Origin of the sequence: Pseudomonas sp. NY15354, from assembly GCF_048068075.1 — a bacterium.
GTDB lineage: Bacteria > Pseudomonadota > Gammaproteobacteria > Pseudomonadales > Pseudomonadaceae > Aquipseudomonas > Aquipseudomonas guariconensis_C.
Map to the genome: position 1 here is coordinate 1 of NZ_JBLUPV010000017.1, position 107579 is coordinate 107579.

109 protein-coding genes and 2 pseudogenes are annotated in these 107579 nt (G+C 64.0%); 36 read left to right on the top strand and 75 right to left on the bottom strand.

The genetic code is table 11. The features are described 5' to 3' along the window. Window positions 1-108: 108 nt before the first annotated feature. The 3 genes from ACNFCH_RS16520 to ACNFCH_RS16530 all read right to left on the bottom strand — a co-directional run bounded on the left by ACNFCH_RS16520 (window position 109) and on the right by ACNFCH_RS16530 (window position 2975). Window positions 109-255, bottom strand: coding sequence for an Arm DNA-binding domain-containing protein (locus tag ACNFCH_RS16520; protein WP_416743128.1), 147 nt, complete (start codon window positions 253-255; stop codon window positions 109-111). 386 nt (window positions 256-641) lie between these two features. After that, the gene (locus ACNFCH_RS16525; protein ID WP_085705764.1) at window positions 642-1907 is read right to left on the bottom strand and encodes a tyrosine-type recombinase/integrase; all 1266 of its coding nucleotides are present in this window, start codon (window positions 1905-1907) and stop codon (window positions 642-644) included. 153 nt (window positions 1908-2060) lie between these two features. After that, entirely contained in the window at window positions 2061-2975 is a 915-nt protein-coding gene (locus tag ACNFCH_RS16530; RefSeq protein ID WP_230387622.1) for a LysR family transcriptional regulator, read from the bottom strand. A 206-nt stretch (window positions 2976-3181) separates the two neighbouring features. Here ACNFCH_RS16530 and ACNFCH_RS16535 point away from each other — a divergent pair, with 206 nt between their 5' ends. From ACNFCH_RS16535 to pgm, 7 genes are all read left to right on the top strand, one after another. Beyond that, the gene (locus ACNFCH_RS16535) at window positions 3182-4198 is read left to right on the top strand and encodes a zinc-dependent alcohol dehydrogenase family protein (protein ID WP_416743129.1); all 1017 of its coding nucleotides are present in this window, start codon (window positions 3182-3184) and stop codon (window positions 4196-4198) included. Window positions 4199-4654: 456 nt separating this feature from the next. Further along, a complete protein-coding gene (locus ACNFCH_RS16540; protein ID WP_416743130.1) occupies window positions 4655-6052 on the top strand; it encodes a hypothetical protein in 1398 nt (465 codons plus the stop codon). Beyond that, entirely contained in the window at window positions 6052-7398 is a 1347-nt protein-coding gene (locus tag ACNFCH_RS16545) for an aminotransferase class I/II-fold pyridoxal phosphate-dependent enzyme (RefSeq protein WP_416743131.1), read from the top strand. Before ACNFCH_RS16540 ends, ACNFCH_RS16545 begins: the two co-directional genes overlap by 1 nt. A 226-nt stretch (window positions 7399-7624) precedes the next feature. Next, window positions 7625-8191 (top strand): GNAT family N-acetyltransferase, encoded by a 567-nt coding sequence (locus ACNFCH_RS16550; protein WP_337159521.1) that lies wholly within the window; start codon window positions 7625-7627, stop codon window positions 8189-8191. A 116-nt stretch (window positions 8192-8307) separates the two neighbouring features. Next, window positions 8308-9960: a VRR-NUC domain-containing protein gene (locus tag ACNFCH_RS16555; RefSeq protein WP_416743132.1), complete on the top strand. Its 1653-nt coding sequence runs from the start codon at window positions 8308-8310 to the stop codon at window positions 9958-9960. Further along, window positions 9957-12218 carry a helicase C-terminal domain-containing protein gene (locus tag ACNFCH_RS16560; protein WP_416743133.1) on the top strand — a complete coding sequence of 754 codons (2262 nt, stop codon included), beginning with the start codon at window positions 9957-9959 and terminating at the stop codon, window positions 12216-12218. The genes ACNFCH_RS16555 and ACNFCH_RS16560 overlap by 4 nt, the downstream gene beginning before the upstream one ends. A gap of 87 nt (window positions 12219-12305) precedes the next feature. Then, window positions 12306-13943, top strand: coding sequence for a phosphoglucomutase (alpha-D-glucose-1,6-bisphosphate-dependent) (pgm, locus tag ACNFCH_RS16565; protein ID WP_416743134.1), 1638 nt, complete (start codon window positions 12306-12308; stop codon window positions 13941-13943). 80 nt (window positions 13944-14023) lie between these two features. On the opposite strand, the gene ACNFCH_RS16570 is transcribed toward pgm, so the two are convergent. The 10 genes from ACNFCH_RS16570 to ACNFCH_RS16615 all read right to left on the bottom strand — a co-directional run bounded on the left by ACNFCH_RS16570 (window position 14024) and on the right by ACNFCH_RS16615 (window position 24920). Continuing rightward, window positions 14024-16180, bottom strand: coding sequence for an LTA synthase family protein (locus ACNFCH_RS16570; protein ID WP_337159517.1), 2157 nt, complete (start codon window positions 16178-16180; stop codon window positions 14024-14026). Window positions 16181-16350: 170 nt separating this feature from the next. After that, window positions 16351-17631 carry a hypothetical protein gene (locus tag ACNFCH_RS16575; protein ID WP_337159516.1) on the bottom strand — a complete coding sequence of 427 codons (1281 nt, stop codon included), beginning with the start codon at window positions 17629-17631 and terminating at the stop codon, window positions 16351-16353. 46 nt (window positions 17632-17677) lie between these two features. Next, window positions 17678-18418: a hypothetical protein gene (locus tag ACNFCH_RS16580; protein ID WP_196161894.1), complete on the bottom strand. Its 741-nt coding sequence runs from the start codon at window positions 18416-18418 to the stop codon at window positions 17678-17680. A 32-nt stretch (window positions 18419-18450) separates the two neighbouring features. After that, complete coding sequence (locus tag ACNFCH_RS16585; protein ID WP_337159515.1) at window positions 18451-19131, bottom strand: C39 family peptidase; 681 nt, start codon at window positions 19129-19131, stop codon at window positions 18451-18453. A 64-nt stretch (window positions 19132-19195) separates the two neighbouring features. Then, entirely contained in the window at window positions 19196-20683 is a 1488-nt protein-coding gene (locus tag ACNFCH_RS16590) for a heme utilization protein (RefSeq protein ID WP_337159514.1), read from the bottom strand. A 49-nt stretch (window positions 20684-20732) separates the two neighbouring features. Beyond that, window positions 20733-21305, bottom strand: a complete 573-nt coding sequence (locus ACNFCH_RS16595) for an adhesin (RefSeq protein ID WP_337159513.1) — start codon at window positions 21303-21305, stop codon at window positions 20733-20735. 1 nt (window position 21306) lies between these two features. Further along, the gene (locus ACNFCH_RS16600; RefSeq protein ID WP_337159512.1) at window positions 21307-21744 is read right to left on the bottom strand and encodes a hypothetical protein; all 438 of its coding nucleotides are present in this window, start codon (window positions 21742-21744) and stop codon (window positions 21307-21309) included. A gap of 298 nt (window positions 21745-22042) precedes the next feature. After that, the gene (locus ACNFCH_RS16605; protein ID WP_416743136.1) at window positions 22043-22594 is read right to left on the bottom strand and encodes an AAA family ATPase; all 552 of its coding nucleotides are present in this window, start codon (window positions 22592-22594) and stop codon (window positions 22043-22045) included. Next, a complete protein-coding gene (pnuC, locus tag ACNFCH_RS16610) occupies window positions 22591-23157 on the bottom strand; it encodes a nicotinamide riboside transporter PnuC (RefSeq protein WP_337159510.1) in 567 nt (188 codons plus the stop codon). Before pnuC ends, ACNFCH_RS16605 begins: the two co-directional genes overlap by 4 nt. A 128-nt stretch (window positions 23158-23285) precedes the next feature. Beyond that, a complete protein-coding gene (locus ACNFCH_RS16615; protein ID WP_416743137.1) occupies window positions 23286-24920 on the bottom strand; it encodes a methyl-accepting chemotaxis protein in 1635 nt (544 codons plus the stop codon). 300 nt (window positions 24921-25220) lie between these two features. Here ACNFCH_RS16615 and ACNFCH_RS16620 point away from each other — a divergent pair, with 300 nt between their 5' ends. Together ACNFCH_RS16620 and ACNFCH_RS16625 are read left to right on the top strand one after the other, a co-directional pair. Further along, window positions 25221-26051, top strand: coding sequence for an undecaprenyl-diphosphate phosphatase (locus tag ACNFCH_RS16620; protein ID WP_416743138.1), 831 nt, complete (start codon window positions 25221-25223; stop codon window positions 26049-26051). Window position 26052: 1 nt separating this feature from the next. Beyond that, the gene (locus tag ACNFCH_RS16625) at window positions 26053-26505 is read left to right on the top strand and encodes a DUF1294 domain-containing protein (RefSeq protein WP_416743139.1); all 453 of its coding nucleotides are present in this window, start codon (window positions 26053-26055) and stop codon (window positions 26503-26505) included. 38 nt (window positions 26506-26543) lie between these two features. Here ACNFCH_RS16625 and ACNFCH_RS16630 read toward each other — a convergent pair whose 3' ends face one another. Both ACNFCH_RS16630 and ACNFCH_RS16635 read right to left on the bottom strand, forming a co-directional pair. Continuing rightward, window positions 26544-26906: an MmcQ/YjbR family DNA-binding protein gene (locus tag ACNFCH_RS16630; protein ID WP_416743140.1), complete on the bottom strand. Its 363-nt coding sequence runs from the start codon at window positions 26904-26906 to the stop codon at window positions 26544-26546. Then, complete coding sequence (locus ACNFCH_RS16635) at window positions 26899-27801, bottom strand: LysR substrate-binding domain-containing protein (RefSeq protein ID WP_416743141.1); 903 nt, start codon at window positions 27799-27801, stop codon at window positions 26899-26901. The genes ACNFCH_RS16630 and ACNFCH_RS16635 overlap by 8 nt, the downstream gene beginning before the upstream one ends. Before the next feature lie 134 nt (window positions 27802-27935). Between ACNFCH_RS16635 and ACNFCH_RS16640 the strand changes: the two genes are divergently transcribed. Together ACNFCH_RS16640 and ACNFCH_RS16645 are read left to right on the top strand one after the other, a co-directional pair. Further along, complete coding sequence (locus ACNFCH_RS16640; protein WP_337159505.1) at window positions 27936-28547, top strand: FMN-dependent NADH-azoreductase; 612 nt, start codon at window positions 27936-27938, stop codon at window positions 28545-28547. A gap of 132 nt (window positions 28548-28679) precedes the next feature. Further along, the gene (locus ACNFCH_RS16645; RefSeq protein ID WP_416743142.1) at window positions 28680-29738 is read left to right on the top strand and encodes an alpha/beta hydrolase family protein; all 1059 of its coding nucleotides are present in this window, start codon (window positions 28680-28682) and stop codon (window positions 29736-29738) included. On the opposite strand, the gene ACNFCH_RS16650 is transcribed toward ACNFCH_RS16645, so the two are convergent. From ACNFCH_RS16650 to ACNFCH_RS16665, 4 genes and pseudogenes are all read right to left on the bottom strand, one after another. Continuing rightward, complete coding sequence (locus ACNFCH_RS16650) at window positions 29688-30866, bottom strand: MFS transporter (protein ID WP_337159503.1); 1179 nt, start codon at window positions 30864-30866, stop codon at window positions 29688-29690. The two genes, ACNFCH_RS16645 and ACNFCH_RS16650, sit on opposite strands and share 51 nt — an antisense overlap. 257 nt (window positions 30867-31123) lie before the next feature. Continuing rightward, window positions 31124-32710: an ABC-F family ATPase gene (locus tag ACNFCH_RS16655; protein ID WP_070094479.1), complete on the bottom strand. Its 1587-nt coding sequence runs from the start codon at window positions 32708-32710 to the stop codon at window positions 31124-31126. Between the two features lie 32 nt (window positions 32711-32742). After that, window positions 32743-33092, bottom strand: a pseudogene (locus tag ACNFCH_RS16660) (integrase). Window positions 33093-33348: 256 nt separating this feature from the next. Continuing rightward, entirely contained in the window at window positions 33349-34191 is an 843-nt protein-coding gene (locus ACNFCH_RS16665; protein WP_416743143.1) for a lipopolysaccharide kinase InaA family protein, read from the bottom strand. 190 nt (window positions 34192-34381) lie between these two features. Between ACNFCH_RS16665 and ACNFCH_RS16670 the strand changes: the two genes are divergently transcribed. The 3 genes from ACNFCH_RS16670 to ACNFCH_RS16680 all read left to right on the top strand — a co-directional run bounded on the left by ACNFCH_RS16670 (window position 34382) and on the right by ACNFCH_RS16680 (window position 35500). Next, window positions 34382-34678, top strand: coding sequence for a hypothetical protein (locus tag ACNFCH_RS16670; RefSeq protein ID WP_337159526.1), 297 nt, complete (start codon window positions 34382-34384; stop codon window positions 34676-34678). 150 nt (window positions 34679-34828) lie between these two features. Beyond that, window positions 34829-35044, top strand: coding sequence for a hypothetical protein (locus tag ACNFCH_RS16675; protein ID WP_416743144.1), 216 nt, complete (start codon window positions 34829-34831; stop codon window positions 35042-35044). A 129-nt stretch (window positions 35045-35173) separates the two neighbouring features. After that, entirely contained in the window at window positions 35174-35500 is a 327-nt protein-coding gene (locus ACNFCH_RS16680; protein WP_337159500.1) for a hypothetical protein, read from the top strand. 197 nt (window positions 35501-35697) lie between these two features. On the opposite strand, the gene ACNFCH_RS16685 is transcribed toward ACNFCH_RS16680, so the two are convergent. Beyond that, window positions 35698-36024 (bottom strand): hypothetical protein, encoded by a 327-nt coding sequence (locus ACNFCH_RS16685; protein WP_416743146.1) that lies wholly within the window; start codon window positions 36022-36024, stop codon window positions 35698-35700. A gap of 279 nt (window positions 36025-36303) precedes the next feature. Here ACNFCH_RS16685 and ACNFCH_RS16690 point away from each other — a divergent pair, with 279 nt between their 5' ends. Continuing rightward, window positions 36304-36804, top strand: coding sequence for a methylated-DNA--[protein]-cysteine S-methyltransferase (locus tag ACNFCH_RS16690; RefSeq protein ID WP_337159498.1), 501 nt, complete (start codon window positions 36304-36306; stop codon window positions 36802-36804). 6 nt (window positions 36805-36810) lie between these two features. On the opposite strand, the gene ACNFCH_RS16695 is transcribed toward ACNFCH_RS16690, so the two are convergent. The 3 genes from ACNFCH_RS16695 to ACNFCH_RS16705 form a co-directional block, all read right to left on the bottom strand. Continuing rightward, window positions 36811-37053 (bottom strand): hypothetical protein, encoded by a 243-nt coding sequence (locus ACNFCH_RS16695; protein ID WP_337159497.1) that lies wholly within the window; start codon window positions 37051-37053, stop codon window positions 36811-36813. Further along, window positions 37050-37793, bottom strand: coding sequence for a carbon-nitrogen hydrolase family protein (locus tag ACNFCH_RS16700; RefSeq protein ID WP_337159496.1), 744 nt, complete (start codon window positions 37791-37793; stop codon window positions 37050-37052). The genes ACNFCH_RS16695 and ACNFCH_RS16700 overlap by 4 nt, the downstream gene beginning before the upstream one ends. Before the next feature lie 81 nt (window positions 37794-37874). Beyond that, a complete protein-coding gene (locus ACNFCH_RS16705; RefSeq protein ID WP_416743147.1) occupies window positions 37875-38390 on the bottom strand; it encodes a DUF3016 domain-containing protein in 516 nt (171 codons plus the stop codon). Window positions 38391-38468: 78 nt separating this feature from the next. Here ACNFCH_RS16705 and ACNFCH_RS16710 point away from each other — a divergent pair, with 78 nt between their 5' ends. After that, complete coding sequence (locus ACNFCH_RS16710; protein ID WP_337159494.1) at window positions 38469-39164, top strand: metallophosphoesterase; 696 nt, start codon at window positions 38469-38471, stop codon at window positions 39162-39164. Here ACNFCH_RS16710 and ACNFCH_RS16715 read toward each other — a convergent pair. Beyond that, a complete protein-coding gene (locus ACNFCH_RS16715) occupies window positions 39142-39753 on the bottom strand; it encodes a LysE family translocator (RefSeq protein ID WP_337159493.1) in 612 nt (203 codons plus the stop codon). The two genes, ACNFCH_RS16710 and ACNFCH_RS16715, sit on opposite strands and share 23 nt — an antisense overlap. Window positions 39754-39862: 109 nt before the next feature. Next, on the bottom strand, window positions 39863-40693 hold the full coding sequence (locus ACNFCH_RS16720; protein WP_337159492.1) for an AraC family transcriptional regulator: 831 nt from the start codon (window positions 40691-40693) through the stop codon (window positions 39863-39865). Between the two features lie 134 nt (window positions 40694-40827). Between ACNFCH_RS16720 and ACNFCH_RS16725 the strand changes: the two genes are divergently transcribed. Next, the gene (locus tag ACNFCH_RS16725) at window positions 40828-41451 is read left to right on the top strand and encodes a LysE family translocator (protein ID WP_337159491.1); all 624 of its coding nucleotides are present in this window, start codon (window positions 40828-40830) and stop codon (window positions 41449-41451) included. A 2-nt stretch (window positions 41452-41453) separates the two neighbouring features. Here ACNFCH_RS16725 and ACNFCH_RS16730 read toward each other — a convergent pair whose 3' ends face one another. From ACNFCH_RS16730 to ACNFCH_RS16795, 14 genes are all read right to left on the bottom strand, one after another. After that, complete coding sequence (locus ACNFCH_RS16730) at window positions 41454-41729, bottom strand: peptidylprolyl isomerase (protein WP_043211902.1); 276 nt, start codon at window positions 41727-41729, stop codon at window positions 41454-41456. Window positions 41730-41763: 34 nt separating this feature from the next. Next, window positions 41764-43722, bottom strand: coding sequence for an acetoacetate--CoA ligase (locus tag ACNFCH_RS16735; RefSeq protein ID WP_416743148.1), 1959 nt, complete (start codon window positions 43720-43722; stop codon window positions 41764-41766). 104 nt (window positions 43723-43826) lie between these two features. Then, window positions 43827-44306: a serine protease inhibitor ecotin gene (eco, locus tag ACNFCH_RS16740; protein ID WP_337159489.1), complete on the bottom strand. Its 480-nt coding sequence runs from the start codon at window positions 44304-44306 to the stop codon at window positions 43827-43829. Between the two features lie 56 nt (window positions 44307-44362). Next, a complete protein-coding gene (gene hbdH / locus ACNFCH_RS16745; protein WP_337159488.1) occupies window positions 44363-45133 on the bottom strand; it encodes a 3-hydroxybutyrate dehydrogenase in 771 nt (256 codons plus the stop codon). Window positions 45134-45143: 10 nt separating this feature from the next. Continuing rightward, complete coding sequence (locus tag ACNFCH_RS16750) at window positions 45144-46535, bottom strand: GntP family permease (protein WP_337159487.1); 1392 nt, start codon at window positions 46533-46535, stop codon at window positions 45144-45146. Between the two features lie 252 nt (window positions 46536-46787). Further along, window positions 46788-48182, bottom strand: coding sequence for a sigma-54 interaction domain-containing protein (locus ACNFCH_RS16755; protein WP_416743149.1), 1395 nt, complete (start codon window positions 48180-48182; stop codon window positions 46788-46790). A gap of 72 nt (window positions 48183-48254) precedes the next feature. After that, window positions 48255-49271 carry an ABC transporter permease gene (locus ACNFCH_RS16760; RefSeq protein ID WP_337159485.1) on the bottom strand — a complete coding sequence of 339 codons (1017 nt, stop codon included), beginning with the start codon at window positions 49269-49271 and terminating at the stop codon, window positions 48255-48257. Next, window positions 49271-50329 (bottom strand): microcin C ABC transporter permease YejB, encoded by a 1059-nt coding sequence (locus ACNFCH_RS16765; protein WP_416743150.1) that lies wholly within the window; start codon window positions 50327-50329, stop codon window positions 49271-49273. Before ACNFCH_RS16765 ends, ACNFCH_RS16760 begins: the two co-directional genes overlap by 1 nt. Next, on the bottom strand, window positions 50326-52248 hold the full coding sequence (locus tag ACNFCH_RS16770; protein ID WP_337159483.1) for an extracellular solute-binding protein: 1923 nt from the start codon (window positions 52246-52248) through the stop codon (window positions 50326-50328). The genes ACNFCH_RS16765 and ACNFCH_RS16770 overlap by 4 nt, the downstream gene beginning before the upstream one ends. A gap of 16 nt (window positions 52249-52264) precedes the next feature. Next, complete coding sequence (locus tag ACNFCH_RS16775; protein WP_043214523.1) at window positions 52265-52546, bottom strand: peptidylprolyl isomerase; 282 nt, start codon at window positions 52544-52546, stop codon at window positions 52265-52267. A 78-nt stretch (window positions 52547-52624) separates the two neighbouring features. Further along, on the bottom strand, window positions 52625-53686 hold the full coding sequence (locus tag ACNFCH_RS16780) for a 3-deoxy-7-phosphoheptulonate synthase (protein WP_337159482.1): 1062 nt from the start codon (window positions 53684-53686) through the stop codon (window positions 52625-52627). A gap of 661 nt (window positions 53687-54347) precedes the next feature. Continuing rightward, window positions 54348-55499 (bottom strand): acyl-CoA dehydrogenase family protein, encoded by a 1152-nt coding sequence (locus tag ACNFCH_RS16785; RefSeq protein ID WP_337159481.1) that lies wholly within the window; start codon window positions 55497-55499, stop codon window positions 54348-54350. A gap of 16 nt (window positions 55500-55515) precedes the next feature. Beyond that, a complete protein-coding gene (locus tag ACNFCH_RS16790; protein WP_416743151.1) occupies window positions 55516-56580 on the bottom strand; it encodes an enoyl-CoA hydratase/isomerase family protein in 1065 nt (354 codons plus the stop codon). Window positions 56581-56760: 180 nt separating this feature from the next. Then, a complete protein-coding gene (locus ACNFCH_RS16795) occupies window positions 56761-57669 on the bottom strand; it encodes a bile acid:sodium symporter family protein (protein WP_416743152.1) in 909 nt (302 codons plus the stop codon). Between the two features lie 152 nt (window positions 57670-57821). On the opposite strand from ACNFCH_RS16795, the gene ACNFCH_RS16800 reads away from it, so the two are divergent. Beyond that, window positions 57822-58700 (top strand): Dyp-type peroxidase, encoded by an 879-nt coding sequence (locus tag ACNFCH_RS16800; RefSeq protein WP_337159478.1) that lies wholly within the window; start codon window positions 57822-57824, stop codon window positions 58698-58700. 122 nt (window positions 58701-58822) lie between these two features. Here the strand turns inward: ACNFCH_RS16800 and ACNFCH_RS16805 are convergent, their stop codons facing one another. From ACNFCH_RS16805 to ACNFCH_RS16830, 6 genes are all read right to left on the bottom strand, one after another. Next, window positions 58823-60145 carry a hypothetical protein gene (locus ACNFCH_RS16805; RefSeq protein ID WP_416743153.1) on the bottom strand — a complete coding sequence of 441 codons (1323 nt, stop codon included), beginning with the start codon at window positions 60143-60145 and terminating at the stop codon, window positions 58823-58825. Between the two features lie 136 nt (window positions 60146-60281). Then, window positions 60282-61049 carry an SDR family oxidoreductase gene (locus ACNFCH_RS16810; RefSeq protein WP_337159477.1) on the bottom strand — a complete coding sequence of 256 codons (768 nt, stop codon included), beginning with the start codon at window positions 61047-61049 and terminating at the stop codon, window positions 60282-60284. Further along, window positions 61046-61837 carry an SDR family oxidoreductase gene (locus tag ACNFCH_RS16815; RefSeq protein WP_337159476.1) on the bottom strand — a complete coding sequence of 264 codons (792 nt, stop codon included), beginning with the start codon at window positions 61835-61837 and terminating at the stop codon, window positions 61046-61048. Before ACNFCH_RS16815 ends, ACNFCH_RS16810 begins: the two co-directional genes overlap by 4 nt. Then, window positions 61834-62652, bottom strand: a complete 819-nt coding sequence (locus tag ACNFCH_RS16820) for a molybdenum cofactor biosynthesis F family protein (protein WP_337159475.1) — start codon at window positions 62650-62652, stop codon at window positions 61834-61836. The genes ACNFCH_RS16815 and ACNFCH_RS16820 overlap by 4 nt, the downstream gene beginning before the upstream one ends. A 76-nt stretch (window positions 62653-62728) precedes the next feature. Then, complete coding sequence (locus ACNFCH_RS16825) at window positions 62729-63406, bottom strand: response regulator transcription factor (RefSeq protein ID WP_416743154.1); 678 nt, start codon at window positions 63404-63406, stop codon at window positions 62729-62731. An 11-nt stretch (window positions 63407-63417) separates the two neighbouring features. Continuing rightward, window positions 63418-64905, bottom strand: coding sequence for an aldehyde dehydrogenase family protein (locus ACNFCH_RS16830; RefSeq protein ID WP_416743155.1), 1488 nt, complete (start codon window positions 64903-64905; stop codon window positions 63418-63420). A 317-nt stretch (window positions 64906-65222) separates the two neighbouring features. Here ACNFCH_RS16830 and ACNFCH_RS16835 point away from each other — a divergent pair, with 317 nt between their 5' ends. From ACNFCH_RS16835 to feaR, 5 genes are all read left to right on the top strand, one after another. Next, the gene (locus ACNFCH_RS16835) at window positions 65223-66392 is read left to right on the top strand and encodes a p-hydroxyphenylacetate 3-hydroxylase oxygenase component (protein ID WP_337159472.1); all 1170 of its coding nucleotides are present in this window, start codon (window positions 65223-65225) and stop codon (window positions 66390-66392) included. 138 nt (window positions 66393-66530) lie between these two features. Next, window positions 66531-67457 (top strand): p-hydroxyphenylacetate 3-hydroxylase reductase component, encoded by a 927-nt coding sequence (locus ACNFCH_RS16840; RefSeq protein ID WP_337159471.1) that lies wholly within the window; start codon window positions 66531-66533, stop codon window positions 67455-67457. A gap of 181 nt (window positions 67458-67638) precedes the next feature. Continuing rightward, on the top strand, window positions 67639-69138 hold the full coding sequence (locus tag ACNFCH_RS16845) for an APC family permease (protein ID WP_416743156.1): 1500 nt from the start codon (window positions 67639-67641) through the stop codon (window positions 69136-69138). Further along, window positions 69119-69703, top strand: coding sequence for a DUF3156 family protein (locus tag ACNFCH_RS16850; protein WP_416743157.1), 585 nt, complete (start codon window positions 69119-69121; stop codon window positions 69701-69703). Before ACNFCH_RS16845 ends, ACNFCH_RS16850 begins: the two co-directional genes overlap by 20 nt. A 116-nt stretch (window positions 69704-69819) precedes the next feature. Continuing rightward, entirely contained in the window at window positions 69820-70785 is a 966-nt protein-coding gene (gene feaR, locus ACNFCH_RS16855; protein ID WP_416743158.1) for a transcriptional regulator FeaR, read from the top strand. A 78-nt stretch (window positions 70786-70863) separates the two neighbouring features. Here the strand turns inward: feaR and ACNFCH_RS16860 are convergent, their stop codons facing one another. The 13 genes from ACNFCH_RS16860 to ACNFCH_RS16920 form a co-directional block, all read right to left on the bottom strand. Continuing rightward, window positions 70864-71973: a class II histone deacetylase gene (locus ACNFCH_RS16860; protein ID WP_416743159.1), complete on the bottom strand. Its 1110-nt coding sequence runs from the start codon at window positions 71971-71973 to the stop codon at window positions 70864-70866. Then, window positions 71970-73139, bottom strand: a complete 1170-nt coding sequence (locus tag ACNFCH_RS16865) for an MFS transporter (protein ID WP_337159466.1) — start codon at window positions 73137-73139, stop codon at window positions 71970-71972. The genes ACNFCH_RS16860 and ACNFCH_RS16865 overlap by 4 nt, the downstream gene beginning before the upstream one ends. Before the next feature lie 10 nt (window positions 73140-73149). Continuing rightward, window positions 73150-74019 (bottom strand): transporter, encoded by an 870-nt coding sequence (locus ACNFCH_RS16870; protein ID WP_416743160.1) that lies wholly within the window; start codon window positions 74017-74019, stop codon window positions 73150-73152. 96 nt (window positions 74020-74115) lie between these two features. Next, complete coding sequence (locus tag ACNFCH_RS16875) at window positions 74116-75099, bottom strand: response regulator transcription factor (RefSeq protein WP_416743161.1); 984 nt, start codon at window positions 75097-75099, stop codon at window positions 74116-74118. A 337-nt stretch (window positions 75100-75436) separates the two neighbouring features. Then, window positions 75437-75802 (bottom strand): cupin domain-containing protein, encoded by a 366-nt coding sequence (locus ACNFCH_RS16880; protein ID WP_416743162.1) that lies wholly within the window; start codon window positions 75800-75802, stop codon window positions 75437-75439. 31 nt (window positions 75803-75833) lie between these two features. Then, on the bottom strand, window positions 75834-77132 hold the full coding sequence (locus ACNFCH_RS16885; protein WP_416743163.1) for an NAD(P)/FAD-dependent oxidoreductase: 1299 nt from the start codon (window positions 77130-77132) through the stop codon (window positions 75834-75836). Window positions 77133-77277: 145 nt separating this feature from the next. After that, entirely contained in the window at window positions 77278-78078 is an 801-nt protein-coding gene (gene hpaI / locus ACNFCH_RS16890; RefSeq protein ID WP_416743164.1) for a 4-hydroxy-2-oxoheptanedioate aldolase, read from the bottom strand. Window positions 78079-78087: 9 nt separating this feature from the next. After that, entirely contained in the window at window positions 78088-78891 is an 804-nt protein-coding gene (gene hpaH, locus ACNFCH_RS16895) for a 2-oxo-hept-4-ene-1,7-dioate hydratase (RefSeq protein WP_416743165.1), read from the bottom strand. Between the two features lie 7 nt (window positions 78892-78898). Further along, on the bottom strand, window positions 78899-79306 hold the full coding sequence (locus ACNFCH_RS16900; RefSeq protein ID WP_337159459.1) for a 5-carboxymethyl-2-hydroxymuconate isomerase: 408 nt from the start codon (window positions 79304-79306) through the stop codon (window positions 78899-78901). 11 nt (window positions 79307-79317) lie between these two features. After that, window positions 79318-80241, bottom strand: a complete 924-nt coding sequence (hpaD, locus tag ACNFCH_RS16905; protein ID WP_416743166.1) for a 3,4-dihydroxyphenylacetate 2,3-dioxygenase — start codon at window positions 80239-80241, stop codon at window positions 79318-79320. An 83-nt stretch (window positions 80242-80324) separates the two neighbouring features. Further along, entirely contained in the window at window positions 80325-81785 is a 1461-nt protein-coding gene (hpaE, locus tag ACNFCH_RS16910) for a 5-carboxymethyl-2-hydroxymuconate semialdehyde dehydrogenase (protein ID WP_337159457.1), read from the bottom strand. Window positions 81786-81787: 2 nt separating this feature from the next. Further along, complete coding sequence (locus tag ACNFCH_RS16915) at window positions 81788-82561, bottom strand: fumarylacetoacetate hydrolase family protein (RefSeq protein ID WP_196164788.1); 774 nt, start codon at window positions 82559-82561, stop codon at window positions 81788-81790. A 10-nt stretch (window positions 82562-82571) separates the two neighbouring features. Further along, entirely contained in the window at window positions 82572-83231 is a 660-nt protein-coding gene (locus ACNFCH_RS16920) for a fumarylacetoacetate hydrolase family protein (RefSeq protein ID WP_337159456.1), read from the bottom strand. 177 nt (window positions 83232-83408) lie between these two features. Here ACNFCH_RS16920 and hpaA point away from each other — a divergent pair, with 177 nt between their 5' ends. Both hpaA and hpaR read left to right on the top strand, forming a co-directional pair. Then, the gene (gene hpaA / locus ACNFCH_RS16925) at window positions 83409-84305 is read left to right on the top strand and encodes a 4-hydroxyphenylacetate catabolism regulatory protein HpaA (RefSeq protein WP_337159455.1); all 897 of its coding nucleotides are present in this window, start codon (window positions 83409-83411) and stop codon (window positions 84303-84305) included. A gap of 136 nt (window positions 84306-84441) precedes the next feature. Then, complete coding sequence (gene hpaR, locus ACNFCH_RS16930; RefSeq protein WP_337159454.1) at window positions 84442-84864, top strand: homoprotocatechuate degradation operon regulator HpaR; 423 nt, start codon at window positions 84442-84444, stop codon at window positions 84862-84864. Window positions 84865-84874: 10 nt separating this feature from the next. Here the strand turns inward: hpaR and ACNFCH_RS16935 are convergent, their stop codons facing one another. Beyond that, window positions 84875-85471 carry a TetR/AcrR family transcriptional regulator gene (locus tag ACNFCH_RS16935; RefSeq protein ID WP_416743167.1) on the bottom strand — a complete coding sequence of 199 codons (597 nt, stop codon included), beginning with the start codon at window positions 85469-85471 and terminating at the stop codon, window positions 84875-84877. A gap of 259 nt (window positions 85472-85730) precedes the next feature. Between ACNFCH_RS16935 and ACNFCH_RS16940 the strand changes: the two are divergent. The 5 genes and pseudogenes from ACNFCH_RS16940 to ACNFCH_RS16960 form a co-directional block, all read left to right on the top strand. Then, a pseudogene (locus ACNFCH_RS16940) lies at window positions 85731-85850 on the top strand (KGG domain-containing protein); the annotation flags it as partial. 63 nt (window positions 85851-85913) lie between these two features. Then, window positions 85914-86108, top strand: coding sequence for a hypothetical protein (locus tag ACNFCH_RS16945; RefSeq protein WP_416743168.1), 195 nt, complete (start codon window positions 85914-85916; stop codon window positions 86106-86108). A gap of 18 nt (window positions 86109-86126) precedes the next feature. Next, the gene (locus tag ACNFCH_RS16950) at window positions 86127-87458 is read left to right on the top strand and encodes an iron-containing redox enzyme family protein (protein ID WP_416743169.1); all 1332 of its coding nucleotides are present in this window, start codon (window positions 86127-86129) and stop codon (window positions 87456-87458) included. Next, complete coding sequence (locus tag ACNFCH_RS16955) at window positions 87458-88411, top strand: methyltransferase (RefSeq protein ID WP_416743170.1); 954 nt, start codon at window positions 87458-87460, stop codon at window positions 88409-88411. The genes ACNFCH_RS16950 and ACNFCH_RS16955 overlap by 1 nt, the downstream gene beginning before the upstream one ends. After that, complete coding sequence (locus ACNFCH_RS16960; RefSeq protein WP_416743171.1) at window positions 88404-89543, top strand: carboxylate-amine ligase; 1140 nt, start codon at window positions 88404-88406, stop codon at window positions 89541-89543. Before ACNFCH_RS16955 ends, ACNFCH_RS16960 begins: the two co-directional genes overlap by 8 nt. 24 nt (window positions 89544-89567) lie before the next feature. Here ACNFCH_RS16960 and ACNFCH_RS16965 read toward each other — a convergent pair whose 3' ends face one another. Genes ACNFCH_RS16965 through ACNFCH_RS16975 form a run of 3 tightly spaced genes read right to left on the bottom strand, consistent with a single transcriptional unit; the run spans window position 89568 to window position 91045 of the window. Then, the gene (locus ACNFCH_RS16965; RefSeq protein WP_337159449.1) at window positions 89568-90011 is read right to left on the bottom strand and encodes a DUF421 domain-containing protein; all 444 of its coding nucleotides are present in this window, start codon (window positions 90009-90011) and stop codon (window positions 89568-89570) included. A gap of 9 nt (window positions 90012-90020) precedes the next feature. After that, window positions 90021-90527: a hypothetical protein gene (locus ACNFCH_RS16970; RefSeq protein WP_337159448.1), complete on the bottom strand. Its 507-nt coding sequence runs from the start codon at window positions 90525-90527 to the stop codon at window positions 90021-90023. Between the two features lie 14 nt (window positions 90528-90541). Further along, entirely contained in the window at window positions 90542-91045 is a 504-nt protein-coding gene (locus ACNFCH_RS16975) for a CinA family protein (RefSeq protein WP_196164798.1), read from the bottom strand. A gap of 169 nt (window positions 91046-91214) precedes the next feature. Here ACNFCH_RS16975 and ACNFCH_RS16980 point away from each other — a divergent pair, with 169 nt between their 5' ends. The 3 genes from ACNFCH_RS16980 to ACNFCH_RS16990 all read left to right on the top strand — a co-directional run bounded on the left by ACNFCH_RS16980 (window position 91215) and on the right by ACNFCH_RS16990 (window position 93199). Continuing rightward, window positions 91215-92120 carry an SDR family oxidoreductase gene (locus ACNFCH_RS16980; RefSeq protein ID WP_337159447.1) on the top strand — a complete coding sequence of 302 codons (906 nt, stop codon included), beginning with the start codon at window positions 91215-91217 and terminating at the stop codon, window positions 92118-92120. 82 nt (window positions 92121-92202) lie between these two features. Continuing rightward, window positions 92203-92346, top strand: a complete 144-nt coding sequence (locus ACNFCH_RS16985; protein ID WP_196164800.1) for a PSPA7_2676 family Cys-rich small protein — start codon at window positions 92203-92205, stop codon at window positions 92344-92346. 10 nt (window positions 92347-92356) lie between these two features. Then, entirely contained in the window at window positions 92357-93199 is an 843-nt protein-coding gene (locus tag ACNFCH_RS16990) for a Ku protein (RefSeq protein WP_337159446.1), read from the top strand. 25 nt (window positions 93200-93224) lie between these two features. Here ACNFCH_RS16990 and ACNFCH_RS16995 read toward each other — a convergent pair whose 3' ends face one another. The 6 genes from ACNFCH_RS16995 to ligD are packed head-to-tail and all read right to left on the bottom strand — an operon-like array spanning window position 93225 to window position 99039. After that, the gene (locus ACNFCH_RS16995) at window positions 93225-93890 is read right to left on the bottom strand and encodes a glycosyltransferase (RefSeq protein WP_337159445.1); all 666 of its coding nucleotides are present in this window, start codon (window positions 93888-93890) and stop codon (window positions 93225-93227) included. Beyond that, window positions 93887-94486 carry a class I SAM-dependent methyltransferase gene (locus ACNFCH_RS17000; RefSeq protein WP_337159444.1) on the bottom strand — a complete coding sequence of 200 codons (600 nt, stop codon included), beginning with the start codon at window positions 94484-94486 and terminating at the stop codon, window positions 93887-93889. The genes ACNFCH_RS16995 and ACNFCH_RS17000 overlap by 4 nt, the downstream gene beginning before the upstream one ends. Before the next feature lie 17 nt (window positions 94487-94503). Beyond that, a complete protein-coding gene (locus ACNFCH_RS17005; RefSeq protein WP_337159443.1) occupies window positions 94504-95259 on the bottom strand; it encodes a PIG-L family deacetylase in 756 nt (251 codons plus the stop codon). Further along, window positions 95256-96299 (bottom strand): acyl-CoA dehydrogenase family protein, encoded by a 1044-nt coding sequence (locus ACNFCH_RS17010; RefSeq protein WP_337159442.1) that lies wholly within the window; start codon window positions 96297-96299, stop codon window positions 95256-95258. The genes ACNFCH_RS17005 and ACNFCH_RS17010 overlap by 4 nt, the downstream gene beginning before the upstream one ends. Next, a complete protein-coding gene (locus ACNFCH_RS17015) occupies window positions 96296-96544 on the bottom strand; it encodes a hypothetical protein (RefSeq protein WP_196164806.1) in 249 nt (82 codons plus the stop codon). Before ACNFCH_RS17015 ends, ACNFCH_RS17010 begins: the two co-directional genes overlap by 4 nt. After that, window positions 96544-99039 carry a DNA ligase D gene (gene ligD, locus ACNFCH_RS17020; protein ID WP_416743172.1) on the bottom strand — a complete coding sequence of 832 codons (2496 nt, stop codon included), beginning with the start codon at window positions 99037-99039 and terminating at the stop codon, window positions 96544-96546. The genes ACNFCH_RS17015 and ligD overlap by 1 nt, the downstream gene beginning before the upstream one ends. A gap of 159 nt (window positions 99040-99198) precedes the next feature. On the opposite strand from ligD, the gene ACNFCH_RS17025 reads away from it, so the two are divergent. Then, entirely contained in the window at window positions 99199-99669 is a 471-nt protein-coding gene (locus tag ACNFCH_RS17025; RefSeq protein ID WP_337159440.1) for a phosphotransferase system, HPr-related protein, read from the top strand. A gap of 2 nt (window positions 99670-99671) precedes the next feature. After that, window positions 99672-99902, top strand: a complete 231-nt coding sequence (locus tag ACNFCH_RS17030) for a metallothionein (RefSeq protein WP_337159439.1) — start codon at window positions 99672-99674, stop codon at window positions 99900-99902. 88 nt (window positions 99903-99990) lie between these two features. Here the strand turns inward: ACNFCH_RS17030 and ACNFCH_RS17035 are convergent, their stop codons facing one another. From ACNFCH_RS17035 to ACNFCH_RS17065, 7 genes are all read right to left on the bottom strand, one after another. Continuing rightward, window positions 99991-100368, bottom strand: a complete 378-nt coding sequence (locus ACNFCH_RS17035) for a Rho termination factor N-terminal domain-containing protein (RefSeq protein WP_337159438.1) — start codon at window positions 100366-100368, stop codon at window positions 99991-99993. Window positions 100369-100458: 90 nt separating this feature from the next. Then, window positions 100459-100887 (bottom strand): hypothetical protein, encoded by a 429-nt coding sequence (locus tag ACNFCH_RS17040; RefSeq protein WP_416743173.1) that lies wholly within the window; start codon window positions 100885-100887, stop codon window positions 100459-100461. A gap of 50 nt (window positions 100888-100937) precedes the next feature. Next, window positions 100938-101876: a lysylphosphatidylglycerol synthase domain-containing protein gene (locus ACNFCH_RS17045; protein WP_337159436.1), complete on the bottom strand. Its 939-nt coding sequence runs from the start codon at window positions 101874-101876 to the stop codon at window positions 100938-100940. Beyond that, a complete protein-coding gene (gene clsB, locus ACNFCH_RS17050) occupies window positions 101876-103078 on the bottom strand; it encodes a cardiolipin synthase ClsB (protein WP_416743174.1) in 1203 nt (400 codons plus the stop codon). Before clsB ends, ACNFCH_RS17045 begins: the two co-directional genes overlap by 1 nt. Then, the gene (locus tag ACNFCH_RS17055) at window positions 103075-103848 is read right to left on the bottom strand and encodes an endonuclease/exonuclease/phosphatase family protein (protein WP_337159434.1); all 774 of its coding nucleotides are present in this window, start codon (window positions 103846-103848) and stop codon (window positions 103075-103077) included. Before ACNFCH_RS17055 ends, clsB begins: the two co-directional genes overlap by 4 nt. Beyond that, the gene (locus ACNFCH_RS17060; RefSeq protein WP_416743175.1) at window positions 103845-104762 is read right to left on the bottom strand and encodes a DUF72 domain-containing protein; all 918 of its coding nucleotides are present in this window, start codon (window positions 104760-104762) and stop codon (window positions 103845-103847) included. Before ACNFCH_RS17060 ends, ACNFCH_RS17055 begins: the two co-directional genes overlap by 4 nt. A gap of 109 nt (window positions 104763-104871) precedes the next feature. Beyond that, on the bottom strand, window positions 104872-105810 hold the full coding sequence (locus tag ACNFCH_RS17065; RefSeq protein WP_416743176.1) for a LysR substrate-binding domain-containing protein: 939 nt from the start codon (window positions 105808-105810) through the stop codon (window positions 104872-104874). Window positions 105811-105956: 146 nt separating this feature from the next. On the opposite strand from ACNFCH_RS17065, the gene ACNFCH_RS17070 reads away from it, so the two are divergent. Then, window positions 105957-107333: an L-serine ammonia-lyase gene (locus ACNFCH_RS17070; RefSeq protein ID WP_337159431.1), complete on the top strand. Its 1377-nt coding sequence runs from the start codon at window positions 105957-105959 to the stop codon at window positions 107331-107333. Window positions 107334-107579 lie beyond the last annotated feature (246 nt).

The following is a 107579-nucleotide window of genomic DNA, read 5'->3' on the forward strand; positions in this document are numbered from 1 at the left end:
CTTGACCGCTTCGATCTTGAATTCTTCGGGGTAACGCTGACGACTCATGGCACCTCCTATTTGGGCCTCATTATGAGGCTTGGAGGTGTCTACGAAACCAGGGGCGATTCAGATTTCCTTGCGCTTGCCTGCAAGCTGGTAGCGCAGCACCCACGCTTTTCCAGACTTTCGAATGACAAGGCGCAGGCCATCGCCATCATCGTACTTGCCATAATCCTTGAGGTTTTCTATCAATTTCGCGGTGAGCTTGGGCATGGTGTTGACCTCCGATCTTTGAATCCGGTCCCCCATTTGGTCCCCCACTCGTAGCCTGGAAACAGGCGGAACTGGGCGGAAGCTAGAAGACTGCGGCAACATTTAAGCTACCCCAAATATGCCGTTCTAGAGCGCCCGGGCGTCGGGTTTTGGATGCCGGTGGTCGGGGGTGGAAACACACTTCGAATGACTACGCTACATTCGAACTGGAGTTTATATATTATTGATTTATATGGCTTTGTTGTCAGGACTTTGGCTGGGGTATCTAAGTTCGAATCCCGAATACTCCGCCATACTCACGAGATTCAGTTTGCTCATCCTGATAAGGCAGTTGTTGTGATCGTGAAGGTGGGGGAGTGCAACTATGATGTGTGCTTTCTTGGTAACTATTCAGACGCATGTTTGGCGTTGTTGCGAAGCCGGTCGAGGTAATCGGCCCACTGCTGTGCTGCCTCTCGGCGCTGCGGCAGCAATTGCGCGCGGGCATACACGGCACCCAGTGCGCCTGGCATGCGATGCGATAACGACAACTCCAATACAATCGGATCGATACCTAAATGCTCGTGGGCAATGGTGCGGTAGGTGGCGCGAAAGCCATGGGCAGTAATGGCGTATTCCGGCCAGATTCGCTGGTAGGACTTGGCCAGAGAGGTGGCGTCGATGGGGCGGCCAGGATAGATCGGCGAGACGAACACCCAACCGTTGCCGGCCTCATCCACCACCCGGCGTTTGTACAGTTCACGTAGAAGCACGAGTGCCTGCTCAGGCAGCGGTACGATGTGTTTGCTCTTGTCCAGGTGGCGAGTTTTACTGACCACGTAACGCCAGTCGGCGCTGATCAGATCAACATCCTCCCAGCGCATTTTCACCAGTTCGCCCGGGCGCACTGGCAGCATCACCAGCAGGCGCATTGCGGTGGTCACGCTGCTCGCGTCGAGCTCATCCAGGCGCAACAGGAACTGACCCAAGTCGGCCGGTCGTTCGATCGCTGGATTGCTGGTGACCACGTGGCGGATTTTGAGCTCCTCGGTGTTGCTCAGAGCCACGTTACGCTCCACCCAGCCCCTGCCTTCAGCGAAGCCGAGCACGGCGCGAATGATGGTGCGAACGCGCTTGGCCATGGCCATCGTCCGAGCACGGCGCAGCGTACTGATGATCGAAGTGATGTGTTCGAGTCTGATCTCGGTGACAGGCTTTTCGCCGATGGCCGGCAAGATGTGATTTCGCAGTGCACCGCGAAACCCTGCAATGGATTTGCTGACCAAATCCGGAGATTTGAAATTCATCCACTCTTCGGCGACGTAGGCGAATGTACGCGCCTCGTTGAGCCATTGCGCCTCGATCTTGGCTTTTTTTGCTTTGAGTGGGTCGATGTGATTGGCCACGCTATTGCGCGCTGCCCGGGCGAGCTCACGGGCTTCCTTCAAGCCCACATCCGGATACCTGCCGATCACGAACACGTTTTCCTTGCCACGAAGACGGTACTTCAGTCGCCAGTGCCGGGAGGGTGATTTGCCGGGCTTGAGCGAGGCACGCACCTGTAGATACAGACCCGGTACGTCGCCATCAGCGTACTTGCCTGACGTGGTCAGCGAACGGATGAAAGCATCGCTCAGCTTTGGGCGGAAAGGAGGCGGTTTTTCGGGGGACATGGTGTGGGGGTATCTTTTTTAATTTTGGCTTGATGTCCCCCCAAGATACCCCCAGTCAAGCTGGAATTGAGTGGATTCTGACGGATGGCCATGGACGAATAATCTTTCTAACTCCATGTATTTAAAGGATTTGTGGCGCTTAGTGGAACTCGGTCAGAGACTATCGGGATCCCCGAAGAACATCTGTATCCGCGACCTCAACCACCGCTCGGCCGGGTCGTTGTCCTGTGCGCCGCGCCAGGCCATGTGCAGCTCGAAGGTGCGCACGTCCAGGGGCAGGTCTTCGGCGCGCAGGCCGCCGGCGGCGGTCAGGGCGTCGGCGGTGTAGTCGGGTACCGTGGCGACGATATCGGTGCCGGCCAGCAGGCTGCCCAGGCCGTTGAACTGGGGTACGGCCAGGACCACATGACGTTTGCGGCCGATCTGGTCGAGGGCTTCGTCGATGAATCCGGACAGATCGCCTGCGAACGACACCAGGGCATGGGGTCGTGCGCAGAAATCGTCGAGGCTCAGGCTGCCCGGCATGCTGTCGGCGCGCAGCAACTTGGGTTGGCTGCGGCGCAGGATCTTGCGCTTGGCGTTGGCTGGCAGTTCATTGGTGTAGCTCACGCCCACCGAGATCTCACCGGAGGCGAGCAAGGTGGGCATCAGCAGGTAGTTGACCCGACGCACCACCAGCACGATGCCCGGCGCTTCGGCGCGTATCCGCTTGAGCAACAGCGGCAGCAGGGCGAATTCGGCGTCGTCGGAGAGGCCGATGCGAAACACCGAGGTGCTGGTGGCCGGGTCGAAGTCGGCGGCGCGGCTGACGGCCGTGGAGATCGAATCCAGCGCCGGTGAGAGCAGGGCGAAGATCTCATGAGCCCGAGCCGAGGGCTCCATGCTGCGCCCGGTGCGCACGAACAGCGGGTCATCGAAGAGGGTGCGCAGGCGCGACAGGGCGGCGCTGATCGCCGGCTGGCCGAGGAACAGCTTCTCGGCGGCACGGGTCACGCTGCGTTCGTGCATGAGCGTCTCGAACACGATCAGCAGGTTGAGGTCTACGCGGCGCAGGTCGTTACGGTTCATCGAAGTGCTCGGCCTAAAGTAGGTCAGGGATGAATCTTAAGGCCAAAGGCTGGTACCCTGCACCGATTTCCGGGGGCCAATGCACGGATTTGCCAGGAGCCCAATCGATGACAGGCATGTCAACTATTAATAGCCACTGATGGTCTAACGGCAAAAGCCCGGATAAAGTCCGTGGTAATACGAGATTCACGAAGGCGAGGTATGTGATGTCCCGCATGATTCGTTTCCACAAGTTCGGCGCCGCCGACGTTCTGCGCTGCGAAGAGCAGACCGAGCCGTCCCCTGCGATGGGCGAGGTGCAGATCCGCGTCGAGGCTATTGGCGTCAGTTGGTACGACGTGCTCTGGCGGCAGAACCTGGCACCATCCCAGGCCCGCCTGCCAGCGGGCATCGGCCATGAAATGGCCGGGGTAGTGACAGCGGTCGGCGAGGGCGTCGAGGACATCGCCGTGGGCGATCGAGTAGCCAGCTTCCCGGCCACCAGCGCCAACGAACACCCGGTCTATGGCGATGTCATCGTCCTGCCACGCACCGCCATCACCCGCTACCCAGACATCCTGACGCCGATCGAAGCCAGTGTGCATTACACGCCGCTTCTGATCGCCTACTTTGCCTATGTCGACCTGGCCCGTGCGAAGGCCGGCCAGACTGCATTGGTCACTGACGCGAGCCATTGCGCAGGGCCTGCCTTCGTGCAACTGGGTAAAGCACTGGGTTTGAAGGTGTTTGCCGCCACCAAGGACCCTGAGCAGCGCGAGTACCTGCTGAGCCTTGGCGCCGAAAAAGTGATTGTCACCGAAGAGCAGGACCTGGTCATGCAGGTGGCCAAGTACACCGATGGCCGCGGCGTCGACATGGTCCTGGATGGCATGGGCGGGCCGCAGATGTCGCTGCTGGGCGATGTCCTGGCACCGCGCGGCAGCCTGGTGCTGTACGGTCTGCAGGGCGGAAACCAGACGCCATTCCCGGCTTGTGCGGCGTTTCAAAAGAACATTCAGTTCTACGTGCACTGCATCGGCAATTTCACCGGCAAGCCGGAGTTGGGCATCGCCCAGGACCAGGTTGCCTTGCATCGCGCGCTGCGTGACATCAACCAGTTCACGGCCGATCAGTTGCTGACACCCCAGATCAGCAAGATCTATCCCTTCACCCATGTGGTCGAAGCACACCGCGAGATGGATGAATGCCCCTGTGGAGGGCGGATCGTCTTGACGATGGGTTAATGCCAACCTGTCATGTGCGAATAAAAAGCCCGGGCCTTTGGTCCGGGCTTTTTATTTGGCTCTACCTAGAGATAAATCCTACATTGGATAAAAGTTAATCTTACAAATAAAAGTTGACAGTTAATAAATGAAGCACTTGTCCGCGCGCATTCGAGCGCGTCCTGATATTTAATGGTTAAAGCGGACGGGGCTGAATGGTTTTTTTACCCGGATCTGTATCTTTTATTCGTAATGCAACCTTCGATAATGGCCTTGTACGGATGTTTTCTAGGAGCAATGGATGGGCTTGGGGAGGCTATGGCGTGTGTACGCCAGTGCGCGGAATGAATTTGACTGGGTGGTGCACTTTTGTACTTCCCAAAACTTTGTAGGAAAGTTCTGCAAAGTTGAAGTGAGTCATTTTTTTGTTCCGCCCTTTACGTTGAAACACCGCAACGAAGAACAGGGAGTGTTCCGATGAGCAGTCTTCATGACCAAGCCATGCAGTCCATCTACCAACAGGTACTGGACCGTGTGTGCAATCAGATGTCCCGCGGGCAACAGGCCTCGCTGCAATTGTTGATCCAGCGTTTGACGATCGCCGCTGGCGGGGAGCAGTACATCGGTGAGTTGCAGTTACTGCTGGTGCAAGGCGGCGACCGTCGCAGCGCGCACCTGCTGGCCAGTCTGCGCGCAGCCCAATTGCGCCTAGCCCTGCGTGGCGGCCAGACCTTCCGGTTGCGGGTGATCGTGAGCTGCTTGCCCACGCCCGATCCACAGATGCTGCTGAGTCATGAGCGCCTCTTCGGCGCGTTGTTCATGCAGGACGACCCTCGGGTAGAGCTGCTCATGCTGGAGGACGACAAGGTGGTGCCGTTCAGGGCTTGCCAGGCACAAGCCATGCAGCCCTGGGCGGGAGCGCGGCAGGCATTGCTGATGTTCGGGCACCTGACCGAGGCGACACCCAAGGCCCTGCTGGGCTGCCGTCTGCATCTGCAACTGGCCGCAGCGTTGCACGGGGCGCTGGACCAGAGCGGCGGTGCCAGCGCGTTGGTCACGGCCCTGCCAGATCGTGAGCGCAGACGTGTCATGGCCTGGGGGCGGCGTCTGCTGCGTTTGGCCGGGGAGTTCCAGGGGCTTGGCGATGTGCATCAATGTGCTGCGGTGTTGACCGACGGGTTGAGTCGCTTGCATATGCGGGTCGGAGCACCCTTGGGCCGGTGTCTGGATATGCCGACGGCAATGGCCCGTGAATTGCCGCTCCAGATGTTGGCGGTGGACGACTTGCTTTGTCCCTTGAACGAGGCGCATCACCTGGATGCGATGTTGGGCCCGCAAAAAGCGCTCGGCGAACCCGATACGCCGTTGAGCGCCTGGACGGCGTCCAGCGTGGTGGAGAATCTGGAGGGCTTGCATGCACATCTGCTGGCGCGACAGACCCGATGGCAAGAGTGGCACCTGTCCCAGAAGGATGCACGGGCGAGCTGGTGGCTGCGGGTACAGCAACAAGACAGGGCGTCATTCCTGCAGGCGCTGGGGCTCGACGAAACCCAACTGGTATGCCTGCTGTCCGCCCCCTTCAACGGCCAAGGCAAAAAGCTTGCGGACTTCGTGCACGCCTACCATCCGCGCATGCGTGTGGCCTTGCCGTATCTGCACACGGCATTGCAGGGCAAACCTTGCCCCGAGACCATCAAGCACTGGCTGGTGGAAGTCAGCGGCCTGAGCCTGGCACAGTTGCAGGCGGTCTACGCCGGTCGCCTCGAGCCATCGGCATGGCGTGTGCTGGTGAATCTGACGCGGCGGGATGCGGCGCTACGATGGTTGTCGCCTCTGGACACTGCGCCTGCGATCGTACGCCAGGCGGCACTCTGATGGGGCGTTCGGCGCGTGGGGAGTTCGCCTATCAGGGCGTATATCGGTATCTGGACGCCCTGATTGCTCAGGCCGATTACGCAGAGCAGGGGCGTTTGCCGTCCTTGCGAGACCTGGCCCGACGCCTTCGGGTTTCGCTGGCGACCGTGCAGTGCGCCTATAGCCTGTTGGAGCGTCAAGGCCGGGTTCGCTCGGTACCCAAGTCCGGGTACTTCGTGAATCTCGCCGAGCGAGAGGTGGACTCGCCAAGTGCGGAGACTGCCCTGGCGCTTCCGGTATTCCCCCTGCCAATGCCATCGCCTCGGACACTGGAACGTACCTTGCTCGCTCATGAACGGCGCCTCGCGCGTCAGGGCGGGCAGGCGACGTGGCGCCTGGGCAGCGGCGCGTTGTTGCGTAGCGTGTTGGCCGCCCGCTACACCCGCACCTCTGGCCATTGCTGGAATGCCCGCCACGTCCACTTGGCCACGGATGTGCAAGCCTTGCTTGAAACCCTGTTGCTTGCCCTGCATCTGCAAGGGGCGACGGCGGTGGTGGCAACACCCTGCTGCTGGCGATTGCTGCATGGTTTGCAGAAGGCCGGCATGCGTGTGCTCGAAGCGCCGCTGGCTGCTCATGGAGGGCTGGATATCGGCGTGTTCACACGTGTGCTGGAACAGGAGCCGGTACAGCTGGTCGTGATGCCTTCCTGCCTGTCCACACCTCTGGGGCGTCTGACGCCTGTGCAGGATCAGCGGCAGCTAGTTCGCCTGCTCGCCGAGCATCCTACGCTGTTACTGGAGAACGATCTGGACAGCGACCACTGCTTCGCAGGCCCCCCTGCGTCGCGGCTACGTGATGACGTCGACGCCAGTCGTCTGCTGGTACTGGGCTCGCTGGAGGCCACGCTGGGCGCCGAAGCGCCTTACGCCTACTTGCTGTGTCGCCAACCCGGCGTCGACGAAGCCATTGCCCGGCGCGGCTTTTTGCTGCCACCACTGCGTCAGCAAGCGGTGGCGCAAACCCTCACCAAGGGGGAGGTCGACGACAGTCTGTCCAGCTTGCGCTTCGATCTTCAGGCCCGCATGGAATACCTCTGCGGTCGGGTCGAACTGCGCCTGGGCACGCACCTGGCGTTCACCAGACCTGACGGAGGGCGGGGGATCTGGGCACGGCTGAACCAGCCGATCGATACCGAAGCCCTCTTGGCAGCAGTGGCAGGGAGCCCCTTGTCCGTCGTTCCCGGAGAGTCGTTCGGGCTCAAGGGCAGTTTCCCGCAGCATGTGCTATTGGCCTGGTGCGCTGAGTCGTGGGATGGCCTGGAACAGGCGTTGCGTCGGTTGGGAAGGGTGTTTATCGGTCGTTGAACGAATACGCCCTTTGTACCTTTTTGCCAAGGATTATGGAGCTTCCAACTTTGAAGGTGAACGGCGTAAGTTAAGCATGTTTTATTGTCCGGGTACGACATATAAATACCCTTGTACGACGCGCTTTCATGTCGATTAATAATGCCGGTATGTGTTTTTGCTGGCCCTGTTGAAACATGCTTTTCTACACGCTATAAGGAGCGACACTTTCCCTGGAGTCGTCCATATGGCCGTCGAATTTCGTCCGGGTCGCAGCTCGGATGCGCGTGACATTGCCCGGTTGTTCCAAATAACTTCCGAAGGGGTGGCCGATTATATCTGGAGCCAGTTGGCAGAACCGGGTCAGGACTTACTCGATGTCGGCACTGTCCGCTATGCCCGCGATAACGTAGATTTCTCCTACCAGAACTGCCTTATTGCTGAAGCCGAAGGGCAGGTCATCGGCATGATGCACAGCTATCCGATGTATCACGATCCAGACCCAGCGCCGGCGACCGACCCTGTCTTGGCGCCTTATGCCGATATGGAAGTCCCCGACACCCTCTATATTTCGAGCCTGGCGCTTCATGAAGGCTGGCGTAACCGGGGGCTGGGCGTACGGTTCCTTGAGCAGGCACAACAACGCGCTGATCGACTGGGGCTCAAAGGCCTGAGCTTGATCGACTATGCCGCGAACACGGGTGCCCGGCGCTTTTACGAGCGGCACGGGTTCAAGATTGTCAAAACCTGCACTATCGTGCCTCACCCGATGATCCGCGTGAGCGGTGAAGCCTATCTGATGCACCGGCCCTGAGCGGCGCTTTGCCAGCGGGTGCTACCGCGTTCGCCAGCGAGGCGACCTGTAGCACTTGCCAGTGCGCGTAATCTGTATGTATAACCAGTGCCTGTTCCCTCACCTGAACGCGCACCGTGATTGCCCATTCCGTCGACGACCCTCTTTATTACCTGCATAACTTCAGGCAGGTCCTGGCCTGGGTCGAGCAGCGCTATGCCGACCTGCTCGATGAGGCCGAGCAAGGCTTCCTGCAAGCGTTCGAGCAGTTGCCCGAGCCTGCCCAGGCCTTGCTGGTGCGGATGGTCATGCGCAAGGGCGAGTTGTTTCGCAGTGACAGGCTCGACTACGCCGAAATTGGTGATAGCACCTTGGCGCTCCAGCCGCTGCTGGCGTTGGGGTGGGTCAGCGACGATGCCGTCCTGACCCTGGAGCAATTATTCGATGTACTGCGCAAACAGGAGTTGGCCCAGTGCTTTGCGGCAGAGCTGAGCAGGCCCCGGGCAGCCAAGGGCGAACTGCTCGCGCAATTGCAGCCCCTCGCGCTTACGCCCCGAACGCTGGCTGAGTGGTTTGCGCACTCTCCGATACGTATCCTCCATTGGCGCCTGCAGCCGTTGTGTGACCGCTTGCGCTTGTTGTTTTTCGGCAACCTGTATCAGGACTGGTCGGAGTTCGTGCTGGCCGACCTGGGTTTGCTGCGTTATGAACAGGTGCCGCTGTGCGCTGATTCGCGGGCCTTGCGCCAGCGCACGGAGGTCGACCTGGCCATGGCGTTGCACCAATGTGCCGACCGGCTGGAGCAAGGGGAGGACGCCGATTCGTTGCTGGCGACACTGGAGGGCCTGCACAGCGATAACCCGTGGTTGCTACGGCGACGGGGGCGGTTGATGTACGGCATCGGCCAACAGTGCGAGCGCCGGGGGGAGTGGGACCAGGCCCTGGCGGTCTATGCTCGCAGCGATCACCCCGAGGCGCGTGTGCGCCAGGTGCGGGTACTGGAGCGCAGCGAGCAATGGGAGCGGGCGCAGGCAATGGCACAGGAATTGGCCGCCTCGCCTGCCAATGCCCAGGAACAACAAGCCCTGGCGCGTATGCTCCCACGTCTGGCACGCAAGCTCGGCGGGCCGCCGCAAGCTCGCCGCCGCCCTACGGATCTGGTACTGATCGAGCTGCAGCTACCGGTGGCACTTTCCGCCCATGGTGTCGAAGAGGCGGTCCGGCTGCACCTGGCCGAGGGTTCAAGCACCTGCCATTACGTCGAAAACACCCTGTTCAACAGCCTCTTCGGCCTGCTGTGCTGGGACGCGATCTTCGCGCCGGTGCCTGGCGCTTTCTTCCACCCATTCCAGGCAGGGCCCCAAGACCTGCACGACGGCGACTTCCAGCAACGGCGCGCGGCTTTGTTCCAAGCGTGCCTGAGTCGGCTCGACGATGGCAGCTACCGCCAGGCTATGCAGGACTGTTTCGCGGCCAAACAAGGGCTGCAATCGCCGTTCGTGTTCTGGCCGATGCTCACCCCCGAACTGCTCGAACAGGCCCTGGCGTGTATACCTGCGGCTGACCTCAAGCACTGTTTCGTACGCCTCTTGCAGGACATTCGCAGTAATCGCGCGGGCATGCCTGACCTGATTCAGTTCTGGCCGGCCGAGGGCCGTTACCGCATGGTCGAGGTCAAGGGGCCTGGGGATCGGTTGCAGGACAATCAATTGCGCTGGCTCGACTTTTGCCGCGAGCACGGCCTGCCCGTTGCGGTGTGCCATGTACGCTGGGCCGAGACGCCGGCATGACCTACACCGTGGCAGTCCGGGCACTGTGCGAGTTCAGCGCCAAGGTGGGCGATCTGGACCTGCGTTTCACGCCATCGCCCACGGCCCAGGAAGGTATCGCGGGGCATCGTCGGGTCGTGGCGCGGCGGGACGCAGGCTACGAGGCGGAGGTAGCGCTGGAGGGGCAATACCAAGGCTTGCGCGTGCGTGGCCGCGCCGACGGATACGACCCGGTGCGCAATCGCCTGGAAGAGATCAAGACCCATCGAGGCGACCTGGCCCGCCAGCCGACCAACCATCGTCAGTTGCACTGGGCGCAGGCCAAGGTCTATGCCTGGCTGCTGTGCCACGCCCGGGCGCTGGAAACGATCGAAGTCGCGTTGGTCTACCTGGACGTGGACAGCGACCGCCAGACCCTGATCAGCGAACGGCACAGCGCCGCTGACCTGCAACGCTTTTTCGAGGCCCAGTGCCAGCGCTTTCTCGCCTGGGCCCAGTTCCAGCAGCAGCGCTTGGCCGAACGTGACCGGGCTCTTCAGGCCTTGGGGTTTCCCTACCCGCAATTTCGCCAGGGCCAGCGCCAGTTGGCCGAGACGCTGTACAAGGCGGTGAGCACCGGCCGTTGCCTGATGGCCCAGGCCAGCACCGGCATCGGCAAGACTCTGGGAACCTTGTTCCCGTTGCTCAAGGCCATGGCACCCCAGCAACTGGACAAAGTGTTCTTCCTGACCGCCAAGACCCCAGGCCGGGCCCTGGCGCTGGACGCCTTGCGTCAGATCACCGATGTCACGCCGCAACCGGCCTTGCGCACCCTTGAGTTGATCGCTCGGGACAAGGCCTGCGAACACCCCGACAGCGCCTGTCATGGCGAGTCCTGCCCGTTGGCCCGGGGCTTCTATGATCGCCTGCACGCCGCGCGCGAGGAGGCGGCGCGCCGACCACTGCTCGACAAGGTTGGCCTTCGCGAGGTGGCCCTGGCCCACCAAATCTGTCCTTACTACCTGGGGCAGGAGATGGCGCGTTGGGCCGATGTGCTGGTGGCCGACTACAACTATTACTTCGATGCCCATGCCCTGCTGTATGCCCTGGCCCAGGCCAACCAGTGGCGTGTGGCGGTACTGGTGGATGAGGCGCACAACCTGGTCGAGCGGGGGCGGGGGATGTACAGCGCAAGCCTGGACCAAGGCCAGTTGGCCAGCCTGCGCCAGAGCAAACCCCCGGGCGTGGGCAGTGCCCTTGAGCGTTTGAACCGGCAGTGGAATGCTTTGTACAAGACGCAGCAAGCCCCTTACCAGACGCTCGATCGCCTGCCTCAAGAGTTCCTGCGGGCCCTTGCGCAGTGCGTCGGCCTGATCCAGGAGCGCTTGGAACAGGCACCTGGTGAGGTGAACCCTGCGCTGTTGCAGTTCTTTTTCCAGGCCCTGCAGTTCACTCGGGTCGCTGAACTGTTCGATGAGCACTTCATCTTCGATGTGACCCAGCGCACGGGGCCGCGTAAGCGTCGTCTGGCCACCTTGTGCCTGCGCAACGTAGTGCCGGCGCGGTTGCTGGGCCCGCGCATGCAGGCAGCGCGCAGCGTCACGCTGTTCTCTGCCACCCTGAGCCCACGGCATTACTATGCCGACCTCCTGGGCATGCCGAGCGACACGGCCTGGCTGGAAGTGGCGGCACCGTTTCGCGCTGAGCAACTGGCGGTACGCATCGTCAGCGAGGTTTCCACCCGTTATCGGGAACGTCATGCCTCGCTGGCGCCGATCGTCGAGTTGATCGCCGAGCAGTATCGACGCCAGCCAGGCAACTACCTGGCGTTCTTCAGCAGCTTCGAATACCTCGGCCAGGTGGCGATGCTGCTGGCCGAGCGTTATCCGGCTATCCCTCGGTGGGAGCAGGCGCCGGGGATGGATGAAGGTGCGCGCGAGGCGTTTCTGGGCCGTTTCGTGCCCGACGGCAAAGGGGTCGGCTTCGCGGTGTTGGGCGGTGCGTTCGGCGAAGGTGTGGATCTGCCGGGCAGCCGCTTGATTGGCGCGTTCGTCGCCACCCTGGGGTTGCCCCAGGTCAACCCGGTCAACGAGCAGTTCAAGCAGCGTCTGGGGCGTCAGTTTGGCGCGGGCTTCGACTACGCCTATCTCTACCCTGGCGTGCGCAAGGTGATCCAGGCCGCAGGCCGGGTCATCCGCGGCGATCAGGACCGTGGCGTGTTGCTGTTGATCGACGAGCGTTTCGCCGAGCCACGGGTGCAGCAGATGTTCCCTTCCTGGTGGCAGACAGGTAGCGAATAATCCGCGCAGGCCCCATCGCACGGCGTTGCAACTCCCAGTACACTGCGTGTTCCAACACCAACATCCTGTTGATCTCGAGGTTCTTGCATGACGCTCAGTCCTTTGGCAGGCAAGCCGGCTCCGGCCAGCGTGCTGGTCGATATTCCCCGCCTGCTCACCGCCTACTACACCGGCCGTCCTGATGCGGCAGTGGCGGCCCAGCGTGTGGCCTTCGGCACTTCGGGGCACCGGGGCACGTCGCTGGAGCTGAGCTTCAACGAAGATCACGTGTTGGCGATCACCCAGGCCATCTGCCTCTATCGCCAGGAAAAAGGCATCGATGGCCCGCTGTTCGTCGGCGCCGATACCCATGCGCTGTCGGCACCGGCCGCAGCCAGCGCCTTGGAGGTGCTCGCCGCCAATGGCGTGCAGGTGATGCTGTCCAAGGACGATGAGTACACACCGACCCCGGCTGTGTCCCACGCCATTCTCTGCCATAACCGTGGCCGCCAGCAGGGGCTCGCCGATGGTGTGGTCATCACGCCGTCGCACAACCCGCCGCAAAGTGGCGGTTTCAAGTACAACCCACCCAATGGGGGCCCGGCCGACAGCGACGTGACCAAGTGGATCGAGGCCAAGGCCAACGAGCTACTGGCCGCAGGTCTTGCTGGCGTCAAGCGCTTGGGCCATGCCCAGGCCCTGCAAGCCGCCACCACCCAGCGCTACGACTATGTAGGCCGCTATGTGGCCGATCTTGAGAACGTCATCGACTTCGACGTCATCCGCAACGCCAAGCTGCGCCTGGGTGTCGACCCATTGGGCGGGGCGGGGGTGCGCTACTGGCAGGCGATCGCCGAGCACTACCGCCTGGACCTGGAAGTGGTCAACACCGAGGTCGATCCGACGTTCCGCTTCATGACCGTCGACTGGGATGGCCAGATCCGCATGGACCCATCCTCGCCCCATGCCATGCAGGGCCTGATTGGTCTGCGCGAGCGCTTCGACGTGGCCTTCGCCTGCGACCCCGACCACGACCGCCACGGCATCGTCACGCCCGATGGCTTGCTGCAACCGAACAACTACCTGGCCGTGGCCATCGATTATCTGTTCCGTCATCGCCCACAGTGGCGCAGTGACGCGGCGGTGGGCAAGACCGTGGTCAGCAGCGGCTTGATCGACCGCGTGACTGCCCGCCTGGGCCGCGGTCTGTACGAAGTGCCAGTAGGCTTCAAGTTCTTTGCCCAGGGGCTGTTCGATGGCTCGTTGGGCTTTGGTGGCGAGGAAAGTGCCGGTGCTTCGTTCCTTCGTAAGGACGGCACGGTCTGGGCCACTGACAAGGACGGTCTGATTCCGGCGCTACTGGCCGCAGAAATGACCGCCCGCACTGGCCGTAACCCAAGCCAGGCCTATACCGACCTGACCGAGGCCCTGGGCAAACCGTACGCGACCCGTGTGGAGGCCAAGGCCGATGCCCGGCAGAAGGCGCTGCTGAGCAAACTGGCGCCGGAGCAGGTGACGTCCACCGAGCTTGCCGGCGAGCCGATCGAGCAGATCCTCAGCCACGCCCCAGGCAATGGCCAGGCCATTGGCGGTCTGAAGGTGATGACTGCCAACGGTTGGTTCGCAGCGCGACCGTCTGGTACCGAGGACATCTACAAGATCTACGCCGAGAGCTTCATCGATGAAGCGCACCTTCAGCGCCTGGTGCAGGAGGCGCAGGTGTTGGTGGATTCGGCAATCGCCTGATGAAAAAAGGGGCTGCCCAGCAGCCCCAACACGATATGCAAGTGCTCCCCCTGAAGTGGTGGGAGCGTCCCTGAGGTGATTCAGCCGCCTCCAGCGAAGCCGGTGATCACGCTGAAATCACTGACTTCTACCTTGCCCCCGCCATAACCCAGCAGGTGGAATGAAAACGCCTTGCGCACCGACGGGTTGTCGAAGCCGAATTCCAGCTCCAGGGGTTGATCGGCGGTGACGATGATTTCCTCTGGCAAACCTAACGGCACATCCTGCTCGAACTCTTTGGCCTTGAGCTGGATATAGGCATCGTGCTTCGGATCGAGGGAGCGCACCTTCACCCGCACCCGGGTATGGGAGCCCTGAGGCATTTCCAGGTATTGGGCACCGATGAGGTTGTCGGCCCAGTCATCGCGGATGCGCTTGTGCAAAGTAATGGCTGCCGGGCCACCAAATTGGTAACGCAGATTGAGCGGGGTTTGCAGTAGCGACTGATCCAGTGTGCTGGCCAGGGCGGTGAGCTGCTGGCCGGTGATCTCATTGCCTCGGCCCAGGTACTGGGCATGGTCGGCAATGAAACCCTGGCTTGCGTAGCGACGGCAGCGCTCCTGGAAGTCGCATTCGGTCAGGGTGCCATGACCGTCGTGATAGCGCAGGATGCCGTTGGTGTAGGAAATCATCTCGCGCCCGGTGTCATAGTCGCGGAACAGCGAGCGCCCGCTCAGGGCAGCGGGGATGGGCAAGGCGAAGTAGTCGAGCAGGGAGGTGGCCAGGTCAACATGGCCGTAGGTGCCTTGTTTGAGACGCGGCAACTGGGCCTGTTCCGGCGCGAGGGTGAGGTTGAAGCCCCATGAGGAAGCCAGGCGTACGCCGTCGATACCGTGGGACTCATCCGACGTGATGACCACCAGGGTGTCCTTGAGCACACCTTGGCGCTCTAGGTTGTCGAGGAAGGCGCCCAGGGCATCATCCAGGTAGGCCACTGCCGCTTGCTTGGCGGTGTCGTAGCGCTGCAGGTAGCGCTCTGGCGCCGAATAGGGCTGATGGGTGCCGACGGTCAGCAGGGTGAGCATCCAGGGCTGCTTTTGCTTGCGCAGCTTGGTCACGTACTTCTGGGCACCTTCGAAGAAGGCGCGGTCGTCCTTGCCCCAAGGGAAATGCAGGTAGTTCTTGTTGGTGAACCACTCCTGGCCATGTACCGACGTGAAGCCGATGTGCGGCATGATCCGGTCCTTGGCCATGAAGCGCAGGCCGGCACCTTGCAGGTAATGGGTGCTGAAACCGGCCTGGCGCAGCTGCGCCGGCAGACAGGCCTGGTTGCGCAGGTCCTGGGTCAGCAGTTCCATGCCCTTGGGCGTGCCGTTGGCGAGCTTGTCGTAGTCACCGCAGAGCAAGGCGTACAGGCCGCGGATGGTCTGGTGGGTATGCAGCACATAGTCGGGGGTGTTCATGCCGCGCTCGGCCCAGCGGCTGAGATTGGGCATGAGCTCTTCGTCGAAATGGCTGTGCAGTGCTTGGCGGTTGGCGCGCACGTAGGCGCCAGGGATGCCTTCCAGGGCAATCACCAGCACGTTTCGGGCCTTGCCCGGCGCATCGAGAAGCTTGCGCCCGTTGAGGTCCGACTGGGTCAGGCCGGCGATGGGCAGGACGGGCACGGGTTGCTCGTTGCCCAGAACGCTGGACGTTGCGCGCTGTACATTGCCCACCGCGGCGGCGAGCAACTGGTGGGGAAGGTTGTACTGACGCCATTGGTCGGCGTCGGAGGGGATCAGGTGCTGGCAGGCCCAATGCACGCCCAGCAACACCAGAGGGATTGCCCAGGTCTTGCGCGGCAGGGGAGCAGCGCGTTGCCCGCGGTTGCGCCAGGCAGTGATCAACCAGGCCAGCAGCCCGGCGACCAGCAGCCAGGGTAGCCAAGCGTGGGCCAGGGCACCACCGGTGGAGTTTTCCATGAATTGCGGATCGAACAAGTAGGTGAGGTCGGCGCTGTTGGGCAGTCGACCGACTGCGCTCACCAGCTCTGCCGAAGCCACCAGCAAAGCGCCCCAGGCCAATAGTACAGGCAGCGCCAGCCACCAGGCACGACGGTGCAGAAGCAGCACCAACAGGCTACCGACCGCGATATCGGACAGGTAGCCGAAGGGATTGGACCAGCCGAGCAAGGCCCTTGTACCCAGTGGGATCGCCAGCACCAGGACTGCCAAGGCGAGCAGTCGGGCACGGGGATGACCGAGTATGTTCTTCACAAAGACTTCCTTCTTGTCATGAAACAGTCACTCAAGTGTGCTCCATGATAACAGGCGTTCGGCGCTGGGCGGGGCTTGCGGACAGGGTGCAAGGGGCAGCGCGGCCTGCAGACTCATTACCAAAGTTTGCATAAACGACAACGTTGGGGTGCAGGGCACCCCGTTTTTCATCAGAAGTAATAGGGAAACTTAAGACTAAACGAGAAGTCCGGTGCGTCGTCGGTCAGACCAATGGCAAGGTTCGGGACAATGGTCAGGTTGTTGGTGGCCGCGAAAGTCATGCCGATGTTGAAGTTCGCTGCGTTGTAGTCGCTGTTGGAGATCGACTGCCAATCGCCACCATCGGGCTTGATCTTGCTTTTGCTGGAAAACTGGTCGGTGAACGAGAACGACATACTCATCTTTTCGTTCAAGGCAAAGGCGATACCGCCGCCGATCTGCCACGAATCCCCGAGCTTCACATCACCCTTGACCTTGCTGCCGACCTGCGGGCTGATGTCGCTGAACGAGTCCTGCATGTTGTAGGTGTACTGCAAGCTGGCGAACAGCACCGCCGGGTCGAAGGTCTTGACCAGCGAGAGGCCGGGCGAGATCGACCAGACACCGTTGCCGGTGGGCAGGTCTTCGGGCACCGCCAGGTTGTCGTTGCCGGGGCTCTGGATCAGCTTGATGCCGTAGGGGTCTTTGCCGGTCGGAGCCTTCACCCGCAGTGTGGCGACGGCATCTGGCCAGGTTTCCGACTCGTCGAGGAACTTGTAGGCGATCCCGAAGTTGACGTCGCCGATGGTCGGGTCGCGGGTGACCGAGTCGTCCGAGGTGACGCCGGCCGCGCCGCCTGCGCCACCGGAGGAGTAGGTGGACTCGCGATAGACGATCGGGACGTTTATATCGAACTGCCAGCGTTGGTCCAGGTTGTAGCGGCCGGTCAGGTCCAGAGTCCAGTTGTCCGCCTTGATGCGGTCGATGTTGATGTTGCCGAGAAAGATCGAGTCCAGCGCCAGGAACCCATTGAGGGTCAGGGCCCGCGTATCGTAGTGGGTATAGGTGATGCCGGTCTCGAAGCTGAACTTGCCGCCGCCAAAGAAACCGCTGGCCTCGTCATACAGGTTGGAAACGCTCTGGGCAGGTTCGGAGTTGTCCTGCAGCGATTGCCCATAGGAGCTTCCGGTGGTGCCCGGGGCGCCGGAGGCCACGGTCTGGCTGCCCTTGACGCCCTCGGCGGGCGATTTGGTCAGGCGCCGCGGAGCCGGGGCCGCAGGTGCCTCCTCGACCTGGCGCAGCCGTTGTTCCAGCACCATCAATGCGTTCTGTTGTGCTTCGTAGCGCTCCTTGAGCGCCATCAGCTCCTGTTTCAGTGCTTCGACCTGAGGATCGGTTGCTGCCTGTAGCAGAGTGGCCGGGGTCAGGGTACTCAAACAAACGATAGCTCTTAGCGTCAACAAACGGTGCATGGGTTAGCCGTCCCTTCTGACTGCTTTCGATGAGACTGAGCGTAGATCAGTATCCAAGACCACGGAGACCTTTAAGCTGGTCCAGATTGACGTTCATCGATCCGGCCGCAGGTGCCTCTCGCAGCACGACATTGAACGAGGTCAGGTTGCTCACGCGGTTGCTGGAGCCGAGCAAGGTGGTGTTCTGCATCAGGCCGCCCTGGCCAATGCGTTGGAAGGTGTTGCCCTGGTTGTTGTTGGCGACGATGTTCATCTGCACGCCGGTGCCGGAGGAGGAAACTTTCAGCGCCCCCGCGCCGTTGCTGCCGACCAGCGTGGAGCCGTTGGCCAGCGCCTGCCCCAGGGGTGTACCGCTTGGGGCTTTGTCGCCCTTGGTCACGTTGATGGCGACATTGTTGTGGGCAGTGTTGAAGTCACCGGCGGCCCGCACCACCTGGGTCACGCCTTCGGTGGTATTGAGGCCGCTGCCACCGGTGACCGTGCCGGTGCCGCTCTTGGGCTGGGAGGTGCCGGTGCCTTTCTCGTTGATCAGCGACACGTAGAACTGCGGTTTGATGGTCGATTGCTGGATCTGCATCGCGGACGTCGCGCCGATCACCTCGCCGTTGGCGTTTTGCCAGGTGCTGGTCATGACGATGCCGAAGCTGACGATCCGCCCCGGCATCACATAGCGGCCTCGCAGGTTGGCCAGCTCCTGATCCTTGAGCTCGATGGGTTTGAATGTCTCGGCGTGGGTCGGCAGGGCGGCGGCCAGGCAAATGGCGGCCAGCCAGGTTGAAGTCTTCATGGGAGCTCCTGGAGCGTCGTGCCCATTCTTATTTAGAAGAAGTCGCTTTGGATGAAGCCAAAGTCCATCAACTCGGCGTCCTGCACAGGGGTGAAGTTGCTGATGCGGTTCTTGGCGCTCAGCGGCAGCGGCGGGTCGAGCAGGATGTTGTTCTTGTCGTAGCCTTGGCCGATGACGGCGAAGATGATGCCGTTCCAGCCCTTGAGGAAATCTTCGACCTTGAAGCGCTTGTGGCCCAGCACCGGGTCACCGATGTAGACCCAGCCTCTGTCGACCCTCTGCATGACCACGAAGTGCTTGTAGCCGCGAATGTCCATCAGTACGACCACTGGAATGCGGATGCTGTGCAGGGTATCGGGGGCCACCCGATAGCCACGGGCGCGCATGCCGAGGCTTTCCACGTAGCGTTTCATGTCGAGCATCGAGAAGCCCTGCACCCGGACCAGGTCCTGGTCAGCATGGGCGAGCATGCCTTCGATGATCTGTTGTTCGTCGACGTCCAGCCAGTAGGCCTGACGCAGGATGGTCGCCAGCGCCGCGGCGCCGCAACTGAAGTCGGTCTTCTGCTGCACCAGGTCGGCGAACTTGCGTTCGCGAATGCTTTGAATGGGTTTGTAGATGACCGCGCCGCCTGGCAGGACCGACAGCGGCATCTGGGCGGCTTCGCCCACGCTGGTCACGCACAGCAACAACGCCAAGGCGAAAATACGCATGTCCCACGCCCCCTTGCATTTCTGTTGAGAAAGAGGCCCCCCGCAGGGGGCCTCCAGGTCGCAGTTACATCGAGGTGTTGGAGATGGCCAGCGAGTTGCTTTGCTGGTTGCCCACACCTGCTGCCACGTTGACGCCCAGGTTGCCGCTGCCGCCATTGACCGAACCACTGAGGGTTGCGGTGTTGGTCACAGGGTTGGCCCAGCCGGTCGGGGTCAGCACTTGGAACGACACGGTGTTGCTCAGTGCGTACTCGCTAGACTCGCTGTAGCTCTTCGAGATGGTGTCCGAAGATTGCGAGGCTTTCTCGCCAGCTTTCTCGTAGGCCGAGGCGTTCGCTTTCTCCCATGCCGACTCGCGCGACTTGTCATACGAAGAGTCGCGAGCTTTCTCGTAAGAGGAGTCGCGGGTGCGGTCATACGAGGAGCTGAACGACTTGTCGAACGACGAATCGAAGGCCTTGTCGAACGACGACTCATGCGACCGGTCGCGCGAGGTATCGACGTTCACATCGAGGTTGGCGTTGAGCGAGCCATCGAAGCTTTCGCTACGAGTCCGCACGAATGGGCCGAACGTGCTGGTCGTGGTGGCATCGGCACTGGCCGAAGCGTCCAGCGAGGCGTTCAACGAAGCGCTCGATGACGAGCTCGAACTCGAGTTGTGCGAGCCACTGGCATTCCAGCTGTTGGAACCGTTGGCAGCCATGTTGTTCGAGCCGCTGGCGCTGCTGCTGTGGGATCCACTGGCGGTCATGCTGCTCGAGCCGCTGGCACTGCTGCTGTGAGAGCCGCTGGCACTGCTGCTGTGGGACCCAGACTCGCTGAAGCTGGAGCTGGAGCTCTTGTCGATGCTGGAGTCGAACGTGCCACTACTGGAGGACGAGCCGCTCTTCGACGTGGTGTAGGTCAGCGTATCCACCCGATAGGTGCGGTCTGCCTTGTTGATGACGGTCAGGCCTGGGCCGTTCTGGTTGGCGGTGGCAGAGGCAGTGGAGTTACCCATTGGCGCACTGTTGTTGGCAATGGCCATGGTATTTTTCTGCTGGTTAAGGTCGCCACCAGCGATGTTGATACCCACGTTGCCGCTGCTGCCGTCGGCCGAGCCGCTCATGACGGCAGAGCTTTGAGTGGACCAGTTCTTGACCACGTTGTTGTTGCTGCGCTGATCGACACTGGCGGTTGCCATGGATTCGCCGAAGACGAAGCTGTTGTCGAGCGCGGAGTTGTCGGACGCGGTGTTGGCAATGGCCGCCGCGTTGTCTTGTTGGTTGCCGTTACCGGCCGCTACGTTGATCCCGACGTTGCCGCTCGCGCCGCCGGCGGAGCTGCTCATTTCTGCTTCGTTGACGGTGCCTTCATTGAGGATGAAGTTATTGGTACTTCGTTGCGTATCTTCAGCATTGGCAGTGGAGCTGGTGTAGATGGGTTTTGGTGGAGGATTGTGGTGGCCGTTATGGCCATGTCCACGCCGATCGTTCTGATCCGCTTGTGCAGCAACAGCCATGACCGCAGCAATTGCGAAAACCAGAGGCTTGAGTGCCATCGAGGGTTTCATGGTGTTTCTCCATCTTTTTTAGGTTAAGTGTTGTTCTCACCTGTTTGGGTCAATTGGCGACCCGGACGCTCAGGGTGTTTGCCGTCTGGTTTCCCACCCCGGCGCTCTGATTCAACTGAATGACCCCACGGCTACCGGTGAAGGCCTGATCACCGGTGGTGACCTGGCGATAGCCGGGAGAGGCATCGGTTGGATCGGAGCTGTTGATCAACGCAACGTTCTGCTGTAGCAGGACGCTGTCGTCGATGGCTTGCGGATGTGCACTGATGCTGATCCTCAGTGCGTTGGCTTGCTGCGAGCTGGCGCCTGCGCTCTGGTTCACGCCCAGTGCACCGCTGCCATGGCTGAAGGCGTTGCCCTGGATGCTCGCGCGGGCCCCCATGTTGGGGTCAACCACCGTCTGCAGGCGTTGGCGGATCTGCGTGTTCGCGCTGGCCTCGTGGCCATAGGCGAAGGCCCTTGCGTTGGCTTGCTGCTGCAAGTCGCCCGCCGCCTGGTTGAGACTGAAGTTGCCTTGGTATTGGGCGCCTGAATTGTCGATGCTGGCGTCGTTGATCACTGGAGGTTGGGCCAAGGCCGATGCACTGCAAAACGCGGTAAGGATTAACAGCGTCTGCCTCATCTCATTTGCCTCCGGTCAGGATCTGCAGGGGCGCAAGGCCGCGTTGGACGCTTGAATTGACCATGTTGGAGATGCCGTTGCCCGAACCGGTGCCACGGCCAGCGGCCATGTTGGGCAGTTGGTTCTGGTTGCTGATGGCACCGCCCAGGTTGGTGGTCTGCTGGGTGACCAGCGAGGAAATGCCCGTGCCGCTGGTGATGCTGGCGAAGTCGCCGTCACTGAGCTCGTTGGTCTGCCTCAGGATGTGCGCAGACGGGTTGGCATTGGCGGTGGTGGGGTTGGGGTCTGGGGCGACAGGGGTACGGATGGCCATGCGGGGCTGGACATCGCGGGTGATCACGATGATGCCGTTGTCGGCCTGGACCGGCAGGCTCAGGCATGAGCCGAGTACGCAACCGACCAGCAAGGGGTGAATCAGGCCTTTATCGAATTTCCTCACGATGGCAATTCCTTCTTTTGAGCGCTGGCCCTGGACAGCGTTGCCCTGATGAGAGCAGAAGGTGTGCCGTTTTTTGATTTTCCCGTTAAATCAAAGCGTTGGAGAATCTAGCTACGGGGGTTTGGATTTTGTTGTATCAAGGGTGAGACGGATTTTCAGTCGAGCGCGGCCTGACCCTGCATCGGCGTTGCTCGAAGAGGCTTTTTTCACAAGTGTTTCACGTGTTTGACACTACCCCCAAAACTGGTGAAAAGCCCATGAAACCAGGGGCTATCGCCCCCGAGGGTGTGTCAGGCCCTTAACACTCGGTGGGGCAAGTGGGGGATTTTCCATCCAGCAGGCATTGAACCGCATTCAGGGCTGCCGTGCTTCGTTGAGACCACTCTCCGCCAATGATCTGCACCGGTTGGCGATGGCGTTCCAGCCACGCCAGACTGTCGTCGAAGAACCGTTGGCGATCGTTCAGATCTGGCTGGCTGCGCTGGCCATCATCTACCCAGCCGACGTCTTGGGGACTGAGCAACAAGTGCAAGTCGTACCGACGTGCAAGCAAGGCCTGTTCCAGCCAGGACGGACAGTCATCGAACAGGGCATGGCTCCACAGCATGTTGCTGAGCAGGTGGGTGTCGAGGATCAGCAGCTCCGGCGCCAACTGACGGGCCTGGTCTTCCCAGGCCAGTTGGCCCTGGGCGATGGTGGGGATGTCGGCGTAACAGGTGTCGCGCTGTTGCTGATCGATGAAGTGGCGCACGTACTCGCTGACGACCACCCCCCCGAAATGCGCCTGGATCTCACCACTGAGCCAGCTCTTGCCGCTGGACTCCGGCCCGCATAGCACCAGGACCTTCATGTCGCCACCAGCGCCGGGTCGCGTCGCCATTCCAGCCAGCCGCGCACGGCAATCAGGGTGAACAGGGCATAGAGCGCAGCGGTCAGGTACAGGTCCTTATAAAGGAACAGGCCGACGAAGATCACGTCCAGCACCACCCACAGCGCCCAGCATTGCAGGCGTTTCTGCGCCATCCACCACTGCGCCACCAGACTGAAACCCGTCAGTGCGGCGTCCAGCCAGGGCTGGGCGGCGTCGGTCCAGTGCGCCATCGCTGCGCCCAGACCCAGGCTTGCCAACAGGCCGATTCCAAGCCCTGTGAACATAGGCCCTGGGGCGAGGCTGGAAACCTGGCGGGCGTCCTCGACCCGCTCCGGGCGCGTCCATTGCCACCAGCCGTACAGCTGCAGCACGGCATAGACCACTTGCAGGAGCATGTCGGAATACAGCTTCACCTCGTAGAAGATCCAGCTGTAGAGCAGCACCATTACCAGGCCGATCGGCCAGCACCACGGATTCTGCTTGACCGTGAGCCACACGGCGATGACGCCGAGCACGGCGGCGAAGAGTTCGAGGCCGGACATCGGCGATCCTTGGGAGTGGGGAAGGGCGCGATTGTAGCCTGTGGGGCGGGGAAGCTGTAGTGGCTGTTCGCGGGCAGCCCCGCTCCTACGGTGGGAGCGGGGTCACCCGTGAACAAATCGTTGAGCTGTCAGACCTTGAACTGGCGCAGCAACTGTTCCAGGTCCTCGCTCAGGCGTGCCAGGGAGGCACCCGCATCGCTGGACTGGCGGGCCGCCTCGGCGGTCTGCTGGGACAGCCCGGCGGTGTCGAGGACGTTGCGATTGATCTCTTCGACCACGTGGGCTTGCTGCAAGGTGGCACTGGCGATCGACGCGTTGAGCGCGGTGAGGTTGTTCAGCGCCTGGCTGATGGCATCCAGGCTGGTGCCTGCCTCGCGGGCTTGATGGACGGTCTGACGCGAGGCCTCGCTGCTGGTGTCGATGGCCTTGACGGCCGCTTCCGACTGGCCTTGCAGGTGCTCGATCATGGTCTGGATCTCGGCGGTCGACTGGGCCGTGCGCTGAGCCAGCAGCCGCACTTCGTCGGCGACCACGGCAAAGCCACGGCCCTGTTCACCGGCACGGGCGGCCTCGATGGCGGCATTGAGGGCGAGCAGGTTGGTCTGCTCGGCGATCGAGCGGATCACTTCCAGCACCCCGCCGATCCGCGTGCTGTGCCCCGCTAGCTCGCGGATCACCTGCACCGCCTGGTCGATGGTGCTGGACAGCCGGTCGATCTGCTGCAGGCTGCCATGGATGGCCTGCTGCCCATGATCGACCTGCACCTGTGCTGCGTGCATCTCGTTGGCGGCTTGTTCGGCGGTCTTGGCCACGTCCTGAACCGCGTAGGTGACCTCGTTGACAGCCGTGGCCACCTGGTCCATCTGCAGCGACTGCTGGATGCTGCGCGCCTGGGCCTGGCCTGCGTTGTCGCCGACGTGGCTGGCGGACTGGGCCAGCGCATGGGCAGCGCCTTGCAGTTGGCCGACCACTCCCTGCAGCTTGCCGTTGAAGCGATTGAAGTGCTCGCCCAGGTGCGTGAGCTCGTCACGGCCATGGGTATCCAGGCGCCGGGTCAGGTCGCTTTCACCGCTGGCGATGTTGCCCATGGCTTGCACGGCGTCCTGCAACGGGCGAGCAATGCTGCGGGCGATCAACAGCACCAGCAGGGCCATCAGCACGGCGATGCCCAGGCCGAGCAGGGAGGCATCGCGCACCTGGCGGGCGAACTCGGCCTGAACGTCGTCGATATAGACGCCTGAGCCGATGATCCAGCCCCAGGGCTTGAACAGTTGGATGTAGGAGGTCTTGGCCACCGGCTCGCTGGCGCCGGGTTTGGGCCAGCGGTAGTCGACCGAGCCTGCGCCCTGGCTGCGGGCGAGGGCGACCATCTCATTGAACACGGCAAAGCCGTCGGGGTCGCGGATGGCGGAAAGGTCCTGGCCATCGAGCTTGGGGTTGGCCGGATGCATGATCATCTTCGGCCCCAGATCGTTGATCCAGAAATAGTCGTCCTTGTCGTAGCGCAGCCCCCGCACCACCTGCAGCGCTTGCTGTTGGGCCGCCTCGCGACTGAGTGTGCCAGCAGCTTCCAGGCCTTGGTAATAGGACAGCACCCCGGCGGCAGTCTGCACCACGTGCTGGGTCTTCTGCGCCTTGGCCAGGTACAGGTCACCATGAAGCTGGCGCAGCATCAGCAGGCCCAGGATCACCAGCATGGCCATCGCCACCAGCAGGATCAGCGACAGGCGTCGACTGATCGACATCGACCTCAAGGTCTTCATGAAAGGTACTCCCGCATTTTTCTTGTTATCAGGCGCATCCAAGCATGCTTTGCCCATCGCGACACACTCGACCAAGGGCTAAGTGCCGCGGCAGGCGTTTCGTGTCGCATACCGCGCGAGCCAATTGACAGGCAGCTCTGATAGGATCTCGGCCGCGCAAGATGAAACCTTTAGGTGTCAGGCTCTTTTCCACTGGAAAGCGGGCCGGCAGTCGCTGTAAAACAGCCGGGCCTTTCGCGGCAATCACATGCAAATCAAGTACAAGGGGCCAGCCAGGAGCTGTGCTCCATCGGGGGAATAATGGATTTTTGGAGTGCCTTGCAGGCAATCATCTTAGGCGTGGTGGAAGGGTTGACGGAGTTCCTGCCGATCTCCAGCACGGGGCACCAGATCATCGTCGCCGACCTGATTGACTTCGGTGGCGAGCGGGCCATGGCGTTCAACATCATCATCCAGCTCGGCGCGATCCTGGCCGTGGTCTGGGAGTTTCGCCGCAAGATCTTCGATGTGGTGCTTGGGTTGCAGAGCCAGCCCCAGGCGCGTCGCTTCACCGCCAACCTGCTGATCGCCTTCTTCCCGGCGGTGGTGCTCGGCGTGCTGTTCGCCGACCTGATCCACGAATACCTGTTCAACCCGATCACCGTGGCCGCAGCCTTGGTGGTTGGCGGGGTGATCATGCTCTGGGCGGAGCGGCGCGATCACCGCATCGAGGTCGACCATGTCGATGACATGCGCTGGAGCCACGCCCTGAAGATCGGCCTGGTCCAGTGCCTGGCGATGATTCCGGGGACTTCGCGTTCGGGCTCGACCATCATCGGCGGCTTGCTGTTTGGCCTGTCGCGAAAGGCCGCGACCGAGTTCTCGTTCTTCCTGGCCATGCCGACCATGGTCGGCGCGGCGGTCTACTCGGGCTACAAGTACCGTGACCTGTTCCAGCCCGGCGATCTGCCGGTGTTCGCCATTGGTTTCGTGGTGTCGTTCATCTTCGCCATGATCGCTGTACGGGGCCTGCTGAAGTTCATCGCCAACCACAGCTATGCGGCATTTGCCTGGTACCGCATCGTTTTCGGTTTGTTGATCCTGGCGACCTGGCAGTTTGGCTGGGTCAACTGGGCCATGGCGCACGGCTGAGATGGCCCGTTCGCAGACTGTACCGCGGCGCGGCGCCAACCGCGCCCAGGAGGGCGTACGCAACCTGCGCCTGAAGTTGCTGGCGCTGGCCGGGCTGTGTCTACTGCCCGCGCTGGGCGCTGCACAGATGGCCATCAGCGGGCAGTCCTGGATTCCGTTGGCGGTCTATCCGTTGGCGAGCCTGGTCAGCCTGTTGCTCTATTGGCAGGACAAACAGCAAGCCCGCACCCAGGCTTGGCGTACGCCCGAGAAGGTCCTGCACGCCAGCGAGCTGTGCGGTGGCTGGCCAGGGGCGCTGGTGGCTCAGCAGCTGTTTCGGCACAAGACACGCAAGGTGTCTTACCAGGCGACGTTCTGGGGCATCGTGATGCTGCACCAGGCGTTCTGGGTCGATCACTGGCTGCTGGATGGCCGCTGGCTGGGCGGTGCGTTCGGTTTCTTGACCGGCAATTGAGAGGGAGGCGGTGATCGCCCGCCCGATCCGCCTCGCCCTCACTCCAGCAAGAGTCCTGCCTGCAGCCGCTTGGGCAACCGCCTCACCACCAATTGGTGTGAGCGCTGCAGCAGGTCACACAACGCGTCGCGCCCCATCGGATACGGTGGGGCCATGCTGATCCAGTGCGCCCGTGCAAGATAAGGCGCCGGGCGTACGCCGGGGTGGTCGCAATAGCCCAGGAACAGCTCATCGGCCACCTTGAACGACAACCCTGCACCGGCCAGGTCCAGCACTGCGAACATCTTGTTACCCGCGACCGAGAACACCCGTACGCCGCCCCATTTGTAGTCCTCCCGGGCACCGGGCAAGGTCAGGCAGAACGCTGCCACCTGTTCCGGTGTCATCTGTCGTTCAGACATACCGCTCTCCACAAGCTTCGAACGAAGCCGCCAGGTGATCGATCCACACCCGCACCGCCGGCAGCAGGCCCCGGCGATGAGGGTAGACCGCCTGCAGCCAGCCGCCAGGCAGCGACCAGTCCGGCAACAGGCGCACCAGTTCGCCGCGTTCGAGTTCCTCTTCGCAGAACATGCTCGGCAGGGCCGTGAACCCCAGGCCTGCACGTACGGCCGCCTTGCGCACCAAGAAGTCGTCCACCGCCAAGCGCGGCTCCAGGGCGAGCTCCTCTTGCCGTCCCCCCGGGCCGATCAGACGCAAGTGCACCAACCGGTCGGCCTCCGCCGCGCCAAGCACAGGCAAACCGGCCAGTTGCGACGGCTCGCGCAAGTGGTCGGCAAAGCCTGGCGCGGCCACCAGGTGAGTTTGCGCCGGGCGCAGGCGGCGAGTGACCAGCGCTGGGTCTTCGTCACCCAGGTCACGCACGCGCAAAGCCACGTCGACCCCTTCGGAAATCAGGTCGCCCCGGCGATTGAGCAGCACCAAGTCCAACTGCACCAAGGGATACTGCTCGAGAAACCGACTGACCACATCCGGCAGGAAGGCATGGGCCAGGGCCACCGGGCACGACACCCGCAAACGCCCGCGCGGCTCGCTGCTCATGCTGGCCACCGCTTCGTCGGCGGCCTCGGCCTCCAGCAACATGGCCTGGCAATGCTGCAGGTAGCGCTCGCCCACGGCAGTGAGCTTCAGTTGCCGGGTGGTGCGCTGTAAAAGGCGTGTGCCCAGGCGTTCTTCCAGCTCGGCGATGCGCCGAGACAGACGCGACTTGGGAATGCCCAACTGGCGGCCCGCGGCGGCGAAACCACCGGCTTCGACCACGCGGGCGAAATAGAAGAGGTCATTGAGGTCTTGCATGGGTAACGTCTCATTGTTCCATCTGTGGGACAAACTAACGCATTTTTACCTGCTTATCAGCCATTCGATGGTTCTATAGGATTCTCTCCATCGCGATCGCCCCTTGATGCGGTCTTCACTCACAGGAGAGTCCCATGAAACTGTTGCATATCGATTCGAGCATCCTGGGCGACAATTCCGCCTCCCGCCAACTGAGCCGCGAAGTCGTCGAAGCCTGGAAAGCTGCAGATCCAAGCATCGAGGTGGTGTACCGCGACCTGGCTGCCGATGCCATCAGCCACTTCTCCGCCGCGACCCTGGTTGCCGCCGGTACCCCGGATGAAATGCGCGACGCTGCCCAGGCCCACGAAGCCAAGCTCAGCGCCGAGACCCTGGAAGAGTTCCTGGCCGCCGATGCGGTCGTGATCGGCGCACCGATGTACAACTTCACGGTGCCGACCCAGCTCAAGGCCTGGATCGACCGCGTCGCTGTCGCCGGCAAGACCTTCCGCTACACCGAAGCTGGCCCTGAAGGCCTGTGCGGTGACAAGAAAGTGGTCCTGGTGTCCACCGCCGGTGGCCTGCACCACGGTCAGCCGACCGGCGTAGGCCATGAGGACTTCCTCAAGGTGTTCCTGGGCTTCATCGGTATCACCGACCTTGAGATCGTTCGCGCCCACGGGCTGGCCTATGGCCCGGAACACCGCAGCAAGGCCATCGACGCCGCCCAGGCCCAGATCGCCAACGAGCTGTTCGCCGCAGCCTGATCGGCACGCGCAAAAAAACCGGCTGACGCTCCAGGCGTCAGCCGGTTTTTTTTCATTCAGGTTTCATCTGCCGGCCGCCTGGCTGGCTTTATGCTGGCACTGTTCTTCGGCCTTGCGCGGAGCTGCCTGCCCATGAAGCGAACCTGTGCACTGTTGGCCCTGGTGTTGCTCGGCGGCTTGCTGGCCCGTGCCGAGGCAGCGCCTTGGGTCAGTGGCCTGCACCGGATGCAGCTGGCCGATCCGCTGGATGCCCGGCCCATGCAGGCACTGGCGTTCTACCCGGCCAATGGCCCGACCCGCTCTGTGCGTCTGGAAGGCTATCCGTTGACCGTGGCGGAGGAAGCGCCGGTCGCCATGGGGCAGTTCCCGTTGCTGGTGTTGTCCCACGGCAACAACGGCAGCCCTCTGGCACTGCACGACCTGGCCACCGCCCTGGCGCGCCGGGGCTTTATCGTCGTGGCCGTGATCCATCCCGGTGACAACAACCGCGACCACAGCCGTCTGGGCACTTTGAGCAATCTCTACGGACGGCCCTTGCAAGTGAGCGCGGCGATCAGCGCTGCCCGTGACGACCACCTGCTCGGCCCCTACCTGAGCGATGGCAAGGTCGGGGTGATCGGGTACTCGGCGGGCGGGGAAACCGCGCTAATTCTCTCCGGTGCGCAGCCGGACCTGGACCGCCTGCACCGGTATTGCCTGGAGCGGCCCAGCGACGCCGATGCGTGCAGGACCCAGGGGGTACTGATCGCCGACCGCGCCGAACTTACGCCCCAGGCCGATGCTCGCGTAGGAGCGGTGATGTTGATGGCGCCGCTGAGCCTGATGTTCGGCCGCCATGCCTTGGCCGGGGTGAGGGTCCCCGCACTGATCTACAGCGGCGATCGGGACCAGTTGCTGGCCGTGGACCGCAATGCCGAAGCCTTGGCGCGCAAGCTGCCGGTAACGCCCGACTATCGCTTGCTGGCCGGTGCCGGCCATTTCGTGTTCATGGCGCCCTGCGACGAGGAGCAGCATGCGCGCATGCCCGCGCTGTGCAAGGATGCCGAAGGCGTCGACCGTCGCCACATTCACCATTCGTTGCAGCGAGAGACAGCGCTGTTCTTCAGCCAGGCCCTGGGGGCACCGCTGCCTGCCGAACGCTCAGTCGCGACGGGCGCGTCGCGCGAGCAGCAGCACAAGACCCACCCCTGACAGCGCCAGCAAGGCGGCCACGCAGAAGATCGACGCATAGCCCTGGCGCACGGCGACCGCCCCCATCACAGGCCCGGCGATGGCCAAGGCCAGGTCGAAGAACACCGCATAGGCGCCCAGGCCTGCGCCGCGACTGCTGCTCGGCACTTGCTGGATCGCTTCCACACCGAGCGCGGGGTACACCAGTGACAGCCCGAACCCCGTCAGGCCTGCGCCGACCAAGGCCCAGGCAGGTGAGGGCGCCAGCCAGAGCAGCGTCAGCCCCAGCACTTCGGTGGCCATGCACGCGATCGCCACGTTGTAGCCGCCAAAGCGGTTGACCGCATTGACGAACAACAGCCGGGACACGATGAAGCACAGGCCGAAGGCACTCAGGCACCAGGCGGCACCGACCCAGCCACGCTCCAGGTAATAGAGGGTGACGAAGGTCGTGAGGGTGCCATAACCGATCGAGGCCAGGGTCAGGCCCAGGCCGAACGGGGCCACCCGCCCGAAGGCGGACCAGAATGGCAGGCGTTCACCCCGCACCACCACGGCGTCCGGGCGCGTGCGCAAGGCCAGCAGCGCAAGCAGCGCCAACAGCAACAAGGCCGGGCCGAGCACGCTGAAATCCAGCCCGTCCACTAGCAGCACGCCGGCCGGCGCGCCAATGGCGATGGCGCCGTAGGATGCGATGCCGTTCCACGAAATCACCTTGGCGGTGTGCTCGCTGCCGACTTGACCGATGCCCCAGCTCAACGTGGCGACGCCGATCAACCCTTGGGCGATGCCCAGCAATATCCGGCCACCGAGCAGCAGGACAAGACTCAGCCAGGGTAGGGCGAGGGTCCAGGCCGAGCACAGCGTCAGCACGCCACAGCCAGCGATGCCGTACAGCCCGTAGCGAATCGCCCGTTTACCCCCCAGGCCATCGGCCACCCGTCCCGCGAACGGACGGCTGAGCAGGGTGGACAGGTATTGCAGGCCAATGGTCAGGCCGGCGATCACGGCGCCAAAGCCAAGCTGGTCATGGACGTAGCTCGGCAGCACCGCGATCGGCAGTCCGATGCACAGAAATGCGATGAAGGTATAGAAGACGATCGAGAGGATCTGCAGGGTGATGCTGGAGGCGGGTTGTTGCGCGGTCATGGGCACGTTCGCGGGCAGGCGGTGGGGCGTGGCCCATCATGGCGTTTGCGCGGCATAAATGAAAGCAGGCTAACGAGTTGCCTGGCGGTTGCCTGCAGGTTGTGGGAGCCTGCGATGGGCTGCAAAGCACCCCAGGACCCGGTCATTCAAGGGGCCGCATCCCCCAAGGGTACCGCGCCGAGCCGGAGAACGACGCAGTACCTGTGGGGGCGGGTTTACCCGCGAAGGGCGTGCAAGCGGTCGAGGCGGGGTCTCTATCAGACCACGACACCCTGGCTGCGCAGGTAGTCGTCGTAGGTCCCGCTGAAGTCCACCACGCCATCGGGCGTCAGTTCGATGATGCGCGTTGCCAACGACGACACGAACTCGCGGTCATGGCTGACGAATACCAGCGTTCCCGGGTAGTTCTCCAGCGCCAGGTTCAGCGCCTCGATCGATTCCATGTCCAGGTGGTTGGTCGGTTCGTCCATCACCAGCACGTTGGGTTTTTGCAGGATCAACTTGCCGAACAGCATGCGGCCTTGCTCACCACCGGAGATCACCTTCACCGACTTCAGGATCTCGTCGTTGGAGAACAGCATGCGACCCAGGGTGCCGCGGATCAGCTGTTCACCTTGAGTCCACTGACCCATCCAGTCGAACAGGCTCAGGTCGTCTTCGAAGTCGTGGGCGTGATCCTGGGCGTAATAGCCCACCTCGGCGCTGTCGGTCCACTTCACGGAACCGGCATCCGGCGCCATCTCGCCGACCAGGGTACGCAGCAGGGTAGTCTTGCCGATACCGTTGGGGCCGATGATCGCCACGCGCTCGCCAGCCTCGACCACGAAGCTGAAATCTTTGAACAGGGTCTTGCCCTCGAAGCCCTTGGACACTTTCTCCACGGTCACCGCCTGGCGGTGCAGCTTCTTGGTCTGTTCGAAACGAATGAACGGGCTGACCCGGCTCGACGGCTTGACCTCGGCCAGCTGGATCTTGTCGATCTGCTTGGCGCGCGAGGTGGCCTGCTTGGCCTTGGAGGCGTTGGCCGAGAAGCGGCTGACGAAGGTCTGCAGCTCGGCGATCTGGGCTTTCTTCTTGGCGTTGTCGGCCAGCAACTGCTCGCGCGCCTGGGTGGCGGCGGTCATGTATTCGTCGTAGTTGCCCGGGAACAGGCGCAGTTCACCGTAGTCCAGGTCCGCCATGTGAGTGCAGACGCTGTTGAGGAAGTGACGGTCGTGGGAAATGATGACCATGGTGCTGTTACGCGCGGTCAGAATGTTTTCCAGCCAGCGGATGGTGTTGATGTCCAGGTGGTTGGTCGGTTCGTCCAGCAGCAGCACGTCCGGATCCGAGAACAGCGCCTGGGCCAGCAGTACCCGCAGCTTCCAGCCTGGCGCCACTTCGCTCATCGGCCCGAAGTGCTGCTCCAGGGGAATACCCAGGCCCAGCAGCAGCTCACCGGCGCGCGATTCGGCGGTGTAGCCGTCCATCTCGGCGAATTCGGTTTCCAGTTCGGCGACGGCCATGCCGTCTTCTTCGGTCATTTCCGGCAGAGAATAGATGCGGTCACGCTCGGCCTTGACCTTCCACAGCTGCTCGTGGCCCATGATCACCGTGTCGATCACGCTGAACGCCTCGTAGGCGAACTGATCCTGGCGCAGTTTACCCAGGCGAGTGTTCTGCTCGAGCATCACCTGGCCGGCGGACGGCTCCAGGTCACCGCCGAGAATCTTCATGAAGGTCGACTTGCCGCAGCCGTTTGCGCCGATCAGGCCGTAGCGGTTGCCATTGTTGAATTTGACCGAGACGTTTTCAAAGAGCGGCTTGGCGCCGAATTGCATGGTGATGTTGGCAGTAGAAATCAAGTGCTTGTCCTGCGGGGATTCCAGAGGTGTATTTAGGCCCTCTCGTCGGTTTCGGGCCCATTCAGGGCCAACTCGACGCGGGGCGGCAGCTTCTCCAGCTCCCTCCAGTCCGAGGAGGAGCTGATCCATTTCGCGTAGGTAGAGAGCGACATCTCAACGCGATGGCCGAGCTGGTTCACGATGAACGATTCGGTTCATTCCAGTCATCGGGCACAGGGTTGCGTAGGTGTGGCGGGTGTCGTACTGGCGGCGCTCACGGATGTTCAGCGCCTTGAGCGCTGATTTGAAGTGGCGGATTGTATCACTTGGGCTCGTTGATCCACAGCCCACCTTCACTCAGCCATTTCGTCGCGCCTTGACGGGGCGCCCTGGCAGCCGGCATAGCGGCATAGGGTGTGCGCACACCACGACGGGACAAAGTTGGAATGCGAATTGCTCTCCCTAGCGAACACACCTTGCAGTGGGGGCTTGGACATGGTTCGCGAGGAAATCTACTTCACTGTCGTGGTGGTTTCGATCGTGCTGATGATCGATGTAATGGGCCTCTACGTCTATTTCAAGATGAGGCCATAGCCCATTTGGATCTCGAAGCGCGCGGTGCCTTTACCCAGGTGTGGGGCACCCTGTTGGGGAGGCAGTTATCCGCGCTTGAATACACCCTTGCTGAATATCTCCCGCCGTTCGAGACGATCGATCACTTGATGTTTGGCAACTTCGTAGATCTTGCCAAACGCTGCACGGTCCACGTGGGCAAAATATTTCGCCAGACTTTGCTCGATGAGCCTGTCGAAGGCCGCTTCGGTGATGTAGCGATAGAGTTTGCGGTGATACAAGAAACCAAACTGGAACCCTAGGGTTTCACTGAAAAACGCTGTCGGTGTGAAGAAGCTGTTTTCCAGGTCGATCGCCTGGGCCAGGCCCGAGCCCTGTTCCGGCAACATGACATTGGCCGCCCACAAGTCCATGTGAGTGATGCCCTGACTGTGCAGGGCATGCAGCAGCTCGGCAGTGGCTTCGATGACGGCCTCGACGGCGTGCGGATTACGCTCGATGAGGGCCATGCCGTCAACATGGCCGGTCAGTGATCGGCTGATCAGGAAAAAGTCTTTCATCAGGCCGAGTTTGCAGCGGCTGTAGCCATATCCGAGCAAGGCCGCGGTCCTGGCGCCGCGTCGGGTGGCCTCGCGTGTGTTGATCAGCTCTTCCAGCGGCCAGTCGTACAAGCCGTTGCGCTTGGGGGCGCAGCGCTGCATGCGCCATTTCTTCTTGATCGAATCCAGCGGCTCGCGTTTAAGGAACAACGCGCTGTCGGCGCAATCGAGCGGGGCGCTGATCCGTTTGGCAGAAGAGGGCTGCTCGATCAGGCGTTCCAGAGCCTGGCGGGTGTGCGAGGGGACGGGGGACAGAAAATACAGCGTCGTGCGCTGATGTTTCACGGAGTGGGAGAACTCGTTGAAACAAAACTGAGCATTGCGAAACACGCGTCTTCCTTGATGCTGTCAATAGGCTATCAGTTTGCGATTTTCACATTTCTTTCACATTTTTCCTATCCCCGGAAATTGATTAGTTTCCAGAGCGCGCTCGGCCTGGTCATGACGCCGTCAGTCCATGGATAATTCGGCCTTTCAACGAAAAGGTCTAACCGTGGAAACGAAAAGCTTGATGGCCGAGGTGTTCTTCAGTCTGCCAACGCATATCTGGGTACTGCCGGTGGCAGCTGTTATCGCCTTTTTTGGCTTGAAACTGGCCGAAGCCTCCATCGAGCGAGCGAACGTGCTTCGCCTGGCCACCTATGCAGCCTTGGTGCTCCTGGCGGTGGTCCCCAACGGCATTCATGCCGTCTTTGCGCCCGCTCCCGTACTCACCGGGGAAACGTTGTTGCCCAACTATGAAGGGTTGTTCTACCTCGACGCGTTCTTCGTGTTCGCTGGCTGGGCGATCAGTGGCGTGATTCGCACCCGGACGTGATCCATGGCAGGGCGATAGCGGTTTTTGACGAATGACTCACAATGGGGCACGAACCTTTTCGGGTGGGTGAAGGTCCAGACCCAGGAAGCCCCAAAAGTCCATACAAAGGCTTCGTATTGCCCTGTCGTGCAAAAGCTGGAAGACAAAGCCATGCCTGAAAGAGAAAAGCGCTACCGTGCCTACCACCTCTTGAGAGAACTCGATTCGCTGACCTCCTCGACCATGAACCAGATTGCCTACGGTCGTGTGGGAGGCGCCGAGTGGAAGGGGATGTGCCAGGCACACCGCAAGGCGTTCGAGGATTGGATGGCGTTCGCCGAATCGTTGCTTGAACCTGGGAGCGATAAAACCTCGGACTCTTCCTGACCTTCACGGCAGGTACTGCACCGGTTGTCCGATTCTATCCTGCTGTCCGTCGGACGTGGTTGCGTGATGGCACGCATCCGCTATGGTGCCACTACCAACACACATAAGACTAAAGTCGTAGGAGGCGGCATGAGAATTCGCGGTGACGTGTTCTGGTCCTGGGCAGACCCCACGCTCCATCATCGAACGCATGACGAAACGCTCGACAGCGGCTCGTGTATTGATGTGCAGGTACGATTGTCGCGAACCGGTGCCACGCAGATGTTCATCGGTCTCTACGCGCCGTCGGGCATGGCCTTGCATGAGGAGGCGTTCGATTCGCGTCCCGGCGAATCGATGACCCGGGCACTGGCCTGGGGCGTCGGACGCGCGAGGAGGGTGGCAAGCGAGCCTGCGTTGCAGTCCAGCGGGCGCAGCGCCAAGCTCGCGGTCGTAGCGGCCTGCGCAGGGCGTTGAGTGCTCAAGGAGCGTTGGGAAGGTCACCGTCGTAGGCTCTGTACGAAAAGCCTTGATACTCGGTGATGCTGCGTTGAAAACAGCCTCGGAATGCTCATTTACAACCCGTAAACTGCGCTTCCTCGGCTGTTTTCGCCTTGCCTGACCTTCGTCTCAAGACTTTTCATACAGACCCTAGGGCAGACGGTGACCTCCTGTCACGAATGCCCATACAGCAGCACATTCACCGTCGCAATCACGGTGACCAGAAACAGCACCCCTGCCGCTATTTGTAGCAGCGTCCCCACCAGGCGACCCACCCAGTTCCTGGCCGTGCCTTCGACGGCTGGATGGCGATGCAGGTCCGCGTAGCCGTTCTGTACGGTGCCGGTAAAGCGCTCGGCGCGCCCCGTGAGCCGGGTGCCGACTTTGCTCATCAGCATTGCCAGGATGAACGCGATCACGCAACCGGTCAGGCCATGGCTTTGAATGGTCTGGTAGAGACTCAGCAGCAGGAACCAGCATTGACGCAGAAACTCAGCCATGGCGGCCACGTCCATCGGCATGCGGATGGTTGCGGTTTGCCTTGGGGCGGTCTTCCGATGATCCGGCAAGAACAAACGCGATGTTTATCACAGAATAGCTATCGCTTTCGTATGTGCCAGTTTTCAGACGGTACCCATTGGGGCGTGTAATTGCCTGATGTGATTGCAAATGTATTAAGTAGTCAGTGTATTGGGATTCGTAGAGCAAGAAACCGGATGCACCGGGTAGCCTCGGCGGGTAGAGTGCCCGGCACTGGTTTTTCCAAGCGAGCACCTAGCATGTCCAGCGCGTTTTCCTTCATGCAATCACCCGTTGGAACCCTCACCTTGGTCGCGCGAGGCGATAGCCTGGCTGCGGTGTTGTGGGAGCAGGAGCGGGAAAACCGCGTACGCCTGGGCGAACTGCACCGGGACGATGGGCACCCTACGCTGCGGGAGACGGCGCGGCAGTTGAATGAGTATTTTGCTGGCAGCCGCCAGGACTTTGAGTTGCCGCTGGATTTCGTCGGCACGGATTTCCAGCGCCAGGTCTGGGCTGCGCTGCTGACCATCCCCTTTGGCCAAACGCGCAGCTACAGCGATATTGCTCGGCAGATCGGCAACCCCAGCGCCGTGCGGGCGGTGGGGGCGGCCAACGGGCGCAACCCGATTTCAATCATCGCCCCGTGTCACCGCGTGATCGGTGCTTCCGGCAGCCTGACGGGCTTTGCCGGCGGGCTGCAGGCCAAACAGTATCTGCTGGCCCTGGAAGGGCGACAGAGCCTGGCGCTGGATCTCTGAGCCCGTTCAGCCCACCCAAAGCATAATGAGGCAAGCGAGCACCGCTGCCACCGTCCCGACCACCAGGCTGTACTGCCGGTGGGCGCGCCGAGCGTGGGACTGTGCCTCGCGCAGGAACTCGCCGGGAGTCGGGGCGTCCGGTCGGTGGCGCAACCCTTCGGCCATTTCGGCGAGCCGGCCATGGATCAACAAGCCAACCAGATAATGAGTGCAGGCGTAGCAGACCAGTGCGGTGATCAGGTATTTCATGTCGCCAGCGCGTCCAGCGGCAAGGCTTGAGCAATCATTGAGGTGGTGTCGAGCAGCACCAGCCCCTGGGCCTGCTCGTCCAGCGATGCCAGCACATTGCCTTGAGGGTCCCAGGCCGCGGAATGGCCGGCACCGACGAAGGTGTCGGCCGGTCCCACGCAGTTGGCGAGCAACACCGGCATGCCCAGGCGCCGGGCAACGTCCGGGTAATGCCGCACGCCCTCGTCGATGCCCTGGGTTGTCTTGGCCACGCTGACGATATAGATATCCGCCCCCGCTTGCCGGGCGTGTTCGGCATGCTCGATGAACATCGACTCGTAGCAGATGGCCGGGGCGATGCGCTGGTTGTCCAATGCGAACACCAAGGACTGCTCGCCTGCGACGAAGAACGGCAGTTCATCATCGTGCAGGCGCTGCTTGGCATAAAGGTGTGGTGCGGCGCCGGGGTGCAGGATCGGCATGCCAATGCATATCCCGCTGGGGGTCAGCAACGGCAGACCCACGGCCACCGCAATGCCATGGCGGTCACAGAGCGCTTGTAGCGGATCGAGTAGCGAGGTGTCCGATGACTGCGCCAATTGTCGAGCCAAGGTGGGTTCATAGCCGGTCAAGGACAGCTCGGGGAAGACCACCAATTGCGCCCCTCGCGCAATCGCCTGTTCGACGCAATAGCGATGACGCTCCAGGTTGCCAGGCAGGTCGCCCTTGCGGGAGGCCAGTTGTACAGCACACAGCTTCATGGCGAGTCCATCCATGGGTAGAGCGAGAAGGGCGAGGATACTATCGGCCGGCGCGCTCAGGCCACCCTTTGCTGGACTGGTTCAGGAGGCCGGGTGCGGTGCGAAACGCTGGCGGAACCAGTCGGCGAGCATGGCTTTTTCCGCATACAGGCGGTCGCTGCTGCTGGCCTGACGGCCGGGGCGGCTGAGGTACATCTTGTCGCTGACCCGTTCTTGGGCGTGTTTTTCGGGTTGCCCGGGCTGGACGAGGGTGTAGCTCAAATCGATGCTTGGCCAAGTGATCTCGCGCATGAAGCGCACATCATAGGCGCGGCTGTGCCATGGCTCGAAGCGACCGGCCAGGTCGATGTCGCGGACATCGATGCGCAGTTGCTGCCCAGGTTGCAGGTAGCGTTGGCCAAGCTTCTGCAGGTGCTCGGTGAGGGTCTTCATGACATACGCGTCGGCGCCCCGTTCATAGCCGTGGCTGTCGAGGCTGGCATCGCGAAATTGCTCGGGATGATCGAAATGCACGTCGACCTGCGCGGTCGGTGCGCCTTGTGCCATGCTGTTGGAGGCCAGCAGCATCAACAAGACACAGGCGAGGGTGGTACGCATGATGCACCTCCACGGGCACGGACGGTTCGCCCCTCTATTTTACGCCTGCCGCTGGCACAGCAGCAGAGGATGGATGCAATGAGCCGTTTTCGGCGGGTGACTGCCAATACCCGTGGCCGCGATCTGGCCGTGGGCGACATCCATGGCCATTTCGACCGGTTGCAGCGCTGTCTGGACGAGGTGGATTTCGATCCTGAGGTCGATCGGCTGTTCAGCGTGGGCGACCTGGTGGACCGTGGGCCGGCCAGCGAACGGGCGTTGGACTGGCTGGCGCAACCCTGGTTCCACGCGGTGCAGGGTAACCACGAGGCGCTCGCCATCGCCCACCTGCGGGGCGGCAGGGTCGATCTGGAAATGTACCGTTCTGCCGGGGGTGCATGGTTTCTCGATCTTCCGCGCGCGGAGCAGCAACGCTATGTCGAAGGCTTCGCGCAGATGCCTTTGGCGATCGAAGTCCAGACGTCTCTTGGGCTGATCGGCCTTTTGCACGCTGATAGCCCTTTCCCCGAATGGTCGACGCTCAAGGCCTTCCTGGAGGCCATGGACGATCCAGAAGTGCGGGAAGTCTGCCAATGGTCACGGCGGCGCCTGCGTGAGGGCGACACCGAACCGGTCGGCGGCTTGCGGGCCTTGCTGGTCGGCCATACGCCGGTCCTGCGGGTCAAGCAACTGGGCAACGTCTGGCACTTGGATACCGGCGGCTGGGCCAGCGGCTTTTTCAGCGTGGTGGACCTTCGGACGCTGACTGTGATCAACCCAAGACCAGGCGCATGAGCACCGCGCTGGCCAGCAGGATCAACAACACACCCGAGGCACGCTCCAGCCACGGCAATGCTTGGCCGAAGCGCCGCAGCACGCGCCGATTGCCAATCGCCAAGGCGACCAGCAGATCCCAGACCAGCACGAGGGTGAACATCCACACGCCATAAGCCAGCTTCCAGGTTGTACTGCTGGCCGCGAGCATGCTCGCCAGGCTGGCGTAGAACAGTGCGTTCTTCGGATTGAGGATGCCCGAGGTGAAGCCCATTCCCAGGTTTTGCACCCAACCGTGCCCTACACCGACCTCAGCCGATTGCAGACTGTTGTGTCCGGCATGGCGCAGGAACAGCCCACCGATGTACAGCAAGTAGGCGCATCCGGCCAGTTGCAAGGCGATGAACAGCGCGCTGCCTTCACGCAGGATGGAAACCCCGGCAAAGGCCGTGGCGATGAACACGCCGTTGGCCAGGGCGATACCCAGGCACGCACCGCTTGCGGTACGCCAGCCGGCGCTGGCCGAAGCGCGAGCGACGAGGAAGAAATCAGGGCCCGGGGAGAGCAGGGCCAAAAAGTGTGCAGCGGCGACGACGAGAAATTGCTCCATGGCGAGGCTTCTGTGGCAAGGAAAGCCGCAGTCTGTCGTCCCAAGCCCTGGGCGGTATTGAAGATAATTGCACGGCGTACGCGCCAGAGCGCGGAGCGGGTGGGTAGGTTTACCCGCGCGCCCCGGCGCCGTGTCGATATTGCCCTGGTGTCATGCCCGCGTGCGCCTTGAACACCCGCTGGAAATGGCTCTGATCGGCAAAGCCCAAGCGATAAGCCACCTGTGCAAGGTCCTGGCCTTGACCGAGCAACCCTCGCGCCCGGTTGACCCGCTCATTGAGCAGGTAGGCATGCGGTGTCAGCCCCGTGGCGGCCCGGAACGCCCGAATCAGCTGGTAACGCCCCAGCCCCGCGTGCCTGGCCAGATGCGCCAGGCTGATCTCGGCCAGCTCGCAGGTCCGCAGCATGGCAATCAGCTCGCGCAGGGCAGGCGCGCTCAAGGCCGGTGCCGGGGCTGCATCCAGCGTCGCATGCGCGGCAAAGTCGTGGTCGCCGATGAAGGCCACCAACGCGGCTTCCTTCTGCGAGGCGTCCGCTTCGCAGAACAACAGCGCATTGAGCTGGCAGAACTGACGATACACCTCAACCGAGCGCGTGATACGCGCGGGCGCACCGGGCTCGGCAGCGCTCACTCCCGACTCCAGTCGCAGGCGGCTCAGCCACTGCGCATCCACATGCACCATCTGGTAGCTCCAGGCCTGGCCCGGTTCGGGATTGCAGGCATGCACCCGCTGCGCCGGGACCAGCACCAAGGTGCCGGGCGTCAGGCGCGTCTGGCCGTTACCCGCGCCGGTAAACCAGCTGAAGCCAGCATCTACCGCGCCAATGGAGAACGTCGGGTGGCTATGGGCCTTGTAGCAGGCCCGGCTATGACAGGCGCGTCGGCTTTCCACGAAGGGCAGGGCCGGATCGCGCCAGATTTCGCTGCTAGAGAGGGTCATGCAAGGCCTGCTTCGCCGAGTGCCGGAGCGCGCAGTCTAAACCGCCAGCCACTGTTCCGGCCATTCATCGCGCCACTGTGCTTGACGCACGGTCCGCCCAGCGCGAGGCTGCCCAGGTCCCACGGAGAAGAAAAATGGACCTGTCGAGCCTGCTGCTGTTCATCCCCGCCTGTTTCGCCTTGAACATGGCGCCGGGCCCCAACAACCTGTTGTCGCTGCACAACGCCAGCCGCTATGGCCTGCGTACCGCCTGCATGGCCGGTGTCGGTCGGCTGCTCGCCTTCAGTGGCATGATCGCCCTGGCCGCCATGGGCCTGGCGGTGGTGCTGCACACCAGCGAATACCTGTTCCTGGCGATCAAGGTGCTGGGTGCGGCATACCTGTTCTACATTGCCTGGCAGCTGTGGCGTGCGCCGGTGGGCGAGGCGGTAGTAGCTGCTGATCATCCCCGCGGGACTTGGCGCCTGGCCCGTCAGGAGTTCTGGGTTGCAGCGGGCAATCCGAAAGCGATTCTCATATTCACTGCCTTCCTGCCCCAGTTCGTCTCGGTGGGCAGTGCCACGCCGGTCGCCGAGCAATTCCTCTGGCTGGGCGTGATGTTCCTGCTGCTGGAATGGGCGGCTATCGCCATCTATGCAGGCCTTGGGGCGTATATGCAGCGTTGGTTCGAGCGCCCAGGACCGCGCCGGGTGTTCAATCGGGTCAGTGCGTCGTTGCTAGGGTGTGCGGGGTTGGGGCTTTTGGCGGCGCGGCGCTGAGGTCAGTCGCGATAGAACGTCTGCACCAAGTGATACCCAAACTTGGTCTTGATCGGCCCATGCACCACCCGCAGGGCTTTCTTGAAGATCACTTGGTCGATGGCGCCCACCAGCTGACCTGGGCGGACTTCGCCCAGGTCGCCGCCGCGTTTGCCCGAGGGGCAGGTGGAGAATTTCTTGGCCAGCACGTCGAAGGCTTCGCCCTTGGCGATCCGTTGCTTGAGCTGTTCGGCTTCGGCAGCGGTCTTGACCAGGATGTGGCGGGCTTGGGCTTTCATGGGACACCTGTGCTTCGGGCAAAAAAGGGCGCCATTATGCCTGATCGCGCAGCTCTGCGCGGTCTCGGAATTGCGCCAGGGCTTCGGGGTTGGCCAGGGCGTCGGTGTTCTTCACCGGCAGGCCATGGACCACGTTGCGGATCGCCAGCTCCACCAGCTTGCCACTGATCGTGCGCGGGATGTCGGTGACCTGGACGATCACGGCCGGGACATGCCGGGGCGTGGTGTATTGGCGGATCACCTGGCGAATGTGCTGGCGCAGGGCATCGTCCAACTGCAGGCCTTCGCGCAGGCGCACGAACAGCACCACGCGCACGTCGTTGTGCCAGTCCTGGCCGATGGCGACGCTTTCGACCACTTCCTCGACCTTTTCCACCTGGCGATAGATTTCCGCCGTGCCGATGCGCACACCGCCGGGGTTGAGCACCGCGTCCGAACGACCGTGGATCACCATGCCGCCCTCGGCATTCTCTTCGGCGTAGTCGCCCTGGGCCCAGACGCCGGGGTACTGACTGAAATAGGCCTCGTGGTAGCGGCTGCCGTCGCTGTCGCCCCAGAAACCCACTGGCATGGAGGGGAAGTTGCGGGTACAGACCAACTCGCCTTTCTTGCCGGTCACCGGCTGGCCGTGCTCGTTCCACACCTCTACAGCCATGCCCAGACCCTTGCACTGGATCTCGCCGCGGCGCACCGGCAGCACGGGGTTGCCAAGCACGAAACACGAGACGATGTCAGTGCCGCCGGACATCGATGCCAGGCACAGGTCGGGTTTGATCTTGCGGTAGACGTAGTCGTAGCTATGAGGCGAGAGGGGCGAGCCGGTGGACATGATCAGGCGCAGGCTGTTCAGGCAGTGGCTCTTGGCCGGCTCGATGCCCTCCTGCTCCAGGGCAGCCAGGTATTTGGCGCTGGTGCCGAAGGCGTGGATGCGTTCGGCATCGATCAGGTCGAGCAGACGCTGGGGGCCTGGGTGGAAGGGCGAGCCGTCGTACAGCACCAGGGTAGCGCCGACCGCCAGACCGCTGGCCAGCCAGTTCCACATCATCCAGCCGCAGGTGGTGTAGTAGAACAAGACGTCCTCGGCCTTGAGATCGTTATGCAGGCCGTGTTCCTTCAGGTGTTGCAGCAGTACGCCGCCGGCGCGGTGGACGATGCACTTGGGCACGCCGGTGGTGCCGCTGGAGTAGAGGATGTACAGCGGATGGTCGAACGGCAGGGCGGTAAAGTGTGGGTCGCCGCCGGGTTGGTAGAAGTCCTCCCACAGGCTGACGCGGCGGGCACAGAACGCTTCGGGGCGGGTGTGCGAGCGGGTGTAGGGCACCACCAGCAGGTGTTCGAGGTGTGGTAACTGGGCCGTGACCTGATTGATCTTCTCGACCTGGTCGATGGTCTTGCCGGCGTATTGGTAGCCGGCGCAGGCAATGAGCAGCTTGGGGGCAATCTGACCGAAGCGGTCGATGATGCCATGCAGGCCGAACTCGGGCGATGAACTGGACCAGATCGCGCCGAGGCTGGTGCAGGCGAGCATGGCCACCAGGGTTTCCCAGGTATTGGGCATCACCGAGGCAACCCGGTCACCGGCCTGGATGCCCAGCGCCTGCAGGGCCTTCTGCATGCCGGCCACATGGGCCGCCAATTGCGCGTGGGTCAGTACCTGGCGCTGGCCATCCTCGCGCACGGCCACGACGGCAGGGCGGTCATCGCGCCGCTGCAGCAGGTGTTCGGCGTAGTTCAGGGTGGCGCCTGGGAACCACTGCGCCTCGGGCATCAGTGGACCTTCGCGGAGGGTTTGGCTCGGTGGTGTGTGCCACTGGACATGGAAATAGTCGGCAAGGGTTTGCCAGAAGGCGGGGCGTTGCTCGACGCTCCAGCGATGCAGGGCGGCGTAGTCAGTGAGCTGCAGGTTGTAACGCAGGTTGACCTGGCGGCGGAAGGCGTCCATCCGGCTGGCCTGGATCTGCGCCGTGGAGGGGCGCCAGAGCACATCATTCATGCCAAGACCTCTCGCTTACGATAGAACCTGGGGCCTGTGGGGCGGGTAAATCCGCCCCTGCAGGGGCTGCGCATGACCTCTGGTCTGCGCAGCCCGAGTGGCTTTTACTCCACTTTAGCCTTTTGTACATCCGGCGACGCCGACCAGACGCGATAACGCACTTCGATGTCCTTGGGCACGTACAGCACCACCGGCAGTTTGCTGTTGTAACGCAGCATGAAACCTTCACCGACCACCGGCACGAAGGCCTCGGTCTGCTTGCCGTCCGGGCAGGCCATCAGGGTGCTGGCCGGGCCGCCGACTTTCTCCAGCCGGTAGAAGCTGTAGCCCCAGCCTTCGAGATTGTGCTCCTCGAGGCTGCCGGCCAGGCGCTGACGGTTGCAGTCGACCATCAAGGTCTTGCCGGCGAGGATTTCCAGTTGATAGGCCGACTCGTCGGTCTGGGCCGGCAGGTGGATGACCTGCCGGGTGAAGCCTTTTTCCGCCTCGGGGTAGGGCGCGACGTCCTTGAGCCCGGCTGCCATCACAGGCGCAGCGCCAGCCAGGGTCAGGGAAAGAATCGCGGTCAGTGGGAATGGGCGCATAGGGCCTCCTTGCAAGTGAAAACGAATGCAAGACCGCGCCAGATCCCGGCTGGCCCTCACTGGGCCAACCAACCGCCATCGACGTTCCAGGCGGCGCCACGGACCTGGCTACCGGCCTCGCTGCACAGGAACAATACCAGCTCTCCCAAGTGCTGGGGTGTTACAAATGCCACGGAAGGCTGCTTTTCGGCCAAAAGATCGTGCTGCGCCTGCTGTGGATCAACACCGGCTGCGGCGCGCTCGTCGATCTGCTTTTGCACCAGCGGAGTCAGTACCCAGCCAGGGCAGATGGCATTGCAGGTGACATTGCTGGTCGCCGTTTCCAAGCCCACCACCTTGGTCAGGCCAACCACGCCATGCTTGGCGGCTACATAGGCCGCCTTGCCGGTGGAGCCCACCAGGCCGTGCACCGAGGCGATGTTGACGATCCGCCCCCAGCCCCGGGCACGCATGCCTGGCAAGGCCAGGCGGGTGCCATGGAAGACGGCCGAGAGGTTCAGCGCGATGATCTTGTCCCAGGTCTGCACCGGGAACTGTTCCACCGGCGCCACGTGCTGGATGCCCGCGTTGTTGACCAGAATGTCCACGCCACCGAACTCGCGCTCGGCCAAGTCGAACAGCGCCTCGATCTGGGCCACGTCGGACAGGTCCGCAGGGTGGTGGATCACCTTGACCCCGTGACGGGCGATCTCGGCGAGCGCCGGTGCCGGGTCGCCGAAACCATTGAGCAGGATGTTCGCCCCCGCACCGGCCAGCACCTGGGCGATACCCAGGCCAATGCCGCTGGTGGAGCCGGTGACCAGTGCTGTCTTGCCTTTGAGCGTCATGCAGATCTCCTTAGACGATGCCGGTGGCGTAGAAGGTGGCGATGACCACGAAAACCGCCAGGGTCTTGATCAGGGTAATACCGAAAATGTCCTTGTAGGCCTCGCGGTGGGTCAGCCCGGTGACCGCCAGCAAGGTGATCACCGCGCCGTTGTGCGGCAAGGTGTCCATGCCGCCGCTGGCCATGGCGGCCACCCGGTGCAGGACTTCCAGCGGAATGTTCGCGGCATGGGCCGCGGCGATGAAACTTTCGCTCATGGCCGCCAAGGCGATGCTCATGCCGCCGGAGGCCGAACCGGTGATGCCGGCCAGCAACGTGACGGTGATCGCTTCGTTGACCAGCGGATTGGGAATCGCGCGCAGCGCATCGGCCAACACCAGAAAGCCCGGCAGCGAGGCGATCACCGCGCCGAAGCCATACTCCGAGGCGGTGTTCATGGCCGCCAGCAGCGCACCACTGACAGCGCTCTTGGTGCCTTCGGCCAAACGTTGGCGGATGGCGCCGAAGGCACACACCAAGACCATCAGAATGCCCACCAGCAAGGCCGCCTGCACGGCCCAGATCGCGGTGAGTTTGGCCACATCGCTTTGCACCGGCGCGCTCATGCCTGGCAACTGCAAGGTATGGCTGGCCCCATACCACTGGGGGATCCAGTGGGTGAAGACCAGGTTCATCACGCCCACCAGCACCAAGGGCGAGAGCGCCAGCCAGGGGTTGGGCAGTGCCAGGTCATCGGCGGTTTCAGGCTCGTTGCGCAGGTCGCTGCCATAGCCTTCGCCAGCGCGCTGAGCCTTGTTGCGCTGACGGCGCAGATAGAGCATGCCGACGCTGAAGACGAACAGGGTGCCGATCAGCCCCAGCCAGGGTGCGGCCCAAGCCGTGGTGTTGAAGAACGTGCTGGGGATGATGTTCTGGATCTGCGGGGTGCCGGGCAGGGCGTCCATGGTGAAGGAGAACGCTCCCAGGGCAATGGTCGCCGGGATCAGGCGCTTGGGGATGTCGCTCTGGCGGAACATCTCGGCCGCGAACGGGTATACGGCGAACACCACCACGAACAGCGACACGCCGCCGTAGGTGAGCAAGGCGCACACCAGCACGATCACCAGCATGGCCTGGCGAGTGCCCAGCAGGCGAATGGCGGCTGCGACGATCGAGCGCGAGAAGCCGGAGAGCTCGATCAGCTTGCCGAACACGGCGCCGAGCAGGAACACCGGGAAGTACAGCTTGATAAAGCCGACCATCTTCTCCATGAACACGCCTGTGAAGGTCGGGGCCACGGCGGCAGGGTCGGTCAGCAGGACGGCACCCAGCGCGGCGATAGGTGCAAAGAGGATGACGCTGTAGCCGCGATAGGCGGCCAACATGAGTAGGGCCAGGGCAGCGAGGGCGATGAGCACGGTCATCGAAAGTGTCTCCAGGTCGTTGTTTTTATGGTGAAACAGGAGATAGCGGGAATCGTGCCAGTTTTCTAACTTATTGATTTATATGTGTTTTATTGATTTTATCGGTATATGCGTCTCGATATAGAGACTGTCGGCGCTGCTTTGCAGCCCATTGCAGGCCTCGTCAGCGCCAACAAACGGTTGGGCTGCGCCTGTGCGATGGACCGCAAAGCGGTCCAAAAATAATGTCTCTATATAGAGAGTAAAGTCTCTCTATTGAGACTGAATGCCCAAGGCAATCATTTTCTTGTACAGCGTCGACCGCCCCAACCCCAGCGCCTTCGCGGCCTGCGGCACATTCCCGGCGCAACTGGCCAGGGCATCGGCGAACAATTTGCGTTCGAATGCCTCGCACGCCTCCCGATACCCCTGGTGTACCGCAGCCCCAGGCGCCACGGGGCTCAACGGTCCGAGCGCCGACTGCAGGTCATTCACGCCCAGGCGCGGCTGGTCCGCCAGCAGCGTCGCACGTTCCAGCACGTTGCGCAGTTCGCGGATGTTGCCGGGCCAGGCATGACGGGCCAGCAATGCCTGGGCGTCGGGCTCGAGTTCGTACTGGCTGCCGAGCTCGGCAAGGATGGCCTCACACAGCGCCGGCAGATCGCCCAGGCGTTCGCGCAGGGGCGGCACTTCGATGGGCAGGACGTTGAGCCGGTAATACAGGTCGGCCCGAAACGCGCCGCTGGCCATGGCCGCCTGCAGGTCGATGGAGGTGGCGGCGATGATGCGCACGTCACTGCGCAGCATCTGGTTGGAGCCGACCGGCTCGTATTCTTTTTCTTGCAGCACGCGCAGCAGCTTGCTTTGCAGGGTCAGCGGCATGTCGCCGATCTCGTCGAGGAACAATGTGCCACCCTCGGCCAGTTGCAGCTTGCCGCTGCGGCCTTTGCGGTCGGCACCGGTGAAGGCACCGGGCGCGGTACCGAAGAACTCGGCCTCGAGCAGGGTTTCGGGGATCGCGGCGCTGTTGATGCTGACGAACGCCTTGTGGGCCCGTGCCGAGGCGGCGTGGATCGCGTGGGCCAGCAGTTCCTTGCCGGTGCCGGTCTCGCCCAGCAGTAACACCGGAGAGTCACTGCCCGCGCCACGACGTGCACGGCGCTTGGCCTCCAGGCTCGCGGCGCTGGTGCCGACGAATTGGGCGAAGCTGTACTTGGCCTGGCGGGCGCGCAGTTGCGAACGGGTCGAGGCCAGCTCCTGCTGCATGCTCGAGTAGCGCTTGAGCAGCGGCGAAAGGCTACGCAGCTCATCGAACAGGGCAAAACCGATGGCGCCGATCAGCTCGTCGCGGTCGTCATGAATAGGCAGGCGCATCACCACCAGTGGCTCGTTGGGTGTGTCGAGCATGTCCAGCAGGATCGGCCGGCCATTGCTCACCACATCGCGCATCAGGCTGCCCGGGATCACTGCCTCGCAGGGCTGGCCGATGGCGCTGGCGGCATTGGGTAGGCCGAAGCGCCGGGCGTAGCGCTCGTTCATCCAAACGATACGCGCCTGGCGATCGACGATCACCGTCCCTTCGCTGGACTGCTCGATGATCTCGAACAGCGAGCGGATCGCCAGTTGCCGAACCTGGGGATAGTCCTTGAGGCTTTCGCTGTCTTGCATGTACTGGGCCTTTGAAATGCTGTGGCGGGATTATGACGACTGTCAGCCAGACTCGCGAAGGCCGATCGACCGCTAGGCCCGTGGATCGAACGCCTCGCGCAGCGCATCGCCAATGAACACCAGCAACGACAGGATCAGCGCCAAGGCGAAGAACGCGGTAAAGCCCAGCCACGGCGCCTCCAGGTGCTGCTTGCCTTGGGTCACCAGCTCACCCAGCGAGGCGCTGCCCGCGGGCATCCCGAAGCCGAGAAAGTCCAGGGCGGTGAGGGTGGTGATGGCACCGGTGAGCATGAACGGCACGTAGGTGAGCGTGGCCGTCATCGCGTTCGGCAGGATATGCCGGAGCATCACTTGCCCGTCCGGCAAGCCCAGGGCTCGTGCGGCCTTGACGTACTCCAGGTTGCGCCCGCGCAGGAATTCGGCGCGCACCACATCCACCAAGGTCAGCCAGGAAAACAGCGCCATGATCCCCAGCAGCCACCAGAAGTCCGGCTCGACGAAACCGCTGAGGATGATCAACAGGTAAAGCACCGGCAACCCTGACCAGACCTCCAGCAAACGCTGGCCCAGAAGGTCCACCCAGCCGCCGTAGTACCCCTGCACGGCGCCTGCGGCAATGCCGATCAGCACACTGAGCACCGTCAAGGCGAAGGCGAACAACAGCGACACCCTTGTGCCATACAGCACCCGTGCCAGCACATCGCGCCCCTGATCGTCGGTGCCTAGCCAGTTGCTCGCGCTCGGCGGGCTGGGGGTCGGCACCTGCAAATCGTAGTTGGGCGTATCGGCGCTGAAGGGGATCGGCGCGAACAGCATCCAGCCACCCTGGCTTTCGATCAGCTGGCGCACGTAAGCACTGCGGTAATCGGGCTGGAAGGGCAACTGGCCACCGAACTGCTGCTCGGTGTAGCGCTTGAGCGCCGGCGTGTACAGCTCGCCCTTGTAGGAGAGCAGCAGCGGTTTGTCGTTGGCCACCAGTTCCGCGCCCAGGCTGAGCACGAGGATCCCGGCGAACAGCCACAGTGAGAACCAACCCAGGCGATTGCGCTGGAAACAGCGCCAACGGCGCAGCGCGACGGGTGAGAACATCAGCGGCCCCTCGCGTCGAAATCGATGCGAGGATCGAGCACCGTATAGCTCAGGTCGCCGATCAAGCGGATCAACAGGCCCGCGAGGGTGAAGATGAACAGGGTGCCGAACACCACCGGGTAATCCCGTGAAACGGCAGCCTCATAGCTCAGCCGCCCGAGGCCATCGAGGGAGAAGATCACCTCGATCAGCAAAGAGCCTGCGAAGAACACCGTGATCAACGCCTGGGGCAGCCCAGCCAGCACCAACAGCATGGCATTGCGCAGCACATGGCCGTACAGCACGCGGCGCTCGCTCAGGCCCTTGGCCCGGGCGGTGACCACATACTGGCGGGAGACTTCGTCGAGAAAGGCGTTCTTGGTCAACAGGGTGAGGGTGGCGAAACCGCCGATCACCAGCGCGCCGACCGGCAGCACCAGGTGCCAGAAATAGTCGGCGACTTTGCCCAGAAGGCTCAACTGGTCGAAGTTCTCCGAAACCAGCCCGCGCACCGGGAACCAGTTTAGCGATGTGCCGCCTGCGAACAGCACGATCAACAGCAAGGCGAACAGGAATGAGGGCAGGGCATAACCGATGACGATCAACGCGCTGCTCCAGGCGTCGAAGCGGCTGCCATGACGCACGGCCTTGCGAATGCCCAGCGGGATCGACACCAGGTAGGTGATCAGCGTGGCCCACAAGCCCAGTGACACGGTCACCGGCAACTTGTCGAGGATCAGGTCGGTGACCTTCGCGCCGCGGAAGAAACTCTGGCCGAAGTCCAGCCTGGCGTACTGGCCGAGCATCAGCCACAGGCGTTCAGGCGCCGACTTGTCGAAGCCGTACTGGCGTTTGATCTCCTCGATGAGTTTGGGGTCCAGCCCCCGGCTTGCGCGGGACTCGCCGCGTATCGTCTCGACTCGCGCGCCCGGTGCGCCGCCGCCTATGCCTTGCAGGCGCGCCACGGCCTGTTCCACCGGCCCGCCAGGGGCGGCCTGGACGATTGCGAAGTTCACCAGCAGGATCGCCAGCAAGGTCGGGATGATCAGCAACAGGCGACGCAGGATATAGGCAGTCATGGCATGGCCTTCTTGCGCTCGGCCATCTGTGCGTTGGTCAGCGGCGTCGGGCTGATCTCCCACCAGGTGTCCAGGCCTTCGTCATAGGCCGCCTGGACTTTGGGCAGACCGAAGCGGTTCCACCACACGGTCGAGCTGCCCGGTGGGTAGTAATTAGGGATCCAGTAGTAGTTCCATTGCAGCACCCGGTCCAGGGCATGGGCGTGGCGCAGCATGTCGGGCTGGGTCTCGGCGCGTACCAGACCGTCGAGCAGTGCGTCGACAGCCGGGTCACGCAACACCATGAAGTTGTTCGAGCCGGGGTCCTCGGCCGAGGCTGAGCCGAAGTAGTTGTACAACTCGCTGCCGGGGGAAAGGGTCACCGGATAACCGGTGACGATCATGTCGTAGTCGCGGGCCATCAGGCGGTTGACGTACTGGGCCGAGTCGACATTGCGGATGTTCAGGGTGATACCGATCTGCGCCAGATTGCGCTTCCAGGGCAGCAGCAGGCGTTCGAGCCCCGACTGGCCATTGAGGAAAGTGAAGCTCAGCGCTTCGCCCTGGGCATTGACCAGCCGGTCGCCCTCGGGGCGCCAGCCTGCGGCTTGGAGCAAGGCCAAGGCCTGCAATTGCTGGGGGCGGATGATGCCCGAGCCGTCGGTCACGGGTGCGGTGTAGACCTGGCTGAAGACTTCATCCGGCACCTGGCCGCGTAGTGGCTCGAGCAGTTTGAGCTCCTGGGCGTCGGGCAAGGCGCGTGCGGCCAGCGGCGTGTTGGAAAACACGCTTTGCTGGCGAATGTACAGGTTGCGCATCATCTGCCGGTTGCTCCACTCGAAGTCCCAGAGCATGGCCAGTGCCTGGCGTACGCGCCGATCCTGGAACACCGGCTGCTTCAGGTTGAACACGAAGCCCTGGGCGGTCTGCGGCTTGGACGGGCCCAGGTGGGCGCGCTGTAGGCGGCCATCGTTCAGCGCATCGCCTTGGTAGCCCAGGGTGAAGGCCGTGGCGGAGAACTCCCGGTTGTAGTCGAATCCGCCACCGCGCAACACCTGACGGGCGACCTCGGTGTCGCCGAAGTACTCGATGCGGATACGGTCGAAATTGTAGCGGCCTCGGCTGGCCGGCAGATTGGCAGCCCACCAGTTGGGGTCGCGCTCGAAGGTGATGCTGCGGCCATTGTCGAGCCGCCCGATGCGGTAGGGCCCGCTGCCGATGGGTTTGTCAAAGCCCGCGCCGTTGGCGAAATCGCGGTGCTGCCAGTCGTGCTCGGGCAGCACCGGTAGGGCGGCCAGGTCCAGGGCCAGGGTACGGCCATGGGGCTGTTTGAAGTCGAAACGCACCTGCCGCGGGCCTTCTACCGTGACTTTGGTGACCTCCGCGAACTGGGTGCGATAGCGCAAGCTGCCTTTGTTCATCAGCAGCTCGAAGGTGAAGCGCACGTCCTCGGCGCGCACCGGTTTGCCATCGGCGAACGTGGCGCGGGGATCGAGTTCGAACCGCAGCCAGGCATCGTCAGGGCCACGCTCCATGCGCCGGGCAATCAAGCCATAGACGGTATAGGGCTCGTCGAAGGAGCGCTCCGCCAGAGGCGCATACAGCCAGCCATCGACCTCGCTGACGCCGATGCCTTTGTCGATGTACGGCAGGATATGGTCGAACTGCCCGATCTCCAGGGCTGAACGCCGCAGGCTGCCACCCTTGGGGGCGTCGGGGTTGACGTAGTCGAAGTGGCGGAAGGATTCGGGGTACCGCGGGGCTTCACCGTAGGCGGTGAGCGCGTGGGTGGGGGCGGCGTGGGCTGTGAGTGTCAGGCATAGCAACAACAGGCCCAACACGTACTGTGGGAGCGGGCTTGCCCGCGAATGCGCCCGTTCTGGCAACAGGGTTGCTGGCAGGACGGCATTCGCGGGTAAACCCGCTCCCACAGAGGGCATCACCGGGACCGAGGGCTCAGTCCTGACGGCTGGTCACTTCCAACAGGTGATAACCGAACTGGGTCTTGACCGGGCCTTGCACGGTGTTGACCGGGGCGCTGAAGACGACAGTGTCGAATTCCTTGACCATCTGGCCTGGGCCGAACGAGCCCAGATCGCCACCTTGGCGGCTGGACGGGCAGGTGGAGTTGGCCTTGGCGACTTCGGCGAAGTCGGCACCAGCTTCGATCTGTGCTTTGAGTTCGTTGCACTTTTCGAGGCTGCTGACCAGGATGTGGCGGGCGGTGGCACGGGCCATGGGGGACTACTCCTAGGGTGAAAAAAGCAAGCCTAGCGCACTTGTTCGGCAAATGTCTCGCCAGGCTTGCCGCGCCTGTCACAAACGCTCGGCCGCCCGGCGCAGCAGCGCCTCGGTCGAGTCCCAGCCCAGGCAGCCATCGGTGATCGACACGCCGTACTTGAGCGGGCCCTTGCCCAGGGCCTGGCAGCCATCGTACAGGTGGCCTTCGAGCATCATGCCGATGATCGCCCGGTCGCCTTGCAGGCGCTGCTGCAACACTTCTTCGAAGACCGCGGGCTGGCGGGCTGGGTCCTTGCCACTGTTGGCGTGGCTGCAATCGACCATGACGCGCCCGGTCAGGCCAACCTTGGTCAGGCCTTGGCGTGCCTGGGCGATGCTCGCCGCATCGTAGTTCGGCCCCTGATGGCCGCCGCGCAGTACCAGGTGGGTGTCGGCGTTGCCCAGGGTTTCGATGATCGCCGGGTAGCCCTGGGCGTCCATGCCGAAGTGGCGGTGCGGATGGGCGGCGCTGCGCATGGCGTCGCAGGCGATGCCCACGCCACCGTCGGTGCCATTCTTGAAGCCCACGGGCAGTTCCAGGCCACTGACCATTTCACGGTGAATCTGTGATTCGGTGGTACGTGCACCGATGGCGGCCCAGCTCAGCAGGTCGTCGAAGTAGCCGGCGGCCATGGGCTGCAGCAGCTCGGTGGCGATCGGCAGGCCGCGCTCGATCATGTTCAGCATCAGCCCGCGGGAGAGTGCGATACCGCCGTGCATGTCATCGCTGCCGTCCAGGTGTGGATCGTAGGCAAGGCCTTTCCAGCCGACGGTGGTACGGGGTTTCTCGACATAGGCGCGCATCACCAGCAGCAGCTTGTCATCGACTTCGCGGCTGAGGGCGGCCAGACGGTCGGCGTATTCGAGGGCCGAGCGTGGGTCGTGGATCGAGCAGGGGCCGACGATCACCAGCAGACGCGGGTCGAGGCCTTCGAGGATGGCGCGCACGGCTTGGCGATGTTGCTGGACTTGCTGGGCGAGGGCAGTGCTGAGCGGCATCTGCTGCTTGAGCAGGTGCGGGCTGGGCAGACGCTGGCTGACGGCGGTGTTGGCAGCCTGGGGTTGGGTCAGGGGCAGGGCGAGGTTCGACGATTGCATGGCGTTTTTCCCTGGGCGGACGGCGGGTTCAGGCCCGCGTGGCCGGCCCTATCGAGGTGTTCGACAGATATTCGGTTTATGACTGCGTGCAGCATTGCCACCAGTGGACGACCGAACGGAGGCGGCAGGCTGGCCCGAACGGGATTGGCTAAATCGCCAGGCGTAGGCGTCTGCGTAGTAATAAGCGATGGTGTTCATGTCTGTTTCCTCAATGTGAATCGGTGTTTTCTAGAAGCCTTGAAAAGCAAAACCCCCGGTCGGGGAGCCGACCGGGGGTTTGAGTATTCTCGTGTTCGGCGGCCCCTCGAAGGTGGGCGCCGTGTGGGTATCAGCGGCGCCTAGTGGCTAAACCAATACCCAAAATAAAAGCTGGCAACGGCCTGGCAGCCAGCAACGGCCAGCACAGGGCGCACGGTGCGACCGGTGTGGTTGGCGTGGTTGCGGATGCTGTGGGACATATTGCTCTCCAGTGAATGAGCCCGAGCTTACTGCACCTTCAACGCAGTGTTCAATGGGTAATTGCTATGGCTTCGATCACTTTTGCAATCACGGGCGAGCAGGACAGCACGCTGTTCGCGGGTGAACCCGCTCCCATAAGTACAGCGGCGGTCTTCGCAAGCGCCGCTGTACCTGTGGGCTTACCCGCGAGCGGGCCCAGGGGTCAAAGGGGATAGTGCTTGAGCTCCCGCGCGATCAGCATGCGCTGGATCTCGCTCGAGCCTTCGTAGATCTGGGTGATGCGCGCATCGCGGTAATAGCGCTCCACCGGGTAGTCCTCCAGGTAGCCGTAGCCGCCATGCACCTGGATGGCCATCGAGCACACCCGCTCGGCCATTTCCGAGGCGAACAGCTTGGCCTGGGACGCCTCGGACAGGCACGGCTTGCCGGCAGTGCGCAGGCGTGCGGCGTGGAGGATCAACAGGCGCGTGGCGTTGATCTGTACCTGCATGTCCGCCAGCAGGTTGGCGATGCTCTGGTGTTCGTTGATCGGCTTGCCGAATTGCACCCGATCACGCGAATAGGCCAGGGCCGCTTCGAATGCCGCCCGGGCGATGCCCAGGGCCTGGGCGGCGATGCCGATGCGGCCACCTTCGAGGTTGGACAGCGCGATCGCCAGGCCCTTGCCCCGTTCGCCCAGCAGGTTGGCGGCGGGGATGCGACAGTTGTCGAGGGTCACCGCGCAGGTGTCGGAGGCGCGGATGCCCATCTTGTGTTCGCTGCGGTCGACCTTGAACCCAGGGTTGTCGGTCGGCACCAGGAACGCCGACAGGCCTTTCTTGCCAGCCTCCGGGTCGGTCACCGCAAAGACGATGGCCAGCCCCGCGCGGCGGGCATTGCTGACGAACTGCTTGGCGCCGTTGATGACCCAGTGCCCGTCGACCAGTTCCGCGCGGGTGCGCAGGTTGTGGGCTTCGGAGCCGGCCTGGGGTTCGGTGAGGCAGAAGCAGCCGATCACCTCGCCGCTGGCCAGACGTGGCAACCAGGCCTGTTGCTGTTCGGGTGTGCCATAGGCCAGCAGCGGGCCGCAGCCGACCGAGTTGTGGATGCTCATCATCGCGCCGGTGGCGCCGTCGCCTGCGGCGATCTCTTCCACCGCCAGGGCATAGGCCACGTAGTCGGTGTAACTGCCGCCGAAGTCCTCGGGCACGACCATGCCGAGCAGGCCCAGTTCGCCCATCTTGCGTACCACGGCGTCATCGATCCAGGCAGCCTTTTCCCAGGCCTGGGCATGGGGTGCGATCTCGCCACGGGCAAAGTCCCGGGCCATGTCGCGGATCATGATCTGCTCTTCGCTCAGTTCCAGGTCTTGCATCTGTGTACTCCCCGGCTCACAGGCCTTCGAAGAATTGGTTCACCCGCTTGGGATCGAGTCCGCTCAAGGTCGGCGGGTTCCAGCGCGGCTGCTTGTCCTTGTCGATGATCAGGGCGCGCACGCCCTCAATGATGTCCCCGTACTCGAACCACTGGCGATCCAGGTGCAGCTCCATCGCAAAGCAGTCCTCCAGGCTCAGGTGACGGCCGCGGCGCAGCATCTCCAATGTAACCGCCATGGCCAGCGGCGAGCGGCTTTCCAGCTGGTCGGCGGTGGCCAGCGCCCATTGATGGCTGTCGCCGATGCTCACGGTGCGCAGTTGCTCGAGCATGCTGGGCACATCGGGCAAGGCAAAGAAATGGTCGATCACCGAGCGCAGGCGGGCCAGCGGGGCGTCGTCCAGCGTCTGGGTGCCTAGCTTGGCCAGCAGGCCCTGGAGGTCCTTGAGTGGGTGGTCGCCGAACGCCAGCTTGTCCAGACCGGCGTCCAGGGCAGCGATCTTGTCGCTCTCCAGGAACCAGTCCGCCAGGCCGCAGTAAAGCGCGTCGGCAGCCTGGATCTGCACACCGCTCACGCCCAGGTAGATGCCCAGTTCACCCGGGACTCGCGACAGGAAGTGGCTGCCGCCAACGTCCGGGAAGTAACCAATGGCCACTTCCGGCATGCCCAGGCGGCTGCGCTCGGTGACCACGCGCATGTCGGCGCCCTGGGCCAGGCCCATGCCTCCGCCGAGGGTGAAGCCGTCCATCAGTACCAGCACGGGCTTGCGGTAGTGATGGATGCACAGGTCCAGGGCGTATTCCTCGACGAAGAAGTCGCGGTGCAGGTTGTTGCCAGCCTTGTAGCTGTCGTGCAGCGAGCGGATGTCGCCACCGGCGCAGAACCCTTTGGGCCCCTCGCCACGCAGCACCACGGCATGGACCTGCGGATCGTCCGCCCATTGGTTCAGGTGGTGTTGCAGGCTACGCACCATGTCGAGGGTGAGGGCGTTGAGGCCGGCGGGGCGATTGAGGGTCAGGTGGCCGACGTGATTGCGGATATCGGCCAGGACGTGGGCCTCGGAATGAGCGTGCGCGGTCATGATCGCGGTCTCCCTGCTTTGTTATTGATTTTCCAAGTGAAGTCTGGAAGTTGCGCTGGAGGATCGCAGGATCCTGTCATGCGAATATGCCATGCACAATCGGTAAATCTGCAGTGCGTTTCTGCATTTTTGCCTGGCGCGCGGCTTCCAGGGCCGTTCGGTCATCTTAGCGGGGCAGGCTCAGTCACCGGTTGCCCGGCGCGAGACGCTGCCGGCGGCCTCGGTTTGCGGGCGTGCGCGACTGACCCACCAGCCGAACACGGCGGCGGTGAAGAACATGATCAGGCTGTAGAGCGCCGCGGGCACGGCCATGGTCGGGTTGTTGAGCAGCGACGGGCTCAGCGCCAGGGCAATGGCCAGGGTGCCGTTATGGATGCCGATCTCCATGCCGATCGCGATCGCCTGGCGCCGGGGAATGTTCAGAAGGCGTGGCACCCAGTAGCCCACGCCGAGGCTCAGCAGGTTGAACAGCAGCGCTGCGCCGCCGACCACCGGGGCATACAGGACCACCGTCTGCCAGTCCTTTGCCAGGGCCAGCGCGATGGTGAAGGCCAGAAACAGCGCCGCCACCAGCTTCATGGGCTTTTCCATGCGCGTGGCGAAGGTGGGCAATGCGCGCCGGATCAGCATGCCCAGCGCTACCGGCAGCAGGACGATGGCGAACACCTGCATGACCTTGGCAAATTGCAGGGGAATGGCCTGGTCCGAGGCCATGAACCACGCCAGCGACAGGTTCACCAGCAGCGGCATGGTCAGAATGGCGATCAGCGAGTTGACCGCCGTGAGGGTGATGTTCAACGCCACATCGCCATGGGCCAGGTGGCTGAACAGGTTGGCCGTGGTTCCGCCTGGGGAGGCGGCCAGCAGCATCAGGCCCACCGCCAGGGCCGACTCCAGGCCGAAGCCATTGGCGATCAGAAAACACACCAGCGGCAGCAACACGATCTGGCAGGCCAGGCCGATGATCACGGGTCTTGGGTACTTCACCACCCGGGTGAAGTCGGCCAGGGTCAACGACAACCCCAGGCCCAGCATGATGATGCCCAGGGCGATGGGCAGGACGGCGGTCAACAGTGGCGAGGCGGTCATGGCGGCATTCCTTTGGCAAGTTCAAAGCAGTCTAGCCACAAGTTGGCGTCAGCCCTGTGGCAGGACCCTGGGTTTTTGCCGAGTCGATTTGTCGCTTGAAGCTTGCCGCCTGCGCCTCTAGCATGCCCGTTTTTACCGAGGATTAGCCCCCTATGCCGTTCCAGCAAGGTCTGCTCGCCAAACCCGTGCCGGCTCACGCCCGTCACCTGTTCTTCTCCCTGCAATCGGTCCAGGCGCTGCCCGCCGTGCTGGACGCCTTGCTGCCGCAGGTCGATGGCCAGAGCCTGATCCTTGGCGTGGGTGCCCCGCTGGTCAAAGCGTTGGGCCGCGACGTGCCGGGCCTGCGGGCGTTCCCGCAGTTGGATGCCGTGGTGGAAAACCCCAGCACCCAGCACGCCCTGTGGCTGTGGCTGCGTGGCGAGGAGCGTGGCGAGCTGTTCCTCCAGGCTCAAGCCCTGGAGCAATTGCTGGCCCCGGCACTGCGCTTGGTGGACAACGTGGATGGTTTCCTGCACCGAGGTGGTCACGACCTGAGCGGCTACGAGGACGGCACCGAGAACCCGGTGGACGACGAGGCGATCGAGGCGGCCATCGTCGCTGGCGAGCAGCCTGGCCTGGCTGGCTCCAGCTTCGCGGCATTCCAGCTGTGGAAGCACGACCTGAACTACTTCAAGTCGCTGCCTCAGGTTGAGCAGGACAACATCATCGGCCGCCGCCTGAGCGACAACGAGGAGCTGGAGGACGCACCGGCCTCGGCCCACGTCAAGCGCACGGCCCAGGAAAGCTTCGCTCCCGAGGCCTTCGTCGTGCGTCGCTCCGTGGCCTGGGCGGACGAGCGGGGCGCAGGCCTTGCCTTCGTGGCCCTGGGCCATTCACTGGATGCCTTCGAAGTGCAATTGCGGCGCATGAGCGGGTTGGAGGACGGCATCATCGATGGCCTGTACCGCTTCAGCCGTCCGCTGACCGGTGGCTATTACTGGTGCCCGCCGATGGGCGAGGCCGGGGTGGATGTGAGCCTGCTGCTGGGCTGATGGGTCTTGTGGGTGGGGCTGCTTTGCAGCCCTCTCGCGGCACAAGGCCGTTCCTACAGAGGACACCGTTCGACCTGTAGGAGCGACCTTGTGCCGCGAGAGTGGCGCGCTGGCCCCCTGCCTCAGAACGGCACCGCAACAGTCAACTGGCTGTAGACGTTGGTGCCGTTGCCGCCCACCTGGTTGCCGCCGTTGCTCTCATCCTTGCGTGGCTTGTACAGGCCCACCAGCGGGCTGATGATCAGGTGGTCGTTGACCGCCCATTCCAGGTACAGGTCCAGCTCCTGGGCGTCCAGGTTCAGGGTGTCGCGGGTGCGCACGGTATCGAAGTCGAAGAACAGCGCGCCGACGGTCAGGTCCTCACGGGGCGTGGCCTTGAGCCCGACGTGATGGACACCGGTGTTGCTGTTGAACGGCCCGGCATAGTTGCCGGCCACCTCACCCATCACCCAGGTGCCGTAACCGCTGGAAAACCCGGTGAACAGCGGGTCCCAGTTGTCGGAGTAGCGGGTGTAGCGGTAGGTCAGCTTCGGCGCCCAGGCAAGGTCGGCGAAGGTGTAGCCCGCTTCCAGGTACCAGGCCTGTTCCGGCCCGCCGCGTTTGTCCTGCCAAGCGTACTCGAAGGCGAAGCTGGCGTTCTTGACACCGGCATCGCCTTCGCCACGCACGCTGTAGACGTCCATGCCTTCACGGGCCTTCTGGAACTCACTGGCCCACTGGTCGGTGACGTCGATGCCGTGGATCCAGGTCAGCCCCAGGGTGCCCAGGGCGTGGGTGTAGTCCAGGGTGCCGGCGGCAAGTTCGGTCTCGGCCTGGGCGCGGTTGTCCGATTTGAGCCACAGCACGCTGCCATGCAGGCCCTCCTGGCCGCCCAGGCGCAGCATGGCGGTGCGGTCGAAGGCATGGCGAGCGCCGAGGTAGAAACCGCCGCCGCGGTTGAGCGCACCGTCGGCCGGCCCTTTACCCAGGTTGGGGCCGTCATCGTTGATCAAAAAGCCACTGCCCAGGTGGATCACCTGGCGTCCGCCGGAGATATCCACGCCATCTTTGCCCAACAGCGGGAACAGGTCGCCTGAGCGCCAGCCCAGGTAGGCGTCCTCGATCTTGGTGGTGCGCTCGGAACCGTCCTGGTTGCCGCCCGCATCGCCATCGCCCCAGGCCCCGGAGCTGACCCAGTTCAGCGCGCCATACAGGCTGCCGTTGCCGGCCAGTCCCTGGTCGCCACTGACCCCATACTTGATGAACCCTTCGCGCCAGGTGGAGCCCCCAGGCGTGCCGTCGTAGTTCTTGCGGCTGTTGAACATGCCCCACACCGCCAGCATGTCGGCGTTGAAGTGAGTGTCTTCGTCGGCGTACAGCTCATAGGCGACGGCCGCCTGGCTGGTGCCCAGCAGGGTAACGACCAGCGCGCCGGCGAGGGCGGAGCGATGTGCGGTGAAAAGCATTGGCGTTCCTCGTTTCTTTTTTTTGGTGTTGTGGAGGCAAAGCGGTCGGTGTGAGCCGACAACGCGGTATTAGTGCGTGGATGCAAGGTGCGGGTCTTGCCCATGGCTGCCAGGTCGCTTGCACCTGGCAGCCAGTTCACGGCGCCAGGGTCGCCTGGGTTTCCGGCAGCGTCGCACCGCCGTCCACGACCAAGGTCTGGCCGGTGATGTAGCTGGCAGCGTCGCTGGCCAGGAACACCATCGCCGCCGCGATATCACTCGGTTCGCCCAGCCGGCCCAGGGGCACGCCCTGGGCGATGCGCTGGTTGTGGGCGGGGTCGCCGAGGTTGTCCATGGCGGGTGTGCGAATCATGCCCGGCTCGACCCCGTTGACCCGCACCCCCAAGGGCGCAAGCTCCAGTGCCGCGTTGCGAATGAAGCCGTTGACCCCAGCCTTGGACGCCGCGTAGTGGCACAGCCCTGGGTATGCCACCCGGGGGCCGGTGACCGATGAGGTCGCCAGCACGCAGCCCCGACCCTGGCGGCGAAACAACGGCAACGCGCCCTGGGTCAGCCAGAACAGCGCCTCGAGGTTGACCGCCAATGTGCGCTGCAACAGCACAGGGTCGATGTCGGCAAAGGCGGTGAGCGGGAAGAACGCCGCGTTGTGCACCAGCACGTCCAGGCGATCCAGGCCGGCCAGCAGGGCCCGGATCGCCTGGGCATCGGCCAGGTCGATGGCCACGGCCCCCACCTCGTGGCCTCGGGCGCGCAGGCTGTCGACCAGCGCGTCGGCAGGTGCCTGGTCGAGGATCAGGACCTGGGCGCCACACGCTGCGAATGCCTCGACGATGGCCTGGCCGATCCCTTGCGCGCCGCCGGTGACCAGCACGCGCTGCCCGGTGAAGTCATGGCCGGCGGTCATGGCTGGCCTCCCAGCTGGGCATAGGCCAGGGTCGGCACGTCGACGATGGTCGAGCCCCCGTCGGCGGCGATCACTGCTCCGGTGATGATGCTGGCCTCGTCGCTGAGCAGGAACCTGCACACCGCCGCGATTTCTTCGGCGCTGGCCGGACGACGCAGGGGGACGTCGGCAGTGACGCGGCGGTAGGCGGTATCCAGATCCTCACCGTGATGATCCATCAGCACCTGCATCTCCTGGTCGGCCATGGGTGTGCGCACCCAGCCTGGGCACAGGCAGTTCACGCGCACACCCTCTGGCCCGTAGTCGCGGGCCAGGGAGCGGGTCAGGCCGATCAGGGCATGTTTGGCGGTGGTGTAGCCGCAGACCGCCGGCCCGGCCGCCAGGGCGGCGATGGAACCGAGCAGTACCAGGCTGCCACGTCGCTCGCGCAACAGCGGCAGGCAGGCGCGGGCCGTGTGGAAGGCGCTGTCCAGGTTGCTGCGCAGGGCGGACTGCCAGCTCTCATCGGAGGTCTGGCAGGCAGTGCCCACGCCGTGGCCGCCGGCGCTGGCGATCACCCCGTCCAGGCCACCGCAATGGGCCCGGATCTGTTCGATCAGGCCCGGCCAGGTGGCGCTCTCGGCCACGTCAGCGGCCAGCACCAGGCCGCCGGTATCCTGTGCCACCCGCTCCAGAGCGGTCCGGCGGCGGCCCACCAGCACGGTGCGCCAGCCTTGGGCCGCCAGCAGCCGGGCGCAGGCCTCGCCGATGCCGCTGCCGGCCCCGGTAATGAGTACGCTGCCGGTCACAGGCCGTACTCCGTGCGGTTGAGCACGCTGCAGTGGGACGACACCGGGAAATTCGACAGCGTGTCGAAGTCAGCGCCTTGGTAGCCGAAGATCTTGCCGTCGCTGCGGTGCTGTTGCAGGTCGATCATCACCAGGCCCAGGGTCGGCACGATCTTTTCGCGCCAGACGAACAGGTACAGCTGTTCGGCGATCTTGTAGTAGTGGGCGCGGTCGGTGTCGCACAGGCCTTGTTCGACGCCCTTGAGGCACTGCCAGCTGTAATAGCGCTCGTTCAGGTAGATGTGCTCGTACTCTTCGGTGGGGCTGTAGCGGTAGCGGTTGCGCAAGCCCACCAGCTCCTGGGTCGGCGCGTGAGGGCAGGCGCCGTCCTGCCAAGGGCGGTCCAGGCTGCCGTGATGGAAGTGTGCCTGCACATCGGTCAGCGGCTCGCCGGCCAAAGCGCGGGCATACAGCCCCCGCTCGACCTGGGAGGCCTCGGGCAGGCGGCCGAGCACGGCGGTGAACGATTGGCTGAGGGTGTCCAGCACCAGGGAAATCGACCAGGCCTGGCCGGCCTCGTGCTTGATGAAATCGACCAGGTAGATGCCTGGGCGCACCGAGGTCGCCCGGTACGGCGCGCTGCCGGCGCTGTGTCCATCGGCGGCCTGCCAGTGCAGGGCTTGGGCGTCGAAACGGTGCTCGATGATCCAGCCATTGGCGAAGTGCAGGGTCAAGGTGCGCCCGGCCAGGTCCGCCAGCTGAGGCAGGATGAACGCCTCGGGGGCGAAACCTTCGGCAAGGGCGCCCACGGTGATCCAGTCGGTTGGGTTCGGCATGTCGGTAACTCCTGTGATAGTGGAGTCCACAGGGTGCCGGGATGCGCCGGGGCGCGGTATCAACCGGATGGTTGAGTCACAGGTACAACGTACTGACCAGCTCGGTGCGATTGCTCACGCCCAACTTGCGGAACAGGTTGATCAGGTGCGTCTTGATGGTGGGCAGGCCGATGGCCAGGGCGCGGGCGATGTCCTTGTTGCTGGCCCCGTCGCGCAGCAGTTCGGCGATCTGCCGTTCGCGCGGCGTCAGTTCCTGGTTGGCGAGCGGCTTGGGCGTCGTCGAGGGCTGGCTGGCCACGGCCAGTTGCATCAGGCCGTGCAAGGGGAGCAGGCGGTCGAGTTCCTCGCCACGGAACTCGCCCAGGTTTGCGCCGCGCAGCAACGACACCCCGGCCAGGGGGCGGCCACCGACCTGGGCAATGATCTCCACCACGTCGACGACCTGATGGCGTTGCAAGAATCCCCGGTAGGCCTGGCCCTGGGCCGGAGGCAAATGCGCAAGCCCCTGGCGCAGGGACACCACCGGGCGCCCCAGCGCCAGGCAGCGCCCGGGCTGCAGCGGGTCGTACTCCCGGTAGTGCTCCAGATAGCGTCGGTGCATCGGCAGTTGCATGTCCTGCAGCAGGAAGTCGCAGGCCTGCTGCTGGCTGTCGATGCGGTAGAACGCCGCCAAGGACGCCGGCACCTGCTGGCTGAACGCCTGCAGGCAATAGCGGCCCAGGGCATCGTCGGAGACCGCGGCCCGTACGCTCATGGTCGCGACCCTCAGTAGCGGATCATCACGGATTTGAGTTCGGTGAAGTCGTCGATGAAGGCCGAGCCGAACTCCCGGCCAATGCCGGAGGCCTTGATGCCGCCGAACGGCACGGCAGGGTCGAGGAGGGTATGCATGTTCACCCACAGGGTGCCGGCCTGGATCTCGGGGATCATACGCATGGCCTTGGCCAGGTCGTTGGTCCACAGGCTGGCGCTGAGGCCGTAGGGGGAAGCGTTCATCAGGTGCAGGAGTTCGTCCTCGGTGTCGTAGGGCAGGAAAGTAGCCACCGGGCCGAAGGTTTCCTGGTTGAGCAGAGTGTCGCTGGATGAGCGGGCCAGAATCACCGTGGGCTCGACGAAGCAGCCCGGGCCGTCGCCGATCTGGCCACCATGGATGATCTGGCTCCCTTCGGCGCGGGCGGTGGCGAACAGCTCGCCCAACTTGCGCTGATGTGGCTTGTTGGCCACGGGGCCGAACTGGGTGCTTTCGTCCAGTGGCGAGCCGATTTTCAATTGCCCCAGGCGTTGGGACAGCGCCTCGAGCAAGGGGTCGATTCGCGAGCGGTGGACGTAGAAGCGCTCGCCGGCGGCGCAGATCTGCCCCGAATGCAGGAAGCCAGCTTCGATCACCCCGTCCACCGCCTTGTCGAGCGCGACATCGGGCAGGAACGCCACGGCATTCTTGCCGCCCAGCTCCAGGGTCGCCCGGGTCAGCTTGGCCCCCATGGCCGTCTGGCCCACGGCAATGCCGGTGGGCACGGAACCTGTGAACGAGACCTTGTCGGTACCGGGGTGCTCCACCAAGGCCTTGCCCACCGTGCCAGCACCGGTCAACACGTTCAGCGCGCCCGCTGGCAAGCCGGCATCGCTGGCAAGCTCGGCGATCCGCAGCAGGGTCAATGGCGTGAACTCGCTGGGCTTGAGGATGATGCTGCAACCGGTGGTCAGGGCGGAGGCGAGCTTCCAGATGGCGATCATGGTGGCGAAGTTCCACGGCACGATGCCCACCACCACACCGATCGGCTCGCGCAGGGTATAGGCGCTGTAGCGTTCGCCCGCGAAGGAGGGCAGGGACGGGGTGATGGTCTGGCCGGTGATCTTGGTCGCCCAGCCGGCGTAATAGCGCAAGAAGTGCGCGGCCTGCTCCACCTCGAAGGCGCGCGCGATGCCGATCAACTTGCCGGACTGCAAGGTCTCCAGCTGCGCCAGTTCCTCACGGTTGGCTTCCAGCAGGTCGGCCAGGCGCAACAAGACTGCGGCACGTGCTGCGGGGCTGGTGCGCGACCACGCGTGGAAGCCATCGCGCGATGACGCGACGGCGTGCTCGACATCGGCCTGGTTGGCGTCGGCCACCTGGGCGAGGGTTTCGCCGTTGGCCGGGTTGACCACGGCGATCCGCGTGGCCGATTGGCTGGCGACCGTTTCGCCATGGATGTACAGGCCATGGTCACGTGCCAGGAAGGCAGTCACCGAGGGCAGCAGAGAGATGTCGCTCATGGGCGGGCTCCGGGTAGGGTCAGCGGGGTGTGGCGCGGCCCATCGCTTGCCCTGTGCAAGCGGCCGTGCGGGGCGACAAGGCGCGAGCCCCTGGGATAGATGCGTCAGGCCGAGCTTAAAGGCCCCAGTCGCAATGGTTCTTGTCTGCCTGTGCCAGCGTCCATGACCCAGGCTGCCAGCCTGGGTGTGGCCATGAAAAGTACAATTCGAGCTGCGGAAGGTGCATTTTCAGCAGCGTCGGATGGCTCCCATACTGGCCCGGCATTCATCAGCGAGACGCCACTGCTCGCCAAGGTCCAATAACAATGAGCCAGACCATGAAAAAGCCAAACTCCCTGCTGGAAGACCTCAAGCCGCTGCTGCCCGCCATCGCCGCCAATGCTGCCCAGGCCGAGCGTGAGCGCACTGTGCCTGCCGAGAACATCGCGTTGCTCAAGAGCATTGGCCTGCACCGGGCGTTTCTGCCCAAGCCCTATGGGGGCCTGGAGATCAGCCTGCCCGCGTTCGCCGAGTGCATCGCGACCTTGGCCGGCGCCTGCGCCAGTACCGCCTGGGCCATGAGCCTGCTGTGCACCCACAGCCACCAGTTGGCGATGTTCTCGGCCCAGTTGCAGGAAGAAATCTGGGGCACCGACCCGGATGCGACCGCCAGCAGCAGCATCGCCCCGTTCGGCCGTACCGAAGAAGTCGACGGTGGCGTGCTGTTCAGCGGCGAGATGGGCTGGAGCAGCGGCTGTGACCACGCCGAATGGGCGATCATGGGCTTTCGTCGGGCCAACGACGAAGGCGGGCAGGACTACTGCTTCGCCGTGCTGCCACGCAGCGATTACCAGATCCGCGATGACTGGTATGCCGTGGGCATGCGCGCCAGCGGCAGTCGCACTCTAGTCGTCGAGCGCGCCTTCGTGCCCGAGCATCGTATCCAAAAGGCCAAGGACATGATGGAAGGCAAGTCCGCAGGCTTTGGCCTGTACCCGGACAGCCAGATCTACTTCAACCCGTATCGTCCGTATTTCGCCAGCGGGTTCTCCACCGTCAGCCTGGGGATCGCCGAGCGCATGCTCGAGGTGTTCCGCGACAAGACCCGCAACCGCGTACGCGCCTATACCGGAGCCGCGGTCGGTGCGGCGACACCGGCGCTGATGCGCCTGGCCGAGTCCACCCATCAAGTGGCGGCGGCGCGCGCCTTGCTGGAAAAGAGCTGGGAGGAAATCGCCGACTTCAGCGCCCGTCATCAGTACCCGACTCGCACGCAGCTGGCGTTCTGGCGCACCAACCAGGGCTACGCCACCAAGCTGTGCATTCAGGCGGTGGATCGCCTGATGGAAGCTGCCGGTGGCGGCGCCTGGTTTGAAAGCAACGAGATGCAACGGCTGTTCCGCGATGCGCACCTGACCGGTGCCCACGCCTACACCGACTACGACGTATGCGCGCAGATCCTTGGCCGCGAGTTGATGGGCCTGGAGCCGGACCCGGCGATGACCTGAGGGGCCATGCCCACGCAGTGACGGATGCGACCCATTCGCGGGTAAACCCGCTTCCACAACTCACCACACGCCCCTGTGGAAGCGGGTTTATCCGTGCATGGGCCGACGCCCCTCTCAAAACAACAACAGGAGCCTTGCATGTCCACTTCCTTCGATGCCCGCGCCTTTCGTCGCGCTTTGGGCAACTTCGCCACTGGCGTCACCGTGATCACCGCCGCCGATGCCAGCGGTCGCAAGGTTGGCGTCACCGCCAACAGTTTCAACTCGGTGTCCCTGGACCCGCCCTTGATCCTCTGGAGCCTGGACAAACGCTCCAGCAGCCATGCCGTGTTCGAGGCCGCTGAGCATTTTGCCGTGAACGTGCTGGCCGCCGACCAGATCGACCTGTCCAACACCTTCGCCCGCCCCAGTGAAGACCGCTTTGCCGGTATCGAGCATGAACTGGGTGAGGGTGGTGCGCCCTTGCTGCCCGACTGCGCGGCGCGCCTGCGTTGCCAGAAGTACCAGCAACTGGATGGGGGCGATCATTGGATCATGATCGGCAAGGTGCTGGCCTTCGACGACCTGGGGCGCTCGCCGTTGCTGTATCACCAGGGCGCTTACTCCATGGTGTTGCCGCATACCCGTATGACCCGTCGAAGCGAGGGACAGCCGCCGAGCAGTCACTTCCAGGGGCGCTTGCAGCACAACCTGTACTACCTGATGACCCAGGCGCTGCGCGCCTATCAGGCCGGGTACCAGCCACAGCAACTGGCCACCGGGCTGCGCACCAGCGAGGCGCGCATGCTCATGGTGCTGGAGCACGACGCAGGCCTGGCATTGCCTGAATTGCTGCGTGAGGTGGCGATGCCCGAACGGGAAATCGTCGAGGCCGTCGCCAACCTGTCGCGCAAGGGGTTGGTCACCGATGACAACGGCCGGGTGTGCCTGACCGACAAAGGCCGTGACGAGACCGAAGGGCTGTGGAGCCTCGCCCAGGCTCAACAGGACCGGGTGTTCGGGCAGTTCAGCGCTGAGCAGTTGGAAACGTTCAAGACGGTGCTCAAGGCCGTAATACAAGGCTAATGGGGCTGCAGCGCAGCCCCGGCGAGGGTGCTGGCAGCCAGCAACAAACCCCACGGCAGCCAGCGTCAAGACCGGCGCCGGCCACTGGCGCACAGTGCCAAGGCAGGCTGGGCGATCGCGGGCACTTGCGATACGCCTGGCTTGCGGGCATTTTCTCCCTCGTCTAGCCAGGGCACTTCCCATGACAATCAACAATAAGCTCACTGAGCACCTCAACCGTGGCAGCATCGGTTTCCCAACCGCGTTGGCCAGTACCGTCGGCCTGATCATGGCCAGCCCGGTCATCCTCACCGCGACCATGGGCTTCGGCATCGGCGGCAGCGCCTTCGCCGTGGCCATGGTGATCGCTGCGCTGATGATGCTCGCGCAATCCACCACCTTCGCCGAGGCGGCGGCGATTCTGCCGACCACCGGCTCCGTCTACGACTACATCAACTGCGGCCTGGGGCGTTTCTTCGCCATCACCGGGACCCTGTCGGCCTACCTGATTGTGCATGTCTTCGCCGGTACCGCCGAGACCATCCTTTCGGGCGTGATGGCCCTGGTGAACTTCGAGCACCTGAACACCCTGGCCGAATCGGCGGGTGGTTCCTGGTTGCTGGGGGTGGGCTTCGTGGTGGTGTTCGGGGTGCTCAACGCATTCGGGGTGAGCGCCTTCGGCCGCGCCGAGGTGGTGCTGACCTTCGGCATGTGGACCACCCTGATGGTGTTCGGCGTACTTGGCCTGCTGGCCGCCCCAGCGGTGGAACTGGACGGGCCATTCGGCGTGTCGATGGTCGGTACCGACCTGGTCACGGTGCTGTCGCTGGTGGGCATGGCCATGTTCATGTTCGTTGGCTGCGAGTTCGTCACACCCCTGGCGCCTGAGCTGCGTCGTTCGGCCTGGGTGATGCCCAAGGCCATGGCCCTGGGCCTGTTCGGTGTGGCCAGTTGCATGTTCATCTATGGCGCGGCGATGAAGCGCCAGGTGGAGAACGTGGTGCTCGACGCCGCCAGTGGCCTGCACTTGCTCGATACGCCCATGGCGATTCCGCGCTTCGCTGAGCAGGTGATGGGCGACATCGGCCCCATCTGGCTGGGCATCGGCTTCCTGTTTGCTGGCGCCGCCACCATCAACACCCTGATGGCCGGCGTGCCGCGTATCCTCTATGGCATGGCCGTGGATGGCGCGCTGCCCAAGGTCTTCACCTACCTGCACCCGCGCTTCAAGACACCATTGGTGTGCATCCTGGTGGTAGCGCTCATCCCGTGCCTGCACGCTTGGTATCTGGGTGGCAACACCGACAACATCCTGCACCTGGTACTGGCCGCCGTTTGTGCCTGGAGCACCGCCTACCTGCTGGTGACCCTGTCGGTCGTGATCCTGCGTATCCGCAGGCCCGACTTGCCGCGGGCCTATCGCTCGCCACTGTTCCCACTGCCACAGATCGTCTCGAGCATCGGTATCGTGCTGGGCATGTGGTTCATCACCCCGCCAGGCATGGATCCGGCCGATGTCTACGTACCCTTCGCGGTGATGCTGGGCGGCACTGCGGCCTACGCGCTGTTCTGGACCCTGTGCGTGCAGAAGGTCAACCCGTTCAAGCCGGCGCGGGTCGAGGATGTACTGGAGAAAGAGTTCAACGCCGAGCCCGGTCATACCCCATCCCAACAGGTGCGCCATGTCAGCGAGTTGGCTTGAACGCCTCACCGGCCCGCGTGCGCCGGCCGGCTACCGACCCGGGGTGACCCTGGGCCATCTGCAGCGCAACCTGGGCCTGGATGACTTCATGTGCCTGGAGCCCGGCCTGGCGCAGTTGACCTACCGCAAGGATGGCCCTGCTGTAGCGGTCAGCGAACGTACCGAAAGCCACCTGCTGATGCACCTGGTGATGTGCGAGTTCAGCCTGCGTGTGCCGGCCAGGCAACCGGGAGCGCTGTGCCTGGAAGTGCGGCACAGCGGCGTGGTGCGGCGGACCGGCCTGGTGTGCCGGCTACGCGAAGGGGATCGGGCACGCTTCGACACCTTCCAGCGCCGCCTCAACACCGACGAAGCACTGCGCTCGGCGCTGATGCCGCTGGACTTCAAGCGCCTGCTGCTGGAGTGTCGCAACGGCCAGTGGCACGTCACCCTCGAGCACATGGGCGGCAGTGAAGTGGTCAACCGCATGCCTGCGTTCCGGCGCTACATCCCCCTTGGCGTCGATCAGCGCAGCTACCTCTGGCGGGCCTTCGACGCTCTGGAGCAGGCCTTGCGCGACAGCTGAGGGCTGCTGCGCTCGGCAACCATTCCTCTACACGTGAACGATGACAGTTGTGCGCTCATTGATAACATGTTAACAATTGGCGCATAACTACAAATGCTTCGCGTGTGGAGGTCTCCATGCCCAATGCTCAAACCACCCCTGGACTCAGCAACGACGGACTGGATCGTTGGACCACGGCCATGCAACAGGTCTGTGGCCGCTTCGAGACGGAGCTTGCGTTCAATCGCTCGCTGTTCATCGGCGAGATCTCGACCTGTTCCCGCGCTGGCCTGCCCTTGGCCAACCTGCGCACCAACGCTGGCAACATCCGCCGCCTGGGCGATAACGCCGACTGCGATGACGATCAGCATTGCTTTTTGGTCAGCCAGCGTACCGGGTACTCCCAGGTGACCCAGGATGGCGTCAGCATCCAGCTCGCGCCAGGCGAGCTGCTGCTGATGGATTCGGTGGGACCGTGTGAAATCACGCCGTTCGGGTTGATCGAGCACGTCTCCTTGTCGTTGTCCCGAGAGCAGGTGCGCCGTCACCTGCAAGGCCAGGACGCATTGTTCGGCAAGATCTCCTCGACCAACGCCTGTGGACGCATGCTGCACCTGTTGATGGACCAGTTGTGCCGCGAAGGCGACGAGGGGGCCGTGCCCAGTACCCAGGGTGATGCCTTGCAAGCGGCATTCATTGCATTGCTCGAGCCGGGTTTCGAGCGCAACGTGGACGGGCCATGCGACCTGGCGGGCCTGAGCGGCGCCAACCTTCGCAGCTATGTGCAGAAGGTCATCGACGAGTCCCTTGGCGAGCCAGGGCTTACGCCATCGAGCCTTGCCAGCCGCCTGAGCATCTCGGTGCGCCACCTGTACCGATTGTTCGAAGAAGAGGGCGACAGCGTCTGCCGCTACATTCAGCGCTCACGCTTGCGGCGCAGCGCCGATGACCTGTCCAACCCGTTCCTCAGGAGCGAATCGATCACCTCGATCGCCTACAAATGGGGGTTCACTGACTCGGCGCACTTCAGCCGTTCGTTCAAGAAACAGTTCGAGCAGTCGCCCAAGGATTACCGCGCCATGGCCCTGTTCTGCGGTCGGTAGAGGACCGCTCGCACAGGGATCGTGCACGTCGAACCTTGCTTGCGCCGCGAAAGGGCTGCCTGGCAGCCCCAACGTTCTTCAGCGCAAACGCCCGGCCAAAGCCTCCACATACTCCGCCAGGAACCGTCCATGGGCCGCTCCAGGCTGCTGCGACTGGATGAACCCCAGCATCGGGTCTTGTACCGCCGTGCGCACGCCCACCAGTTCCTCGATCGCCGCCAGTCCACAGAACGGCACATAGGCTTCCGAATACCCCCCTTCATGCACCAGCACCAGGCGCCCGGCGCAGTGCCGTTCGGCCGCCTCGCGCAGCAAGGCAGTCATCGCACGGAACGAATCACTGTGCAGCAGCATGCGGGCCAACGGGTCTACCGCGTTGGCATCGTAGCCGCAGGCGACCACGATCAGCTCGGGGGCGAAACGCTCCAGTGCCGGCAGCACGATCTGTCGCATCGCTTGCAGATAGGCATCGTGACCGCTGCCGGCCGGTAGCGGAATGTTCAGGTTGAAGCCTTCGCCTGCTGCCTGGCCGCAGTCCTCGGCGCCACTGTAGCCTGGCGGGTAGCAGTGCTCCTGGTGCAGCGAAATGGTCAGCACATCGCTGCGTGTTTCGTAGATCGACTGGGTGCCGTTGCCGTGATGCACGTCCCAGTCGATCACCGCCACCTTGCCCAGACCATGCCGTGCCTTGGCCGCTTCGATGGCGATGGGAATGTTGGCCAAAAAGCAAAAGCCCATGGCCTGATCGGCCAGGCAGTGGTGCCCAGGCGGGCGCGACAGCGAGTAGGCATTGTCGGCCTCACCCCGTAGCACGGCGTCCACTGCAGCGATGGCAAGGCCTGCCGAGCGCTTGGCGATTTCATAGCTGCCGGGGCCGACCGGGGCCTGCGGCCCCAGCTCGCCACCGCCGGCATCGCTCAGTGCCTTGAAGCGTTGCAGGTAGGCCTGCGGGTGAACCCGCAACAGGTCCGCTTCGTCGGCGGCCGGCGCGCTTTGTTGGAGCAGGGACTGGCTCAGGCCGGAGACATCCAGCAGGTTCTTCAGGCGGCGCTTGGTTTCCGGCGATTCGGCGAAGCCAGCTGCGGCAGGCGGTTGCACCCAGCCGCCAACCGGCAGGGTCAAGGCATGCATGCCGGCGCTGTGCCAGAAACACAGCTCATCGAAGAAGAACGCGGTACGACGGGTCATGGGTGTACTCCAGTGGTGACGAGAAAGCGGGAACGGCGGGTGATCATCAGGGCGATGAAGGCCAGTAACAGGCAGCAGGCGCTACCGATCAGGACGCTGCGCATGCCCAGACCCGCCTCCAGCACTGGGCCGGCGATGGCCGGGCCCAGGGCCAGGCCACCGCCGATGACCAGGTTGACGCTGTTCATCAGCCGGCCATGCCGGTCGAGGTCGGCCAGGCAGGCCAGGATGAAGGGCAGCACGAAAGTCCAGCAGAACTTGAACAACAGGGCAGCGCCGGCGAAACGCAACAGGCTCGGGGTGTCCAGCAGCAAGCACAGGGCAGTGCTCATCAGCCCAAGGCCCAGCCCCAACAGCACGTTGCGCGGCCAGCGCGGACCGATCAGCGTGGCGCACAGGGCGCCGGCGATACCGAGCAGGGTGGCGATCGACAGGATCCGGCCACTGTCGGCAGGTTCGATGGCCGAAGTGGCGGCGACACTGCCGATGAATGTCCACACCGCACTGAGGCCGGCGTAGAACACCAGGACCGCGAACAGCCCGCACAGACCGGGCAGCCAACCTTGGCCGAGGGGTTGGGTCGACGCATGCCGGGTGGTGCCTGCAGGGCTAGCACTGAACGCGCCGGCCAGCGGCAGACACAGCAGCATCAGCATGGCCAGCCCGAGGTAAAGAGCTTTGAGCCCGAAATTGGCGAACAAGGGCGGGAGCACCCACAGCCCTACCGCGCCGAGCATCAATTGCCCGCCGACCCACAGCCCGTAGACGCGGTCTGCCTGTGGGCTTTGCGCCGCACTGGCGATGCACACCACCATCAGGCTGCCGCCGGCCAGGGCGCTCAGGGCGCGCAAGGCCATCAGCGTGGCGTACTGGTCGGTGCAGGCGCTCGCCAGGTTGGCGCCGATGAACAGCAAGGCGGCGCCGCGGGCCACCTGGCGCCAGTCCCAACGCGATTGCCAGTAGTAGGCGGGCAGCGTGGCCAGGCTCATGGCGGCCAGCTCAACGGAAAACAACTGGCCGATCCGTGCCGGGCCCAGGCCAAGTTGCGCGGCGTATTGGGTGGCGACGGCAGGTGCGGTCATCAGCACGCTGGGCACCACGGCGGCAAACAGTACGATGGCCAGCAGGCGCAAGGGGGCGAGGCCGATTGCAGAAAACAGGGTCATGGCGCATTCCTCAGAAGACGTGGACGAAACGCAGCAGCAGGTTGTCCTGCGCGTAGGCGTTGTCGGTCGATACGTTGCGGGTCAGGCCCAGCAGCACCTGGTTGCGTGAGTCGAGCCAATGGCCGAGTTCGAAACCGGCCTGGGTGTAGCGCTGATGGGTGTCGTCCAGACGCCGGCCGTCGAGTTCCAGCTCGCCGCCATCGGCATGGATCAGGCGCAGGGCGCCGTAGGTGGTGGGGGAGAAGTCGTAAGAGGCGAATGCCTGCAGGCGGTACAGCGGTTTCTGCTGCAGATCGGCGCCGAGATAGTCGTCGTTCTTGTCGTACAGCTGGGCTTCAAGGTTGCCCTCGAGCAGCCAGCGCTCGCCGACGCCTTGGGTGTAGTTGTAGTTCAGGTGCAGTGCCCAGCGGTTGGCTCCGGGTGACACGCCTGGATTCTGGCTGTGATACTCGCCCACCGGCACGCTGAGCAGGGCCAGCAGACCGCTGTAGGTACGGGACTGCGGGTCGTTTATGAAAAACAACGTGCCGCCGACCTGCGGGTCGCCCACGCCGCGCTCGCGCTGATGTTCGCTGGCGCCGGGCAGGCGCGCTTCGGTGTCCACGTAGGGCACGATGAACTGGGGCGTGCAGAGGGTGCCGCAGATGTCGCTGAACCACAGCTGGCGGTAGGCGAAGGCGTTGACCGAGAGGTCCGCCTTGCCGCTGTCGTCACCCGCCCCGTGATAGTCGCCGGAGCGGGTCAGCGGCAGGTAGGCAACCCCCAGGCTGGTCCCCACCGGCGCTGTGACGAAGTCGCGGGCGTTGAGGTCTGCGGCCTGGGTGTCTGGCCAGGCTAGGGCCAGGGGAAGCAGTAGCGCGTAGGTACGGCGGTGATGCATGGGGCTGTTCCTTTGTTGTTGTGATAGGTGAACGGCAGGCAAAGCATCCCCATACCCGCCATGGGGCATGGCGGGGCGAGGTGGATCAGGGCAGGGTCAGCTGGGTGGGTGGTGGAGCCGTTGGGTGATACCGGCTTTGCTGTTGACGCCCAGCTTGGTGTAGATGCTGCGGATGTGGTGACGCACGGTGTTGGGGGCGACGCCGAGCTGGCGGGCGATTTCTTTGTAGGTGTCGCCGGCGCCGAAGCGCTCGGCCACATCGGCTTCGCGGGCACTGAGCAGGCTCAGGACCGAACGGGGGCGAGCGGTCAGCAGGAACAGATCGCCCACGGCGGTGGAGTCCAGTTGCAACTGGCGGCCGCGGTAGCTGTCCGGGCTGATCTGCTCAGGCAGGTGCGGGCCGCTCCAGTCCGGCCACTCCAGCAGCAGGCGCTCGACGAAGCCGCGCTCGGCGCAGTGCAGTGTGCCCTGGCGGTCGCACACGGCCAGGGCCAAGGTGTTGGCACCGTCGAGTGCCTCGCGCAACGCGACCAGGGCGCGAATCTGGTTGGCGCCCTCGGCGGCCACCAGATGCGGCATCAGATGATCCAGCAGAAAACACTCATGAGCGGTGAACGCAGTGGCGCCCATGGCCCGGTAGAGCGTCAGGTGCACGCTGAGTTGGGTCTGCGGGTCGATGTGGATGATGCACAGGAATTCGCCGAACCCGTGCTTGGCACCCAGCCAGCGCAGGCCGGCAGGCGTTTCCCTGGCTTGGCTGTCGACGATCACCGCGCGTCCCGGGCAGGCGTGGACCAGGCCGACGGTGGGGTCTTGGTCACGGATCGACTGCCAGTCCTGCAAGTATTCAGGCGGCAGGCCGAAGACATGGCTGCTGTGCTCATCGGGCAACCCATCGATCAGCGCGGCGCGGCCCCACCAGGCCGTGTCGAACGGGATCAGCGCCCGGACCCGATGCAGGATCTGATCATGAAAACGCGACAACGGCTGCTCCTGGGCCAGGCGCTGCACTTCCAGCACCAGAGCGTTGAACAGCGTGAAACCGGGGGAGGCGAGAAAATCGGCATTGGAGCTGCACATAGGCGGTACCTGGCTGAGACGTTCTTGTTGTTGTCAGGGCCTGTGAACAAGTATCGCCAGCTCGGCAGGTGAGGACCATCCTGCAGATGCAGGATGCAGTGGTTCGGTGCATGGCGCTGTGGCACACGAAACTGTGGATGCGGGTTTTGTGTAGCGCTCACACACCGCATCTGTAGGCGCTGGCGAAGCCTGCGATGGGCTGCAACGCTGCCCTATTTCCGAGGGTGGGGCTGAGCGGTGTTGCTGGGCGTGCACGGTCCTTGTGGGAGCGGGTTTACCCGCGAATACGTCGGTGCGCACGCCGACGTTTACGCGGGTAAATCCACAAGGGTAGGGGTCAGGCCACTGCCAGGTAGTGCTTGACGAAGGTCTCGCTGAGCACTTCCCAAAGCACGGGGGTGCCCTTGGTGACGAACCACGCATCGCCCGCTTTGTAGCGGGTGACCTGGCCGCTGGATTCGTCAGTGAGCTGGATCTCGCCGGTGACGATCACTGCCTGCTCGCTGAACGGATAGACCATGCGGAACTTGCCGCGGGTGGTGCCGAAGTAAGCACTGCTGACCGGGTCGGTCGGGGCGCCGTAGGTCATCTTGCCGTAGCACTTGACCTCGCCTTCGAGAATGGTCGAGCCCAGGTCGGCAACGGTGCCCCAGGCGTCGAGTTCGGACAATTGCACGCCCTGGCGGACAGCGGTAAGGGTCATGAGAGGATCTCCAGTGGTTGAGAGTCAGTGATCAACGACGGCCGTTGAAGAAGCCCGACAGCTGATGCACGGTCTTGCCGGCAGTCAGCAGCAGTGGGCGGATATGGTCCTTGCCGAGGATCCGCGCGTGCTTGACCGAGCTGATCAGGTCGTAGCGCGAGGAACCTTCGTGCATGCCTTCGGCGAGGATCTTGCAAATGATGTGGCTGGGGGTGACGCCGAAGCCCGAATAGCCCTGCACGTAGAAGGCATTGGGACGGTTGCTCAAGGTGCCGATCTGCGGGAACAGGTTGGCACTGGTGGCCATCGGGCCGCCCCAGGCCAGGTCGATGCGCACGTCCTTGAGGTACGGGAAGATCTTGAGCATAAGATTGCGGTTCCAGGCTTTGAGGTCCTGGGGGATGTGCTCGACGAAGGGCGTGGCGGCGCCGAACAACAAGCGGTTCTCACGGGTCACGCGGTAGTAGTCGATCACCGGGCGGATATCGCTGTAGGCGCCGCGGATCGGGCTGATGCGCTGGATGAGCTCATCCGACAACGGCTCGGTCATCATCTGGAAGGCATAGGTGTTGATGGTCTTGGCATGCAGCTCAGGCTCGAGCTTGTTGAGGAAGCTGTCGCAGGCCCATAGCAACTTGCTGGCCTTGACCGAGCCACGGCCGGTGCGCACGGTGATGCGCTCGCCGTACTGCACTTCCAGTGCCGGGCTGTGTTCGAAGATACGCGCGCCATGGCCGACCAGCGCCTTAGCTTCGCCGAGCAGCAGGTTGAGCGAATGCACGTGACCGCCACCCATGTGCAGCAGGGCGCTGCTGTAGGCGTCCGAGCCGATGATCTGCTTGACCTCCGAGCCGCCCAGGAAGCGGATCTCGTCCTTCTGGTTGATGGCCTTGAAGTCTTTTTCCCAGGCGCGCAGGGTCTTTTCCTGACGGGCATTGAAGCCCATGTAGCCATAACCGTGGCAGAAGTCGGCATCGATGGCGTAACGGGCGATGCGCTCCTTGATGATGCCGGCGCCCAGCTCGCTGATCTCGAAGATCTCGCGCAGGCCTTGCTCGCCGACGCTGGCCTTGATCTTCTCAAGATCGTGGCCGATGCCGGCCATGATCTGCCCGCCGTTGCGTCCGGTACCGCCGAAGCCCAGATAGCGGGCTTCGAGTACCACGATGTTGGTGATGCCTTTTTCCGCGAGCTCCAGGGCCGTGTTGATGCCGGAGAAACCGCCACCGATCACCACCACGTCGGCGTCGATGTCGCTTTCCAGGGTCGGGAAGCTGAGGTTGTATTTCTTGGTGGCCGTGTAATAGGTCGGCGTTTCGATGTTGATCATGGCGCAGCCTGGACAGTTGGAATTATTGGTGTGGGCTTGCTTGAGCCGTTGCGCGATATACGTATTGAGCGCCTAACGCCCGGTAGGTGTCTTGCCTGTGGCTGCCGCGCTTTTGACGCTGGCTGCCGGGGGCTGGTAGCGGGGTTCAATAGACCCCGCCGGGTGCGGGGCTGGCAGCCCCTTCCTTGAACGAGCCCATCAGCGCCTGCAAGCCGCGCATCAGGACGGTGGTGTCCACGCCGACGGCCACGAAGGCGGCGCCCAGCTCGATGTAGCGACGGGCCAGCGTCTGGTCGGCGCTGAGAATCCCCGCGGCCTTGCCGGCGCCGCGAATCCGCACGATGGCGTCCTCGATCGCGGCCTGCACCTCGGGGTGCCCGGGGTTGCCGCGATGGCCCATGGCCGCGCTGAGGTCGGCCGGGCCGATGAATACACCGTCGACACCTTCCACCGCGCAAATCGCATCCAGGTTGGCCAGGCCTTCGCGGTTCTCGATCTGTACCAGCAGGCACATCTGGGCGTCGGCGTGGTCGAGGTAGCCGGGAATCGTGTTCCAGCGCGAGGCCCGCGCCAGGGCGCTGCCCACACCGCGCACGCCGCTCGGTGGATAGCGCATGGCGCGCACCAGCGCTTGGGCCTGATCGGCACTTTCGACCATGGGCACCAGCAACGTCTGGGCGCCGATGTCCAGCACCTGCTTGATCAGCGCAGTGTCGCCGATCACCGGGCGGATCACCGCTTGGCTGGGGTAGGGGGCGATGGCCTGCAACTGGCCAAGCAAGCTGCGCAGGTCATTGGGCGCGTGCTCGCCGTCGATCAGCAGCCAGTCGAAGCCGGCATTGGCCGCCAGCTCCGCGCAATACGGGTCAGCCAGCCCCAGCCACAGGCCGATCTGCGTTTCGCCGCGTTGCAGGCGCTGCTTGAAGGTGTTGATGGGCATGTCCATGGCAAATCCTCAGACGAAGCGGCAGGCAATGGCGCCGAGCTGGTCATAGTCGACATGGAAGGTATCGCCGGGGCGTGCGGCCACCGGGCGGGTGAAGGAGCCGCCGAGGATCACCTGGCCGGCTTCCAGCCCCACGTCGTAGGGCGCCAGCTTGTTGGCCAGCCAGGCCACGCCTTTGGCCGGGTGGTTGAGCACTGCGGCAGACACCCCGGACTCCTCGATCACGCCGTTGCGGTAGAGCACCGCCGGCACCTTGCGCAGGTCGATCTCGGTGGGGCGAACGGCGCGCCCGCCCATGACCACGCCTGCGTTGGCGGCGTTGTCGGAGATGGTGTCGAAGACCTTGCGGGTGGCGTTGGTCTGTGGGTCAACCTGCTGGATGCGCGCGTCGATGATCTCCAGCGCCGGGATCACCCACTCGGTGGCCTCCAGCACGTCGAACAGGGTCACGTTCGGTCCTTTGAGCGGCTTGCCGAGGATAAACGCCAGTTCCACCTCGACCCGGGGGACGATGAAACGGTCGAAGGGAATGTCGCTGCCTTCGTCGAAGAACATGTCGTCGAGCAACGCGCCGTAGTCCGGCTCGGTGATGTTCGATGACACCTGCATGGCGCGCGAGGTCAGGCCGATCTTGTGACCGACCAGCTTGCGCCCGTCGGCGATCTTGCGGGTGACCCAGGCGCGCTGGATGGCGTAGGCGTCTTCGATGGTGATGGCCGGATGTTCCAGGGAGAACTGGCCGATCTGTTCGCGTGAACGCTCGGCCTGGTCGAGGCGGGCGGCGGCGTGCTGAATGATGCTGGCGTCGAGCATGGAAACCTCAAGGCTTGGAAAACAAAGGGTGCAGGCTGCTGTGCTTGGCGTCGTAGACCTGGCCTGGGCTCTCGTCGATCTGCAGGGTCACGCCCACCGGGCGGCGTTCGAGCAGCGCGTCCAGATGGCCGCGCAGCACAGCCAGCAGGCTGTCGCCGACCTGCTGGTGCACCGCGCGGCTGCGTCCGGCCCCCATGCGCAGGTTGGCGTAGACAAAACCGTAGTTGCCCTGGCCGTCGGCGATCGCCGCATGGGCCGCGGGGTAGGCCAGCACGCGGGTACCCCCGGTGGGAAACACCGGGCGGCCCGTCTCATCACGCTGCTTGAGCATGCAGTCGGCCAGGGCGCGGCACAGGCCGCCCATGTCGGCATCGGCTTCGATGTCCGGGCTGTAGAGCAGGACCAGATGAGGCATGGCAGGGCTCCTTACAAGCGGCTGGCGGATATCACGCCAGCCGGGGTCGAGGCCTGGGCAGCCGGAATGGCGGAGCCGTCCTGGGGTGTGACTGGGAAGATGGCGTTGATTTGGCCGGTGCCCGAAGAGCCGAAGTAGGGCGTGACCACCTCGGCCTTGCCGTCGTACTGCGACCAACCCAGGGCGCCGAGCAGCATGGCGGTGTCGTGCATGAAGCCTTCGCCGTGGCCCTTGACCGCGTATTCCGGGAGCATGGCGCAGAAGTCGGCCCAGTCGCCGTCTTCCCACATGCGCACCACGCGGTGATCGAGCGTCTCCAGAAACGGGCTCCAGACCTTGGTGGCGAATTCCGGTGCCTGGCCGTTCTGGGCGAAGCGGTGGGACAACGAGCCGCTGGCCAGGAACGCCACGGTCCCGTCGTAATGCTCTTCGACCGCCTTGCGCATGGCCCAGCCGAGGCGGGCGCTGTCGTTGAGGTAGTGGGAGGTGCACAGCGCCGAGACCGAGACCACCTTGAAGTGCTGGTCGGCGTTCATGTAGCGCATGGGCACCAAGGTGCCGTACTCCGGCGCCAGGGTGGTGGCGTCGTGGGCCATGGTTTCCACGCCCAGGCGGTTGCAGGTTTCGGCCAACACCCGGCCCAGCGCCGGGTTGCCCGGGAAGGCATAGGGCATGTTGGCGATGAAGTGCGGCAACTCGTTACTGGTGTACAGCCCCTCGAAGTGAGGCGCGCAATTGATGTGGTAGTTGGCGTTGACCAGCCAGTGAGTGTCGAACACCACGATGGTGTCCACGCCCAGTTCGCGGCAGCGGCGGCTGATCTCCAGGTGGCCATCGATGGCCGACTGACGGAACCCTTGGCGCGGGCCAGGGAGTTCGGACAGGTACATGGACGGCACGTGGGTGATCTTGGCGGCCAGAGCGAGCTTGCCCATGGGAATCTCCGGTGAAGTGTTGTTGTTCTGTGTCCATGATGGGGTAGACCCGCTCCCACAGCACACTGTGAGAGCCGGCAGCGCTAGATGCCCCAGCGCGGAATGTGGTGGCTACCCATGGATATACACACGTTCTTGATCTCGGCGAACACCTCGAAGCTGTATTGGCCGCCTTCGCGCCCGGTCCCCGAGCCTTTCACGCCGCCGAACGGTTGGCGCAGGTCGCGCACGTTCTGGCTGTTGATGAACACCATGCCGGCCTCGATGCCCCGGGCCAGGCGATGGGCCTTGCCGATGTCCTGGGTCCAGATGTACGACGCCAGGCCGTACTCGGTGTCGTTGGCCAGGCGCAGCGCCTCGGCTTCGTCCTTGAAGGGGATCAGGCAGACCACCGGGCCGAAGATTTCCTCTTGGGCGATGCGCATGCGGTTGTCCACATCGGCGAACACCGTGGGTTGGATGAACTGCCCTTTGGCCAGGTGCGCCGGCAGGCCCGCCGGGCGCTCCAGGCCACCTGCGACCAGGCGTGCGCCTTCCTCGATACCGATGCGGATGTAGCCTGTGACCTTGTCGTAGTGCTGCTGGGTGATCATCGAGCCGACTTGAGTCTTCGGATCGGTCGGATCGCCGACGATCAGCCGCTTGGCACGAGCGGCGAACTGCGCCACGAACTGCGGGTACACGCTTTCCTGGATAAAGATACGGCTACCGGCGGTGCAGCGCTCGCCGTTGAGCGAAAAGATCGTGAACAGCGCAGCATCCAGGGCGCGCTCGATGTCGGCGTCCTCGAAGATCAGCACGGGCGACTTGCCGCCCAGCTCCATGGAGTACTTCTTGAGGCCCGCGCTCTGCATGATCTTCTTGCCAGTGGCGGTGCCGCCGGTGAAGGAGATCGCCCGTACATCCGGATGGCGGACCAGGGCATCACCGGCAGTGGCGCCGTAACCCTGGATCACGTTGAGCACGCCATTGGGGATGCCGGCTTCCACCGCCAGGCGGCCCAGTTCGCTGGCGGTCAGGGGCGAAAGCTCGCTCATCTTCAGTACCGCGGTGTTGCCCAGGGCCAGGCAAGGCGCGGTCTTCCAGGTGGCGGTCATGAATGGCACGTTCCAGGGCGACACCAGACCGCACACACCCACCGGCTGATACAGGGTGTAGTTGAGCATCTGGTCATCCACCGGGTAGGTGTGGCCGTCCATGCGGGTGCAGACCTCGGCGAAGAAGTCGAAGTTGTGCGAGGCCCGAGGAATCAGCACGTTCTTGGTCTGGTGGATCGGCAGGCCGGTGTCCAAGGTCTCCAGCTCGGCCAGCTTGGGCACGTTCTGGTCGATCAGCTCGCCCAGGCGGCGCATCAACCGCGCCCGCTCCTTGGCGGGGGTGTTGGCCCACTTGGGGAAGGCTTCCTTGGCCGCGGCCACGGCTTGGGCCACTTCCTCGGCGCCGCCGCTGGCCACTTCCCCGATGGCATCGCCAGTGGCCGGGTTGTAGTTGATGAAGGTGTCGCGGCTCTCGACTTCGCGGCCGTTGATCCAGTGCTTGATCATGCTCATGCCTCTTTTGCTTTCAGGGCGAAGAACTCGGCTTCGCTGACGATTCGGTTGACCAGACGGCCCACGCCTTGCACTTCCACCACCACTTCATCGCCTGGCACCACGTCGGCCAGGCCTTCCGGCGTGCCGGTAGCGATCATGTCGCCCGGCTGCAGGGTCATGAAGCTTGAGAAGTATTCGATCAGATAGGGGATGTCGAAGATCATGTCCGCGGTGGTGCCTTCCTGTTTCAGCTCTCCGTTGATCCAGGTGCGCAGCGTCAGGTTGGACGGGTCCGGCACATCGGCGGCGTCGACGATCCACGGGCCGACCGGGGTGGTGGCGTCGCGGTTTTTCACCCGCAGGTTGGGGCGGTAGTAGTTTTCCAGGTAGTCGCGGATGGCGTAGTCATTGCAGACCGTGTAGCCGGCCAGGTAGTCGAGGGCGTCCTCGCGCTTGACGTTGCGCGCCGGCTTGCCGATCACCGCCACCAGTTCGCACTCGTAGTGCATGTAGGCGACGTTGTCCGGGCGCCAGGTGACCTGGTTGTGGCCGGTGTAGGTGCCGGGAGACTTGATGAACGCCAGCGGCTCGGTGGGCGGAGTAAAGGCAAGCTCGGCGGCGTGGTCGGCGTAGTTCAGGCCCAGGGCGAACATGGTGCCGTTGGCCGGCGGCAGCCAGGTGACCTGGTCGGCGGCGACCAGGCGGCCATCGGCCAGACGCAGGTGCTGGTCATTCTCGACGGTGGCCGCGTGGACCTGGCCGTCGAACTGGATACGGGCGTGTTTCATGGGCAGGTCCTCATTCGGCGACGATGGTGTTGATCAGCTGGCCGAGGCCGTCGATCTCCACGGTCACCCGGTCACCGGGCAATACGTCGACGCGGCCTTCCGGCGTGCCAGTGATCAGCACATCGCCGGCATGCAGGGTCATGAACTCGCTGATCTCGGCGATCAGCTGGGCCACGCTGCGCACGCAGTTAGCGGTGTTGTTGTGCTGGCGCAGTTCGCCGTTGACCAGCAGGCGAATCCCCAGGGCCTGGGGGTTGGGCACCTGCGCCGCAGGCACCAGTTCAGGGCCGAAAGAACAGAAGCCATCACGGCACTTGGCCTTGACCGCCGGGCGGTAGTAGCTGTCCTCAGGCAGGCTGAACTCGTTGACGATGGTGTAGCCGGCCACATGCGCCAGGGCGTTTTCCACGCTGACCCGGCTGGCGTCCTTGCCGATCACCACGCCCAGTGCCGGGCCCGGTTGCAGGCGATCGACTGCCGAGGGGTAGGTGACGGGTTGGCCGTGCTGGTTGCGGGTATTGGGCGTCTTGATGAACAGCACCGGCTTGACCGGCGGCTGCTTGTAGGGCGGTTCGTTGAAGGCGGCGAGGTGCTGCTGTAGCAGGCCCTGGTAGTTCAGGGCGACGCCCAACAGGGTGCCGCTGGCAACCTCGTGCAAGGCACGGCTCATGCTTTTCTCCTGGCGGTAGGCGAAGCGGTGTGGAAGCGCTTCTTGGCATTTTTGTTAATGTGTTAACGTTATAATTAATATGTTAACGATCGTCAAGGCACTCCCAGGACGATTCGCGACCACCGGCCAGTGCTACCATGGAAACCGGCCCGACTCGCCAGCCCGCACGAGCACGACATGAAAGAGCGACAGCCGATCCCCAATATCAACATCGGTCAGGTGTACGACCAGCGTTACAGCGAGAGCGAGGTCCATTACGACCGGCTCGGCAACCTGGCCGGTTTCTTCGGGCGCAACATGCCGGTGCACCGGCACGACCGCTTTTTCCAGGTCCACTACGTCAAGACCGGCAGTGTGCGGGTGTACCTGGATGAGCAGCGCTATCACGAGGCGGGGCCGATGTTCTTCCTGACGCCGCCGACCATTCCCCATGCCTTCGTCACCGAACCCGACGCCGATGGCCATGTGCTGACCGTGCGCCAGCAACTGGTATGGCAACTGCTGCAGGCCGAGCCTGGGTTGATGACCGGGCCGCGGCTGGCGCCAGCGTGTGTCGCGATGGGGCGTCTGCAAGGCCAGGCAGCGGTCGATGCGCGGCAACTGGAAGTGCTGTTCGACATGCTCGGCGCCGAGATCAGCAGCAATCGGCCAGGGCAGGGCACCGCTGTGCAGGACCTGGCCAGGCTGGTGATGATCGGTCTGTTACGGCTGTGTGCCAATTCCTTGGAGGCGACCCCAGCACGGCATGAGGATCTGCGGCTGTTCAACCGCTTCAACGAACTGATCGAGTTGCACTATCTGGAGCACTGGACGCTCCCAGCCTATGCCGCCGCCCTGGGCGTGACCGAAGCACGGCTGAACGATGTCTGTCGACGCATCGCCGATCTTCCGTCCAAGCGGCTGGTGTTCGAGCGTTTGATGCAGGAGGCCCGGCGCCTGCTGCTGTACACCGGTGGCTCGGCCAACGAGATCTGCTATCAGCTGGGCTTCAAGGACCCGGCCTACTTCAGCCGGTTTTTCCAGCGTCATGCGCAGATGACGCCAGGGGAGTACCGTCAGCGGCAAATGCGGTGATCGCGCGGCGGCGCTGGACAGATCCCCTGCAAATGTATTTCACTTTGTTAATATCTTAATGAAGTGCTGTGCGCATCCCTTGCCCCCAAGCACCACAGCCCCTAGATTCCTGGCTTTGCAACCTGAACTGATGAGCATGACCTTACCAAGACCTTCCCTGACTCTGACCCTCCTGCAGGCCCGCGAAGCAACCATGGCGTTCTTCCGCCCGGCCCTCAACGCCCATGACCTGACCGAGCAGCAATGGCGGGTGATCCGCATCCTGCGTCAGCAGGGCGAACTGGAAAGCCACCAGCTCGCCGACCAGGCCTGCATCCTCAAGCCGAGCATGAGTGGCGTGCTCAAGCGCCTGGAGCGTGACGGCCTGGTGGGCCGGCGCAAGTCGCCTGAGGACCAGCGTCGCATTTTCATCAGCCTCACCGTGCGTGGGCAGCAGTTGTTTCTGGCCATGAGCGAGCAGATGGAGCGCAACTATCAAGAGATCCAGCGCCAGTTCGGCAGCGACAAGCTCGAACAACTGATGGGCCTGCTCAACGAGCTCAAACGCATCAAGCCCTGAGCCGTGCCCTTTAGCGGCTGGTCAAGGCCAGCGAGTCGTCGAGGATCTTCAGCAGCGACGCCGCCCGCCGCGCGTAGACCGCAGGGTTGGCGTACATCAGCTCCACATGCAGGCTGTCGATGATCCCCAGGTACGCATCCCCGTAGAGCTCCAGCTTGTTGCCGTCGCTGCGGGCCCAGGCATGGCGCTCGCGCAGGGCCTGGCAAAAGTCCACACGGATGTGCTCCAGGTAGGCTTCGAACCCTGAGGTGACCAGCGGTTTGAGCGAAGCGGGCGGCAGAAAGGCTGCACGCAGCACGAAGCGCAGGCTGGGCGAGCTGGCATAGCGTTCGGCCAGGTCCAGGGGATGTCTATGCCCTGGCGGCAGGCCTTCTGCCGATTCCCGCGCGAACACGCCCTGAACGTAGGCCGTTTCCTGCGCCAACGCGCGCTCGAAGGTCTTGGCGAACAACGCATCCTTGCTGGCGAAGTGGGCATACAGCGACGCCTTGCGCATCCCGGCCTGGGCGGCGATCTCGCTCAGTGACGAGCCATCGTAGCCATGGTCGGCAAAATGACCCTCGGCGGCATCGCAGACGCGTAGGGCGGACGGGGTCAAGGCTTTCACAGGTGCACTCCAGGCTTGCATCGGGTTGGTGCGGCGATTGTGTTGTCCGTTGGGGGCTGGGTCAAACCCCCTGCGCGCCAAATGCCTGGGCCCGATTCTTTATTGCCGTCGGTCAGCGTCTGCGCAGATAAAGCGAATCTCCTTGCTCGGTGGGTACTCGACACTATGCACGGCTGCTGTCGTGCATTCCTTACGCCACACGAGGTGACAGACGATGGCTAACAAAGAGACCAGCAAAAGCGGCAGCCAGGGTGGATCGAAAAACCCAGGCAATTTCGCCAACGACCGCGAGAAAGCCTCCGAAGCCGGCCGCAAAGGTGGGCAGCAGTCCGGTGGTGGACGGTCGAGCGAGTCCAGCCGCAAGGGCGGCCGCTCGTAAGCAAGGCAGCGCAGTGCCGGGGCTTCCTGGCACTGCGATCAACGGGCGAGGAGGACACACATTATGCGAATAGCCCCAATGCTCTGTCTGTTGGGCGGCCTGACGCTGCTCGGCGGTTGTTTCGATCGCGACGACGATCATCCCGCCAAGGACGCCGACCCCAGCAAGCCTTCGTTGCAAATGCAACAACCTGACACGCCGGCCACCGCGCCCGCTTCACCATCGCAACCGATGCCATCCCACGACCCCGACAACTGATCGTGCGAGGAGTGAGGCATGAGGGTGATGACTTGCGAGACCGCCGTCCCGGTGACGCCGGCTCAGGCTTGGAGTGAGTGCCTGGAGCACCGCTACCAGGCCTTGCTGCAAGGCCGCTGCAGCGATGGCCAGCAGTGGCTGGAAGAACAACTGAACCGCGCCGATGCGCTGCCTGATGACTTGCCTGCTTCTCCCGCACAACTGGACCAATGGTCTGCCTGCCGCGCCGCCAGCGTGGCCGAGCATTATGCGCTGTATCTTCAGGCGCGGCGTCACGGGGCACTGCGTCGCTACTTCGCCAATCGGTCTCAAGCCCTGTGGTTTCTGCAGCAGGTCGCACCCACCAAGGCGGTCGACGGGGCCTGGTTGCAGGGCGTCCTGCACCATTGGCATGACCCGCGTTACCACGGCCTGATCCGTACCTACCTCGAAGAGCTCGGCGAGGGCGACCCGCGCTGCAACCACGTGCTCATCTACCAGCGTCTGCTCACCCGCCTGGGTTGTCAGGAACTGTTGCCCCTGGACCCTGCGCGTTATCTGCAGGGCGCTCTGCAATTGGCCTTGGGGCAGCACTTCGATGGCTTGCTGCCCGAAGTGATCGGCTACAACTTGGGCTACGAGCAACCGCCGCTGCACCTGTTGATCACCACCCATGAGCTGGCGGAGCTGGGCATCGACGGCCATTACTTCCAGTTGCACGTGACCATCGACAACGCCGCCAGCGGTCATGCCCGTAAAGCGATCCATACGCTACGCCAGCTCTGGTCGGAGCAGGGCGGCGAAGATTTCTACCGACGGGTACGGCGTGGCTATCGCCTGAATGACCTGGGCATCGACACGCCCAGCCTGATCGCCAGTTTCGACCTCGAGGGCGAGTTGCTCGATGCCCTTGAGCGCAAGCGTCTGTTCGGCCAACGCATGCATTCGGACCATTGCCGGTTGCAGGGCCGCACCCTCAACCAATGGTTGAGCGCTCCCGACGCCATGCCGGGTTTGCTCAAGGCGTTCGAACAGCACGGTTGGGTACGTCGTGGCGAAGATCCGGCGCACAGCCGTCTGTGGCGACTGATCGAAGGCCCTGACGCCGCCATGTTCGGGGTATTCAGCGCCTACGAGAAGCAACTGTGGCACGACTGGATCGCCCAAGGCTGGGAAGGGAACTGCGTGCGCCGTGTGCTGCCGGGCAGTTGGCAACCTGATCTGGAGCCGGATGACGCGGCGCTTGATCAGGCGCCGGTGCAGGCGCTGATCGAGCGGATGGCCGGCAATCGCCACGCCTCGCCTGAGGGCCTGCGTGCCACCCGCGCCTATATCCAGGCCACTGGCCTTGCCCAGGAGGAGCCCTACTGATGCAACTGAGCCCCGAACAGATCCAGGCCGACCAGGCGCTGCTGCAACTGGGCCGGCGCCTGCGCGCGGACGGTTATCGCTTCACCTGCGTGACCCCCGCGACCCATGCCCGAAACAACACCCGGGCGGGCAGCGAGCGGGCCGGTACGCTGCGCGATGTGTTCGGCTGGAGCCGGCCCTTCGACCCTGCTCTGATCTCGGCCGATGAATTACAGCAACTGCAGGCTGCCAAGGTGGTGACGGCGCAGGGCCAATTGCTGCGCAGCAGCGTGCGCTGGTCCAGCCTGGACGACCTGCTGCTGGTGCATTCGGCCTTTCCCACCGAGGCCAGTGACGCGGTGTTCTTCGGCCCGGACAGCTACCGCTTTGCCCAGGTCATCCATGAGCACCTGCAGCGTACCCCCAAACCCGTCCAGCACGCCGTGGACATCGGCTGCGGCACGGGCGTGGGCGCGTTGCTGATCGCCCGCGCCGCGCAGCATGCGCAGGTCAGTGCCGTGGACATCAACCCGCTGGCCTTGCGCTACACCGCGATCAATGCGGCCCTGGCTGGGGTGGGCAACCTGTCGGTGGAGCCGAGCGACCTGCTCGATGGCATCAGCGGCAGCTTCGATTTGATCGTGGCCAACCCGCCGTACATGCTCGATGCCAGCGAGCGTGTCTATCGCCATGGTGGCGGGGCGCTGGGCGCACAGTTGTCGCTGCGTATCGTCGAGCAGGCCTGTGAACGCCTGAGCGCCGGTGGCGCTTTGCTGCTCTACACGGGTGTGGCCATCGTCGAAGGGCGCGACGCCTTGCTCGAAGCCATCCGCCTGCGCCTGGCCGGGCCGCAGTGGAGCTGGGCGTACCGGGAAGTCGACCCGGACGTGTTCGGTGAGCAGTTGCTGGAGCCGGGTTACGAGCGGGTCGAGCGCATCGCTGCCGTGGCCCTGACCGTGACGCGCAATGCGTGAGGGTAGGTACCGGCCCTTGAGCTTTGGCATCGAGGAGGAATACCTGCTGGTGGACCTGCGCAGCGCGCAGGTGCTGGCCAACCCTTCGCTGAAAGTCGCCAGGCGTTGCCGGGAAGTCATGGGCGAATATTTTGCCGAAGAGATGTTCCGTAGCCAGATAGAAGTCGCCTCGCCGGTGTTCACCCACCTGCACGAGGCCCATGATTTTTTGCGGAGCACCCGCCAGCGCCTGGGCGAGGTGTTGGCCGAGGAGGGCGTTGGCCTGTACTGCGCCGCCAGCCATCCGAGCGCCCAGTGGTTGCGCCAGCGCGCCCGCACCACAGCGCACTATCGTCAGTTGTTCGATGACTACCAACACGTGGCCCGGCGCAGCCTGTTGTCCGGGCTGCACGTTCATGTGGGGGTGCCTCCCGGGTGTGATCGTATCCAGTTGATCAACCGCTTGCTGTACTGGCTGCCGCTGTTTCTGGTGCTGAGCACGTCGTCGCCCTTGTGGAACGGCCAGGCCACCGGCTACATGAGCTATCGACGGGTGATCTGCGCCGAGTGGCCGCACATGGAATTGCCTGAGCCGCTGGCGGACTGGGAAGCCTACCTGCGTTACCGGGCTTTGCTGGAGCGCACCGGCGCCCTGAGCAAAGAAGGCGACTTCTGGTGGGCGATTCGCCCGTCGCGGCGATTTCCCACGGTGGAGCTGCGCATCTGTGACGGATGTCCGCGCCTGGAGGATGTGCTGTGTATCGCAGGTCTGTTCCGCCACCTGGTGCAGAGCACGGCCGTGGATCACTACGACCCCACGCCGATCAACCGCGAAAGCCGCTGGATCACCCAGGAGAACTACTGGCGGGCCAAGCGCCATGGTCGTCATGGGCTGTTCTTGGGTGTCCACGATCAAGTGCCCGTGACCGCCGAGGGCTGGCTGGCCCAGTTGCAGGCGCAGTGCCCGGCGGACACGGCGGATGCGCAGCGCGCGGTGCTTCAGGCCCAACGCATCCTGCGCGAAGGCACCAGCGCCGATCGCCAGCTCGCCTGCCTGGCACACGCTCGCAGCGACGGGCTGGATGCGCGCCAGGCCCTGCGTGCGGTGGTCGATCAGGTGCTGGCCGATGGTGCCCTGGGAGTGCGTTGTTGAGCGAGTATGTGCGAGGCGGGCGGCTCATTGCTCCTTGATGATTGAGATCTTGCCGTTGCGTTCGACGATGGCATAGCGGATCTGCGCCACCGTCTCGATGCCTTGGCTATCGCGCGCCGATTCGAGGATGTCGTCCTCGGTCAGGCGCGCCTTGCGCATCCGTCCATGCAAAAAGCGCCCATGCTCGACGACCAACGTGGCATGGCCGTCGAGCACCCGGGCCAGGCGCCTGGAATTGAGCTTGGCCAGCGACAGGCCGACGTCCAGCACGATCAGGGTGGCGATCACCAGCATGGCGTTGATGAAGGAGAAGTCCTCGCCCAGCAAGGCTTGCTGGGTCGCTTCGCCGATGATCATCAGCAAGACGAAGTCGAAGGTGGTCAGATCGCTCAGGGAGCGGCGACCGGCGATGCGAAACAGCAGCATCAAGGCAACGTACATGCCGGCGGCGCGCAGTATCGAATCCATGACGGCTCCCTACGGGTAGATGAAGGTGGAAAAGCGCGCCTCGCTGTCCGGCCCGAGGCTTACCCGGCCTTGCAGCCTGCCGGGCGTTTCGGCGCGCAGGCTCAGGTACAAGGTCGCGGTGCCGTCAGTGCCGGTACCCAGTTGCAGCTTTAGCCCCTGGCCCTCGGAGCGGGATCGCAGCGGCTGGGGTTGCACGGTCTCGAGGCTCGCTTCGCGAAACAGGTCGCCGTCGAGCAGGACCTGTACCTGCCCGTTGCTTGGGCCCCTTACCCTGATCTGCAGGCTTTCCAGCACGCCGCTGCGGCTCAAGCGCGCGTACTGCACCAGGACGCGTCCGTCGGCGCTGCTCGCTTGGGCATGGCTCAACGGGCCACGGCCGAACCCCCCCGCCAGGGCCAGCAGCATCACCCCTGACAACAGGTACCAGCCCAGCCGCTCGAAGCGCCAGACCCGTTGCTGCATGGCCATGTCTTCCTCGACCGGCTGATGGCGTGAGCGCTGTTCGTCGTCGGTCATGGCCAAGATTCCGCTCAGGCGCGTTCGCCGCGCAGCCAGCGCTCGTGGTAATGCTGCAGGCGCGTCAGGCCATACAGCGCGCCCTGGCGCAGTACTTCAGGGCGATCGCCGAAAAAACGCTGGCTACGGGTGAACACGGCAATCGATTCATCCTGAAACGCCCAGGCAAAGCACAGGGTGCCCGGCGCGATCCCGTCGGTCCCGTCCGGGCCGGCCACGCCGGTGGTGGCGATGGCCACGTTGGCGGTGCTGTCCTTGAGCGCGCCGAGGGCCATCTCCCAGGCCACTGCCTCGCTGGTCAGGCCGTAGCGCTCGATGGTCACAGGGCTCACCCCGAGCAGGCGCTGCTTGGCCTTGGGTGAATAGACCACGTAACCGCTTTCCAGCGACTCGCCCACGCCGGGGTGCTCCGCCAACAGGGCGACCATGCGCCCGGCGGTGCAGGATTCGGCGGTGGTCAGCACCAGGGCGTTTCGCTTCAGGTAATCCAGCACGTGCTGGACAGGGTCCTCGCGCATGGGGGCGCCTCGTTGGGGTCTTTTGCGATGGACGCCGGTGTCGGGCAAATGGTTCAGCCCGTTGCGCGTGACCACCCGTCGGTGCGCACGATGGGCCGAACAAACCTTCAATCCTGGCGCTGCCTCGAAACCTGTAGCGACCCATCGATTCGCCAGAAGGAGGCGCACCATGCCCAACAAGCCCCGCGACCAGTTCAGCATGCAGAACCCGCTGACCCAGTACCCGCATCCGCCATTTCCCGAGCAGACCCAAGCCCCGCCAGGGCTGGATGCGAACATGCAGCCCAAGCCCGACCACGGCGAAGATACCTACAAGGGATTCGGCCGCCTGGCCGGGCGCAAGGCGCTGATCACCGGCGCCGACTCCGGGATCGGTCGCGCTGTGGCCATCGCCTTTGCCCGCGAGGGCGCCGACATCGCACTCAACTACATGCCCATGGAGCAGGCCGACGCGCGTGAAGTGATCAAGCTGATCGAGGCTGAAGGCCGCAAAGCCATCGCCCTGCCAGGCGATCTGAAAGACCAACGCTTTTGCGGTGAGCTGGTCGACCAGGCCCATGAGCAACTGGGCGGCCTGGACATCCTGGTCAACGTCGCCGGCAAGCAAGAGGCGCGCAAGGACATCGGCCAGATCAGCCACGAACAGTTCGACCACACGCTCAAGACCAACGTCTATGCGCTGTTCTGGCTGTGCCAGGCGGCGGTGCCGTTGATGCCGGCTGGCGCCACCATCATCAATACCGCCTCGATCCAGTCCTATCAGCCGTCGGCGACACTGCTGGACTACGCGACCACCAAGGCGGCCATCGTGGCCTTCACCAAAGCCTTGGCCAAGCAGGTGATCGAGCGCGGCATCCGGGTCAACGCCGTCGCCCCGGGGCCGATCTGGACCGTGTTGCAACCCAGCGGTGGCCAGCCGCCGGAGAAAATCCCCGAATTCGGTTCGCAGTCGCCGATGAAGCGCCCCGGCCAACCCGCCGAGTGCGCGCCGCTGTATGTGCTGCTGGCCACCCAGGAGTCGAGCTACATCACCGGTGAGGTGTTCGGTGTCACCGGCGGCAATCCACTGCCATAGGGCGGCGCGAGTAAACCTTCAGGGCGCCGCGCAGTCCTTGGAAATAAGGGCCCCAGTGCTTGCAGGGCCAAGGAGGTGGCTGATGACCCTCATCTGCCTGTTGCGCGGTTGCCAGTGGGGCGCCGCACTGAGCTGTGAATACCCCGGGCTGCAGTGCCAATGCTGCGAGCGCTGCGGCGCCTTGCGCTACTGTCGGCCCGGCCAACCGTTTGAACCTGGAACCTAGGAGCTAAGCCATGGCCCGGGCAATCTGGAAAGGCGCAATCAGTTTCGGTCTGGTGCACATCCCGGTCAGCCTCAACACGGCAGTGCGCACCGAGCGCGTCGATTTCGACTGGCTGGACAAACGCAGCATGGAGCCGGTCGGCTACAAGCGGGTGAACAAGGTCACCGGCAAGGACATCGACAAGGAACACATCGTCAAGGGCGTGGAGTACGAAAAGGGTCGCTACGTGATCATCAGCGAGGAAGAAATCCGCAACGCCCGTCCCGAGGCGACCCAGACCATCGATATCTTCTCGTTCGTCGATGCTGCCGACATCCCGCTGCAGCATTTCGATACCCCGTACTACCTGAGCCCCGACCGTCGGGGTGGCAAGGTCTACGCCCTGTTGCGCGAGACCCTGGAAAGCACCGGCAAGGTCGCCTTGGCCACCGTCGTACTGCATACCCGTCAGCACCTGGCACTGCTGCGACCACTGGACGAGGCTCTGGTGATGATCACCCTGCGCTGGCCGGAGGAAGTCCGCGGCGTGGAGACCTTGGAGCTGGACCACAGTGTGACCGACGCCAAGGTCGACAAGCGTGAGCTGGACATGGCCAAGCGTCTGGTCGAGGACATGAGCGGACCCTGGACGCCGGAGGACTATCATGACGCCTTCCGCCAGACCATCCTGGATCTGGTCGAGGAAAAGGCGGCCAAGGGCAAGATCAGCGTGGTGGAAAAAGGCGAGGGGGCGCCGACACAGAAGGGCGCAGATATCGTCGACCTTACCGAACTGCTCAAGCGCAGCCTGGGTGGCGGCAAGAAAGCCGCACCGGAGAAAAAACCAGCCAAACGCTCGCGCAAGGCATCCTGAAGGGGGCGCAAAGCGCCCCCGCGCCTCACCCTGTGACTGACCCCTCCAAACCCACCAGGTAATCGCCAAACCCTTCCCGCGCTCGACTGTTTCGCCGGCTGCTGGTGGCCACGCTATGCCGGGCCGTCCACACGATCTGAGCACCGCAGGCCTCCAGCGCCCGCACCAGGTGCACATCTTCGTGGGCCGGCAAGGGCGCGAATCCACCCGCACGCGCATAGGCCTGGGCACACACGCCCAGGTTGGCCCCATGGATATGCCGGTGACCCTCCCTGGGCTCGTACCGGCTGCGGTAAAGCTCGCGCAACGCAGCGCCTTGCCATGGCTGCCAGCGTTCGATGTGCACGGTGCCGCACACCGCGTCGGCCGCGAACTGCAGTTGGGACAGCAGCCAGTGCGCCGGCACCCGGCTGTCGGCGTCGGTGAAGGCCAGCCATTGCGCGCCACGTTCAAGCATCCATGCCGCGCCCGTGCGGCGGGCAATGCCGACATTGCCCGCATCCACTGCCAATGTCGCCACGCCATGGCGGTCGGCAATGGTGGCACTGGCGTCGTTGCAGCGGTCGAGCACCACCAGCACCTGCACCGTCAGGCCTGTGTGTTCGGCCTCGTGGGCGGCGCGGTTCACCGCGCGCAGGCAATGCCCCAGGTGTCGGGCCTCGTTGTGCGCCGGGATGACTACGCCGATCATGGGCAGGTCTCGTCCAAGTCCACCACGCTGGGCTGGCACGACCAGTATTCGAGTAAAAAGTCCGCCTCTTCGTGGCGCAGCACCGGGTACAGCGGCAGGTGCCGAGCCAACAGCTCATGTACATTGCGGCCATCCTGGGGACAGCCGACGATCGGGTGGCGCCAGTGGCAGGCCAGCAAGCCGCCGTCATGGCTGAGGCTGGCCACCGATTGCTCGATTACCTGCAACCAGTCCGTGGGGTCCAGGTAGTAGCCGATCTCGCTCAAGACGATCAGGTCGAATTGGCCACCGGGCCAGTCGCCCGGCAGGCGACCTTGCTCGACCTGAACGTGGCTCGCGGCAGCCAGGCGTTCGCGTGCAAGGCTCACCGCAGTCGCGTCGATGTCCTGGCACAACAGCGTGGCGCAGCGCTCGGCCAGCCCGATGCTGAGCTCCCCGTTGGCGCAGGCGGGCTCGAAGATGCGTCGATAGCACTGTTGCGGCAGGCTGGCGAGCACCAGCTCGCGTTTGCGCCGCTCGTACCAACGGGTGCGGAACGCCCAGGGGTCGTCGCTGGTGGCGTACAGGTCGGCGAAATACTGCGCATCAAGGCTCATGGCGACTCCATTGGCATTCAAAGCAGCACCAGTTCGAAAGGCTGCAAAAGGCACTCCAGCAGGGCGGGCTTCAACACCGGAGGGCGCTCGCCATCGGCCTGCAGCTGGCTCAGATGCGCTGACAGCGCCTGGCGTTTGCGGGCCAGGCGGGTTTCATCCAGCGCAATGCGATGCGCCCTTGGCCAGGGCAGGCGGGGATCGTCCGGGCGGGCCCAATGCCATGCCCAGACAGGGACCTCGGCCAGCTTAACCTTGTGGGCCTGGCAGGCCTGGGCGGCGGCGCGGCCGACGGCCTCATGATCAGCATGACCGTCGCCGCGCCAAGTGGTCAGCAGCAGGTCATCGGTCTTGAGCAGTTGGCCAAGGTGGTTGACCAGAAAGGCTTCGTCGCGAGGGACCGCGCCGTCCTTGAGGTGCAGCCGGTGCCAGTCGAGTTGGGCAAGGTCCAGGCCAAGTTGCTGCAAGGCCTGACGACTTTCCAGGGGCCGTTGCCGGCGCAGGCGCTGTTCGCTCCACTGACGGGAGCCGGGGTGGCTGGCTTCACCATCGGTGACCGAGATCAGCAACAGGTCCTGCTCGTGCCCCCTGAAACCCGCCAACAGGCCTCCCGCCATAAGGATCTCGTCGTCTGGGTGCGGTGCCACCAGCACCAGGCGTCGCCCGGGCGGGCACAACTGGTCGGGGGTGATCCACGTGGCCCGGGCCAGATGGGCAGCCTGCTGCCACTGGCTCCAGGGTGTGCCGCTGCTGGTTTTTATCGGATCGTCGCTCATAGCTGCCACGCCCCGGCTGGCACCTGAGCCAGTTGTTGCCCGAGCGATGCCAAGTCGCGTTCGGCGTGGCTCTGGCGCAGATAGACCGGCAAGTCGGCGCTCAAACGGGCGAAGTGGCTGCTGCGGCAAAAGGGTGTGGCACCCAATGCACGGCCCACATGGTGGATCACTTGCTCCACCGCATGCTCGACCTGGGCACGGGTGCGGCGTACCTCGAAGCTGGCGTCGGCGGTCGGCTGCCGGTCGATCCATCCCGCGCATTCGCGCAGGGCCGCGCGCGCGCCGTACAACGCAGCGTCCACCGCACCCAGGTGCGCCAGGGCATGGGCGTCCGGCGCCGGTTTGCGGCAATGTTCGCGCAGGTAGTCCGCCAAGGCTTCGGCTGCGCCATACCAACAGGCGGCGATACCCGCACCGCCGTGCCAGAAACCTGGGCGCATGAGGTACTGCCCAGGCCGACCCACGGCAATCCCGGGGGCATCGTCGAAGGCGATCTCCACACTGGTGGTGGTGGCCATGCCCACGGCTTGCCATTGCTCCACCTGGATACGCTGGCTGGGATGAGCCAGCTCGATCGCCACCAGCTGGGGCTGGTCGTCATCGCCCCAGGCAGTGATCAACGCACGGTCGATCTGCAAGGCGCCAGAGCACCAGGCCTTGCGCCCACCCAGGCGTACCTGCTCACCCTGGCGGGCGAGAATGCGCGCCCGGGCATCTGGCGGCTCGGCGGCCCATACGCCCCAGAGATCGTCGCCCACCAAGTGCGGTGCACCGCACTCGGCGAGGATGGCCAGGGCGTCGGTATGGCCTTCGTAGAGCTTGGCCAGGGCGAGATCGCAACCGGCGATGCGGGCGAGGGTCTGCCAGCGCTGCAGGGTGTGGCCTTGGCCGGGCAGGGGCAGCAGGTCCAGATGGTCGGACTGCAAAGCCTGCATCAGTACGGGGAGTTGGGTGTCGAGGTTCAGTGCCTGGGGGCGTTCGGTGAATGCCCGCAGCAGGCGGTCGAGGTTGTTCAGGTCGAAGTCCTGGATGATGCTCATGTGCTCGGCTCCCCTGTGGTGTTCTTCTTCCAGCCGCGCAGGTTCATGGCGCACAGGCAGAACTGCAGGACGATCAAGGCCCAGGCCTGAACCTGCCAGCCCCAGATCACCCACAGCACGTTGCTGCTGATGAAACAGCAGAAGCCGACACGGCGCCGGCGCGGCTGGCGGGAGCCGATGCACCACGCGGCCAGTACGGTGAGCAGCATGGCCGGCCATTGCAGTACGTCGAGCAGCACGGCCATCAGTCCAGGCCCATCTGCTTGCGCATACGCGCGGTGATCGATTGCCGGGTCTTGGTCAGATCCGCCCAGGGGTCGTCGACCTCGGCCAGACGCTCGGCCAGGTTACCGATGTGCCATTGGTTGGCGCCCTTGAGCTGAGGCAGCTCCTCGCGCCAGATCGGCACCGACACCGGCAGGCCCTCACGGGCGCGCAGCGAGTAGGCGCTGACCGTGGTCGCGCCTTTGCCGTTGCGCAGGTAGTCGATGAAGATCCGCCCGACCCGGTTCTTGGGCCCAGACACCGCGCTCAGGCGCTCAGGGAAGAGCCGGGCCAGGTACTCGACAATCGCATGGCTGAAGTCCTTCACCTCGTCCCAGCCTGCGCGGCGAGTCAGTGGCACCACCAGGTGCATGCCCTTGCCGCCGCTGGTCTTGAGGAACACCTTCAGGCCCAGCTCGTCGAGCAGGGTGAGGGTCAGTTGCGTGGCTTCGAGCATGGCCTTCCAAGGCAGGGCCGGGTCCGGATCCAGGTCGAGGACGAAGCGATCGGGCTTGTCGAAGTCCTTGTCGGTGCCGTTCCAGGTGTGCAGTTCGAGCGTGTTCATCTGCACCGCACCCAACAGGCTTTCGGCGCTGTTGAGGATCATCGCAGCCTGGCCGGCCTGGGCTTTGCTGTAGCTCACGACGTCTGGGATGTGCAGTTGGCCTGCGTTTTTCTGGAAGAACAGCTCGCCGCCCAGGCCATCCGGTGCCCGCACCAAGGCCACGGGGCGGTCCTTGAGCTGGGGCAGGATCCACGGGGCCACCTGGGCGTAATACTCGGCGACCTGGCGCTTGGTCACGCCGCTGGTGGCATCGATCACCCGCTCCGGGTGGGTCAGGCGCAGATCGCCGAGCTGGGGTTCGGAGACGGGCTTGACGACGCGTGTCTTGGGCATGGCGCGCTCCAGGTCGATGGCGGATGCGGGCTTGTCATCGCGCAGGCCATGAAACACCGAGTGGCGCACCACACCGTCACGGGTCATCTGAGCATAGGCGACTTCGGCCAGCAGCTGGGGTTTGAGCCAGTGCACGCCTCGGGCGTCGGCGCCGGTGGGCGGCTTGGCCAGGGCGGGCTTGTCCACCTCCAGTGGCTTGAGCCAGGCATGGATGCTGTCTAGCGTGGTGGCGCTGAAGCCGGTGCCGACCTTGCCGGCGTAGCGCAACTGGCCGCTGTCGTTGTCATGCAGGGCCAACAGCAGGGCGCCAAAGGCATTGCGACTGCCCTTGGGATCGGTATAGCCGATGATCACGAACTCCTGGCGCTGCTTGCACTTGAGCTTGATCCAGTCGCTGCTGCGCCGACCGCTATAGGGGCTGTCGGCGCGCTTGCCGATCAGCCCTTCGAGCTCCAGGCGACAGGCGCTGTCGAGCAGCGAATCGACGGGCTGGTCGAAGTCGGCCGAATACTTGACCTGCTCCGACTCACGCCCCTCCAACAATTGCCGCAACGTCTCGCGACGATCCTGCAAGGGCACCTGGCGCAGGTCTTGGCCGCCGAGAAAGGGCAGGTCGAACAGGTAGTAGGTGATGCGCTCGTCGTGCTCGGTATCGAAGGCGTTCTGCAGGGCCTGGAAGTCAGCCACGCCGTTCTCGCCAGCGACCACCACTTCGCCATCGAGCCAGGCGGACTTGAGCTTGAGCGTGCGCAGGGCAGCCACCTGATGGGGCATCTTGGCGCTCCAGTCGTGGCCGTTGCGGGTGAACAGGCGCACGTCCGCCCCCTCGATGCGGGCCAGGATGCGGTAGCCGTCGAACTTGACTTCATAGCGCCAGTCACCGGCCGGCGGGGCGTCGACCAGGGTGGCCAACTGGGGTTCCAGGCGTTCGGGCAGCTCGGCGTTTCTGGCGCTGCTGGCGCGTGCTCGGGGGCTGGCCGTTCGCTGGGTGGGCTTTGCAGGGGTCTTGGCTCGGCGAGGCACCAGGGTGCGTTCGCTCAACACGCTGTCGGGCTGGGCGTCGACGATGCTGTAGTCGGTTTCGCTGCGGGCCTGGTCATCGTCGGACTTGACCAGCATCCACTGCTCCTTCTTGCCGGCCAGGTGGGTGCGGAACAGGTTCCAGACCCCGGCGAGCTTTTCGCCTTGCAGGCGAAAGCGCAGCTTGCCCTTGGCGTAGGCGCTGTGCGGGTCGCCCTCAGGCTCCCACACGCCACGGTCCCAGACGATCACATCGCCTGCGCCATAGTGGCCCTCGGGGATATGGCCTTCGAAATTGGCGTAATCGAGCGGATGGTCCTCCACGTGGATGGCCAGACGGCGCACCTTCGGGTCCAGCGACGGGCCCTTGGGAATGGCCCAGCTCTTGAGGGTGCCGTCCAGTTCCAGGCGAAAGTCGTAATGCAGGTGGCTGGCGTCGTGTTTCTGGATGCAGTACTGCAAGGCATGCGCCGGCTGGCCGCGGCGGCGGGCGCCGGCAGGCTCGGGCGTGGCATTGAAGTCGCGCTTGCGCTGGTACTCCTGCAGGGGCTTGGCCATGGCGGGCTCCGGGAGGGTTCGCGGGTCTCTAGACGTGGGAGGGAGCGTCGCGCTCGAGAGTTCAGAATTTTTGCCCGGCCTGCGCCGCCGGGCAGAAACTCTGAATCATTGTCCGGCCCCGGCAGTCGACCGCATGAACCCACCCGACGGAGAGCCGTGATGTCCCAGCCAGACGATCCCAAAACCAGGCCCCCGGCTGAGATCGACGATACCGAGGACCGCATGGGCAGCGTGCACGAACTGGATTTCAGCGACCGCCATGACGAGCGCGAAGGCCGTGTAGGCGACGAACGCCCTGCCCAGGAAGTTGACCAAGCGTTCCCGCCCGGACGCGTGGCCGAAAGTGGCATGACCGGAGGTGAAGCCCTGAGCGACAGCCTGCATGAAGACAACGTCACCTTCGATGACCTGAGCCCGGACACCCTCTACGACCAGACCGGCGCCCGCGACCCGCACGAGCCGGGAGGTGTCGGCGGTCCGGCAGACAAGACCCTGCGCAGGGTGCAGGAGCATGAGATCGGTGGTGGCGTCGGCCTTGACGAGGCTGAGCTGGCCCGCTCCAACCCCTTGGATGGCGAGCCGTGGACTGACGAGGTTTCACCGACCGATGATGACGATGAAAGGAGCTGACCATGATCGAGCAACGTTGTGCCTGTAATCATTGTTCCTGCACCGTGGATGCCAATGCCGTGGTGCAGGATGGCAAGGCTTATTGCTGCGAAGCCTGCGCCACCGGCCACCGCAACGGTGAGCCGTGCCGCATGGCAGACTGCAAGTGTGCCGAGATGGTGCAGCCGAAGGAAACCAATGTGGACAATGCGCTGGACGAGACCTTCCCAGCCAGTGACCCGATCTCGCCTTGATCGTTTAAGGGCGATGGGCTGCTTTGCAGTCCATCGCCGGCTCCCGGCTCCCACTGGGACGTTCTTGAGACTCGCCCAATCGCTGGAATCAGGCTGCGTGGCGCAGGGCGTCGATCAGCTCGCCCTTGCGCATGGTCGAGCGCCCGGCGATATGTTGCTTGCGTGCCCGGTCCATCAGCTCGGTCTTGGTCATGTCCTCCAGCCGCTGCCCAGGCCGGGGCACCCCATGGCGGGTGGCGGCAGCGCGCTTGGCCGAGGACTCGCGGGATTTTTGCTTGGCCTGCGGGCTTTTCTTCTGTCCTGAGCCGCCCTTACGTTCGCCTCCGCCTGACTGCTTGTTGACCGTGGCCCAGGCGCGGGACTCCGCTTCGTCCTTGGAAACGCCCTTGGCTTCGTAGCTTTCCTCGATGTGCTCGGCCTTGCGTTTCTGTTTGTCGGTGTACTTGTCTTTATCTCCACGTGGCATGGCGGCTATCTCCCTGGCGTTGGAAAGCGTTGTCGATTACTACGGCTGAACCCACGCCAGGCCCCGTCGTTCCTCGGGTGCGACCAGCGGTCAATGGGTTTGCCAGATACCGTCCTTGCGTTCGCAGTCGGCGCGTGCCTGGCCCAAGCTCGGCGTGTCGTAGTAGTAGGTGATCACCCGGGCGTCCTTGGACAGGGCCGGGCGGGTCGAAGGTTGGTCGCGCCCGGCAGCGTTGGGATTGGCCAATGACTCCTGGGTCAGCGGCGCGATGCAGCTGCCGACGCTGCCATCGGCGCAGCGGGCGACGGTGTGCTTATGGGTGCTGATCATGTCCTTGCTCTCGTTGCTGCACGACCAGGCGATGGCTTCGGCGGGCATGTTGCTGTAGCTGTAGCAGGTGTGCCGCTCCACCGGCTTTACCGCTTCGCTGGAGGAGCGGGTGAGCACGTCGCAGGCCTCGGCCAGCGCCGGGGGACTGGCCAGGCTGGCGAGTATCGACAGCACAAGGGGAAAACGCATCGGACACCTCCCGGCCCCGAGGGCCTTCGTCAGGTCTTGCGCAAGGCGGCCTAGCCGCGCTGGCGCAAGGTCTTGGCGCGCTTTTCCAGCACCAGGTAGATGACCAGCGCCAACAACAAGGGGATCAGGTAGTAAAGGGTGCGGTAGCCCAGCAGCGCGGCCACCAGGGTGCCTTGGCCGAGCTGGCCATGGAGCAGGGCCAGGAACACCGCCTCCAGCACGCCGAGCCCGGCAGGAATGTGCGCGACCACACCGGCCACGCAACTGATCAGCAGAATGCCAAGGATCGACGGATAGAACAGGTCATGGGGTAGCAGCCAGTGGATCAACGCTGCCATCAAAGCCCAGTTGCTCATGCCCAAGGCCACTTGGCACAACGCCAGGCGCAGCGAGGGCAGCGTCAGTTCGTGTCCTCGCAGGCTCCAGGTGCGGCGTTTGGCGAAGCCGCAGGCCAGCAGATAGCCCAGCGCCACGGCCAGCAACGCGATACCGATCAATTGCAGGCCGGTCGCGCCCACGGCCCAGCTCTCGGGGAGCTTGACCAGGCGCAACGCGAATACGCTGCCGGCCAGCAGCATGTAGCCGACCCAGTTGGTCAGAAGACCCAGGGTGAGGATGCGGGTGATGGTCGGCGTGTCCAGGCCCAGCCGGCTGTACAGGCGATAGCGCAGCGCCACACCGCCAACCCAGGTGGTGAAATTGAGGTTGAAGGCGTAGCAGACGAATGCCACCGGCAGCACCTGGCGCGCCGGCAGTGGGTGGCCGGTATAGGCACGCCCCAGCAGGTCGTAGCTGGCAAACACCAGGTAGCTGGTGAACGCCAGTAGCAAGCCCACGGCCAGGGTGCCGGGTTTGTAGGCCAGCAGCGACTGGCGCACTTCGTTCCAGTCCAGATTGCGTGCAAGGCTGTAGAGCAGCACCGGTATCAGGACCACGAACAACAGCGTCAGCAGACGTTTGCCCCAGGTGTGCCAGGCTTTGCGTTCCATCAGGTATTGCCCTCATGGTAGGTACCTGAGTCCTGCGCAGCGGGCGTCAGCGATTGCAGTTTCTGGCGGTGGGCAGGGAACCAGCCGGCGATCTGCGGAAAACGCCGGATCACGTGGAAACACAGGAAGATCAGCGGCGCGCGCCACCAATAGCCGCGCACCATGCGCTCCAGGGTCACCGCCTTGCATTGCTGGTGGGCCAGTTCGTCCAGGTGCTGGTAAAGCCGCTGGTTGAAAGCACGGTCGCGAATCAGCAGGTTCGCCTCCAGATTGAACGACAGGCTCAGTGGGTCGAGGTTGCTCGAGCCCACCGTGGCCCACTGGTCATCCACCAGCGCGACCTTGCCGTGCAGCGGGCGCTCGCAATATTCATGGATGTGCACGCCATCGCGCAGCAGGTAGTTGTACAGCAAGCGCGACAGGGCCCGAACCCAACGCATGTCGGGCTGGCCCTGGAGAATCAGCCTGACCTGCACGCCACGCCGGGCGGCATTGCGCAGCTCGCGCATCAACCGATAGCCGGGGAAGAAATACGCATTGGCCACCACGATGCGCTGGCGCGCCAAGCGAAAGCCCTCGAGGTAGTAGGCTTCGATGTCGTTGCGGTGGCGGCCGTTGTCGCGTTCCACCAGCACGGCGCTGGCGGAGCCACTGGGCTCGGTGAGCGGGCGCACCTGGCTGGGCGGTTCCAGCACCGGGGCCAGCAAGCGCCGGCTCGAGGCATGCACCTGGGCCACCACCGGGCCGGTTACCTCCACGGCATAGTCCTGCTTGGCCATGGGGCCGAAGTCACCCAAGTGGTCGGCGCTGTAGTTGATGCCGCCAATGAACGCCCGCTCACCGTCGATCACCACGATCTTGCGGTGCAGGCGGCGGAACAGGTTGGTACGCATGCCCGCTAGGCGTGGCTGAGGGTCGAAGGCATGGAAGCGGATACCGGCTTCGGTCATCGCCGAGATGAAGGCATCCGGCAAATCGGCCGTGCCGTAGCCATCGGCCGCCACCTCCACACGGACGCCGCGCCGCGCGGCATCGATCAGCACCTGCTGAAGCTGTTGGCCGACCTTGTCGTCGTAGATGATGAAGGTCTCCAGCAGGATCTCTTCCCGGGCCTCGGCCATGGCCTGGAACACCCGCTCGTAGTAGGCCTCGCCGTTGATCAGCAGCTCGACCTGATTGCCGTCCACCCAAGGCCGGTTCATAGGCTGATCTGCGCGGCCAGGGGGGCGTGGTCGGAGAGGTGCGACCACGGGTAGTTGGACAGCACCTGGGCTTTGCTCGAGGTGGCGTTGCGCAGGTAGATGCGGTCCAGGCGCAGCAGCGGCAGGCGCGCCGGGAAGCTGCGTGCCGGGGTGCCGAACGCCTCCACCAAGTGCGCCGAGAGCACCGCATCGGCTTTGCGCCGCCAGTCGTTGAAGTCTCCGGCGACGATCACCGGCGCGTCGGGCGGCAGGCTGTCGAGCAGTTCGAGCAGCAGGCGCACCTGGTTCTGCCGGTGGGCCTCGCGCAGCCCCAGATGCACGCAGACCGCGTGCACCGCTTCGTGCCCGGGCACCTCCAACTGGCAATGCAGCAGGCCGCGTTGTTCGTTGCCGGCGATCGAAACGTCCAGGTTGTGATAGCGGGTGATAGGGAATTTGGACAGCAACGCGTTGCCGTGATCGCCATGGGGGTACACCGCATTGCGGCCATAGGCGAATTGCGGCCACATGCTGTCGGCGAGAAATTCATACTGCGGCGTCACCGGCCAGGCGGGGTGTCGCTGGGCGTGATGAAGATGGCTGCCATGGACTTCCTGGAGAAATACCAGGTCGGCACCGGTGGCGCGTACCGCTTCGCGCAGTTCAGGCAGGATGAAGCGTCGGTTGAACAGGGTGAAACCTTTGTGCACATTGATCGTCAGCACGTTCAGCTGGCGCACGGCAGTGACCTTGTCGATGATGCAGCGGGGAGCAGGCATGGTCTTGTTCACAGTTCGACCTCCGGTTCCACCCCGGGCTCGGTCACCAGTTCACCGGCAAGGCCGAGTTTTTCCAGCAGACGCCGTGCGTCGTAGGGGGCATGGACTTTCTGGTCATTGTCGAAGTAGCAGTAGATGTCCCGCGAGGCCCGCTTGCGCGGCGCGCGTTGGACGATCAGTTCGGCGTCGTCGGGCTGGCCGCCCTGGCTCCAGGCCTGGATGCGCGTCTTCCACCGTCGCAAGGCGCGGGCGGTGTAGCCGCTGCTGTAGAGCTCCACATCGCCGTGCAGGCGCATGTAGACAAAGTCGGCGGTGACGTCTTCGACATAGGGCCACTTGCCGGCACTGTCCGCCACCACCAGCGCCACGTTGTGGGCACGCAGCAACTCGACGAAGCCTTCGCAGACAAAACTGGGATGACGGATCTCCACCGCATGGCGCAGCGGTGCATTGCCGTCGATCTCTGTGCCGCCGTTGTCGCGCAGGCGTTCGGCGCAGTGCTTGGCGCAGTCCCGAGCGCCTGCGCGGTCATGGGGCAGTTGTTCGAGAAACTGGGCAAAGCGCGCTTGGTCGTACTTCATGCTGGGAGGGAACTGCCACAGCACCGGGCCGAGCTTGTCGGCCAGCAGCAGGGGGCCTGAGGCAAAGAAGTTGGCCAGCGGCTCTTCGATCTCCTTGAGCCTGCGCACATGGGTGATGTAACGCGGTGCCTTGACCGAGAAGACGAAGCCTTCGGGCGTCTGGTCGCGCCAGTTGCAATAGCGCTGGGGCGTTTGCAGGGCATAGAACGAGCCATTGATCTCGATGCTGTTGATCGCGCGCGAGGCGAACGCCAGTTCGTCGTCCTGGCGCAGACCTTTTGGGTAGAAGTCCTTGCGCCACGGGCCATAGCGCCAGCCGGAAATGCCGATACGGATATCGCTCACGGTGCCTTCCTTCGCTCAGGGTGGTTTTGCGCGACATGTGTCGCCTCACTCTTGATGTGCGACCGGCAAGCCCTGGCGAGGGTTCAGGATGTTTGACGAGTGGCGCAGGCTAGCTCAGCAAAGGATGCAAGGCGCGGAACCCTTCGGCCTCTTCGACCAGCCAGTCATGCACCGCGCGTGCGCCCGGCTGGTTCAGCCCGCCGGGCGGGTAATGCAGCATGTAGCGTTTGTGGTTGGCGATCGGCACGCCGAAAGGCACGATCAGCGCGCCGCGTTCGAGCTCGTCGTTGAGCAAGGTGCGTCGGGCGATGGCCACGCCAACCCCCGCGATGGCAGCCTCGATGGTCAGGTGGTTGCGGTTGAAAGTGTGTCCGCGGCGCACATCCAGGCTGCCGGCACCGATACCGTCGAGGTAGAACTCCCATTCGGCGTATTCCGAGCTGCCGCGCCAGGCGGTGATGTCGTGCAGCAGCGGGTAATGCACCAGGTCTGCCGGACCATGCAGCGGCGGGCGGCCGCGCAGCAGGGCGGGGGAGCAGACCGGGAAAATCTGCTCGTCGAGCAAGGGCGTCGAGAGCATGCCCGGATAGCTGCCATCGTTGAGGTCGATGGCCAGGTCGAAGTCCTCCGGGTGCAAGGCTTGGTTGCTGTCCTCAGCCACCAGACGCAGCTCGATGTCCGGATAGCGCTGCTGGAAGCGGGGCAGGCGAGGGGTCAGCCATTTGGCCAGGAACGAGGGGATCGAGCGCAGGCGCAGGGTGCCGCGGATCTCGCCGGCGTCCAGGCGAAGCAGTTCGGCCTCGATGCTGCCGTAGGCCTCGGCCACGGTCTGCGCCAGGCGTTGGCCTTCGGCGCTCAGCTCGACGCCTCGGGCCCGACGTAGGAACAGTCGATAGCCCAGGCGCTCTTCCAACTGACGCATCTGTTGGCTGACGGCTCCGGGGGTGATATGCAGCTCCTCGGCGCAGCGGGTGAACGACAGGTGCCGCGCCGCACAGGAAAACACATGCAACCAGACGAACGTCTGGCCATTGAGTTGTCGCTTCATTGTTTAGCCCTGCTAAAGCCTTGCTTAGGAACTTTCGTTGGTCATTACCCGACGGGCGAGTCAGTATCACGCAATATCGCAGTCTCGTTCAATTTTCTCGGAGAGGCGGTCGACGGCTCCACAGGCTGTCTCGCCCAGGTATTAGCATGGCTATCAGTGTTTTCGACCTCTTCAAAATCGGCATCGGCCCGTCCAGTTCCCATACCGTAGGGCCGATGCGCGCGGCGGCGACCTTCGCCCAAGCGCTTCGCGAGCGGGGTGTGCTGACGCAGGTGACGCGGGTCGAGGTACGCCTGTATGGCTCGCTGTCGGCGACCGGCGTCGGCCATGCCACTGACCGCGCCTGCCTGCTCGGACTGATGGGCCAATGGCCAGATCGTATCGACCCGCAGAGCATCGAGCCGCGCATCGCACAGGTGATGCAGGAGCAATGCCTGATCCTCGATGGCACTCAACCGGTGGCATTCGAGTATGACCGCGACATGCGCCTGCTCGACGAGAGCCTGCCTTACCACCCCAATGCCATGAGCCTGGAGGCGTTCACCGCGCAGGGCAGCCTGTTCTCCCAGACCTACTACTCGGTCGGCGGTGGCTTCATCGTCGAGCAGGCCGAAATCGATGCGCCACAGTCCGATGCCGACCAAGTCAAGCTGCCCTATGAGTTCGACAGCGCAGCCGAGCTGCTGGCCCTGTGCAAGACTCATCAGCTGAGCGTCGGCCAACTGATGATGGCCAACGAGTGCGCCTGGCGGCCCGAAGCCGAAGTGCGTGAGGGGCTGCTGAAGATCTGGGCGGCCATGGGCGAGTGCGTGAACAACGGCCTGCGCAACGAAGGCATCCTGCCAGGCGGTCTGCAGGTCAAGCGCCGTGCCGCCAAGCTGCACCGCAGCCTGCAGGAGCTGGGCAAGCCCAATGTCATCGGTTCGACCCTGAGCGCTATGGAGTGGGTCAATCTGTATGCCCTGGCGGTCAACGAAGAAAACGCCGCAGGCGGGCGCATGGTCACCGCGCCCACCAATGGCGCGGCGGGGATCATCCCCGCGGTGCTGCACTACTACATGAAATTCAACCCCGGCGCCTGCGATGACGATGTGGTCGCGTTCCTGCTGGCCGCTGCGGCGGTGGGCATTCTGTGCAAGAAGAACGCATCGATTTCGGGCGCGGAAGTCGGCTGCCAAGGCGAGGTCGGTTCAGCCTGCTCCATGGCAGCGGCGGGGCTCGCCGAAGTGCTGGGTGCCACGCCTGCTCAATTGGAGAACGCTGCCGAAATCGCCCTGGAGCACAACCTGGGGCTGACTTGCGACCCGGTGGGTGGCCTGGTCCAGGTGCCGTGCATCGAGCGCAACGCCATTGCAGCGGTCAAGGCGATCAACGCGGTACAGATGGCCTTGCGTGGCGATGGTGAACACTTCATCTCTCTGGATCGGGTGATCCGCACCCTGCGTGATACCGGCGCCGACATGCATGCCAACTACAAGGAAACCTCCCGCGGCGGGCTGGCCGTGGCGTTTGTCGAGTGCTGAGGCAGATGTAGCCGCTGGCTATACGGTGTTGCTGGGCGTACGCGGTCTTTGTGGGGTTTACCCGCGAAGAAGGCACCACAGAACAAGGCCAAGCGTTGACCTGACAATCGGCGCAAACACGTGTAGGCGCTGGCAAAGCCTGCGATGGGCTGCAACGCAGCCCCATGCCGCCACATCCTGGGGCCGCTGCACGGCCCTTTCGCGGCACAAGGCCGCTCCTACAGATACTGCGCAATCCGTGTAGGG

Excerpts from the sequence above, each read along its gene's own strand:
- ACNFCH_RS16820 (WP_337159475.1), bottom strand. The coding sequence starts at position 62,652 with ATGCCGAACCCAACCGACTGGATCACCGTGGGCGCCCTTGCCGAAGGT.
- ACNFCH_RS16845 (WP_416743156.1), top strand. The coding sequence starts at position 67,639 with ATGACAATCAACAATAAGCTCACTGAGCACCTCAACCGTGGCAGCATC.
- ACNFCH_RS16765 (WP_416743150.1), bottom strand. The coding sequence starts at position 50,329 with ATGACTGCCTATATCCTGCGTCGCCTGTTGCTGATCATCCCGACCTTG.
- ACNFCH_RS16715 (WP_337159493.1), bottom strand. The coding sequence starts at position 39,753 with ATGGAGCAATTTCTCGTCGTCGCCGCTGCACACTTTTTGGCCCTGCTC.
- eco (WP_337159489.1), bottom strand. The coding sequence starts at position 44,306 with ATGCGCCCATTCCCACTGACCGCGATTCTTTCCCTGACCCTGGCTGGC.
- ACNFCH_RS16780 (WP_337159482.1), bottom strand. The coding sequence starts at position 53,686 with ATGCAATCGTCGAACCTCGCCCTGCCCCTGACCCAACCCCAGGCTGCC.
- ACNFCH_RS16800 (WP_337159478.1), top strand. The coding sequence starts at position 57,822 with ATGCCGTTCCAGCAAGGTCTGCTCGCCAAACCCGTGCCGGCTCACGCC.
- hpaI (WP_416743164.1), bottom strand. The coding sequence starts at position 78,078 with ATGGACATGCCCATCAACACCTTCAAGCAGCGCCTGCAACGCGGCGAA.
- hpaR (WP_337159454.1), top strand. The coding sequence starts at position 84,442 with ATGACCTTACCAAGACCTTCCCTGACTCTGACCCTCCTGCAGGCCCGC.
- ACNFCH_RS16530 (WP_230387622.1), bottom strand. The coding sequence starts at position 2,975 with ATGAACCGTAACGACCTGCGCCGCGTAGACCTCAACCTGCTGATCGTG.
- ACNFCH_RS16840 (WP_337159471.1), top strand. The coding sequence starts at position 66,531 with ATGTCCACTTCCTTCGATGCCCGCGCCTTTCGTCGCGCTTTGGGCAAC.
- ACNFCH_RS16545 (WP_416743131.1), top strand. The coding sequence starts at position 6,052 with ATGGGGCGTTCGGCGCGTGGGGAGTTCGCCTATCAGGGCGTATATCGG.
- ACNFCH_RS16990 (WP_337159446.1), top strand. The coding sequence starts at position 92,357 with ATGGCCCGGGCAATCTGGAAAGGCGCAATCAGTTTCGGTCTGGTGCAC.
- ACNFCH_RS16650 (WP_337159503.1), bottom strand. The coding sequence starts at position 30,866 with ATGACCGCGCAACAACCCGCCTCCAGCATCACCCTGCAGATCCTCTCG.
- ACNFCH_RS16975 (WP_196164798.1), bottom strand. The coding sequence starts at position 91,045 with ATGCGCGAGGACCCTGTCCAGCACGTGCTGGATTACCTGAAGCGAAAC.
- ACNFCH_RS16695 (WP_337159497.1), bottom strand. The coding sequence starts at position 37,053 with ATGAAATACCTGATCACCGCACTGGTCTGCTACGCCTGCACTCATTAT.
- hpaA (WP_337159455.1), top strand. The coding sequence starts at position 83,409 with ATGAAAGAGCGACAGCCGATCCCCAATATCAACATCGGTCAGGTGTAC.
- ACNFCH_RS16830 (WP_416743155.1), bottom strand. The coding sequence starts at position 64,905 with ATGAGCGACATCTCTCTGCTGCCCTCGGTGACTGCCTTCCTGGCACGT.
- pnuC (WP_337159510.1), bottom strand. The coding sequence starts at position 23,157 with ATGTCCGGCCTCGAACTCTTCGCCGCCGTGCTCGGCGTCATCGCCGTG.
- feaR (WP_416743158.1), top strand. The coding sequence starts at position 69,820 with ATGCCCAATGCTCAAACCACCCCTGGACTCAGCAACGACGGACTGGAT.
- ACNFCH_RS16850 (WP_416743157.1), top strand. The coding sequence starts at position 69,119 with ATGTCAGCGAGTTGGCTTGAACGCCTCACCGGCCCGCGTGCGCCGGCC.
- ACNFCH_RS16760 (WP_337159485.1), bottom strand. The coding sequence starts at position 49,271 with ATGTTCTCACCCGTCGCGCTGCGCCGTTGGCGCTGTTTCCAGCGCAAT.
- ACNFCH_RS16860 (WP_416743159.1), bottom strand. The coding sequence starts at position 71,973 with ATGACCCGTCGTACCGCGTTCTTCTTCGATGAGCTGTGTTTCTGGCAC.
- ACNFCH_RS16775 (WP_043214523.1), bottom strand. The coding sequence starts at position 52,546 with ATGGCCCGTGCCACCGCCCGCCACATCCTGGTCAGCAGCCTCGAAAAG.
- ACNFCH_RS16835 (WP_337159472.1), top strand. The coding sequence starts at position 65,223 with ATGAAAAAGCCAAACTCCCTGCTGGAAGACCTCAAGCCGCTGCTGCCC.
- ACNFCH_RS16575 (WP_337159516.1), bottom strand. The coding sequence starts at position 17,631 with ATGCACCGTTTGTTGACGCTAAGAGCTATCGTTTGTTTGAGTACCCTG.
- ACNFCH_RS16865 (WP_337159466.1), bottom strand. The coding sequence starts at position 73,139 with ATGACCCTGTTTTCTGCAATCGGCCTCGCCCCCTTGCGCCTGCTGGCC.
- ACNFCH_RS16630 (WP_416743140.1), bottom strand. The coding sequence starts at position 26,906 with ATGTCTGAACGACAGATGACACCGGAACAGGTGGCAGCGTTCTGCCTG.
- ACNFCH_RS16950 (WP_416743169.1), top strand. The coding sequence starts at position 86,127 with ATGAGGGTGATGACTTGCGAGACCGCCGTCCCGGTGACGCCGGCTCAG.
- ACNFCH_RS16595 (WP_337159513.1), bottom strand. The coding sequence starts at position 21,305 with ATGAGGCAGACGCTGTTAATCCTTACCGCGTTTTGCAGTGCATCGGCC.
- hbdH (WP_337159488.1), bottom strand. The coding sequence starts at position 45,133 with ATGACGCTCAAAGGCAAGACAGCACTGGTCACCGGCTCCACCAGCGGC.
- ACNFCH_RS16880 (WP_416743162.1), bottom strand. The coding sequence starts at position 75,802 with ATGACCCTTACCGCTGTCCGCCAGGGCGTGCAATTGTCCGAACTCGAC.
- ACNFCH_RS16560 (WP_416743133.1), top strand. The coding sequence starts at position 9,957 with ATGACCTACACCGTGGCAGTCCGGGCACTGTGCGAGTTCAGCGCCAAG.
- ACNFCH_RS16955 (WP_416743170.1), top strand. The coding sequence starts at position 87,458 with ATGCAACTGAGCCCCGAACAGATCCAGGCCGACCAGGCGCTGCTGCAA.
- ACNFCH_RS16675 (WP_416743144.1), top strand. The coding sequence starts at position 34,829 with ATGCCTGAAAGAGAAAAGCGCTACCGTGCCTACCACCTCTTGAGAGAA.
- ACNFCH_RS16875 (WP_416743161.1), bottom strand. The coding sequence starts at position 75,099 with ATGTGCAGCTCCAATGCCGATTTTCTCGCCTCCCCCGGTTTCACGCTG.
- ACNFCH_RS16920 (WP_337159456.1), bottom strand. The coding sequence starts at position 83,231 with ATGAGCCGTGCCTTGCACGAGGTTGCCAGCGGCACCCTGTTGGGCGTC.
- ACNFCH_RS17025 (WP_337159440.1), top strand. The coding sequence starts at position 99,199 with ATGTCCCAGCCAGACGATCCCAAAACCAGGCCCCCGGCTGAGATCGAC.
- clsB (WP_416743174.1), bottom strand. The coding sequence starts at position 103,078 with ATGAACCGGCCTTGGGTGGACGGCAATCAGGTCGAGCTGCTGATCAAC.
- ACNFCH_RS16805 (WP_416743153.1), bottom strand. The coding sequence starts at position 60,145 with ATGCTTTTCACCGCACATCGCTCCGCCCTCGCCGGCGCGCTGGTCGTT.
- ACNFCH_RS16915 (WP_196164788.1), bottom strand. The coding sequence starts at position 82,561 with ATGAAACACGCCCGTATCCAGTTCGACGGCCAGGTCCACGCGGCCACC.
- ACNFCH_RS16710 (WP_337159494.1), top strand. The coding sequence starts at position 38,469 with ATGAGCCGTTTTCGGCGGGTGACTGCCAATACCCGTGGCCGCGATCTG.
- ACNFCH_RS16885 (WP_416743163.1), bottom strand. The coding sequence starts at position 77,132 with ATGATCAACATCGAAACGCCGACCTATTACACGGCCACCAAGAAATAC.
- ACNFCH_RS17035 (WP_337159438.1), bottom strand. The coding sequence starts at position 100,368 with ATGCCACGTGGAGATAAAGACAAGTACACCGACAAACAGAAACGCAAG.
- hpaH (WP_416743165.1), bottom strand. The coding sequence starts at position 78,891 with ATGCTCGACGCCAGCATCATTCAGCACGCCGCCGCCCGCCTCGACCAG.
- ACNFCH_RS16690 (WP_337159498.1), top strand. The coding sequence starts at position 36,304 with ATGTCCAGCGCGTTTTCCTTCATGCAATCACCCGTTGGAACCCTCACC.
- ACNFCH_RS16980 (WP_337159447.1), top strand. The coding sequence starts at position 91,215 with ATGCCCAACAAGCCCCGCGACCAGTTCAGCATGCAGAACCCGCTGACC.
- pgm (WP_416743134.1), top strand. The coding sequence starts at position 12,306 with ATGACGCTCAGTCCTTTGGCAGGCAAGCCGGCTCCGGCCAGCGTGCTG.
- ACNFCH_RS16755 (WP_416743149.1), bottom strand. The coding sequence starts at position 48,182 with ATGCAAGACAGCGAAAGCCTCAAGGACTATCCCCAGGTTCGGCAACTG.
- ACNFCH_RS16970 (WP_337159448.1), bottom strand. The coding sequence starts at position 90,527 with ATGACCGACGACGAACAGCGCTCACGCCATCAGCCGGTCGAGGAAGAC.
- ACNFCH_RS16615 (WP_416743137.1), bottom strand. The coding sequence starts at position 24,920 with ATGAAGACCTTGAGGTCGATGTCGATCAGTCGACGCCTGTCGCTGATC.
- ACNFCH_RS17040 (WP_416743173.1), bottom strand. The coding sequence starts at position 100,887 with ATGCGTTTTCCCCTTGTGCTGTCGATACTCGCCAGCCTGGCCAGTCCC.
- ACNFCH_RS16825 (WP_416743154.1), bottom strand. The coding sequence starts at position 63,406 with ATGAGCGTACGGGCCGCGGTCTCCGACGATGCCCTGGGCCGCTATTGC.
- ACNFCH_RS16620 (WP_416743138.1), top strand. The coding sequence starts at position 25,221 with ATGGATTTTTGGAGTGCCTTGCAGGCAATCATCTTAGGCGTGGTGGAA.
- ACNFCH_RS16585 (WP_337159515.1), bottom strand. The coding sequence starts at position 19,131 with ATGCGTATTTTCGCCTTGGCGTTGTTGCTGTGCGTGACCAGCGTGGGC.
- ACNFCH_RS16795 (WP_416743152.1), bottom strand. The coding sequence starts at position 57,669 with ATGACCGCCTCGCCACTGTTGACCGCCGTCCTGCCCATCGCCCTGGGC.
- ACNFCH_RS16960 (WP_416743171.1), top strand. The coding sequence starts at position 88,404 with ATGCGTGAGGGTAGGTACCGGCCCTTGAGCTTTGGCATCGAGGAGGAA.
- hpaE (WP_337159457.1), bottom strand. The coding sequence starts at position 81,785 with ATGATCAAGCACTGGATCAACGGCCGCGAAGTCGAGAGCCGCGACACC.
- ACNFCH_RS17045 (WP_337159436.1), bottom strand. The coding sequence starts at position 101,876 with ATGGAACGCAAAGCCTGGCACACCTGGGGCAAACGTCTGCTGACGCTG.
- ACNFCH_RS16685 (WP_416743146.1), bottom strand. The coding sequence starts at position 36,024 with ATGGCTGAGTTTCTGCGTCAATGCTGGTTCCTGCTGCTGAGTCTCTAC.
- ACNFCH_RS17015 (WP_196164806.1), bottom strand. The coding sequence starts at position 96,544 with ATGGCCGTGCTGCTCGACGTACTGCAATGGCCGGCCATGCTGCTCACC.
- ACNFCH_RS16945 (WP_416743168.1), top strand. The coding sequence starts at position 85,914 with ATGCGAATAGCCCCAATGCTCTGTCTGTTGGGCGGCCTGACGCTGCTC.
- ACNFCH_RS16525 (WP_085705764.1), bottom strand. The coding sequence starts at position 1,907 with ATGTCCCCCGAAAAACCGCCTCCTTTCCGCCCAAAGCTGAGCGATGCT.
- ACNFCH_RS16870 (WP_416743160.1), bottom strand. The coding sequence starts at position 74,019 with ATGCATCACCGCCGTACCTACGCGCTACTGCTTCCCCTGGCCCTAGCC.
- ACNFCH_RS16535 (WP_416743129.1), top strand. The coding sequence starts at position 3,182 with ATGTCCCGCATGATTCGTTTCCACAAGTTCGGCGCCGCCGACGTTCTG.
- ACNFCH_RS16640 (WP_337159505.1), top strand. The coding sequence starts at position 27,936 with ATGAAACTGTTGCATATCGATTCGAGCATCCTGGGCGACAATTCCGCC.
- ligD (WP_416743172.1), bottom strand. The coding sequence starts at position 99,039 with ATGGCCAAGCCCCTGCAGGAGTACCAGCGCAAGCGCGACTTCAATGCC.
- ACNFCH_RS17065 (WP_416743176.1), bottom strand. The coding sequence starts at position 105,810 with ATGAAGCGACAACTCAATGGCCAGACGTTCGTCTGGTTGCATGTGTTT.
- ACNFCH_RS17000 (WP_337159444.1), bottom strand. The coding sequence starts at position 94,486 with ATGAGCCTTGATGCGCAGTATTTCGCCGACCTGTACGCCACCAGCGAC.
- ACNFCH_RS16985 (WP_196164800.1), top strand. The coding sequence starts at position 92,203 with ATGACCCTCATCTGCCTGTTGCGCGGTTGCCAGTGGGGCGCCGCACTG.
- ACNFCH_RS16720 (WP_337159492.1), bottom strand. The coding sequence starts at position 40,693 with ATGACCCTCTCTAGCAGCGAAATCTGGCGCGATCCGGCCCTGCCCTTC.
- ACNFCH_RS16580 (WP_196161894.1), bottom strand. The coding sequence starts at position 18,418 with ATGAAGACTTCAACCTGGCTGGCCGCCATTTGCCTGGCCGCCGCCCTG.
- ACNFCH_RS16725 (WP_337159491.1), top strand. The coding sequence starts at position 40,828 with ATGGACCTGTCGAGCCTGCTGCTGTTCATCCCCGCCTGTTTCGCCTTG.
- ACNFCH_RS16605 (WP_416743136.1), bottom strand. The coding sequence starts at position 22,594 with ATGAAGGTCCTGGTGCTATGCGGGCCGGAGTCCAGCGGCAAGAGCTGG.
- ACNFCH_RS16750 (WP_337159487.1), bottom strand. The coding sequence starts at position 46,535 with ATGACCGTGCTCATCGCCCTCGCTGCCCTGGCCCTACTCATGTTGGCC.
- ACNFCH_RS16540 (WP_416743130.1), top strand. The coding sequence starts at position 4,655 with ATGAGCAGTCTTCATGACCAAGCCATGCAGTCCATCTACCAACAGGTA.
- ACNFCH_RS17010 (WP_337159442.1), bottom strand. The coding sequence starts at position 96,299 with ATGAGCATCATCCAGGACTTCGACCTGAACAACCTCGACCGCCTGCTG.
- ACNFCH_RS16550 (WP_337159521.1), top strand. The coding sequence starts at position 7,625 with ATGGCCGTCGAATTTCGTCCGGGTCGCAGCTCGGATGCGCGTGACATT.
- ACNFCH_RS17005 (WP_337159443.1), bottom strand. The coding sequence starts at position 95,259 with ATGAGCGACGATCCGATAAAAACCAGCAGCGGCACACCCTGGAGCCAG.
- ACNFCH_RS16700 (WP_337159496.1), bottom strand. The coding sequence starts at position 37,793 with ATGAAGCTGTGTGCTGTACAACTGGCCTCCCGCAAGGGCGACCTGCCT.
- ACNFCH_RS17070 (WP_337159431.1), top strand. The coding sequence starts at position 105,957 with ATGGCTATCAGTGTTTTCGACCTCTTCAAAATCGGCATCGGCCCGTCC.
- ACNFCH_RS16680 (WP_337159500.1), top strand. The coding sequence starts at position 35,174 with ATGAGAATTCGCGGTGACGTGTTCTGGTCCTGGGCAGACCCCACGCTC.
- ACNFCH_RS16785 (WP_337159481.1), bottom strand. The coding sequence starts at position 55,499 with ATGCAAGACCTGGAACTGAGCGAAGAGCAGATCATGATCCGCGACATG.
- ACNFCH_RS16735 (WP_416743148.1), bottom strand. The coding sequence starts at position 43,722 with ATGAATGATGTGCTCTGGCGCCCCTCCACGGCGCAGATCCAGGCCAGC.
- ACNFCH_RS16705 (WP_416743147.1), bottom strand. The coding sequence starts at position 38,390 with ATGCGTACCACCCTCGCCTGTGTCTTGTTGATGCTGCTGGCCTCCAAC.
- ACNFCH_RS16790 (WP_416743151.1), bottom strand. The coding sequence starts at position 56,580 with ATGACCGCGCACGCTCATTCCGAGGCCCACGTCCTGGCCGATATCCGC.
- ACNFCH_RS16645 (WP_416743142.1), top strand. The coding sequence starts at position 28,680 with ATGAAGCGAACCTGTGCACTGTTGGCCCTGGTGTTGCTCGGCGGCTTG.
- ACNFCH_RS16590 (WP_337159514.1), bottom strand. The coding sequence starts at position 20,683 with ATGAAACCCTCGATGGCACTCAAGCCTCTGGTTTTCGCAATTGCTGCG.
- ACNFCH_RS16900 (WP_337159459.1), bottom strand. The coding sequence starts at position 79,306 with ATGCCTCATCTGGTCCTGCTCTACAGCCCGGACATCGAAGCCGATGCC.
- ACNFCH_RS16625 (WP_416743139.1), top strand. The coding sequence starts at position 26,053 with ATGGCCCGTTCGCAGACTGTACCGCGGCGCGGCGCCAACCGCGCCCAG.
- ACNFCH_RS16965 (WP_337159449.1), bottom strand. The coding sequence starts at position 90,011 with ATGGATTCGATACTGCGCGCCGCCGGCATGTACGTTGCCTTGATGCTG.
- ACNFCH_RS16770 (WP_337159483.1), bottom strand. The coding sequence starts at position 52,248 with ATGCCCTCTGTGGGAGCGGGTTTACCCGCGAATGCCGTCCTGCCAGCA.
- ACNFCH_RS16995 (WP_337159445.1), bottom strand. The coding sequence starts at position 93,890 with ATGATCGGCGTAGTCATCCCGGCGCACAACGAGGCCCGACACCTGGGG.
- ACNFCH_RS17030 (WP_337159439.1), top strand. The coding sequence starts at position 99,672 with ATGATCGAGCAACGTTGTGCCTGTAATCATTGTTCCTGCACCGTGGAT.
- ACNFCH_RS16520 (WP_416743128.1), bottom strand. The coding sequence starts at position 255 with ATGCCCAAGCTCACCGCGAAATTGATAGAAAACCTCAAGGATTATGGC.
- ACNFCH_RS16810 (WP_337159477.1), bottom strand. The coding sequence starts at position 61,049 with ATGACCGCCGGCCATGACTTCACCGGGCAGCGCGTGCTGGTCACCGGC.
- ACNFCH_RS16635 (WP_416743141.1), bottom strand. The coding sequence starts at position 27,801 with ATGCAAGACCTCAATGACCTCTTCTATTTCGCCCGCGTGGTCGAAGCC.
- ACNFCH_RS16730 (WP_043211902.1), bottom strand. The coding sequence starts at position 41,729 with ATGAAAGCCCAAGCCCGCCACATCCTGGTCAAGACCGCTGCCGAAGCC.
- hpaD (WP_416743166.1), bottom strand. The coding sequence starts at position 80,241 with ATGGGCAAGCTCGCTCTGGCCGCCAAGATCACCCACGTGCCGTCCATG.